This is a genomic window from Teichococcus coralli, from assembly GCF_009829925.1.
In the GTDB taxonomy this organism is placed as follows: Bacteria; Pseudomonadota; Alphaproteobacteria; order Acetobacterales; family Acetobacteraceae; genus Pseudoroseomonas; species Pseudoroseomonas coralli.
In genome coordinates, this window is the sequence record NZ_SNVJ01000008.1 from 1 (window position 1) to 115,343 (window position 115,343).

The following is a 115,343-nucleotide window of genomic DNA, read 5'->3' on the forward strand; positions in this document are numbered from 1 at the left end:
GTGGTTCGGAACCGGAAACCCGCTGGACAGGAAGGGCGAGTGACATGGCGGGATCACCGTCCGGTTCTCCCGACCCTTCGATGGAGGAGATCCTCGCCTCGATCCGGCAGATCCTGAACGAGGATGAGCTGCAGGGTGCGCGGAACCCGCCGCTGGAGCTGACCGAGGACATGCTGGTGCGTCCGGCCCTGCCTGCTCCTGGGCCGGAGACGTCCCCCTCCTCGCCGGAGCCGCAGGCAGCGTCCAAGCCGGATGAGGCTCCGGCCAGCCAGGCCAGGGCCATGCTGGCCGCGCTGGAAGGGCTCGCCCAGGCTGTGGCGCGGGACCCCCAGGCGGGGCTCCGGCGCAGCGGCGGTCCCAGCATCGAGGATGTGGTGCGCGAGGAGCTTCGTCCCTTGCTCAAGGCCTGGCTGGATGAGCACCTGCCGGCCATTGTCGAGCAGCATGTGAAGGCCGAGATCGCGCGGGTGACGGGGCAGAACCCGGGCTGAGGGCAGCGGCGGGCCCGATCCGCGCGGCAGCCTCTTGACGGGCGGGCGGCTCCCGCCCAAGCGTGCGCCCATGCTCGACAAGACCCTCTCGCCCGCCGCCTTCGAACAACGCCTCTACGAGGGGTGGGAGGCGAGCGGTGCCTTCGGCGCCGCACCCGGCAGCGGCGCGGCGCCCTTCACCATCATGATCCCGCCGCCCAACGTCACGGGCAGCCTGCATATCGGCCATGCGCTGACCTTCACCATCCAGGACACGCTGATCCGCTGGCGGCGCATGCAGGGGCGGGACGCGCTGTGGCAGCCCGGCACCGACCACGCCGGCATCGCCACGCAGATGGTGGTCGAGCGGCTGCTGGCCGGGCAGGGGGTGGACCGGCGGGAGATCGGGCGCGAGAAGTTCCTGGAGCATGTCTGGGAGTGGAAGGCGCAGTCGGGCGGCACCATCACCCGCCAGCTCCGCCGCCTCGGCGCCAGCCTGGACTGGCCGCGCGAGCGCTTCACCATGGATGCCGGCCTTTCCGATGCCGTGCGTGAGGTCTTCGTGACGCTCCACGAGCAGGGGCTGATCTACCGCGACCGCCGGCTGGTGAACTGGGACCCGAAGTTCCAGACCGCCATCTCCGACCTGGAGGTGGAGAGCCGCGAGGTGAAGGGCAGCCTCTGGCACCTGCGCTATCCGGTGGAGGGCGCGCCGGGCCGCTTCATCGTGGTGGCCACCACCCGGCCGGAGACCATGCTGGGCGACACCGCCGTGGCCGTGCACCCGGAGGACGCGCGCTTCCGCGACCTGGTCGGCAAGTTCGCCATCCTGCCGCTGGTGGGCCGCCGCATCCCCATCGTGGCGGACGAGTACTCGGACCCCGAGAAGGGCTCGGGCGCGGTGAAGATCACCCCGGCGCACGACTTCAACGACTTCGCCGTGGGCAAGCGGCACGACCTCGCCATGCCCTCCGTGCTGGACGCGGACGGCCATGTCTTCCTCGGCGAGATCGAGGCGGAGCTGGCGGCGGTCGAGGGCGTGGCGGCGCCGGACTTCGTCCGCTCCCTCGCCGGGCAGGACCGCTTCGCCGCGCGCAAGGCGATCGTCGCCGAGCTGGAGCGGCTGGAGCTGGTTGAGACCATCGAGCCGCACAGCCATGCCGTGCCGCATGGCGACCGCTCCGGCGTGCCGATCGAGCCGCGCCTGACGCTGCAGTGGTACTGCGATGCCGCCACCCTGGCGAAGCCCGCCATCGAGGCCGTGGAGACCGGCCGCACCCAGTTCGTGCCGAAGCACTTCGAGAACATCTTCTTCTCCTGGATGCGCGACATCCAGCCCTGGTGCATCTCGCGCCAGCTCTGGTGGGGCCACCAGATCCCGGCCTGGTACGCGCCGGACGGCAGCGTCTTCGTCGCCCGCACGGAGGAGGCGGCGCTCGCCCAGGCCCGCGCCAAGCTGGGCGAGGGCGTGACGCTGGAGCGCGACCCGGACGTGCTGGACACCTGGTTCAGCTCCGCCCTCTGGCCCTTCAGCACCCTGGGCTGGCCGCAGCAGACGCCGGAACTCGCCAAGTACTACCCCGGCGACGTGCTGGTGACGGGCTGGGACATCATCTTCTTCTGGGTCGCCCGGATGATGATGATGGGCCACCACTTCATGGGCGACGTGCCCTTCCGCACCGTCTACATCCATGGCCTGGTCCGCGACGAGAAGGGCCAGAAGATGTCGAAGTCGAAGGGCAACGTCATCGACCCGCTGGAACTGGTGGAAAGCTTTGGCGCCGATGCGCTGCGCTTCACCATCGCCTCGCTCGCGACGCCGGGGCGCGACGTGAAGCTCGGCCGCAAGCGCGTGGAGGACTTCCGCTCCTTCGGCACCAAGCTGTGGAACGCGGCGCGCTTTTGCGAGATGAACGGCATCGCGCCGGATGCCTCCTTCGACCCGACCGCCGTGCAGACGCCGCTCGCCCGCTGGATCCTGGATGCCGCCAACGCCGCCATCCGCGAGGCCGACGAGGCGCTGGAGGCCTATCGCATGGATGACTATGCGGGCGCCTGCTACCGCTTTGTCTGGAACAGCTTCTGCGACTGGTTCCTGGAATTCGCAAAGCCCGCGCTGAACGGGCCCGATGGCGGCGAGAAGGCCGAGGTGAAGGGCGTCGCGCAGCATGTGCTGGGCACCATCCTGCGCCTGCTGCACCCGGTGATGCCCTATGTCACCGAGGAGCTTTGGGACCGCTTCGGCTATGGCGCCGAGTTCAGCCTGATCCGCGCCGCCTGGCCCGAGCCGGTGGCCGTGCCGGGCGCCGCCGAGGCGCGCGCCGAGCTGGACTGGCTGGTCAGCCTGATCTCCACCGTGCGCGGCGTGCGCTCGGAGATGAATGTGCCCCCTTCCATCACCGTGCCGCTGCTGCTGCAGGGCGCCTCGGCGGAGACGCTGGCGCGCGGCGGGCGCTGGATCGAGGCGATCCGCCGCCTCGGCCGCGCCACCGAGTTCCGCGCCCTGGCCGAGGGCGAGGACCCAAAGGGCGTGGCGCAGGCGGTGGTCGGCGAGGCGACGGTGCTGCTGCCGCTGGCCGAGGCCATCGACCTCCCCGCCGAGCGCGCGCGCCTCGCCAAGGAGCGCGACAAGGCCAAGGGCGAGGGCGCGAAGGTGGTGCAGAAGCTGGCCAACGTCGACTTCGTCGCCCGTGCCAAGCCGGAGGTGGTGGAGGAGAACCGCGAGCGCCTCGCCGGGTTCGAGGCGGAGGTGGCGCGGCTTGAGGCGGCGCTCGCCCGCATCGGTGGGTGAAGGCCGCGGGGGAGAAGGAATTCTCCCGCGCACCCCCACATCTTTTTTCTGTCCGTTCTTCAGGTCGCGCCTGACCTGCGGCGAGGCGGCAAACTGACAGAAAAAAGATGGGGGCCTGGGGGAATTCCTTCCCTCAGCCTGGCTGCCCGCTCTCGGTTGCTCCGGGAGGAGTGCTGCGCGATACCTCTTGCGGGACGCAACGACGAGAAGGGTACGCCGGCATGGCCGAGCATCAATGGGACAAGTCGCGCCTGCCGAGCCGCCATGTGACGGTCGGCCCGGAGCGCGCCCCGCACCGCTCCTACTACTATGCCATGGGCATGACGGAGGAGGAGATCGCCCAGCCGCTGGTGGGTGTCGCCACCTGCTGGAACGAGGCGGCGCCCTGCAACATCGCGCTCAGCCGGCAGGCGCAGAGCGTGAAGCTCGGGGTGAAGCATGCCGCCGGCACGCCGCGCGAGTTCACCACCATCACCGTGACCGACGGCATCGCCATGGGCCACCAGGGCATGAAGTCCTCGCTGGCCAGCCGCGACGCCATCGCCGACACGGTGGAGCTGACCATGCGCGGCCACTGCTATGACGCGCTGGTCGGCCTCGCGGGCTGCGACAAGTCCCTGCCGGGCATGATGATGGCCATGCTGCGGCTGAACGTGCCCAGCGTCTTCATGTATGGCGGCTCGATCCTGCCCGGGAAGTTCAAGGGTCGTGACGTGACGGTGGTGGACGTCTTCGAGGCGGTCGGCCAGCACGCCGCCGGCAACATGTCGGACGAGGACTTGCACGCGCTGGAATGCGTGGCCTGCCCGAGCGCCGGCGCCTGCGGCGGCCAGTTCACTGCCAACACCATGGCGACCGTCTCGGAGGCGATCGGCCTGGCGCTGCCAGGCTCCGCCGGCGCCCCCGCGCCCTACGAGGACCGCGACAAGTGGGCGGTGGAATCCGGCAGGGCGGTCATGGAGCTTCTGAAAAAGAACATCCGCCCGCGCGACATCGTCACGAAGGAGTCGCTCTACAACGCGGCGCTGATCGTCGGCGCCACCGGCGGCTCGACCAACGCCGGCCTGCACCTGCCGGCCATGGCGCATGAGGCCGGCATCAGCTTCACGCTGCAGGACGTGGCCGAGATCATGCGCAAGGCGCCCTATATCGGCGACCTCAAGCCCGGCGGCCGCTACGTGGCCTTTGACGTCTACAAGATCGGCGGCATCCCGGTGATCGTGAAGGCGCTGCTCGATGCCGGCCTGCTGCATGGCGACTGCCTCACCGTCACCGGCCAGAGCCTGGCGGAGAACCACCGCGAGGTGATCTTCCCAAAGGACCAGGACGTCATCCGCCCGGTTTCCGACCCGATCTCGCCGACCGGCGGCGTGGTCGGCCTGCAGGGCAACCTCGCCCCGGACGGCGCCATCGTGAAGATCGCCGGCATGAAAAACCTGCGCTTCGAGGGCACGGCGCTCTGCTTCGACTGCGAGGAGGACGCCTTCAAGGCGGTGGACCAGCGCGCCTACAAGGAGGGCGACGTCATCATCATCCGCTACGAGGGCCCGAAGGGCGGCCCCGGCATGCGGGAGATGCTCTCCACCACGGCCGCCATCTACGGCCAGGGCATGGGGGACAAGGTGGCGCTGATCACCGATGGACGCTTCTCCGGCGCCACGCGCGGCTTCTGCATCGGCCATGTCGGGCCGGAGGCGGCGGTGGGCGGACCGATCGGCCTGCTGAAGGACGGCGACCGCATCGTCATCGACGCCGCGAAGGGCAGCATCGACGTGCTGATCTCCAACGAGGAGATGGCGAAGCGCCGCGCCGCCTGGCAGCCACGCAGGACGGACTACAACTCGGGCGCGCTTTGGAAATATGCGCAGACCGTTGGACCAGCCTATCTCGGCGCCGTCACCCATCCCGGTGGGGCGGCCGAGACGCATTGCTACGCCGACATCTGAGGATGCGCCTGTTACCGGGGCGGTAACACGCTGCCCCGGTTTGTCACGCTCCCGCCCCGGCTTCGCCATGCTTCCCGCCGAAGCTGACTGCGTCGCCGGTGCAGGCCTCGGGCCGCCGCTGGCGGCGCGGAGGGGAAGGGCCGTGCCGGCCGCGCGGATCCCCATTTGCGGGACCGGCGCTGCCGCCCCTACCGCCGCGCCGGTGAGGGGTCAGGCCAGGTCCACCATGACCGGCGCGTGGTCCGAAGGCTGTTCCTGCGCGCGCGTCGCCGTGTCCACGGAGGCGGCGGTCAGCCGCTCCGCCAGATCCGGCGACAGCAGGGCATGGTCGATCCGCAGGCCGCGGTTGCCCTCGAAGGCCGGGCCATAGTCCCAGTAGGTGTAGATCCGCTCCGCCGGATGCAGCGCCCGCACCGCGTCGGTCAGGCCAAGGTGCAGCAGGGCATTGTAGGCGGCGCGGCTCTCCGGGCGGACCAGCGCGTCGGTCGGCGGCATGGCGCCGGGCGGCGAGTCCAGCGGGCCGGGGCAGACGTTGAAGTCGCCCAGGATGGCGAAGGGCAGGAAGCTGTCCAGCCGATCGGCGGCCAGGAGGCGCAGCCGCTCCATCCACCGCAGCTTGTAGGCGAAGCCTTCGGCCCCGCCGGAATTGCCGTTGGGCAGGTAGATGCCGGCGAAGCGGCCGCCTTCCGCCGCCACCTCGATATAGCGCGCATGCTCGTCGGCACTCTCGCCAGGCAGTTCCTCCGCCACCACCTCGAAGGGCACCCGGGAGAGCACGGCGACGCCGTTGCGGCCGCCCGGCTGGCCCACCGCATGAACGCGGTAGCCGAGACCATCCAGTTCGCCCGCCGGGAACTCCTCGGTGCGGCACTTCAGCTCCTGGAGAAACAGCAGGTCGGGCTGGGCGGCTTGCAGGAAACGGCGCAGATGCGGCACGCGCTTGCGCACCGAATTCACGTTGAAGCTGGCGAGGCGCACGGAAGCCGGCTTGCGTCAGCCGATGGAGAAGGAGGCGCCGCAGCCGCAGCCCGAGGCCGCCTGCGGGTTCCGGATGGCGAAATGCGCCCCGATCAACTCATCCGCCCAGTCCAGCTCGCCGCCGGCGAGCAGGTCGAGGCTGACAGGGTCGATCATCACGCGGGTTCCGCCGCCCTCCAGCACCAGGTCGTCCGCGGCCGGGCCGTCCTCAAGCTGGAAGGAATACTGGAAGCCGGAGCAGCCCCCGGCCAGCACGGCCACGCGCAGCCCGGCCTGCGGGCGGCCCTCTCGGGCGGCGATCTCGGCCACCTGGGCGAAGGCGCCCGGCGTGACGCGGAAGGCGGGGGCAGGCGTGGTGCCGTCGGGCATGGCAAGAACTCCTTGGTCCGCAACATAGGCGGGGCAGGATGGGTTTCCAACCGTCCGCCGGGGGTTTCAGCGGCGTTGCGGCCCGGCGGGGCGGCTGGTAAGCCGCCGCGACCATGCCCGAGCTCGCACCCTTCGCCGTCCGGCCGGAGACTTCGCGGGGCCGGCTCCACCCGGAGCCGGCGGACGGGGTGCGCTCGCCCTTCCAGCGCGACCGCGACCGCATCATCCACAGCACGGCCTTCCGCCGCCTGCAGTACAAGACGCAGGTCTTCATCTACCACGAGGGCGACGCCTTCCGGACCCGCCTGACCCACAGCATCGAGGTGGCGCAGCTTGCCCGCTCGATCGCGCGGCGGCTGCGGATCGACGAGGATCTGGCCGAGGCGCTGGCGCTGGCGCACGACCTCGGCCACCCGCCCTTCGGCCATGCCGGGGAGGAGGCGCTGAACGGCCTGATGCGTCCCTATGGCGGGTTCGACCACAATGCCCAGAGCCTGAAGGCGGTGACGGTGCTGGAGAAGCGCTATGCCGGCTTCGACGGGCTGAACCTGACCTGGGAGACGCTGGAGGGGCTGGCCAAGCACAACGGCCCGATCCGGCGCCCGTCGCCCTTCATGGCGGAATACGATAGCCGCCACCCTCTGGACCTTGGCAGCCACGCCTCGGCGGAGGCGCAGGTCGCCGCCCTGGCCGACGATATCGCCTACAACAACCACGACCTCGACGACGGGCTGCGGGCCGGGCTCTTCACCCTGGACGAGGCCGCCACCCTGCCGCTGGTGGGGGACGCGGTGCGCGAGGTGCGCCGCCTGCATCCGGACGCCTCGCCGGGGAGGCAGGCCAGCGAGTCCATCCGCCGCGTCATCAACGCCATGGTGCAGGACGTGATGGCGGAGGCGGGCCGGCGCCTCGTCGCGCTGGCGCCGAAAAGCGTCGAGGACGTGCGCGCCGCCGGCCGCCCGATGATCGCCTTCAGCGAGCCGATGCAGGCCGCCAACCAGCAGGTGCGCGACTTCCTGCGCGGCCGCATGTACCGCCACTGGCGCGTCAACCGCACCACGCAGAAGTCGAAGCGCGTGGTGCAGATGCTGTTCAGCCTGCTGCATGGCGGGCCGGACATGCTGCCGCCCGAGTGGCGCGAGGGCGCCGGCGCGCCCGGCACCGCGCGCTGCGCCGCCGTGGTCTGCGACTACATCGCCAGCATGACCGACCGCTTCGCGCTGGACGAGCACCGGCGCCTCACCGACCCCCACATCCCCGGCTGAACGGACACCATGGAACAGAACCCCGCCGCCCCGCAGGACATCTTCGCCGCACTGCGAACGGAGGTTCTGGCCTGCCTGCGCCGCATCCTGCCCGAGTTGCCGGAGGAGGCGCTCGCCCGCGTCGCGGTCGAGCCGCCGCGCGACGCCGCGCATGGCGACATGTCCACCAACGCCGCCATGGTGGTGGCCAAGGCCGCGAAGCTGCCGCCGCCGAAGATCGCCGCGCCGCTCGCCCAGGCGCTCGCCGAACTGCCGATGGTGGCCGAGGCCGCGCCGGCCGGTCCCGGCTTCGTCAACCTGCGGCTGGCGGAGCCCTTCCTGCTCGGCCAGGTGCCGGTGGTGCTGCGCGCCGGGGAGGACTACGGCACCAGCCCGGCCGGCCAGGGCCTGCGGGTGGACGTGGAATACGTCTCCGCCAACCCGACCGGGCCGATGCATGTCGGCCATTGCCGCGGTGCCGTGGTGGGCGACGCGCTGGCCAACCTGCTGGCCAAGGCCGGCTACGACGTCACCAAGGAATACTACGTCAACGACGCCGGCGCGCAGGTGCAGGCGCTCGCCTATGCCGCCTACTGGCGCTACCTGCAGGCGCTCGGCACGCCGCTGAGCGAGGAGGAGTACGCCGCCGCCACGCCCAACGGGCTGCAGTACCGCGGCGAGTACCTGATCCCCGTCGGCGAGGCGCTGAAGGCGCGGCACGGCGAGGCGCTGGCGCCCGGCGCCCGTCCGGCCGACCCGTCCCTCTGGCTCGACACGGTGCGCGACTTCGCCGTGGCGCGGATGATGGACGAGATCCGCGAGGACCTCGCCGCGCTCGGCGTGCGGCACGACGTCTTCATCAGCGAGGCCGCGCTGGTGAAGGCCGGCGTGGCGGACCAGGCCATCGCCGGGCTGGCGGCCAAGGGGCTGGTCTACGAGGGCGTGCTGGAGCCGCCCAAGGGCAAGCTGCCCGACGACTGGGAGCCACGCCCGCAGACGCTCTTCGCCTCCACCCGCTTCGGCGACGACGTGGACCGCCCGCTGCGCAAGAGCGACGGCAGCAACACCTACTTCGCCAACGATATCGGCAACCACGCCGACAAGATCGCGCGCGGCTTCGACGATCTGGTGCAGGTCTGGGGCGCCGACCATGGCGGCTACGTGCCGCGCATGAAGGCGGCGGTCGCGGCGCTGTCCGGCGAGAAGCGCGTCGGCTTCGAGGTGGTGCTGACGCAGATCGTCAAGGTGATGAAGGGCGGCGAGCCCGTGCGCATGTCCAAGCGCGCCGGCACCTACGTCACGCTGCGCGACCTGATCGACGAGGTGGGCCGCGACGCCGTGCGCTTCACCATGCTGACCCGCAAGTCCGACGCGCAAATGGACTTCGACCTGGACAAGGTGGTCGAGCAGTCGCGCGACAATCCGGTCTTCTACGTGCAGTACGCGCATGCCCGCTGCCGCTCCGTGCTGCGGCAGGCGGGCGATCCCGCGATGGTTGAATTGGCCCAGGCGCCCCTGGAAGCGCTGCGTGACCCCTCCGAACTGGCCTTGATCCGCCGCATGGCCGCTTGGCCACGCACGGTGGAAGCCGCTGCTGCGGCGCGGGAACCGCATCGAATTGCCTTTTATCTCCAAGACTTGGCCGCCGACTTTCATATTTTGTGGAACCGTGGGCGGGATGATGCGACACTTCGCTTCATTCGCGCCGAGGAGCCGGAATCAACGCGGGCACGTCTCGCGCTGGTTGCAGCGACGGCCATCGTCATCCGCTCGGGCCTGCAGGTCATGGGCGTCGCGCCAGTTGAGGAGATGCGGTGAGGGAAGCTCAGGTCCCGTCCTATCGTGTGCGGCAATCCTCCGCGGAAGGCGGTCCGCCACGCCTGTTTCTCGTGGCGGGCGGGCTTGCCGGCCTGCTTGCCGTCGGTGGTTTGGTTGGCTGGGCCGTGACGCGCTACGCCGACCGCACCATCCCGGTGATCGAAGCCGATTCGCGGCCGGTGAAGGTGCGGCCGGATGACCGTGGCGGGCTGCGCGTGCCCAACCAGGACGAAATCATCTTCGAGCGGCGCAACATCGGTGCGCCCTACGCCCCCAGCGGGCATCTCGGCCCGGCGGCGGAAACGCCGAACCTGGACGCGTTGCGCGCCGCCACCACGCCCCCGCCGGCTGCCGCGCCCGCCGTGCCGCAGCAGGCCGCTGCCGACCTCGTCCCCGCCAGCGCGCCGCAGCGGATGGATGCCGCTTCGGTGCCGCCGCCGAGCAGCCTGGCTCCGGTTGCCCAGCCTCCGGCGGCCCCTGCGCCCGTCACCCAGACTGCGGCTCCCGCGCCGGTTTCCGCGCCCGTTTCCGCCCCGGCCAAAGCAGCCCTGGCGCAGCCGGCCGCGCCCGCACGCAGCATGGGCGGCGTGCTGGTCCAGCTCGGCGCACTCGACTCGGAGGATGGCGCCCGCACCGAATGGGAGCGCCTTGGGCGGCGCGCGCCGGAGCTGATGCAGGGGCGCGCGCCGCACATCATCCGCTTCGAGCGTGACGGCAAGCCGACCATGTGGCGGCTGCGTACCGGAGGCTTCGAGAACCGCGAGGCGGCGAGCAACTTCTGCGAGTCGATGAAAAGCCGGGGCGGCGCCTGCGCCGTCATCGGCGGCTGAGAAGGGCGCCTTCACCATGTCCACGCCGCGCGCGGCCATCATCGGGCTTTCCGGCCCCGTCCTGCTGGCGGAGGAGGCGGCCATGCTGCGCCGCCTGCGTCCGCTCGGGGCGATCCTGTTCGCGCGCAACCTGCGGGACCCGGCGCAGCTCGCCGCCCTCACGGCCGCCATCCGGGAGGAACTGGGCGCCGAGGCTCCGGTTCTGATCGACCAGGAGGGTGGCCGCGTCGCGCGGCTGCGCCCGCCGCACTGGCCGGCCTTTCCGCCGGCCGCCACCTTCGAGGGCCGCCCGGCGGGGGCCGCCGAGGCCAATGCCACCCTGCTCGGCCTCGAATGCGCCGCCATGGGGCTCGACGTGGTCTGCGCCCCGGTGCTGGACCTGCGCCTGCACGGCGCGCACGACATCATCGGCGACCGCTCCTTCGGCGCCGCGCCGGAGGAGGTGGCCCGCCTCGGCGCCGCGTGGGTCGCCGGCCTGCAGGCGGCGGGCACCATCCCCGTCATCAAGCACATCCCCGGCCATGGCCGCGCCACGGCGGACAGCCACCTGGAGCTGCCTCGCGTCGCCGCCGCGCGCGCGGTGCTGGAGGCCGACCTCGCCCCCTTCCGCGCGCTGGCGGGCAGCGGCGCATGGGCGATGACGGCGCACATCCTCTACACCGCCCTCGATGCGGAGCGGCCAGCGACCCTGTCGCCGCAGGTGATCGCCGGGGTGATCCGCGGCGAGATCGGCTTCGATGGCGTGCTGGTCTCGGATGATCTCGCCATGCGCGCGCTGCAGGGGCCGCCGGGCGGGCTGGCGTCGGCGGCGCTGGCGGCCGGCTGCGACCTGGTGCTGCATTGCACCGGCGAACTCGGCGAGACCGTCGCCGTGCTGGAAGGCAGCGCCCCGCTCACTGACCGCGCCGCCCTGCGCCTCGCGGCCGCGCGCGAGGCCACCCGCCTCGCCAGCCAGGGGCGCGCCGATGATCCGGCCGCCCTGGCGGCCCGGCGCGACGCGCTGTTGCGGGAGGCGGCGTGATCGGCTGGCTGCCCGAGCTTGCGGTCGCCATCCTCGCCTCGGTTCTGGCCATCACGCTGCACGAGGCGGCGCATGGCTATGCGGCCCTGGCCCTGGGGGACGACACCGCGCAGCGCGCCGGGCGCCTCAGCCTGAACCCCCTGCGGCACGTGGATCCGGTGGGCACTTTGCTGCTCCCCGGCCTGCTGCTGGTGGTCCAGTTGCTCACCATCGGCCGGGTCGAGGCCATGTTCGGCTGGGCCAAGCCGGTGCCGGTGGACATCCGCCGGCTGCGCGACCCGCGCTCGGGGATGGCGCTGGTGGCGGCGGCAGGGCCGGCGATGAACGTCTTTCTCGCCTGGTGCGCGGCCATGCTGGCGCATCCGCTGGAGAATCTCGGCGGCACCCTTCCGCCCGAGGCGATGGCGCTGGGCGTCCGCTTCATCATCCTCTCCATCCTCGCCAACCTCCTGCTCGGTCTGTTCAACCTGCTGCCCATCCCGCCGCTGGACGGCGGCCGCATCATGGTCGGGCTGCTGCCGGCGCCGCTGGCCCTGCGGCTGGCGCGGCTTGAGCGCGCCGGGCTGCTGATCGTGCTGCTGCTGATCTTCGTGCTGCCGCGCATCTCGCCCTCGCTCGACCTGCTGGGCTGGCTGGTCGAGCTGGTCACCGGTCCGGGCTTCAACCTGATCCTGTGGCTTGCCGGGCACGGGTCATGACAACGGCGGAGACGCTGCATGTCAGCCTGGACGGCTATGAGGGGCCGCTCGACCTGCTGCTGGAACTGGCCCGGGCGCAGAAGGTGGACATCGCCCGCCTCTCCATCCTCGACCTGGTGGACCAGTACCTCGCGGTGATCGAGGGCGCCCGCCGCGTCCGGCTGGAGCTGGCGGCGGACTGGCTGGTAATGGCCGCCTGGCTGGCCTGGCTGAAGTCCCGCCTGCTGCTGCCTGAGGATCCGCAGCAGGAGGAGGACGCCGAGGCGCTCGCGGGGCAGCTCGCCGAGCGGCTGGCCGAGCTGGAACGGATGCGCGCCGCCGCGCAGTGGCTCGCCACCCGGCCCCAGCTCGGGCAGGAGGTGCTGGAGCGCGGCCACCCCGAAAGCTTCCTGCGGCAGGACCGCAGCGGGCTGAACGCCGACCTGCCGATGCTGCTGCGCGCCTATGTCGAGGCGCTGCGCCGTGCCTCCGCCCGGCGGCCCTACCGCCCGAAGCCGCGGCGCCTCTGGACGGTGCAGGAGGCGCTGGAGCGGCTCGCCCGGCTGGTCGGCGCGCTGCCGGAATGGGGCGAGCTGCAGCGCTTCCTGCCCGATGCGCTGTCGGACCCGGTGGAGCGGCGCGCCGCCCTGGCGGCCACGCTCATCGCGGGGTTGGAGATGGCGCGGGGCGGCAGTATCGAGTTGCGGCAGGAAGCCGCCTTCGGCCCCATCCTGCTGCGGCGCTGCGCGGCAGCCGAGGCGGCGCTGGAGGGAACCGACCATGACGCCGCAGCCGCCTGACCCGGACAAGGACCCGGCCGGCATCGCCCAGCTCGAACACGCGCTGCGCCTTGCCGAGGCGGTGGTCTTCGCGTCCGACCGCCCCGTGCCGCCGCAGCGCCTCCAGGAGCTTCTGCCGGAGGGGTTGCGCGCCGACGCCGTGCTGACCCTGCTGGCCTCCCGCTATGCCGGCCGCGGCGTGGAGCTGACCGAGGTCGCCGGCGGCTATGCCTTCCGGACCGCGCCGGATCTCGCCCCGGTGCTGACGAGGGTGGTGGAGACGCCCCGCCGCCTGCCGCGCGCGGCGATGGAGGCGCTGGCCATCATCGCCTATCACCAGCCCGTCACGCGGCCGGAGATCGAGGAGATCCGCGGCACCAGCCTTTCGCAGTCCACGCTGGAGGTGCTGCTGGAGCAGGCGCTGATCGCGCCGCGTGGCCGCAAGGAAGTGCCGGGGCGGCCGACCCTCTGGGGCACCACGCCGCGCTTCCTGGAGCAGTTCGGCCTGCGGGTCCTCACCGACCTGCCGCGGCGCGAGGAGCTGCTCGCCGGCGAGGCGCAGCCAGGCCCCGGCGGCGCGACGGGAGGCAGCCTTCTGTGAACCCTTCTTCAGACAACCCGCGCGCCTTCGTCTTTTGGGCGGGATGCGCCTAGATAGGCAGAATGGATAAACGGGAAGCAAGGCGGCCGATTGGCGCTGTCCTCCGTTCCTGCTAACGGAAGCGGCCCCCGGCTGGGGGAGATGGGAAGCACATGTTCGATTTTGCGTGGTCGGAACTGGCCTTGATCGCCGTGGTGGCGGTGGTGGTGATCGGGCCGAAGGACCTGCCGGACGCCATCCGCAACATCGCCAAGGGCGTTCAGAAGCTGCGGCGGATGGCCGCGGAGTTCCAGTCGCATGCCGACGAGCTGGTCCGGGAGGCCAAGCTTGAGGACGTGCGCGACCAGATCCGCGACATCCGCAACTTCGACCTGAAGGGCGCGATCGAGCGTAACCTCGACGAGGACGGGCAGATCCGGCGTACCTTCAACGAAGATCCGCTTAAGGATGCCTGGAAGCCCGAGCCCAGCTCGTCCGCCGCCACCAGCCCGGCGACGCCGGCGGCTCCCCCGCCTGCCGCCGTGGAGCGCGTGGAGGCGAACGCGGCGCCGGCGTTCATCCCGCCTTCGGTCGCGGCCGAAGCTGGCCCCGCCCGCCCGACCGGCCCTGACCGGCCCGCCGAAGGCACCGATGCGGCACCCGTCGCGCCGCCCGCCGCCGGCACTGCCCAGACGGTCCCGGACAAGCCTGCAACCCCGAACGTCTGAGCAAGCAATCCGTGCCCCGTGAACCGGAAGATACGATCGACGACAAGCCGATGCCGCTGATCGAGCACCTGCTCGAACTGCGCACCCGGCTGCTATGGTCACTCGGCGCCTTCATCATCGCCTTCGCGCTCTGCTACTATTTCTCGTCGCAGATCTACGGATTCCTCGCGCGCCCGCTGGCCGACATCCTGCAGCAGCAGAGCGGCGGCGAGCGGCGGATGATCTTCACCGCGCTCTATGAAGCTTTCTTCACCTATCTGAAGGTCGCGCTGTTCGGCGCCGTGTTCCTCAGCTTCCCCATGTGGGCGACGCAGCTCTGGCTGTTCATCGCCCCGGGCCTTTACCGCAGCGAGAAGAAGGCGCTGCTGCCCTTCCTGCTCGCCTCGCCGGTGCTGTTCGTGCTCGGCGCCGCGCTGGCCTACTACTTCATCTTTCCGCTGGCCTGGAAGTTCTTCATCTCCTTCGAGACGCCGCCGGGTTCCGGCGCGCTGCCGGTTCAGCTGGAAGCGAAGGTCAGCGAGTACCTCAGCCTGGTCATGCACATGATCCTGGCCTTCGGCGTGGCCTTCCAGCTGCCCGTCGCGCTGACCCTGATGGCCAAGGTCGGCATCATCTCCGTCGCGGGGCTGAAGAAGGGGCGCCGTTACGCCATCGTCGGCATGTTCGGCATCGCGGCGGTGATCACGCCGCCGGACATCATCAGCCAGATCGGCCTCGCCGTGCCGCTGATCGCTCTTTACGAGATCTCCATCCTGGCCGCGGGCTGGGTGACGCCGAAGCGCGACGACAACAGCTGAGTTCCCGCCATGCATGACATCCGCATCGTCCGCGCCGACCCGGCCGCCTTTGACGCTGCCCTGGCCCGGCGCGGCCTCGCGCCGGTGGCCGAAACCCTGCTCGCCCAGGATGCCGCCCGCCGTGCGGCGCAGACCGCCGCGCAGGAGGCGCAGGCCCGCCGGAACCAGCTTTCCAAGGAGATCGGGCAGGCGAAGCGCCAGGGTGGCGACACCACGGGCCTGGAGGCCGAAGGCGCCGGGCTGCGCGACCGCATGGAGGCGCTGGACGCCGAGGCCAAGTCGCTGGAGGCCGCGCAGACCTCCGTGCTGGAGGCGCTGCCCAACCTGCTCGACGCCGAGGTGCCGGACGGGCGGGACGAAAGCGACAACGTCGTGCTCCACCAGCACGGCACCCCGCCTCAGCTCGGCTTCGCGCCGAAGCAGCATTTCGAGATCGGCGAGGCGCTGGGGCTGATGGATTTCGCCGGCGCCGCCAAGCTGGCGGGCGCGCGCTTCACGGTGCTGAAGGGCGCGCTCGCCCGGCTGGAACGCGCCCTCGGGCAGTACATGCTTTCCCTCCATGTGGATGAGCACGGCTATGCCGAGACCACCGTGCCGCTGCTGGTCAACGACGCGACCATGTACGGCACCGGCCAGTTGCCGAAGTTCGAGGAAGACCTCTTCCGCACCACCGACGGCCGCTGGCTGATCCCGACCGCCGAGGTGCCGCTGACCAACATGGTGGCTGGCGAGATCCTGCCGGAGGCGGAGTTGCCGCTGCGCTTCGCGGCGCTCTCGCCCTGCTTCCGCTCGGAAGCCGGCAGCGCCGGGCGCGACACCCGTGGCATGCTGCGCCAGCACCAGTTCTCCAAGGTCGAGATGGTCTCCATCACCGTCCCCGAGCAGTCGGACGCCGAGCACGAGCGCATGACCCGATGCGCCGAACGGGTGCTGACGGAGCTGGGCCTTGTCTGGCGCCGCATCGTTCTCTGCGCGGGCGATACCGGCTTCTCGGCCGCCAAGACCTACGACCTGGAGGTCTGGCTGCCGGGGCAGGGGGCCTGGCGGGAGATTTCCTCCTGCTCCAACACCCGCGACTTCCAGGCGCGCCGGATGAACGCCCGCTACCGCCCGAAGGAGGGCAAGGGCACGGCCTTCCTGCACAGCCTGAACGGCTCCGGCGTCGCGGTGGGCCGGGCGCTGATCGCCGTGCTGGAGACGCATCAGCAGGCGGATGGCAGCGTCCGTGTTCCGGAGGTGCTGGCGCCCTGGATGGGCGGCGCCACGCAGATCGGCTGAAGGCGCTTGCGGAGCCGGCGGCCAGCCCATAGTTTGCACCCCATTCGGGGCGTAGCGCAGCCTGGTAGCGCATCTGCTTTGGGAGCAGAGGGCCGGAGGTTCGAATCCTCTCGCCCCGATACCCTGTTCCGCCGGGTCCACCCGCCAGCATGAGGCCGAGAGCACCGAAGGTCATGAGCCGCAACACCGCCATCGCCCGCATCCACGCCCCGGCACGGTCGGCCATGCAGTCCGGAAAGGCAAAGGGGGGCGGCTGGATGTTGACCTTCGCACCGGCCGAAGCGCGCAAGCTCGACCCGCTGACCGGCTGGTTCGGCTCGGGCGATACGCAGTCCCAGCTCCGCCTCAGCTTCTCCTCGCGGGAGGCCGCCGAGGCCTTCGCCCGGGCGAACGGCATCGTCTACGAGGTCGAGGATGCGCCTGCCGTCCGGCATGAGATGAAGCCGAAGTCCTATGCCGAGAACTTCCGCTACGGCCGGGCGGAGAACTGGACCCACTGAACTTGCCGGCGGCGCGGCGCCCTTAGCTCAACTGGACAGAGCAACCGGCTTCTACCCGGTTGGTTGGGGGTTCGAGTCCCTCAGGGCGCGCCACTTCCCGGCTGCCGGTCGTCCGACCGGCTTCAGGCCGTTCCGATAATCGATGCCGCCACGAAGCCCATCCCACGGCGCTTCGTGCGTCCGGTTATTGGGCTCGACACCGGCTGTTCCGGTATCGCGTCCGGCGTCGCGCGCGCCACTGCGACGATCAACGCCGACGCCGCCTGGACCGTGCCCGCGGGCCCGACCGGACGGCCTGCAAGGTGGAACGCCCGATCCCCCGGGCGACATGCCTCAGCCGAGGCTTTCCTCCAGCGGCGCAGCGGACGCGGCGTAGGGCCGTGGTTCGGCGGGCCTGCGGCCTGGAGTGGCTGGCATGCGCAGTTCCGCCACCACCGGCAGGTGATCCGAGGCCGCCCTTCCCGCCATGTCGCGCCAGCTCGGTCCCAGCAGGCCGGCCGGGCGGCAGAAGATCTCGTCGAGCCGCAGCATCGGGAAGCGCGAGGGGAAGGTGCGGTGCGAGGTGCGGGCCGGCAACAGGGGCGAAAGGCTGCGCCAGACCGGGCCGCGCCAGCTCCAGTCGTTGAAGTCGCCCATCACCACCGCCGGGCCTTCCATCTCGCGCACCAGCCGCGCCAGACGGCGGGCCTGCCGGTGACGCTCGGCCTGCTTCAGTCCGAGATGCGCCGCGATGACGCCAAGGAGGCCTCCCGGCGTGCGGATCCGAGCGCAAAGGGCCGCGCGGGGTTCCCGCCCCTCCACGGAAAGGTCATGCACCGCGGGATGCTCCATCGGCCACCGGCTGAGCAGCATGTGCCCGTAGGCGCCGTCATGGGCGCGGATCGTCTCGGCATGCATGGCATGGCCGGCGAAGTGCTCCCGCAGCACGGTGAAGGGCGATGGCCTGCTGCCGCGGCCCCGCGCCTCGACCTCCTGCACGGCCAGCAGGTCGGGCTGGTGGCGGCGGATCAGGCCGAGCACGCGCTCCAGGTCGTACCGCCCGTCCGGACCGATGGCCGAGTGGATGTTCCAGGTCATCGCCCGCAGAATCATGCTTCCTCCTGCGCGGAACGGCGGCGGAAGCGGCCCACCAGCATCTGCAGCCCGTAGGACAGCACCCCCCACGCCACCAGCACCAGCACGAAGCCGAGGATGTCGGTCAGGGAGGGGTCCTTCATGATGCGCAGCAGCCGGTCCCCGAGGGCCGTCATCAGCAGCAGCCCGGGCGCCAGCCCGAGCGCCGTGCCGGCCATGTAGTCCACCATCGGAATGCGGATCGCGCCCGCCACCAGGTTCACCAGGGTGAAGGGCGCAACCGGCATCAGCCGGACCATGGTCACCGCCATGATCCCGTTGCGCGCGATGCTGCGGCTGATCCGGTTGATCCGCGGGCCCATCAGCTTGCGCAGCATGTCCGGCCCGACCCTGCGGCCGACCAGGTAGGTCACGAAGGCGCTGACCAAGGCGCCCACCGCCGCATACATCAGGCCGGGCCAGAGCCCGAACGCCGCCGCCGTGGCGACGATCAGCACGTTCACGGGAAAGGCGAGCAGGCCCAGGACCATGAACAGCCCGAGCGCCATCGCCGGCCCCCAGGCGCCGTTCACGCTCTGCAGGGAGGCGGTGAAGGTCTGGGGGTCGAGAAAGCCGGCCAGCGGCGTGTAGCGCCAGGCGACGCCGAGCAGCAGGATCGGCCCCGCCACCAGCGCAATGCGAAGCCAAAGGGGCATGAGATGGGGGTGTCCGTTCCCAGCGGTGAAGTCGGCCAGCAGCATGGCGGAACCAAGCGGGCGGACCGGATCCGCCACCGCCTCGATCGGCGGCAGGCCTTCGCCCTCTTCCAGTGTTCCATCCTGGATCGGCAGCAACTGGCGGCGCCGGGTTCCCAGCCGGTCGAGCGCGGCAAACAGGGAACCTTCCCGTGTCGCCTCCGCCACCTGCTCGGGCGTGGCGCCCAGATGCTCGGCGAGGAAGCGGTCGCGCACACCGCGGATCCCCGCGCGCTCCGCCTCGCTGCGCGCCTCGATCACTAGGTCGCACTCGCTGTCGGTGGCCATGGAGCGGTTGCAGAGATTGGCCGAGCCGACGCGCAGCAGCCGGTCGTCCACAATCATGACCTTGGAATGGACCATGACATCGGCCTGCGAGCCGCGCCGGCCACCGACATGGGGGTAGAGCAGCCGCACCCTGTCCATCACCCCGGCGCGGCGCAGCACCTCCGTGAAGCGGATTCGGCCGGCCAGCATGGTCCGGTGTTCAAGCCAGGTGTGGTGGGTCCTGGGCCCCAGCAGGACGGCTTCGAGCGCCGGCCGCGCGCGAAGCCGGCCGGCCAGGCGGCGCGCCAGGGCGAGGTTGGTGAGAAACTGGTTCTCGATGTAGATGCTGCGCTCGGCCGCGTCGATCATGTCCTCGAAGAGCCGCTCCACCTCGCGGACCTCCGGCTCGTCCTCGAAACTGCCCATGGTGCGGGCGACGCCGATCTCGACGTCCTGGAAGTCCGGCACAACGCCGTTGGGCCAGACATCCGGCCCGCCCATGCCGGGCGAGGGCGGCGGCAGCTCCTCGCAGGCGCCGCGCACCCAGCGCGCGCGGAACAGCTCGGCCAGGGCGGCGGCCGCGGCGCCGTCCACCATGATCTGCGTGTCGTGGAAGGGCGGGTAGGTCTCGTCCCGCGGATCCATGCGATGCGGGTTGTGGATCCGGTGCTCGGGCGTGTCCCAGCGGCGGATGGTCAGGTCCAGGCCGCCGGAAAAGGCGAGGCTGTCATCCACGATCGCCAGCTTCTGGTGGTGCGAGGCGCCAAAGGCAATCTCGTCGTCGAGGCAGAGCTCGATCTGCCACGGGGTGTTCCATTGCAGGCTGAGCGCCGGCAGCAGTTCCCGCTCCAGCGCGTAGAGCACGGAATAATCCCAGAGCAGCAGCTTGATCCGCAGTTCCGGCCGGCGCTGGACCAGTGCCGCCAGAAAAGGTCCAAGCGTTGCCGGGAGACCGTCCGACGCCTCTCCGCTGGGGCCGACCAGCGGCGTACGGCTGTCGATGTCCCAGCCCGCGATGAGGATGCTGCGGCGGGCCTTCTTCATCGCCTCCCGCAGCGTGCCGAAGTAGTCCGCCGCGTCCATCAGCACCTTGGCGCGCGACGCACGCTCCAGCCGCCAGACATTGTCGCCGGGGCGGAGCAGCCTTGGGTCGTCCTGCGCTGCATCGGCCGCAAGGATGCCGGCCGGGCGAGGCTGCCTGGCGATATCGATCAGATTGCCCATCACCCCGCTGCAACGCGGCGAGGCAGAAAAAGTGTCAGGCTTCGGTACGCGGTGGAATCATGACCGGCATGTTGTCCAATAGCCTGACGCTTCCCAGGTGGGCGGCCACGATGAGCCGCGCCTCCCCCGATGCGCCGGCCGGCCAGGGCTGCAGGCTTTCCGGCACCACCAGGGCCAGGTAGTCGACGCGAAACCCCTGCGCCTCAAGCGCCCTTCGCTGGCGCCCCATCGCGGGCTCGCGCGGCGCTCCGCCGGCGAGCGCCGCCGCGAGCGCTTCCAGGGCGCGGGGCAGCCGGCCCGCCTCGCCGCGCTCCTCCGTCGAGAGGCGCTGGTTGCGGGAGGACAGCGCCAGGCCATCGCCGTCCCGCACCGTGGGCAGGGGCAGGATCCGGACGGGCAGGTGCAGGTCGGCCGCCACCCGGCGGATCACCTGGAACTGCTGCCAGTCCTTTTCCCCGAAGACCGCCAGGTCGGCCCGGGTCATCATGAAAAGCTTCGTGCAGACGGTGGCCACGCCGCGGAAATGGCCCGGGCGGGCCGCGCCCTCCCAGCCTTCGGCGGGGCCGGCGGGCTCGATGCGGGTGGCGTCGCCGGGTGGATACATCACCGCCGGCGTGGGCAGCCAGACGAGGTCGCAGCCGGCCTGGCGGAGCTTCTCCAGGTCGCCGGCTTCGTCGCGCGGGTAGCGGGCGAGATCCTCCTGCGGGCCGAACTGGAGCGGGTTGACGAAGATGGAGACGATGACCCGGTCAGCCTCGCGCCGCGCCGCGTCCACCAGGGCGGTGTGGCCGGCATGCAGCGCCCCCATGGTCGGCACCAGGCCAATGCGCTCGCCCCGGGCGCGCCAGGCCTGCGTCGTCGCCTTCAGCCCCGCCAACTCCCGCTCGACCTGCATCGCTCCCCTCCACGCGCACTTCCCGGACTGAGTGCCGCCGACGGGTCGCCGGCGCAAGGGTGCGGGTGCGCGATGGCTTGACGTGCGCCGCCCCGCGCGGGATCACGCCCAGCGCCAGGCCCGAAAGGTACGACGATGCAGCGTGTTTTCTCCGGGATTCAGCCCTCCGGCATCCCCACTCTCGGCAACTACCTGGGCGCCATCCGCAACTGGGTGCCCATGCAGAACGGGGATGCCTCGCTCTTCTGCGTGGTGGACCAGCACGCCATCACGGTGTGGCAGGACCCGAGGGAGCTGGCGCGGCAGACGCGCGAGATGGCGGCGGCGCTGATCGCCTGCGGCCTCGACCCGGAGCGCTGCATCCTCTTTGTGCAAAGCCACGTGCCGGCGCATGCGCGGCTCGCCTGGATCTTCAACTGCGTGGCCCGCATTGGCTGGCTGAACCGCATGACGCAGTTCAAGGACAAGGCGGGCAAGGACCGCGAAGGCGCCTCGGTCGGCCTCTACGTCTATCCCAACCTGATGGCGGCCGACATCCTGGCCTACCACGCCACCCAGGTGCCGGTGGGCGACGACCAGAAGCAGCACCTCGAGCTGGCCAACGACATCGCCCAGAAGTTCAACCACGACTACGAGGTGGACTTCTTTCCGACCATCCAGCCGCTGATCCAGGGCGTCGCCGCCCGCGTGATGTCGCTGCGCGACGGCACGAGGAAGATGTCGAAGTCGGACCCTTCCGACCAGTCGCGCATCAACCTGACCGACGACGCGGACACGATCGCCCTGAAGATCCGCCGCGCGAAGACCGACCCGGAGCCGCTGCCGGAAGAGGCCGCGGGCCTGGAGAGCCGGCCGGAGGCGCGCAACCTCGTGGGCATCCTGGCCGCGATCTCCGGGCGCAGCCCCGCCGAGGTGCTGCGCGAGCATGCCGGGCAGGGCTTCGGCACCTTCAAGGGTGTGCTGACGGACGCGCTGGTGGCGCATCTCGGGCCGATCCAGGCCGAGATGCAGCGCCTGCTGGCCGACCCGGCGGCAGTGGATGCCGCCCTGCGCCGCGGTGCCGACAAGGCGGCCGCCATCGCCGACCCGATCGTGCGCCGCGCCGAGGAACTGGTCGGCTTCCTGCCGCCGCGCTGAACGCGGGGCAGGGGGTGACGAGCGGCCGGCCTGACCCTCAGGCCGGCAGAAGCAGGGTGGCGGCGGCCTGGGCGGCGATCCCCTCGCCGCGCCCGGTGAAGCCCAGCCGCTCGGTGGTGGTGGCCTTCACCGACACCCGCCCGACGGGGATGCCGAGCAGCTCCGCCACCCGCGCCCGCATCGCCTCCGCATGGGGGGCGATCTTCGGCCGCTCGCAGATCAGCGTCAGGTCCACATGCGTCAGGATGCCGCCGCGGGCCGTGACGCGGCCGGCGGCGTGGCGCAGGAAGGCGGTGCTGTCGGCATCCTTCCACTGCATGTCGCTGGGCGGGAAGTGGCGGCCGATGTCGCCTTCGGCCAGGGCGCCGTAGATGGCGTCGCAGAGCGCGTGCAGGCCCACATCGGCGTCCGAATGCCCGTCCAGCCCGAGCGGATGCGGGATGGTGACGCCGCACAGGATGAGCGGGCGGCCTTCCACCAGCCGGTGCACGTCGAAGCCGGTGCCCATGGCAGGCAGGAGGCGCGGCAGCAGGGACGCCTCGGCGCGGGCGAGATCCTCGGGATAGGTCACTTTCAGGTTGCTCTCCGATCCGGGCAGCAGCGCAACGGGCAGGCCGGCGGCCTCCAGCAACGCGGCATCGTCGGTGGCTTCTTCGCGCGCCGCGCGGTGCGCGTCCAGCAGCGGGGCGAAGCGGAAAGCCTGCGGCGTCTGCGCGCGGAAGAGCCCGGCGCGTGGCACGGTGCGCAGGATCCGGCCCTCCGCGCCTGCCTTCAGCGTATCGCTGACGGGCTGGGCGGGAATCGCGCCGGGGAATTCCTCCAGCGCCCGCAGCAGCGCCGGCACGGTGCCAGCGGGGAGGAAGGGACGGGCGGCGTCATGCACCAGCACCACGTCGGGGGGCGCGCTCGCCAGCGCCTCCAGCCCCGCGCGCACGCTGGCCTGTCGGGTCGCGCCGCCCTGGACCGCGCGCAGGCAGGGCAGGCCAGCCAGCACCGCCTCCGCCTCCTGCCCCTCGGCGGGACCGGCGACCACCGGCAGCAGGGCGTTCACCCCGCCATCGGTGAGAAGGGCCTCGGCGGCATGGCGCAGGATTGGGCGGCCTGCGAGAGTAAGGTACTGCTTCGGCCGCTCGGCGCCAAAGCGGCTGCCGGAGCCGGCAGCCATCAACAGGGCAATGACACGCATGGCGCGGACCCTATCCGGCTGGTGCCGCGGCGCCCAGGAAAGATTGAGCGGGAGGGCGGCGAAGGAAGTTCCAGGCGGCGCCAAACCGGTCAGGTGCGGAATTTTGCCAACGGCCCGGGCTGTTTGCTCATGGACGGATCGGGGTCTTGTCACTAGATTGCCCAAATCATGAGCATCGCCCCCATGCCTTCCACGGCCGCGCCGCCGGTGTTGCGGCCGATCACGGTCGGGCCGATCCGCATCGAGGCCCCGGTCATCCTGGCGCCCATGTCGGGCGTCACCGACCTTCCCTTCCGCCGGCTCTGCCGCGAGTTGCAGGCGCCCATGGTGGTCAGCGAGATGATCGCCAGCCAGGCCATGGTGCGGGAGAACCGCCAGACGCTGAAGATGGCCGAGGTGGACGGCTTCGGCGGCCCGGCCAGCGTGCAGCTCGCCGGCTGCGACCCGGTGACCATGGGCGAGGCGGCGAAGCTGGCGGCGGATCGCGGCGCCGCCATCGTGGACATCAACTTCGGCTGCCCGGTGAAGAAGGTAGCGGTCGGCCAGCAGGCCGGCAGCGCCCTGATGCGGGACGAGGTGCATGCCGCCCGCCTGCTGGAGGCGACGGTGAAGGCCGTCTCCGTGCCGGTCACGCTGAAGATGCGCATGGGCTGGGACCACAGCAGCCTCAACGCCCCGCGCCTGGCCAAGATCGCCGAGGAGTGCGGCATCCGCATGGTGACGGTGCATGGCCGCACCCGCCAGATGTTCTACACCGGCACCGCCGACTGGGCCTTCGTCGCCCAGGTGAAGCAGGCGGTGGGCATCCCGGTCATCGTCAACGGCGACATCCTGACCCCACAGGACGCCGCCGAGGCGCTGCGCCAGTCCGGCGCGGACGGCGTGATGATCGGCCGCGGCTGCTATGGGCGCCCCTGGCTGCTGGCCCGCACGGCCGCCTACCTGACCACCGGCGCTGAACTGCCCGAGCCCGACCTGGCCACGCAATACGGAATCCTGCTGCGGCACTACCGCTCCATGCTGGACCACCATGGGACGCATCCCGGCGTGCGGCTCGCCCGCAAGCACCTCGCCTGGTACTCCAAGGGCCTGCCCGGCTCGGCCGAGTTCCGCGTCCAGGTCAATCGGGCGGAGACGCCCGAGGCTGCCGAGGCGCTGCTGGAAGCCTTCTATCGCCCGCTGATCGAGCAAGGGGTGGAAGCGGTTCGGGACGCCTTCCGGGACCCGGAGCAGGATGCGCTGGCGGCATGAACGGCCCCGTCCTCTCCTTCCGCCGGCCGGAGGAAGGCAGCATCGTGGAGCCTGACGCCGGGGCGCTGCTCGCCGCGCTGCCCGTGCCCGTGGTGGTGCTGGATGCGCAGGACCGCTTCCGCTCGGCCAACCCGGCGGCGGAGCAGTTCTTCGAGCTTTCCGCCGCCACGCTGGCGCAGCACGGCCTTGCCGACCTGATCCCGCCGGATAGCCGCCTTTTCGCCCTTGTGGCGCAGGTGCGCACGCTGGATGCCCCGGTTTCCGACCACGACCTGACGCTGGAAAGCCCGCGCCTGCACCGTACCGGCGTGGCGGCGCATGGCGCGCCGCTGCCGGAGCTGCCTGGGGCCGTGGTGCTGACGCTGCAGGACGGCAGCAAGGCCCAGAAGCTGGAGCGGCAGCTCGACTTCCGCGGCGCGGCGCGCGGCGCCTCGGCCATGGCGGCGATGCTTGCGCACGAGGTGAAGAACCCGCTCTCCGGCATCCGCGGCGCGGCGCAGCTCCTGGAGCAGTCGGCCAGCGAGGCGGACCGCGAGCTTTGCACCCTGATCCAGGACGAGGCCGACCGCATCCGCAGCCTCGTGGAACGGATGGACATGTTCTCCGAGCGCCCGGTCGAGCGTGCGCCCGTGAACATCCATGAAGTGCTCGATCATGTCCGGCGCATCGCCGGCCGGGGCTTCGCCAGCCACCTGCGGATCGTCGAGGACTATGACCCCTCGCTGCCGCCGGTCTTCGGCAACCGCGACCTGCTGGTGCAGATCCTGCTGAACCTGGTGAAGAACGCCGCCGAGGCGGTGGACCCCCAGACCGGCGAGATCCACCTCTCCACCGCCTACCATCATGGCGTGCGCATCGCGATCCCCGGCTCGCGCGAGCGGGTCCATCTGCCGTTGCAGGTCCGCGTGCGCGACAACGGCCCCGGCATCCCGGAGGACGTCCGCGCGACGATCTGGGAGCCCTTCGTCTCCACCAAGCGTGGCGGGCAGGGGCTCGGGCTGGCGCTCGTGGCCAAGCTCGTCACCGACCAGGGCGGCCTGATCGAGTGCGACAGCCGCCCGGGCCGCACCGTCTTCCGCCTTTCCCTTCCGATGGTGCCGCCCGGCTTCGCCGGCCCTCCCATTGGCCATCCCAAGACCCGCGACGAATGACCGACACCCGCACCATCCTCGTGGCCGACGACGATCGCGCCATCCGCACCGTGCTCTCCCAGGCGCTGGGGCGCGCCGGCTACACGGTGAGGGCGACCTCCTCGGCCGCCACGCTCTGGCGCTGGGTGGAGGAGGGCACCGGCGACCTGGTGATCACCGACGTGATCATGCCCGACGAGAACGGGCTGGACCTCGTGCCACGCATCAAGCGCGTGCGGCCGGAGCTGCGCGTCGTTGTCATGTCCGCGCAGTCCACCTTCATGACGGCGGTGAAGGCCGCCCAGCGCGGCGCCTTCGAATACCTGCCGAAGCCCTTCGACCTGAAGGAGCTGCTGGCGGTGGTCGCGCGCGCGCTGACCGCGCCCGCCCTGCCGCAGCCGCGGGAGGAGGACGCGGACGGCGAGGGTGAGCGCCTGCCGCTGGTCGGCCGCTCGCCGGCCATGCAGGAGATCTACCGCACCGTCGCGCGGCTCACGACGACCGACCTCACGGTGATGATCACCGGCGAGAGCGGCACCGGCAAGGAGCTGGTGGCGCGCGCCCTGCACGACTACGGCCGCCGCCGCACCGGGCCCTTCGTCGCCATCAACATGGCGGCGATCCCGCGCGAGCTGATCGAGAGCGAGCTGTTCGGCCATGAGCGGGGCGCCTTCACCGGGGCGCTGGCGCGCGGCGTCGGCCGCTTCGAGCAGGCCGCCGGCGGCACGCTGTTCCTCGACGAGATCGGCGACATGCCGCCCGAGGCGCAGACCCGCCTGCTGCGCGTGCTGCAGGAGGGCGAGTTCACCACCGTCGGCGGCCGCAACCCGATCAAGGCCAATGTCCGCATCGTCGCCGCCACGCACCGCGACCTGCGGCAGGCGATCCGCCAGGGCCTGTTCCGCGAGGACCTGTTCTACCGGCTCAACGTGGTGCCCATCCGGCTGCCGCCCCTGCGCGAGCGGCTGGAGGACATCCCGCTGCTGGCCAAGCACTTCCTGGACCGCGCCAAGGCCTCTGGCCTGCCGGCCAAGCAGCTCGACCAGGGGGCGGTGGAGCGGCTGCGCCAGCATTCCTGGCCCGGCAACGCGCGCGAGCTGGAGAACCTGATGCGCCGCCTCGCGGCGCTCTACCCGCAGGAGGTGATCGGCGCCGACGCCGTCGCCGCCGAGCTGACCGAGGCGGCGCCCATCGCCGACCCCGAGGCGCGCTCGCCCGAGACGCTGGAGCAGGCGGTGGAGCGCCACCTCAGCAGCTTCGTCGCCGCGCAGAAGGACGGGCTGCCGGTGCGCGACCTCTATGAGCGCGTGCTGGCCGAGGTGGAGCGCCCGCTGCTGCGGCTCGCCCTTTCGGCGACCCGCGGCAACCAGATCAAGGCCGCCGCCATGCTGGGGCTGAACCGGAACACGCTGCGCAAGAAGATCCGCGAGCTGGACCTGCCGGTGGTGCGCGGGTTGTCGTGAAGCGCCTGGCCAGCCGGTTCGGCGAGAACCGCCCCTCGCTCTTCCGGCGCATCCTGGATGCGCTGCTGGGGCGGGGCGTGACCATCGCCCTGGCGGTCGGCGCGCTGCTGCTCGGCATCGGCACCTTCACCCTGCTTTCGGGGGGCAGCCCCTTCGGCCCGACCAGGCCCGGCCAGGTGGTGGCCATGGTGCTGGTCAACGCCGTCTTCCTGCTGCTGCTGGCCGTCTCGCTGATCGCCCGTCTGGTGCGCGTCTGGGCGGAGCGGCGGCGCGGCTCGGCCGGCTCGCGGCTGCATGTGCGGCTGGTGATGCTGTTCAGCGTCGTCGCCGTGGTGCCGGCGCTGCTGGTGGCCGTCTTCGCCGCCGTGTTCTTCAACCTGGGAATCCAGGCCTGGTTCAGCGATCGCGTGCGGGAAACGCTGGAGGCCAGCCTTGTCGCCTCCCGCGCCTACCTGGACGAGCATCGCAACACGATCCGCGCCGACGCGCTGGCCATGGCGGCGGACCTGAACCGCGCCGGCCGGCTGCTCGACACCAACCAGTACGGCTTCGCGCAGATCCTCGCCACGCATACGATGCTGCGGGGACTGACCGACTCCGTGGTGTTCGACCCGGTGACCGGCCGCGTCGTCTCGCATGCCGGCCTGACCACCACGCCGGTGCTGTCGCCCCTGCCTGCCTGGGCGATGGATCTGGCGCGCAACGGCGACGTGGCTGTTTTGCCCGGCGAGTCGGAGGAGGGGCGGGTCCGCGCCCTGATCGAGCTGGACATCATGCCAGGCCTGATGTTGCTGATCGACCGGCCGGTGGATCCCAGCGTCATCGAGCACATGAAGCGCACCGAGCGCGCCTTCCAGGCCTACGACCAGCTCGACCGCAACCGTTCCGGCCTGCAGATCACCTTTGCGATGATCTTCGCCATCGCCGCGCTGCTGGTGCTGATGGCGGCGGTGCTGATCGGCCTGGTCATCGCCAACCAGATCGCCCGGCCGCTCGCCCGCCTGATCGTCGCGGCCGACCGCGTGCGCTCCGGCGATCTCTCGGTGCGGGTGACCGAGAGTGAGGCGGATGACGAGGTCGGCACGCTTTCGCGCGCCTTCAACCGCATGACCAACCAGCTTGCCGCCCAGCGCAGCGAACTGATGGAGGCCTATCGGCAGATCGACGAGCGGCGGCGCTTCACCGAGACGGTGCTGGCCGGCGTCTCGGCCGGCGTTGTCGGGCTGGACACCGAGGGCCGCATCAACCTGCCCAACCGCAGCGCCAGCGAGTTGCTGGGGCGCGACCTCAGCACCGAGCTGGGCCACCGGCTGGCCGAGGTGGTGCCCGAGTTCGCGCCCTTGCTGGAGGCGGCCCTGGCCACGCCCGAGCGGCCGCAGACAGGCGAGATCCGCATCGGCCCGGCCAGCGAGCGGCGCTCGCTGCTGGCACAGGTCGGGGCCGAGCTGCAGCGCGGGCAGGTGGTTGGCTTCGTGCTGACCTTCGACGACATCACCGAGCTGCTTTCCGCCCAGCGCAAGGCGGCCTGGGCCGACGTGGCGCGGCGCATCGCGCACGAGATCAAGAATCCGCTCACCCCGATCCAGCTTTCCGCCGAGCGGCTGAAGCGCCGCTACCTCAAGGAGATCCAGTCCGACCCGGATACCTTCAAGTCCTGCACCGACACCATTGTGCGGCAGGTCGAGGATATCGGGCGGATGGTGGACGAGTTCTCCGCCTTCGCGCGCATGCCGCAGCCGGTGATCCGGCCGGAGCCGGTCGGCCAGGTTGCGCGGGAGGCCCTTATCCTCCAGCAGCACGCGCATCACGATATTGTTTATACGACAAAAATTCCCGCGGACGCGCCCCGCGTCGCGTGCGACCGCCGCCTGATCGGGCAGGCGCTGACCAATCTGCTCGCCAACGCCGCCGATGCCGTGGCGATGCGCCGCGCGGCGGAAGCCGTTGAAGCAGCGGAGCCGCCCCCAGGGCAGATCGCGCTTTCGGTCGAGGTTGGAGAGGACTGGGTCGCGCTCGCGGTGGAAGATGACGGCGTCGGCCTGCCGCAGGGCGAGGAACGGGCCCGGCTGACGGAGCCCTATGTCACACATAAAGCAAAAGGGACTGGCCTTGGTCTTGCCATCGTCAAGAAGATCATGGAGGACCACGGAGGAAGGCTGGTGCTGACCGAGCGGCATGACGCCGGGGGAGGACCACTGCCGGGCGCCAGGGCGGCGCTGCTGCTGCCAAGGCGCGGTGAGCTGGAATCCGGAACAGAGATGGCGGCAAAAAGCACGGAGATGCAGCAGCATGGCGCATGATATCCTGATCGTCGATGACGAGCCGGACATCCGCGCGCTGATCGAGGGCATTCTTTCGGACGAGGGCTACGAGACGCGCGTCGCGCAGAATTCCGACACCGCGCTCGCCGCCTTCCGCGCCCGCCGGCCCAGCCTCGTCATCCTGGATATCTGGCTGCAGAACTCGCGTCTGGACGGCCTCGGCATCCTGGAGGCGATGCAGCGCGAGGAGCCCAAGGTGCCGGTGGTCATGATCTCCGGCCACGGCACGATCGAGACGGCGGTGCAGGCGATCCAGCAGGGCGCCTACGACTTCATCGAGAAGCCCTTCAAGTCCGACCGGCTGCTGCTGATCGCCGAGCGGGCGTTGGAAGCCGCGCGGCTGAAGCGCGAGGTGAGCGAGCTGAAGCTGCGCGCCGGCGCGGAAACCGAGCTTCTGGGCACCTCCTCGTTGATTTCCCAGCTCCGGACCGCCATCGAGCGGGTGGCGCCCACTGGCAGCCGCGTGCTGATCTCCGGGCCGGCCGGCGCCGGCAAGGAAGTGGCGGCGCGCATGATCCATGCCCGCTCGCGCCGCGCCGCGGAGCCCTTCGTCGCCCTGAACTGCGCCACCCTCAATCCGGCGCGCTTCGAGGAGGAGCTGTTCGGCATCGAGTCCGGCAACGACCCGCAGGCGCCGCCGCGCCGTGCCGGCGTGCTGGAGCGCGCCCATGGCGGCACGCTGCTGCTGGACGAGGTGGCGGACATGCCGCTGGAGACCCAGGGCAAGATCGTCCGCGCGCTGCAGGAACAGGGCTTCGAGCGCGTCGGCGGCGCGACCCGGGTGAAGGTGGACGTGCGCGTCATCGCCACCACCAACCGCGACCTCGCGGCCGAGATCGCCGCCGGGCGCTTCCGGGAGGACCTCTACTACCGCCTCGCCGTGGTGCCGCTGCGCGTGCCGGCGATGCGCGAGCGGCGGGAGGACGTGCCGCTGCTCGCCCGCTACTTCATGGCGCGCACCGCCGAGACCTCCGGCGTGCCGGCGCGCGAGCTGTCGGAGGACGTGCTGGCCGCCATGCAGGCCTACGACTGGCCGGGCAACGTCCGCCAGCTCCGCAACCTCGTGGACTGGCTGCTGATCATGGCGCCGGGCGGCCCGGGCGAGGCGATCCGGCCGGAGATGCTGCCGCCCGAGGTGGGCGCCGCCGCGCCAGCCGCGCTGAAGCTCGACCGCTCCTCCGAGATCATGACGCTCCCGCTGCGCGAGGCGCGGGAGCTGTTCGAGCGGCAGTACCTGGAGGCGCAACTGCTGCGCTTCGGCGGCAACATCAGCCGCACCGCCAACTTCGTCGGCATGGAGCGCAGCGCGCTGCACCGCAAGCTGAAGTTCCTCGGCGTGCAGGCCGAGGACCGCGCCGTGCAAGGCTGAGGAAAGCGCGGCCGGGGCATTGCTCCGCCGCTTCCGCGGCGCGAAGCTGCGCCTCCCCATCGTGAGCAGCAGGAAGAGACTCGGGGCATGTCCCGCATCGCCTATGTGAATGGCCGTTATCTCCCCCAGCGCGAGGCCAGCGTGAACGTCGAGGATCGCGGCTATCAGTTCGGCGATGGCATCTACGAGGTGGTGCACCTCTACGACGGCCGCTTCATCGACGAGGACCGCCATCTCGACCGCCTCGAACGCTCCCTGCGGGAGATCCGCCTCCCCATGCCGATGCCGCGGCAGGCGCTCTCCCATGTTCTGAACGAGGTCGCGCGCAGGAACCGGGTGCGGGAAGGCCTGCTCTACATGCAGGTGACGCGCGGCGTGGCGCGGCGCGACCATCCGTTCCCCGCGCAGCCGGTGCCGCCGGCCCTGGTGGTGACGGTGAAGCGCATCGCGCCCTACCCGGCCACCATCGACAACTGGAGCGGCGCGGCGATCACCCTGCCGGACCTGCGCTGGGCGCGCCGCGACATCAAGACCACGAACCTGCTGCCCAACGTGCTGGCGCGCCAGGCAGCGCGGGAGCAGGGCGCCATCGAGGCGATCCTCTACGAGGAGGACAGCGGCCTCGTCACCGAGGGTGCGGCGACCAACTTCTGGATCGTGGACGAGAACGGCGCCATCCGCACCCGTCCGCTCTCGCACGACATCCTGCCGGGCTGCACCCGCGGCGCGCTGATGGCCGAGCTGAAGCAGGCCGGCATCCCCTTCGAGGAGCGTCCCTTCACGCGGGACGAGCTGAAGCGCGCCCGCGAGGCCTTCATCACCTCCGCCACCTCCTTCGTGAAGCCAATCGTGACGATCGACGGCGCGCCGGTCGGCGACGGCAAGCCCGGCCCGGTCGCGCGGCGGCTCTTCGAGCTGTTCGCCCGGCACGTGAAGGGCGGCGTGAAGAACGCGGCGTGAGCGCCCCGGCGCTGCCGGTCCCCCAGGCCATCCTGTGGGACTGGGACAACACGCTGGTGGATGCCTGGGGCGGCGTGCAGGCTGGCATGAACGCCGCGCTGCGCGCCTTCGGCCTGCCCGAATGGTCCCTGGAGGAAGTGCGCGCCCGTGCTCGGCTTTCGCTGCGGGACGCCTTTCCCGCCATCTTCGGCGCCGAATGGGAGCGCGCGCGGGAACTGTTCTACGCCGAGGTCCGCGCGCGCCACCTGGAGTTCCTGACGCCGCTCGACGGCATCGGCAATGCGCTCGAAGCGGCGGCGCCCTGGCCGCTGGGCGTGGTTTCCAACAAGCAGGGACCGATCCTGCGGCGGGAGGCGTCGCATCTTGGCTGGGACATCCGCTTCGGCGCGCTGGTCGGGGCAGGGGACGCCGCCGCCGACAAGCCGGCCGCCGCTCCGGTGCTGATGGCGCTGGAGCGGCTCGGTGTCGCGCCCGGGCCGGCGGTCTGGTTCATCGGCGACACCGGCGTGGACATGCAGGCGGCGCGCGCGGCTGGCTGCAGTGCGGTGCTGCTTGGCGATGCCGCGCATGACGGCGGCGTGGCCGCGCTGGCGCCGGACCGGGTTTTCACCGACGCGCATGTGCTTGCCGAATACCTGCGCGGCCTTGCCAAGACCCCCCGCCTTGCATGATCTTGCGGGCGAACCGGCGGGCAGCCTGCTCGCCGGGGCGGAGCCCTGTGCATGCCCGCGTGATCGCGCCGGTGGCCCTAAAATGGGCCCGCCAAGAAAAAGAAGGACCGAGCCTATGGCCGCCGAGAAGTCCCAGAATGTTCAGGACGTGTTCCTGAACCATGTCCGCAAGAGCAAGACGCCGGTGACCATCTTCCTGGTCAACGGCGTGAAGCTGCAGGGCATCATCACCTGGTTCGACAATTTTTCCGTTCTGCTGCGTCGGGACGGGCACACGCAGCTGGTCTATAAGCACGCCATCAGCACCGTGATGCCGGGTGCGCCGATCACGCTGTTCGATGCCTCCTCCACCACCGGAGCGGCTGCCGCGGCACCCGCCGCCGGCGGCTCGGTGAACGTGAGCCGGAGCGGAACCATGACGATGCAACGCGAGGCCAATCCTGTCGGCACCCCCGAGTAACGCCGGCGAAGCACGAAGCGGCAAGCCGACGCTTGCCGCCGTGCTGCTGCCGTATGAGCGCCCGACCCGCCCGGCGGGCGCCGAAGGCCTTGTCACCTTGCACGATGCCCGCTTCGCCAGCCGCGCCGCCGAGGCGCGCCTGGCGGAGGCGGTCGGCCTCGCGGCATCCATCGGCGTGACGGTGGTGCACAGCGCGGTCCTGCCGCTGCGCAGCCGTCGCCCCGCCACGCTGCTGGGCGAAGGGCAGGTGGAGATGGTGAAGGGCGCCATCGAGGAAAACCAGGTCGGCGTGGTGGTGGTGGATGCGGCCCTTTCGCCGGTCCAGCAGCGCAACCTGGAGCGGGCCTGGGCCTGCAAGGTCATCGACCGCACCGGGCTGATCCTGGAGATTTTCGGTGAGCGCGCCCGCACCAAGGAAGGCACACTGCAGGTCGAGCTGGCCCACCTGGAATACCAGCGCACGCGGCTTGTACGATCCTGGACGCACCTCGAGCGCCAGCGGGGCGGCTTCGGCTTCCTTGGCGGCCCCGGCGAGAGCCAGATCGAGATCGACCGCCGGCTGATCGGCGAGCGCATCGTCAAGCTCAAGAAAGAGCTTGAGCAGGTGCGCCGCACGCGGGGCCTGCACCGGGCGGCGCGTACCCGCGTGCCGTTCCCGGTGGTGGCGCTGGTGGGCTACACCAACGCCGGCAAGTCCACGCTGTTCAACGCGCTCACCGGCGCCGGCATCTACGCGCAGGACCAGCTCTTCGCGACGTTGGACCCCACCATGCGGGCGATCCGGCTGCCCAGCGGGCGCACGATCATCCTCTCCGACACGGTGGGCTTCATCAGCGACCTGCCGACGCAGCTGATCGAGGCTTTCCGCGCCACGCTGGAGGAAGTGGCCTCGGCCGACATCATCCTGCACGTGCGGGACGTCGCGCATCCGGACAGCGCCTCCCAGCGCGCCGACGTGATCGGCGTGCTGACCGAAATGGCCTCGGGACCGCACCCCACGCTCGACGAGAACTGGCCGCAACGCACCATCGAGGTGCTGAACAAGGCCGACCTGCTTGGCGGCGCGGCGGCCGTGCCGGGCGCGGACGCCGCGAACTCGGTGGTGGTTTCGGCGCTGACGGGCGAGGGACTGGACGCGCTGCGGGGCGCGCTGGACGCCCGCCTCGCCGCGGGCATGGAGACGGTGGAGTACGCGATTCCGCCGGCGGACGGCGCGCGGCTGGCTTGGCTCTACCAGCACGGCGAAGTGCTCACCCGCGCCGACAGCGATGACACCATCCGACTGACCGTGCGGCTTTCTCCGGCCGACCGCGCCCGCTTCGAGCAATCCTGACCGCAACGAGGACCCGATGCGCTTCTCCTCCAGCCTGGCGACCGACATCGCCGTCCTTCTGCGCGATGCGGCGCAGGCGGAGATCAAGCCGCGCTTCCGGCGTCTCGCCAGCGGTGCCATTCGCACCAAGACCAGCATCACCGACCTGGTGACGGATGCGGACGAAGCGGCGGAGCGGCGCATCACCGCCGAGCTGACGTCGCGCTTTCCCGGCTGCGTGGTAGTGGGCGAGGAAGCCACGGCCGCCGACCCCGCCATTCTCAGCCGACTGTCCGGTGCCGACCTGGCCTTCGTGGTGGACCCGGTGGACGGCACGGCCAACTTCGCCGCCGGCGTGCCGCTCTTCGGCTGCATGGCGGCGGCGGTGGCCCAGGGCGAGGTCGTCGCCTCCTGGATTTACGACCCCATGGGCGACGACACCGCGATCGCGCTGCGCGGGGAGGGTGCCTGGATCGAGGCGCCGGATGGCCATCGCACGGACCTGCATGTCGCGCCCGCCGTGCCGGTGGAGCAGATGATCGCCGGCATTTCCTGGACCTACATCGCCGAGCCCTGGAAGAGCCGGCTTACCGCCCGGATGCCACGTCTGGCCGGCGGGGTTCACTTCCGTTGCGCGGCGCATGAGTACCGGCTGGTCGCCTCCGGCGGCGCCCATGCCGTGCTCTACAACCGGCTGATGCCCTGGGACCACCTGCCGGGCTGGCTGCTGCACCAGGAGGCAGGTGGCTACAGCGCCCGCTTCGACGGCAGCCCCTACCGGCCCGAGCACACCGGCGGCGGCCTGCTCGCCGCACCGGACCGGGATAGCTGGATGGCTTTGAAGGCGGCCCTGCTGGACGACTGAAGCACGGCAGCCGCCGGCGGCGCCGCCCTCCCGGCGCCGTGGCGCCTCAGCTGTCCTTGCGCTCGGCCGCCTTCACCCGCTGCCAGGTGGCTTCCATCTCGTCCAGCCCGACATCCGGAAGGCTCTGGCCTTCGGCGGTCAGCCGCGCCTCCATGGCGTTGAAGCGGCGCTCGAACTTGGCGTTGGCTGCACGCAGGCAGGCTTCCGGGTCCAGGTCCAGCTTGCGCGCCAGGTTGACCATCACGAAGAGCATGTCGCCCAGTTCGTCGGCCATGCGCTCCGGCGCGGCGCCAGGAAGCTCGGCGCGCAACTCGGCGACTTCCTCCACCAGCTTGTCCAGCACCGCGTCCGGGTCCGGCCAGTCGAAGCCCACCCGGGCGGCGCGGCGCGCCAGCTTGTTGGCGCGGGTGAGGGCGGGCAGGGCGGGCGGAATGCCGGCCAGGGTGCCGGTCTCCGCCCGGGCGGCGCGCTCGGCCTGCTTCTGCACCTCCCAGGCGGCGTTCTGCTGGGCCGTGTCGCGCGCGTCCGCCGCGCCGAAGACATGCGGATGCCGGCGGATCATCTTGTCCGAGATGGTGCGCGCTACCGCGGCAAAGTCGAAGGCGCCGGCCTCCTGTGCCATCTGCGCGTGATAGACGACCTGGAACAGCAGGTCGCCCAACTCGTCCTGCAGCGCCGGCATGTCGCCGCGCGCGATGGCGTCGGCGACCTCATAGGCTTCCTCGATCGTATAGGGGGCGATGGTGTCGAAGCTCTGCTCGCGGTCCCAGGGGCAGCCATCCGGCGCCCGCAGGCGGGCCATGATGGAAAGCAGGCGCGACAGGGCGGGGGCGGCGTCATCCATGCCAGGATCTCCGGGCGGCAGCCGGCGCACCCGAATGCCGCATAAGAAATATTATGTAAAAGAAACCTCAGCCGACATGCAGCACCAGGCCGTCATGGGCCGGCTCGATCCCGGCCGGCAGGTTCGCCTGCATCCAGGCCCAATCCATGTCATGGCCCATATGGGTCAGCACGGTCCGGCGCGGCCGCAACCGGTCCACCCATTCCAGCACCTGGTCCAGGTTGGCGTGCACCGGATGCGGGCGGCGCTGAAAGCAATCCACAATCCAGGTGTCCAGCCCTTCAAGCTGCTCCAGGCTTTCCTCGGGCATGTTGACCACGTCGGTCGAATACGCGAAGTCGCCGATGCGAAGGCCCAGCGTCTCCATGACCTTGTGGTCCTGGCGCAGCAGCCGGATGGGAAGCCCGGCGATCTCCACCACCTGCCCGGCCTGGATGACAACCGGCTCCAGCGCCGGCCGGAAGAAGGTCGGCGCCGTCGAAGGCCGGAAGGCATAGTCGAAGCGGGCCTGCAGCGTCTCCAGCGTTTCCGGCGTGGCGAAAACCGGGATCACGGCGCCGAGCGCCCGGTTCAGTGGCCGGAACTCGTCCAGGCCCATGATGTGGTCGGCATGACCGTGGGTGACGAGCAGCGCATCGACCACGCTGATCCTGCTGGCCAGCAACTGCCGCCGCAGGTCCGGCCCGGAATCCACCAGCAGCCGTCGCCCATCCGGCCCTTCGATCAGGATGGAGGACCGGCTGCGCTCGTTGCGTGTCTCCTCCGGATCGCAGGCGCCCCAGTCGCCGCCGCCATCCGGGCCGCCCAGCATCGGAACGCCGGCCGAACCGCCGCAGCCGAGGACGGTGACCTTCAGGCCCAAGGCTCTACGCCGCCTTCCGGAACAGGCGGTGGAAGTTGGCCGTGGTCCGCTCGGCCAGTTCCTCCGGGCTCCAGCCGCGCACCTCCGCCAGCACGCGCGCGGTGTGCGCGACATAGGAGGGTTCGTTGCGCTTGCCGCGGAACGGCACCGGCGCGAGGTAGGGCGCGTCCGTCTCCACCAGGATGCGGTCCTCCGGCATGTCGCGGGCGATCTCCCGGAGCTCGGCGGACTTCGGAAAGGTCAGGATGCCGGAGAAGGAGACGTATCCACCCATTTCTACCGCATCTTCAGCGAGTTGGCGCGTCGAGCTGAAGCAGTGAAGCAGAAGCGGAAAGTCGCCGCTCTCGCGCTCCTCGCGCAGAATGGCGCTGATATCCGCATCGGCGTCCCGGGCATGAATCACCAGCGGCAGGCCGGTCTCGCGCGCGGCGCGGATGTGTCGGCGGAAGCCCTCCTGCTGCACCGCGCGCGGCGCCTTGTCATAGAAGTAGTCGAGCCCGCTCTCGCCAATGCCGATGATGCGCGGATGCTCGGCTGCCGCGACGATCTCGGCCACCTCGGGCAGAGGTCCCTCGCCCGCGTTCTGCGGATGCACGCCCACGGTGCCCCAAACCTGCGGAAACCGCTCCGCCAGCGCCTTCACCGCCTCCGCCTGCCCCATGCGGACGCCGATCGTCACCATCCGTCCGACGCCAGCCTCGGCGGCGCGGCGCAGGATCTCCTCGATTTCCGCCTCGGTGTAGTAGTCGAGATGGCAGTGGCTATCGACCAGCATCAGGCGGGTTCACCCTGGATCTTCTGGAAGAGCGGGCTGGGCGGCGGCAGCGGCGTGCCGCCGGGCAGCGGCGTCGCCAGGGCCTCCAGCCCGCGCGCCTCCGCCGGCACGGCGAGCTGGTCCAGCAGCTTCGCCATGGTGTCCGGCATGAAGGGCTGAAGCAGCGTCGCGAAGACGCGCAACGCGTCATGCAGGGTCCGCAGCACCACGCGCATCCGCTCCGGGTCGGTCTTCTTCAACGCCCAGGGCTGCTCGCGGGTGATGTAGCCGTTGGCCTCGCGGATCGCGGCGAAGACCTGCGCCAGCGCGGCATCGAACTTCTGCTGGTCCAGCAGCCCGCCCACCGCCGCCGAAAGCTCGGCATGGCCGGCAAGGGCAACGAATTCGCGGTCCGCCTCGCTGGTGACGGCGGCAGGCTCCGGCAGCCGGCCCTCGCAGTTGCGCTGAAGCAGGCTCAGCGTGCGGTTTGCCAGGTTGCCCAGCGCGTCGGCCAGCTCGCCGTTCAGCCGCCCCACCAGCGCCTTGCGCTGGAAGTCGCCATCCTGGCCGAAGGGCACCTCACGCAGCAGGAAGAAGCGCACGGGATCGAGCCCGAACTCCTCCACCAGCGCCAGCGGGTCGATCACGTTGCCCAGCGACTTCGAGATCTTCTGCCCCTCGTTGGTCCACCAGCCATGCGCGAAGACGCGCTTCGGCGTTGGAAGATCGGCGGCCATCAGGAAGGCGGGCCAGTAGATCGCGTGGAAGCGCAGGATGTCCTTGCCGACGAAATGCACGTCCGCCGGCCAGAACTTCCAGAGCGACGCGTTTTCATCGGGATAGCCGAGCGCGGTGATGTAGTTCGTCAGCGCGTCGAGCCAGACGTACATCACATGCGCCTCGTCTCCCGGCACCTTCACGCCCCACCTGAAGGAGGTGCGGGAGATCGAGAGGTCGTTCAGCCCGCCCTTGACGAAGCTGATCACCTCGTTGCGCCGGCTGGCCGGGGCGATGAAGTCCGGGTTTGCGTCATAGAAGGCGAGCAGGCGATCCTGCCATTCGGAGAGGCGGAAGAAGTAGGAAGGCTCCCTCACCCACTCCACCGGCGCGCCGGTCGGCGCGAATTTCTGGCCGTCCTTGTCGGTGATCTCGTCGGGGCCGTAGAAGGCCTCGTCGCGCACCGCGTACCAGCCCTCGTAGTGGCCGAGATAGATCTGGCCGCGCTCCTCCAGCCGCTTCCACAGCGCGGCGCAAGCGTCCTTGTGGCGCTCCTCCGTAGTGCGGATGAAGGCGTCATTGGAGTAGTTCATGCGCATGGCGAGGTCGCGGAAGGCCTGGCTCACCTGGTCTGTGAAGCTCTGCGGGTCCAGGCCCTTGGCTTCGGCCGCCTTCTCCACCTTCTGGCCGTGCTCGTCGGTGCCGGTCAGGAAGAAGACCTCATGCCCGGAGAGCCGCTTCCAGCGGGCCAGCACGTCCGCCGCCAGGGAGGTATAGGCGTGGCCGATATGCGGCTTGTCGTTCACGTAGTAGATGGGCGTCGTCAGGTAGAAGCGCCGCTCGCTCGTCATGCTCATGGTCCTCAGCGCGAGGCCAGCTGCGAGAGCCCGCTCAGCACCGCCTGCTTGCGGTCCAGGTTCAGGGTCTCAGTCTCTTCGGCCAGCCGGCCCAGGGTGTCCCACAGGGTGGCCCAGTCGGCAAGCGGGCGGGCGGCGATGTAGCCCGGTGCCGGCTCGCCACGGGCCGCTGCCCGGATCGCCTCGCCCAGCCCTGCGCGCAGCAGTTCCATGAAGGTGACGAACGCGCTGCCGTCCCGCTTGGCGGCCAGGGTGTCGGCCAGTTGATGCAGGCCGCGTGGGTCGGGCCTCGGCAGGGCGCCCAGGAAGCTCTCCACCTGCGCCTGAAGGGCAAGCCCATCCCCTTCGGCGAGCTGCAACGCCCTGCCCGGCGCGCCGCCCGAGATGCGCGCCAGCACCGCGCGTTGCTGCAACTGCAGTTCCGGCAGCCAGCGGCCCAGCACCGCCTCCATCTCCGGCTCCGGCAGCGGAAACAGGTCGATGCGGCGGCAGCGGCTGCGGATGGTGGGCAGCAGCCGGTCCGGCGCCGCCGTGGTCAGCAGCAGCAGCGCGCGCGCCGGCGGCTCCTCCAGTGTCTTGAGCAGGGCGTTCTGCGCCTCGGCATTCATGGCCTCCACCTGCTCGACGATGACGATGCGCCAGCCACCCTCCGCCGCCGTCAGGCCGAGGAAGCGCGGCACCTGGCGCACCTCGTCCACCCGGATCATCAGCTTGACGCCACGCTCGCCGGCATTCGGCGCCAGCACGCGCAGGTCCGCATGGCCGCTGGCCGCCACGCGCCGGAACACCGGGTCCTCCGGCGGCACCGCCAGCGGCGGCTGCCCCGGCGGGCGCCCGGCCAGCAGCCAGCGCGCGAAGCGGTAGGCGAGCGTGGCCTTGCCGACGCCGCGCGGCCCGGCCAGCAGCCAGGCGTGATGCAGGCGCCCTGCCCCCGCCGCCTCGGCCAGCATCTGCGCGGCGTGGTCGTGCCCGAACAGCTCCGGATTGGCGCGCGGCTCCGGGGGGATCACAGCGGCGCCCCCAGCCGGTCTCGCAGCGCCTCCGCCGCGGCGGCATAGAGCGGCTCCGGCGGCAGCAGCGCATCCAGCAGCACGCAGCGATCCGGGTTCTCCGCGGCGATGCGGCGGAAGCCGGCATGCACCCGAGCATGGAACTCCGGCCCCAGCCGCTCGAAACGGTCCGGCTCCCCGCGCGCGGCGGCGCGAGCCATGCCGGCCTCCGGGGGGAGATCCAGCACCAGCGTCAGGTCAGGCGCGAAGCCCGGCAACGCCACCTCATAGAGGACGCGCCAGACCGATGGGTCCAGCCCGTGGCCGTGGCACTGGTAGGCCAGCGTGGAATCGGCGAAGCGGTCGCAGATCACCCAGGCCCCGGCCGCCAGCGCGGGGGCGATGGTCTTGGCCAGATGCTCGCGCCGCGCCGCGAACATCAGCATGGCCTCGGCGACCGGGTCCCAGGCCACCGTGCCGCCGAGCAGCAGGGCGCGCAGGGCCTCGGCGCCCGGCGCGCCGCCTGGCTCCCGCGTGCGCAGGACAGGCTGGCCCGCCAGGGCCAAGGCCGCTGCCAGACGGCGGGCCAGGGTGGTCTTGCCGGCCCCTTCCCCGCCCTCCAGCGTGATGAAGACGCCGCGGGGCACCTTCAGCCTGAGACCAGGCGGCTCAGCACGCTCGGGATGCGCTGCACCAGCCCGAGCTTCGCCACGTCGGCCCCCGCGTAGAGCGGCAGCACCATGGGCGGCACGCCCTCGCCGGAGACGTCGAGTTGCCCCAGCTCCTGGCCCTTGGCGACCGGCGCCGGCACCGGCCCGTCATAGCGCAGCTTCACCGCGAGGTTGCGGCGCCACTGGCGCGGCAGGGTGAGCACCAGGTCCTTGCCGCCGACGAGCGGCACCGTTGCCTGGTCCCCCAGGTAGACGGGCACGCTCTCCACCGTGTCGGCGGCCTTGAACAGCACGACATTCTCGAACTCGCGGAAACCCCATTCCAGCAGCCGCTCCGGCTCCTCCGCCCGCTGGCGCATGCTGTTCAGCCCGTTCACCACCAGGATCAGCCGCCGCTCGCCGCGCTTGACCGTGCCGACAAGGCCGTAGCCCGCCTCCTCGGTGTGGCCGGTCTTGAGGCCGTCCGCGCCGGAAACCTTGCCGAGCAACGGGTTGCGGTTCTGCTGCGTGATCTCATGCCAGGTGAAGGAGCGCTCGCTGTAGAGCGGGAAGTACTGGGGGAAGTCATGGATCAGCGCGCGGGCCAGGGTGGCGAGGTCGCGCGCCGTCATCTTGTGCTCGGGGTCGGGCCAGCCGTTGGAGTTGCGGAAGGTGCTGTTCTTCAGGCCCAGTCGCTTGGCATAGTCGTTCATCAGCTCGGCGAACTGCTGCTCGCTGCCGCTGATGCCCTCCGCCAGCACCACGCAGGCATCGTTGCCCGACTGCACGATGACGCCTTGGAGCAGGTTCTGCACGCTGATGGTGCTGCCCAGCTCCACGAACATCTTCGAGCCGCCCGTCCGCCAGGCCCTCTCGCTGACCGGCAGCTCCTGATCCATGCGCAGGCGGCCCTGCTTCAGCATGTCGAAGACGACGTAGGCCGTCATCAGCTTCGACATGGAAGAGGGCGTCATCCGTTCGTCGGCGTTCTTCTCCAGAAGCACCGCGTTCGTGTCGGCGTCGATCAGGACCGCCTGCCTGGCCTCGGTGTCGAGCGGCCCGAGCGGCGTGCTGGCCGGAGAGGTCGGCGCCGGCGGCGTGGCGGCGTGGCCACCGGAGCCGCGGCGCTGCGCGAAGGCAGGGCCGGGCAGCAGGCCGGCGGCAAACACGGCGGCGGCACCGCCCAGCAGTTCGCGGCGAAGCGGCATCGCGGAAATCTCCATTCTCTTTCGTCAGTCGATCAGGATGCGGGCTTCCGGCACACCCGCACGCAGCACATTCTCCAGCGCGGCATCGGCTTGCGCAACCGAGACGAAAGGCCCGAGCCGAACATGGTATTCGGGCCGCCGCGGCGGCCCGCGGCTTTCAACCCTGCCGCCGATCCGCGCCGCCTGCCGGTAGGCCTCGGCGCGGGTGGTGAAGGTGCCGGCCCCGACCACCAGCCGCCCCATGCGCGGCGCGCCCTGCACCACCTGCTCCGGCAGGCGGATCGGCACGGCCGCGGTCGCCTCGGCCATGCCCGCCGACTGCACCGAAGGGCCCCGCGCCTGGCGTGGCTGGGCAGCGGCGCGGGTGCCCGGCGGCGGCGGTAGCGCCTCGCCTTCCAGCGCCGCGCGCGGCGCCGTGGCGATCGCGAGTCTGTTCCCCTCGGGCTGCGGCAGGCTGGCCGCGAGGGCCTGGGACGCCTCGGCATCCACCGCGATCGCGACCGGCACCCCGCCCGAGGACGGGATCCGCAGCAGTTCCGCGGCGCGGCGGGAAAGCTCCAGCACCCTTCCCCGCGCCGCCGGACCGCGATCATTGACCCGCACGCGCAGCTCCAGGCCATTCTGGAGGTTGGTCACGCGCAGAATGGCGGGTAGCTGCAGCGTCCGGTGCGCGGCCGTGAGCAGGGCAGGATCGTAGGTCTCGCCGTTGGCGGTGCGCCGCCCTGCCCGCGCATCCGCCACGACGGCTGCGACGCCGGTCTCCTGCAGCGCGAAATCTTCCCGCGGATAGGACCAGAGGCCGCCGAGCTGATAGGGCTCGCCCACCATGTAGCGGCCTTCCGCGCCCCCGCCGGCGGGTGCCGGCGGCGCGCAGCCGCTCATCCCCAGCAGCACGGCCAGCGTCGCCGCCGGAAGCAGGCGCCGGGCACCACTCATGCAACGCGGTCGGACAGCAGGCCGATGACGAGCGCGTAGTAGTCCGAAGGGTTGTAGCGGCGGATGACGTGGAAGTTCTTGTACACCGCGAAGGCCTGGCCGCCCCCGCTGCCCGGAAGCAGGATGGAGGTTTCCATCTCCAGCGGCGGCAAGGCCGTGCCGTCGGCCGCCGTCACGCCCATGCGCAGCCAGTCGCGCAGCGGGCGCCGCGTGCCGCGTCCGGCCAGCGCGGGATCGAAATTCGGTGGCAGCCGCACCTCGCGTCCCCAGCGCTCGTCATCGCGCCAGCCGCTGCGCGCCAGGTAGTTGGCGATGGAGGCCACCGAGTCGGCCGTGCTGGACCAGATGTCGCGCCGCCCGTCCCCGTCGAAATCCACCGCAAGCCGCTCGAAGCTGCTTGGCATGAACTGGGGATTGCCCATGGCCCCGGCATAGCTGCCGCGCATCTGCTCGGGCGTCACGTCGCCGTCCTGCAGGATGCGCAGCGCCGCCAGCAGCTCCTTGCGGAAGAACTCGTGCCGCCGCCCGTCCCAGGCCAGGGTGGCGAGCGCCTCGACGACGTTGAAGTTGCCGGTGAAGCCCCCGTAGTTGGTCTCCAGGCCCCAGATGGCCACCACGATGCGCGGGGAAACCTGGTAGCGACGCCAGACGGCATCCAGCAGCGCCTGGTTCTCGGCGAAGACCTGCTGCCCGCGCTGGATCCGCGTCTGCGACAGGCGGCCGTCACGGTACTGCTCCCAGGTCAGGGTGAACTCGGGCTGGCGCCTGTCCAGCTCAAGCACCTTGTCGTTGGGGCGGATCATGGCGAAGGCGCGCCGCACCGTCTCGTCGGCGATGCCGCTGCGCCGCGCCTCCGCCGCCACATCGGCGAGGAAGTCCGGAAAGCTGGCGGTGGCGGCATGGGCCGTCGCGCTCGCCAGGACCGGAGCGGCCGCGACTCGCGTCAGGAAGGATCGGCGGTTGAGCATGGGGCGACTGGTGCCACGACCGAGCCCGCCCCTGCAACACCGCCTTTCAACCGGAAACGCTTTGTCTCAGAAGCGGAAGGAAAGGCTGATCGAGCCGAAGCTCTGTGTGCCGCGCTGGCCGTAGAACTCCTCGCTGCGCCAGACCTGGGTATAGGCGAGCCTCACGTCGTGCCAGAACACTGCGAAGCCGGCCTGCAACTCGCCCACCAGCGGCCGCTTGTCCACGCTGCGGCTGTCCCGCCAGGTATTGCCGTCGAGGAAGATGTCGCGCGCCACGACGCGCCCGAGTGCGCCGCCGAAGACATACCAGCCGAACTCCCGTCGCGGCTGGATCCATGCGGAGCCGGCCAGCGCCGGGCGGATGCGGGGCGGGCCGAAATCGGCGTCCAGCCCCTGCCCCAGCCGCACCAGCCCGCCGACGCCGGCATAGGTCTGCACGTTGCCCAGCCCCACGGTCAGCGCCGGGATGGCCTCCATCTGCACCCGCCCGAAGTCCTCAAGGGGCACGCGCCATTTGCGTTCATAGATGGCGGCGACGGCCGGCTCGTCCTTGATCTGGTAGTCCCAGCCATTGGTCTGATGCACGCCGATGAGGTCGTGGTAGTTGTTCTGCACGAACTCGCCGAGCGCCGAGGGCCCGACCACGCCGAGCTGCAGCTCGAACAGGTTGGAGCTGCGCTCGGTGATCCGGGTCAGCGACAGCGCGCCGTAGAGATAGGCGGCATAGGGCCGGTCGTTGGGATCCGGGAGCGTCGTCTGGGTGTCCTGCGGGGTATAGAGGTTCTGCCCGAAGGCCAGGCCCCAGCGCAGCGCCCCCGGGCCCATCATCCAGTCCAGCCGGTCGTTCAGCCAGGCCAGCGGGCCAGGCAGGTCGGCCGAGGGGGAGCGCCAGGCGAACTGGAAGCCGTTTGTGTAGTAGCGGTCGCTGCCGCCGAACATGTCGTTGTCGAGCGAGAAGGTCAGCGTGCCGGCAGTGTCGGGCGGCGGCGCCTGATCCGGCTGCATCCCCTGTGCCCGTGCAGGTGCCGCAAGGCTCACGGCGACCGACAGGGCCGAGACAACGAGGAGGCATTTGCGCATCAGGCTTTCCTTTTGGCGGCGCGGGCGCTAACGCCCACGCAGCGAAGAATTTTCACGCGAGGCGAAGCGGCCGGGATGGCTTCGCCCCCAGGATGGGTGGCCGAGTGGTTTAAGGCAGCGGTCTTGAAAACCGCCGTAGGTGTAAGCCTACCGTGGGTTCGAATCCCACCCCATCCGCCATCGTCCCGTCTCGTCGAACCATGCGAAGAGCCTGTGTCCCGGCTCCTGGCCCGGAAGCCTCCGCGCGGCACTTGCCCACAGGCCGGCCGCATCCGGCGTTCGCCCGGCCTGGGGCTGCGGCGCGCCGCCCGCGCAGAGCCGCGGCCATTCCTGCGCCACCACACGACACACGCCGATGGCGCGCAGGCCGGCGCCAAGATCCACCTTCTCCGAGGTCGAGCCCCAGGCCCAAGACAGGGCCAGCGCCACCACCAGCGGCTCGAAGGGCGAGCCGGTGCGGCACAGGGGCAGCGCGTAGGTGCCGCGCAGGGGCCAGGCGAGGCGCAATCCCCCTGGCGTCAGCAGGTCGGCGGCGAGATGCGAGAGGTAGCCGACCACCAGCGGCGCGGTGATGGCGAGCGGCACGTTCTGGCTGACCAGCAGGGCGCCGCAACCCAGCACCGCCAGCAGCGAATGCGTGACGCCACGATGCCCGAGCAGGGCGGCAATCACCGTGGAAGCCGGGCGCAACCGCTTCCCGACCCAGGACTTCGGGTGATCCATGTCAGGCAGCAGGGCGCCAAACACCGCCAGGCCCAGCATGGCAGGATCCAGAGCGGGTAGCCCCAGGCGCGGGGCGGCGACGAACCACGCGGCCGCCCCCAGCGCGATATGCGACCCCGCCATCATGCCGGTCGTCGAAACCTTTGTTGAGCTTCGCTGAAACTAGGAGTCAGGAATCGCTGCTACAAGCCTGATTCCGCGATGTTCTGTGCCTATATCGCCTTTGAGGCGAAAAAAAGCCGGCCGAGAGGCCCTGCCGCCGCTCCCGGCGGGATGCCGAGCTGCGCCTTCGGCCCTATGTTGGACGCCGTGAACCTGCTCTCGCCCTCCCGCAACCAGCTCGAAATCGAGGTGGTGTTCGACCTGGTCTGCCCCTGGTGCTTCCTGGGCACCCGGCGGCTGCGCCGCGCGCTGTCGCGGCGGCCCGACATTGTCGCCGCGATCCGCTGGCGCCCGTTTCTCCTGAACCCCGACCTCGGCGCCGGCGGGCTCGCCCGGCAGGACTACCTGGCCCGCAAGTTCGGGGGCGAGGAGCGTGCCCGCCGCCTTCATTCCACCGTCACCGACCTGGGGCGGGCGGAAGATATCGCCTTCCGCTTCGACCTCATCCGCCGCGTGCCGCCCTCGCTCGACGCGCACCGGACAGTGCGCTTCGCCAGCCAGCACGGCGTGGCGGAAGCGGTCGTGGACGCGGTGTTCACCGCCTATTTCTGCGAAGGCGCCGACATCGGCGACCGCGAGACCCTGTCCGCCCTCGGCGCCGCCCAGGGGCTGGACCAGCGCACGCTGCTCCGCTTCCTCGCCAGCGGGCTGGAGAGCGAGGCGGTGCATGCCGAGAACCTTCGCGCCCACCGCCTCGGCATCAACGGCGTGCCCTGCTTCGTCGTCGCCGGCCGCCAGGGGCTCGGCGCCGGCCACGCCATCGCGGGGGCGCAGGAGCCGGAGGTGCTGGAGCGCCTGATGGATGTCGCCGTGGCCGAGGCGATGGAGTTCTGAGGGCTCACGCCACGGAACTCAGGCCGCCTGCGCCTGACGCGCCACCTTGGCCAGCGCCGCCAGCATGTCCTTGGCGGCGCGCACCCGGGTCCTGAGGTCCATCTCGCGCACCATGGCGAGCTTGTGGTCCGGCCGCAGCTTCACCAGCCCCTTCTGCGCCGTCACCCAGTTCACCAGCCCGCCCGGGTTGACGAAGCGGTTGCGCCGGAACCCGGCGACGATGCCCTTCGGCCCGGCATCCACCTTCTCCACCCCCGCCTGGCGGCAGAGATGCTTGATGGAGACGACCTGCAGCAGGTTCTCCACCTCCTCCGGCAGCGGGCCGAAGCGGTCGGCGAGTTCGGCCGCCATGGCCTCCACCTCCGCCTCGCCGGCGAGTCCGCCGATGCGGCGGTAGAGGCCGAGCCGCACCGGCAGGTCGGCGACATAGGTTTCCGGGATCAGCACGGGCAGGCCCAGGTTGATCTGCGGCGTCCATTCGCGGTCGTCCGCCTCGCCGCGCTTACCCTGCCCCGCCTTGATGTCGGCCACCGCCTCCTCCAGCATCTGCTGGTAAAGCTCGATGCCGACTTCCCGGATATGGCCGGACTGCTCGTCGCCCAGCAGGTTGCCGGCGCCGCGGATGTCGAGGTCGTGGCTGGCGAGCGTGAAGCCGGCGCCGAGATTGTCCAGCGTCTGCATCACCGCGAGCCGCTTCTCGGCGGCGGCGGAAAGGCGCTGGGTGGCCGGCCAGGTCAGGTAGGCATAGCCGCGCAGCTTGCCACGCCCCACCCGCCCGCGGAGCTGGTAGAGCTGGGCCAGCCCGAACATGTCGGCGCGGTAGATCAGCAGCGTGTTCACCGCCGGCATGTCGAGCCCGCTCTCGACGATGTTGGTGGCGAGCAGGATGTCGTACTTGCCGTCGCCGAACTCGGTCATGACGCGTTCCAGCTCGGTCGGCGTCAGCCGGCCGTGCGCCTGGATGGTCCTGGCCTCCGGCACGATCTCGCCCAGCCGGGTCGCCATCCTTGGCAGGTCTTCGAGCCGCGGCACGACGCAGAAGATCTGCCCGCCCCGCAGCCGCTCGCGCTGGATCGCCTCGCGGATGATGACGGTGTCGAAGGGCATGATGAAGGTGCGCACCGCCAGCCGGTCCACCGGCGGCGTGGCGATCACGCTCATCTCCCGCACGCCGGTCAGGGCGAGTTGCAGCGTGCGCGGAATGGGCGTGGCGGTCAGCGTCAGCACATGCACGTCGGCGCGGAGCTGCTTCAGCCGCTCCTTGTGGGCGACGCCGAAATGCTGCTCCTCGTCCACGATGACGAGTCCGAGGTCGGCGAACTCCACGCTCTTCGCCAGCAATGCATGGGTACCGACGACGATGTTGATCGAGCCGTCCGCCAGCCCCGCCTTCACGGCCGCAGCCTCCTTGGCCGTCACCATGCGCGAGAGCTGCGCCACCTTCACCGGCAGGCCCTCGAAGCGGGCGGTGAAGGTGCGGAAATGCTGGCGGGAAAGCAGCGTGGTCGGCACCACCACCGCCACCTGCGCGCCGGTCATCGCCACCACGAAGGCGGCGCGCAGCGCCACCTCGGTCTTGCCAAAGCCGACATCGCCGCAGATCAGCCGGTCCATCGGGCGGCCGGCGGCGAGGTCCTCTAGCACGTCGCCGATGGCGCGCTGCTGATCGTCCGTCTCGGCGAAGGGAAAGCGGGCGCAGAACTCGTCCCAGGCGCCTTCCGGCGGGGTCGCCAGGTGCGCGTCCTTGACCCGCCGCTCCGCCGCGATGCGGATGAGCTGCCCGGCCATGTCGGCGATGCGCTGCTTGGCCTTGGCCTTTCGGTTCTGCCAGGAGGTGCCGCCGAGCTTGTCCAGCGCGACACCGGCGCTGTCGCTGCCGAAGCGCGACAGCAGCTCGATGTTCTCGACGGGCAGGAACAGCTTGTCCCCCCCGTCGTAGAGCAGCCGGAGGCAGTCATGCGGCGCGTCGGAGACGGCCAGGGTCTCCAGCCCGTCATAGCGCCCGATGCCGTGATCCTGGTGCACGACGAGGTCGCCCTCGGCAATCTCGGTGGCATCGGCGATGAACTGGTCGGCGCGCTTGCGGCGGCGCGGCGGCCGCGCGATGCGCTCGCCGAGCAGGTCCTGCTCCCCGGTCAGCGCGATGCCGCCGCCTTTCGCCTTCGGCGCCGCCGGCCCGGTGAAGCCGCGCTCCACGCCATGGACGGCCAGCGCCACCACCCCGGCAGGCAGCTTCAGCACCTCCGCCCAGTTCTCCACGGTCTGCACGGGCACGCGGTTCTCGCGCAGCAGGTTGCCAAGGCGCTCGCGCGAGCCGCGCGTCCAGGCGGCGACCACCGGGCGCATGCCGGCCTTGGCCGAGCCCTCGGCCTGTTCGCGATAGGTGGCGAAGACGTTCTGCCCGGCGGCGCGCACCTCGGCATAGAGCCGACCGGGGCGCCCGCCGGCCTCGATCCCCTCGGCGCCGTCCGGCTGCGGAAAGGGGCTCAGCCGCAGCAGCGTGCCGCCGGCCAGCATGGCGTCCCAGCCGCGCCGGTCGAGATAGAGGCGGCGCGGCGGCACCGGGCGATAGGGAACCTCCCCCTCGCGCGGCGGGGCGCGGCGGGCCTGGTAATGGTCCTCGACCATCTCCAGGCGCACCTCGAGCGCGTCCTCCGCCTGATGATCGAGGCTGACCGAGGCGCCGGGCATGTAGTCCAGCAGTGTCGGCATGTCGTCGTGGAACAGCGCGACGAAGTGCTCCATTCCCGGATGTTTCCGCCCCGCGGAGATGGAGACGTAGAGCGGGTCCTCCGCCGCCGCCGCGCCGAACAGGTCACGGTAGCCGGTGCGGAAGCGGGCGATCGAGGCCTCGTCCAGCAGGATCTCGCCCACCGGGCGCAGCCATAGCTCCCGCACAGGCTCGCCGCTGCGCTGCGTATCCGTGGAGAAGCGGCGCAGGCTCTCGATCTCGTCGCCGAAGAGGTCGAGCCGCACCGGGTCCGGCTCGCCGGCCGGGTAGAGATCCACGATGCCGCCGCGAACCGCGTACTCGCCCGGCTCCATCACCGTGGCGACGCGGCCGTAGCCATTGGCTTCCAGGAAGGCGGCGAGCTTCTCCGGCGTGATCCGCCCGCCCTTCCTGAGGTGCAGCGTCGCCCCCTCGAACACCTCGCGCGGCGGCACCCGCTGCACCAGGGCGTTGACCGTGGTCAGCACGATGCGCGGCCGGCTCGCCGGCTCCAGCAAGCGGGCCAGGGTGGCCATCCGCTCCGCCACCAGGTCGGCATGCGGCGAGACGCGGTCATAGGGGAGGCAGTCCCAGGCCGGAAAGCGCAGCACCTCGACATCCGGCGCGAAGAAGGCCAGGCCGTCCTGCATCCGCACCATGCGCGCGTCGTCGCGGCAGACATGCAGGACGAACCCTTCCGTCTCGGCACGACGACGGCTCAGCAGCAGTGCGTCGAAGCCCTCCGGCGCCCCGTAGACGGTCAGCGTCGTCATGTGCGGCGTGCCGCCTCCGGCACCCCGGCGCCCGGCATCGAGCACTCGCGGGCCATGCGCTCCAGCATCGGCGTCATCACGTCCGGCGGCACCGGGCGGCGGCCGGAAAGCCAGTCGGCGAGGTCCACGTCCAGCATCTCCAGTACGGCTTCCAGCTCGTCCAGCTCCGCCTCGCTGAAGCTGGCGATATGGCGCCCGACAAAGCCGCCCACCATGAGGTCGGTCTCCTTGGTGCCGCGATGGGTGGCCCGGAACAGCAGGCGGCGGCGGCGCGGGGAAAGTTCGGTGGAGGAATGTTCGCTCTTATCTTCGTTCTGGGGCATGTCGGCCTCTCGTGCGGCTGGCATATAGAGGCAGATGGGAATCATGTCAGCCCAAGAGGCCGAACCGGATGGTGCCGCACCACTGCTGGCGCCGCTCGCGAGCCTGCCTTTGCCGGAGGAGAAACGGAAGCGCCTGCTCCAGGCCATGGAAGGCGAGCGCGTGCTCGACCTCCTGTTCCACCTTCCCGAGCGCTACCAGGACCGCCGCGCCACAACACCGCGCGAGGGCGAAATTGCCACGCTCACGGTGCAGGTTCTGCATGTCACCCCGCCGCGCACGCCCGCCCAGCCCTGGGTGGTGTGCTGCGACGCGCAGGCCGGGCTGGTGGACCTGATCTATTTCGGCCGGAAGTCCTGGCTGGGCGCCTGGCTCGCCCGCACCTTCCCCGAGGGGGCGGTGCGCCGCGTCTCCGGCCGCATGAAGCGCTTCCGCGACCGCTGGCAGATGGACGCGCCGGACTTCGTGGACCCGCCGGATGCCATTCCCGGGATCCAGCCGGTCTGGCCGCTGACGCGCGGCCTCGGCCAGCGCGACGTCGGCCGGGCCATGGCGCTCGCGCTCGGCGCGCTGCACGAGATGCCGGAGTGGCAGGACCGGGCGCTGCTCGCCCGCCGCCAGTGGCCTTCCTTCGCCGCCGCGTTGCGCGCCATCCAGGCCCCCGAGGCCGTGCCGGAGGACCCCCCGCGCGACCGCCTCGCCTATGACGAGTTGCTGGCCGGGCAGATCGCCGTCGGACTGGTGCGGCGGACGGTGCTGCAGCGCCCCGGCCGGGCCCTGACCGGCGATGGCCATCTGCGCCGGGCCGCCCTCGCCGCCTTCGGCTACCCGCCCACCGACGCCCAGCTCCGTTCCCTGGCGGAGATCGACGCCGACCTCGCGCAGCCCCGCCGCATGCTGCGGCTGCTGCAGGGCGATGTCGGCGCCGGCAAGACGCTTGTCGCCGTGCTGGCGATGCTGCGCGCGGTGGAAGCGGGCGCCCAGGCCGCGCTGATGGCCCCCACCGAGTTGCTCGCCCGCCAGCATCTTCGCACCCTGGAGAGGCTGGCCGGCGCGGCGGGCGTGCCCTGCGCCCTGCTCGCCGGCTCGGTGAAGGGCAAGGAGCGGCGGCGCGTGCTCGCCGGGCTGGCCGACGGCAGCATCCCCCTGGTGGTCGGCACCCACGCGTTGATCGAGGAGGGTGTCGCCTTCCAGGACCTTGCTCTGGCCGTCGTGGACGAGCAGCACCGCTTTGGCGTCGCCCAGCGACTCGCCCTTACGGAAAAGGGCACCACCGACGTGCTGGTGATGACCGCCACCCCCATTCCGCGCACCCTGCTGCTGACGCAATGGGGCGAGATGGCGGTCAGCCGACTGGAGGGCCGCCCGGCAGGGCGGCAGCCGATTGTCACCCGAATCGTCAGCCGCGAGCGGCGCGAGGAGCTGGTGGCGCGGCTGCGCGCCGCCTTCGCCGAGGGCCACCGCGCCTACTGGGTCGTTCGGGCCGTCGAGGAGGGCGAGAAGCACGACAACGCCGCCGCCGAGACCACCTATGCCGAGCTGGCCGCCATCTTCGGCGACAAGGTCCGCCTCGCGCATGGCGCGCAGAAGCTGGAGGTGCGCGAGGCCGCCCTGCACGACTTCGCCGCCGGCCGCGCGCAGCTCCTCGTCGCGACCACGGTGGTGGAGGTCGGCGTGGACGTGCCCGAGGCCACGATCATGATCATCGAGCAGGCCGAGCGCTTCGGCCTGGCGGCGCTGCACCAGCTGCGCGGGCGCGTCGGGCGCGGCCATGCGCAATCCTTCTGCCTGCTGCTGCCCTCCGCCGAACTGAACGAATCGGAACAACGCCGCCTCGCCGTGCTGCGCGAGACGCAGGACGGTTTCGTCATCGCCGATGCCGACCTCGAATATCGTGGCGGCGGCGATGCGCTCGGCGTCCGTCAGGCCGGGCGGCTGGGCCGGCGGCTAGCCGATCCCGCACGTCACGGCGGCATGGTGCGGATGGCCCACCAGGACGCCGCGCTGCTGCTGGAGAAGGATCCTGACCTCCTTCTCACCCCGCGCGGCCGCGCGGCCCGGCTGCTGCTGGCCCTGTTCAGCCACGACCTGACGCTCGCTCCGCTTGCCGCCGGCTGAGGACGCTGCGACGTTTCGATACAGCCCTGGGGGTTGCAAACCCCCCTCTCCCCGGTAAACCGGTCGCGATCCGGTTGTTTCAAGGGGGGGTATGCCCGGTTGTCCGCGCTTATCGAGATCGACCGCCTCACCAAGAACTTCGGCGGGTTCACCGCCGTGGACGACGTCTCCTTCACCGTCGCGCGGGGCGAAGTCCTCGGCTTCCTCGGCCCCAACGGCGCCGGCAAATCCACCACGATGAAGATGCTGGCCGGCTTCGTCACGCCGAGCAGCGGCACCGCCCGCATCTGCGGCGAGGACGTGGTGGATCGTCCCGTCGCCGCCAAGCGGCACCTGGGCTACCTGCCCGAAGGCGCGCCCACCTATCCCGAGATGACCGTCGCCGCCTTCCTCGCCTTTGTCGCGCATGTCCGCGGCTTCCGCGGCAGCGAGGCTGCGGACCGCATCGCCCATGCGATGCGCCTGACCACGCTGGAAGGCGTGCGCCTGCAACCCATCGAAACCCTGTCGAAGGGCTTCAAGCGGCGCGTCGGCCTGGCGCAGGCGCTTCTGCACGACCCGCCGGTGCTGGTGCTCGACGAGCCGACCGACGGCCTTGACCCCAACCAGAAGCACGAGGTGCGGCGCCTCATCGCGCAGATGGCGCCCAACAAGGCGATCATCATCTCGACGCACATCCTGGAGGAAGTCTCCGCCATCTGCAGCCGTGCCATCATCATCGCGCGCGGGCAGGTGCTGGCCGACTCCACGCCGGCGGAGCTGGCGGGCCGCGGCTCCTCGCTCGACGCGGTGTTCCGCGACCTGACCCTGCCCAAGGAAGTTGCCTGATGGGTGGCGCCCTCACCGTCGCGCGGCGCGAGCTGTCCGGCTATTTCGCCACGCCCGTCGCCTATGTCTTCATCGTCATCTTCCTGATCATGTCGGGTGCGCTGACCTTCACGCTCGGCAACTTCTTCGGCCGCGGCACCGCGGACCTTCAGCCCTTCTTCGGCTTCGTGCCCTGGCTCTTCCTGTTCCTGGTGCCGGCGCTGACCATGCGGCTCTGGGCGGAGGAACGCCGCCTCGGCACCATCGAGCTGCTGCTCACCCTGCCGATCACCCAGTGGCAGGCGGTGCTGGGGAAATTCCTGGCCGCCTGGGCCTTCTGCGCCATCGCGCTCGTCCTGACCTTTCCGCTGGTGCTCACCGTCAACTACCTCGGCAACCCCGACAACGGCGTGATCGTCACGGGCTATGTCGGCTGCCTGCTGGTGGCCGGCACCTATCTCGCAGTCGGCGCCGCCATCTCGGCACTGACCAAGAACCAGGTGATCGCCTTCGTGCTCGCCGTCGCCGTCTGTTTCCTGTTCGCCGCCGCCGGCAGCCCGGTGGTCACGGAGTTCCTCTCCACCCGCATCCCCGCTTTGGCCGAGATCGCGCGTGGCATCTCCATCACGGACCGGCTCAACGGCTTCTCGCGCGGCGTGGTGACGCTGCGGGACCTCATCTTCTTCGCCAGCTTCATCGGCTTCTGGCTGTTCGCCAACGCCGTGGCGGTCGATCATCGCAAGGCGGATTGAGCATGAGCGCAACCCAGCCTCCGGCGCGCGCCCCCAAGCCCGGCTCGCGCCGCCTTATCTATTCCGTCGCCGGCCTCTTCGCCGCCCTGGTGCTGGCTGTCTCGGTCAACCTGCTGGCGCAGCGCCTGCTGCCGCGCGAGCGGCTCGACCTGACGGAGCAGCATCTCTACACGCTTTCGGAAGGCACCAGGCAGGTCCTGACCAACCTCAAGGACCCGGTGACGCTGCGGCTCTTCTACTCCAGCAGGCTCGGCAGCTCGATTCCGGTCTATGGCGCCTATGCCGACCGCGTGCGCGAGATGCTGCAGGAATACGCGGCCCTCTCCAACGGCAGGCTGCGCCTGCAATACCTCGACCCCGAGCCGTTCAGCGAAACCGAGGACCGCGCCATGGCCTATGGCCTGCAGGGCGTGCCGGTGGACCAGTCCGGCGAGCAGGTCTATTTCGGCATCGCCGGCACCAACCTGCTGGACGACGAGCGCGTGCTGCCTTTCCTGCAGCCCGACCGCGAGCGGTTCCTCGAATACGACCTGACGCGGCTCGTCCATGAGCTTTCCAACCCAAGGCGCGCCGTGGTCGGCATGCTGTCGGCGCTGCCGGTGAACGGCGACCCGCGCGCGATGATGATGCGCGTCCCGGGCGCCGGGCAGCCCTTCGTCATCGCCAACCAGCTCAGGCAGATCTTCAACCTGCGCGAGGTCGCATCCGACGCGCAGGTGATCCCCGCCGACATTCAGGTGCTGATCGTCGCGCATCCACAGCGCCTGCCGGATGCCACGCTCTACGCCATCGACCAGTTCGTCATGCGCGGCGGCAAGCTCTTCGCGCTGGCCGATCCGCACAGCGAGAGCCAGGCCTCCCGCCCCGGCCCCAACGGCCAGCCGCCGGCCGACACCGCCTCCAACCTGAACCGGCTGCTCAACGCCTGGGGCATCGAGACGCCGGCCGACAAGGTGGTGCTGGACCAGCGCGGCGCCTGGCGCGTGCGCGGCAACCCGCAGGACCGCCTGCAGGCGGTGGACTACCTCGCCTGGTTCAACGCGTCGGGCGACTCCCTCAGCCGCACCGACGTCGCGACCGCCGATCTGCAGCAGGTGACCTTCGCCTCGGCCGGCGAGGTGCTGAAGAAGCAGGGCTCGGACATCGAGTTCACCCCCCTGATCACCAGCAGCGACCACGCCATGCTGGCCGAGGTGGCGACGGTCGGGCCGAGCCCGAACCCCGCCGCCCTGCTGGCGGCCTTCAGGCCGGACGGCAAGCACCACGTCCTGCTCGCACGCGCCCGCGGCATGCTGAACTCCGCCTTCCCCGACGGTCCGCCCCCGCCGCCGGAAGGCGCCGATCGCCCGGCCGACTTCCCGGCGCATCTCGCGCACAGCACCGGCCCCGCCAACCTCGTCATCGCCAACGACGCGGACCTGCTGGAGGACCGCTTCTGGGTGCAGGTGCAGGACTTCTTCGGCCAGCAGGTCACCACGCCCTTCAGCGACAACGGCGCCCTCATCGCCAACCTAACGGACACCCTGGCCGGCGGCGACGCGCTGATCGGCCTGCGCTCGCGCGGCGAGGCGCTTCGCCCCTTCAACCGGGTGGAGCAGATGCGCCGTGCCGCGGAGGCGAGCTACCGCCAGACCGAGCAGGCGCTGACCAGCAAGCTGGAGGCCACCGAGCGCCGCCTGCGCGAGCTCCGCCAGGGGACGGCGGCCAGCAGCGGCGCCACGGGCGGGGGCAACCAGCCGGCACAGACCATCATCACGCCCGAGCAGCGGGCCGAGATCGACCGCGCCCGCCAGGAGATCGTGGAGACGCGCGCGCAGCTCCGCGCGGTGCAGCTCGACCTGCGGCGGGACATCGAGGGGCTGGAGCGCACGCTGCGCCTGGTGAACATCGCGCTGGTGCCGGTGCTGCTGACGCTGTTCGCGCTCGGGCTGGCGGTTTGGCGCCGCCGCCGCCGCTCGGCGGCGCGGGCCTGAGCCAAGGGAGAGCGGGAGATGAATCGTCGATCCCTGCTGCTGCTCGGCGGTGCCGCGGCCGCGGCCGCCACCGCCGTCGTCGTGCTCGGCCCGGGCGGACCGAAGCCGCCGGACCTCGGCGCCGCGCCGCTGATGTTCCAGAACCTCGCCCAGAAGCTCGCCGGCGCCATGCGCATCGAGGTGAGGCGGCATGAGCAGAGCCTGGCGCTGGAGCGCAAGCCCGGCGACGTCTGGGTGCTGCCCGAGGTCGCGGGCTACCCCGTCCGCGCGGAAAAGGTGCGCGAGCTGCTCGTAGGCCTGACCGAGCTGCGGCTGGTCGAGCCCAGAACCTCCGATCCGGAGATGCTGGATCGCCTGGGCCTGCAGGATCCCGCCAGGGAGGGCTCCACCGCCTCCCTGCTCCGCGTGCTGGACGGCGCCGGCCAGCCGATCGCCGAGCTGATGGTGGGCCGTCGCCGCGTCCGCACCCATGGCGACGTGCCGGAAAGCGTCTATGTGCGCCGCCCCGACGAGAACCAGTCCTGGCTTGCCGAGGGCAGGCTGCCGCTGGACGCCGACGCCCAGCTCTGGATTGACCGTGAACTCGCCAACATCCCGCGCGACCGCGTGCTCAAGGTGGCGATCAACCGCGCCGGCGAGCCGCCGCTGGAACTGAAGCGCGGCGAAGGGCCGGATGGCCGCCTGGCCGCGACCCTCGCCGCCGGGGCGCCGCCGCTGGAGCAGACCAGCCTGGACACCATCGCCGGCGCCTTCGAGTACCTGACGCTCACCGATGTCCAGCACGCCGCCGGCATCCCTGGCAAGCCGCTGGGCCACTCCCGCTTCACCATGACCGACAACCTCGCCGTGGATGTCAGCGTGAACCAGGATGGCGACGCCGTCTGGGTGACATTGGCGGCGGTGGGCGATGAAGAGGCGCAGAAGCTCAACGCGCGCTGGAAGGGCTGGGCCTACCAGCTCGGCGCCTGGAAGCTGAAGGCGCTGCTGCCCCGGCTGGAGGACCTGCGCCAGGCCGAACGCCCGGCCGCCGCCGCTCCGACGCCCGCCCCGGCCCGATGAGCACGCGCGAATACCCCGACCGGCCCTGGATCGGCATCGGGGTGATCGCCTTCCGCGGGGAAGACGTGCTGCTGGTGCGGCGCAGCAAGCCGCCGCGCCAGGGCGAATGGTCCATCCCCGGCGGCGCGCAGCATCTCGGCGAAACGGCCGAGGCGGCGGCGCGGCGTGAACTCCTGGAGGAGGCGGGGATCGAGGTCGGCCCCCTCATGCTCGCCGTGGTGGTGGATGCGTTGAGCCATGACGCGGAAGGCCGCGCCCGCTTCCACTACACCATCATCGACTTCGCCGGCCGCTGGGCCGGCGGCGAGCCGGTGGCGGGCGACGACGTCAGCGAGGCCCGCTGGTTCTCCCCCGCCGAGCTGCCCGCGCTCGGCCTCTGGGCGGAGGCCATCCGCGCCATCGAGGAAGGCCGCCGCCGCCTGGGCTGAGCGCGCTCAGAGAAAGAGGCGCTCGCCTTCCATGCCCTGGTACAGCGAGGCGACGAACTCGCCGTAGCCATTGAAGATCTTGGTGGGCACGCGCTCGTTGCTGCCGAGCAGCCGTTCGCTCGCCTGACTCCAGCGCGGATGCGGAACCTGCGGGTTCACATTGGCCCAGAAGCCATATTCGCTGGGCTGCAGCTTCTCCCAGAAGCTCACCGGCCGCTCGCCGGTGAAGCGGATGCGGGTGATCGCCTTGCCGCTCTTGAACCCATATTTCCAGGGAAACAGCGCGCGGACCGGTCCGCCATTCTGCGGCGGCACCGGCTTGCCATACATGCCCACGGCCAGGAAGCACAGCTCATTGGCCGCCTCTGCCATGGTGCAGCCCTCGATGTAGGGCCAGGGATACCAGCTCTGCCGCAGGCCTGGCATGGCGGACCTGTCGGCGACGGTCTCCAGCACCACGTATTTCGCGCTGGCGGTCGGTGCGGCGATCTCCAGCAACGCGGACATGGGGAAGCCGGTCCAGGGCACCGTCATGGCCCAGGCCTCGACGCAGCGGTGCCGCAGCACCCGCTCCTCCAGGCTGACGCGCTTCAACAAGGCATCCAGGTCGAGCTCCTGCGGCTTCTCCACCATCCCTTCGAGTTTCAGGGTCCAGGGCCGCTGCGGCAGGCGCTGGGCCGTGGAGGCGACGCTCTTGCCGGGGCCGAACTCGTAGTAATTGTTGTAGGTGGTGGAGGCTGGCTCCGGGGTGACCTCCCGCTCCGGCCGGTAGCGGGTGTTGCGCATGGCGGCCAGCGCGCCGTCCTGCGCCAGCGCAGGCCGTGCCAGCCCGGCAGTGATGAGGCCCCCGCCAAGGCCGAGCGCCGTCCGGCGACCGAGCACCACGGCTTCCGGCGTGGCGGCGGAGTCCGGCAGCTCCCAGCCGCGGGGATTACGAATGAGCATGGCACGTCTCTCCCTGACTGCCCTCGGGATGTAGGCACCCCGACGGGCCGCACCAGGGGGGGGTATCTGGGAGGGGGGGCACCGGCGGAGGCGGGGGCGGCAGGCTTCAGCGGCGCGGCGGCAGCACCGCCATCGTCGGTCCTTCGCTCGGCACCGAGACGCCGTACAGCCGGTACCGCTCCGCCTCGATGCCCTTGCGGCTGCGCACCAATTCGCCTTCCTGCCGCGCGGCGGGCCAGAGCGGCGCTCCGGTCCGGCGTGTGCTGCGCACAAGGAGGCCGGGCTGCCATGGGGTGGGCGCGGGCAGGTCGAACAGGTCCCAACGGTCTCCCAGTGCGACCACCCGCACCCCCTCCGGCAGGTAAAGGGCCAGCTCGCTCGCCAGCCCGTACTCCTCGGCGGCGACGAACACGGCGCCCCGCTCGCGGCGCGCTTCCTCCACCTTTGCCGCGAAGGCTTCCCAGCCGCCCAGGCGCGCCAGCGTCGGGTCGCTGCGGCGGGGCAGCGGAAGCGGCGCGAAGGCGGCCTGCACCAGCACGACAAGGGTGAGCGCCAGGCCAAGCGCGATGCCGGGCCCGCGCCAGCGCGCCCAGCGCGGGCCGAGGCAGGCCGCCGCCGCGATGCAGGCGGTGGGGTAGAGAATGGCGGGCCAGTTCCCTTGCACGCGGCTGCCAGTCGCCTGCCAGAGGAAAAGCAGTGCCGCCGGAACGGTGATCGTCACCAGCAGGCCGGCCGCCGCGTCGCGCCGCACGATCCACCAGCGACAGGCTGCCGCCGCGCCGGCGATGCAGAGGACGAAGATAATCGGCGTCGCGAGGCCCGCCTGTCCGCCAATCAATTCGCCCAGGTAGCGCAGGGCCGAGGCGGCGCCGACGCGGCCGGCGCGCCCACCTTGCTTGGCGAAGCTCACCCAGTCGTGCCGGGCGTTCCAGTACACCACGGGCGCGAAAACCAGAAACGCCAGCGCGCCTCCGGCCCAGAGGCGCCCGTCGCGCAGCCAACGGCGCGCGCGGGGCTCCAGCAGCAGCCAGAGCACCACCCCGCCGCCGAGCAGAAGGGCCGTGTACTTCGACAGCAGCGCGCACCCGGCCAGCAGGCCGAAGGCGAGCCACCAGCGCCCATCCTGCGTGGCATGCAGCCGGGCCACCGCCCAAAGCGCCGCGCACCAGAACACCAGCAGCGGCGTATCGGGGGTGATCAGCACCGAGCCGGCGCCGAACAGCAGCGTCGCGTTCATCAGCGCGGCCGCCCAGATGCCCGGCCGCCGCTCGGGAAAGAGCGAATCGCCCGCGCGGGCGAGCAGCACGGAGGCCAGGGCAACGCCCAGCGGCGCCAGCAGCCGGATGCCGAACGGTGTGTCGCCCAGCAACCCGGTGCCGGCGGCGGTCCAGAGCGCCACCATCGGCGGGTGGTCGTAGTAGCCGGGCGCCAGGGCACGGCCCCAGATCCAGTAATAGGCTTCGTCCGGCGCGGCCGGCAGCCAGAAGGCGGTGAGCAGACGCAGGGCCGTCAGCGCGGCCAGGGCGAGCAGGGCCAGGGCGGCGGCGCGGCTCATCGGGCGCGCCACACCAGGGTGGCGGAGACGGCGTAGTTCCACACCACCGTCAGCAGCGCGCCGGCAGCGCCGGCGAAGCCCCAGGCGAGGATCTCGTCACGCAGCAGCAGGCGCGCGACGCCGACATTGGCCGCCACGCCAACGCCGCAGACGACGTAGAACAGCAGCAGCCCGCGCCAGAGCGCGGCACCCCTTAGCCGGACGTCGCTGTAGGTGACGCGGTTGTTGAGCCAGAAGTTCACGGTCATCGCGACGAAGCTCGCCAGCCATTGCGCCTGGGTGAAGCCCAGCGGACCCAGCACCAGCCAGAGGACGCAGAGATGCACCACGACGCCGAGCGCGCCGATGGCGGCGAAGGACAGGAAGCGCAGCGGCAGGAGCCCGCCGGCCGCCTTGTCCAGCAGCAGGGTCAGGAATTCGAGCAGAACAAGGGTATCGAGCTTCGACTCCCCCGCCTCGCGCGGGCGGAAGCTGTAGGGCAGCTCGCTCACCCGCAGCTTCCGCTTTGACGAGAGCAGGATGTCGAGCAGGATCTTGAAGCCGCGGCCGGTCAGCCGCGGCGCGACGTCCTCGAAGACCCCGCGCGGCAGCATGAAGAAGCCGCTCATCGGGTCCGCCACGCGTTGCGGCAGGAAAAACTGGGCCAGGATCGTGCCGCTGTCGCTGATGCGCCGCCGCCAGGCCGAGAAGCCGTCCTCCGCCGCCCCGCCCGCCACGTGGCGGCTGCCGACGGCAATATCGGCCTCGCCTGCCTGCAGGCTGCGCAGCATGGCGGGCAGCAGCGCCTCGTCGTGCTGCAGGTCGCCGTCGATCACCGCGAGGTAATCCGCGGAGGAAGCCAGCATGCCCTCCACGCAGGCGGAGGAAAGGCCGCGCCGCCCGATGCGCCGGATGCAGCGGATTCGCGGATCGGCCGCCGCGATGGCCCTCGCCATCTGCGCCGTGCCGTCCGGGCTGTCGTCGTCCACGAAGATCGCTTCCCAGGCGATGCCCTGCAGCGTCGTCGCCAGCCGCGTCACCATCGGCGCGACGTTGGCGGCCTCGTTGTAGCAGGGAATCACAACAGTCAGGATCGGCGGCGGCATGGGCGCGGTGCTTAGCGCCCCTTTGCTGGATGCACCAGCCACCTGCCGGCCCGTCAGCAACCGGAATGTGCCCGCTGGGACTCGAACCCAGGACCCCAAGATTAAAAGTCTCGTGCTCTACCGGCTGAGCTACGGGCACCAAGGGCGGAGCCGGGAGAAAGCCTTCCCTGGCCCCGCTGTCAAGTCGGATGCGGCCCGGGCGGTGCCCCGGCCGCGCGCGATCAGCCCTGCGCGTCGGCGGCGACCTGCGCCTTCAGCAGGCGGTCGGGGTCGCGCACCATGCCGTTGGAGCCGCCGCCGCGCTTGATCTTGTCCACGAACTCCATGCCCGAGGTCACCTGGCCCCAGATGGTGTATTGGCCATCCAGGCTCGGCGCCGGGGCGAACATGATGAAGAACTGGCTGTTGGCGCTGTTCGGGTTGGCGGTGCGGGCCATGCCGCAGACGCCGCGCAGGAAGCGGGCCTTGGAGGGCTGGCTGAACTCGGCAGGCAGGTCGGGAAGCTGGCTGCCGCCGGTGCCGGTGCCCGTCGGGTCCCCGCCCTGGGCCATGAAGCCCTCGATGACGCGGTGGAACGGCGTGCCGTCATAGAAGCCCTGGCGGGTCAGGGTCTTGATGCGCTCGACATGCTGCGGCGCCAGGTCCGGGCGCAGCTTGATGACGACGCGGCCATCCTTCAGGTCGAAGAACAGGGTGTTCTCGCGATCGTCCTGCGGGGCGGCTTCGCTGGTGGTGGCTTCGCTCATCATGGCTCCCGTAATGGCAATGGTGCTGGCGAGCAGGGTACGGCGATGCATCCGTTCAGTTCCCTGGGTTCCGCTGACGCACCCTGGCCAGGGTGCGCTCCAGCGTCAGGCGCGGCACGAAGCTGGAAATGTCTCCCCCCAGCCCCGCGATCTCCCTCACGAAACGCGAGGAGATGAAATGGTTCCCTTCGCTGGCCATCAGGAACACCGGCTCGATCTCGGGGTCGAGCCGGTGGTTCATGCCGGCCATCTGGAACTCGTAGTCGAAATCGGTGACGGCGCGCAGCCCGCGCACGATCACCTGCGCGCCGACCTCGCGGGCGAACTGCACCAGCAGCCCCTCGAAGGGCCGCACCTCGATGACGGTGCCGGTGCGCGCGGCGATCGGCGCCACCTCGGCGCGGACCAGCTCGACGCGCTCCTCCAGCGGGAACATCGGCCCCTTGCCGGCGTTCATCGCCACGCCGACCACCAGCCGGTCGAGGATGCGCGACGCGCGGCCGATGATGTCCAGGTGACCGTTGGTCACCGGGTCGAAGGTGCCGGGATAGACCCCGGCGCGGGGCGCGCGACCCGGCTCAGCCATGGTCCTCGCCGCCCTCCAGCTCGCCAGCCTCCACCTCACCGGCCTCCACCTCACCGGCCTCCACCTCGCCCCCCTGCTCCTCCACCACGGTGGAGCAGGAGATGACCCGCTCGCCATTGTCGAGCCGCAGCAGCGTCACGCCCATGGCCTGGCGCCCGGTGACGCGGATCTGGTCGATCGGCAGGCGGATCAGGCGGCCGGTGTCCGTCACCAGCATGACGTCGTCGCCGGTGCGGACCGGGAAGGTCGCCACCACCGCCCGGCCGGTGCGGGCGGTCAGGTTGATGTTGCCGATGCCCTGCCCGCCGCGTCCGGTGACGCGGTACTCATAGGCCGAGCTGCGCTTGCCGAAGCCGCCATCCGTCACGGTGAGCAGGATCTCCTCCTGCTCCTCCAGCTCGGTGAAGCGCTCCGCCGAGAGGGCGATCTCGGTGGCGGCCTCCTCGGCATTCTCCTCGGCGAGCGAGGCCTCGGCCTCGGCGGCGGCCTCCGCGCTTTCCTCGCCGTTGCGGCGCCGCTGGGCGGCCTGCTTCAGGTAGGCGGCCCGCTCTTCGACGCTCGCCTCGACATGGCGCAGCACCGAGAGGGCGATCACCGCATCCCCCTTGCCGAGCCGGATGCCGCGCACCCCCGTCGAATCCCGGCCGGCGAAGACGCGCAGCGTGTCCAGGTCGGCGCGGAAGCGGATGGCCCGGCCGCCATGGCTGGCCAGCAGCACGTCGTCCCCCTCGCGGCAGGTGGAGACGCCGATCAGGCTGTCCCCCTCGTCCAGCTTCATGGCGATCAGGCCGGAGGAACGGACGTTCTTGAAGTCCGAGAGGCGGTTGCGGCGGACATTGCCCTGCCGCGTGGCGAAGACCAGGTGCAGGTTCTCCCACAGGTCCTCGTCCTGCGGCAGCGGCAGCACCGCCGTCACGCCCTCCTCCTCCTGCAGTTGCAGGAGCTGGCGCAGCGAGCGGCCACGCGCCGTCGGCCCGGCCTCCGGCAGCTTCCAGACCTTCTCGCGGAAGGCCATGCCACGGCTGGTGAAGAACAGCACCCACTGGTGGGTATGCGCGTTGAAGGAGCGGACGACGACGTCGTCCTGCCGCATCCCCGCGCTGCTGCGCCCGCGCCCGCCGCGGTTCTGCGCGCGGAAGGTCTCCAGCGGCGTGCGCTTCACGTAGCCGTCGCGCGTCAGGGTGACGACCATCAGCCCCGGCTCGACCAGGCTCTCGTCGTCCTGGTCGGCGAGGCCCTCGACGATCTCGGAAAGCCGCGGCGAGGCGATCTGCGCGCGCACGGCCCGCAGCTCGTCCGCCATCAGCTCCAGCCGGCGCGGCCGCGAGGAGAGGATCTCCAGCAGCTCACGGATGCGGCCTGCCACCTCGTCCAGCTCGGCGTTGATCTTGTCGCGCTCAAGCCCGGTCAGCCGCTGCAGGCGCAGCTCCAGGATGCCGCGCGCCTGCGCCTCGGTGAGCCGCACCGCGTCGTCGCTGACAACATTGCCGGCATCGTCCACCAGCGCCAGCAGCGGGCCGACATCGGCAATCGGCCAGTCGCGCTCCATCAGCGCGGTGCGGGCGGTCACCGCGTCCGGGCTTTCGCGGATCAGGCGGATCACCTCGTCGATGTTCGCCACCGCGATGGCGAGGCCGACCAGCAGGTGCCCGCGGTCGCGCGCCTTGCCAAGCCGGTAGCGCGAGCGGCGGAGGATCACCTCCTCGCGGAAGTCGATGAAGGCCAGCAGCACCTGCCGCAGCCCCATCTGCTGCGGCCGGCCGTTGTGCAGGGCCAGCATGTTCACGGCGAAGGAGGTCTGCAGGTTCGTGTATCGGAAGAGGTGGTTCAGCACCACCTCGGGCGTCGCATCCTTCTTCAGCTCGACGACGATGCGCAGGCCGGAGCGGTCGCTCTCGTCGCGCAGGTCGCTGATGCCCTCCATCTGCTTGCTGCGCACCAGCTCGGCGATGCGCTCGATCAGCGTCGCCTTGTTGACCTGGTAGGGGATCTCCGAGATGGCGATGGCGCTGCGGCCGCCGCGCATCTCCTCGATCTCGGCGCGCGCCCGCAGCACGATGCTGCCGCGCCCGGTCTCGAAGGCCGAGCGAATGCCGGAACGGCCCAGGATCAGCGCCCCGGTCGGGAAGTCCGGCCCGGGGATGATCTTCATCAGCTCTTCGAGCGTGATCTCCGGCTCGGCGATCATGGCCAGGGCGGCGTCGATCACCTCGGCGGGGTTGTGCGTCGGGATGTTGGTCGCCATGCCGACGGCGATGCCGTTGGCGCCGTTCACCAGCAGGTTCGGGAAGGCGGCCGGGAGAACCCGCGGCTCCTCGGCGCTCTCGTCGTAGTTCGGCGCGAACTCGACCGTATCCTCGTCGATGCCCTCCAGCAGCGCCACCGCCGACTTCGCGAGCCGCGCCTCGGTGTAGCGCATGGCCGCCGGCGGGTCGCCGTCCATCGAGCCGAAGTTGCCCTGCCCATCGATCAGCGGCACGCGCAGCGAGAAGGTCTGCGCCATGCGGACCATGGCGTCGTAGATCGCGCTGTCGCCGTGCGGGTGGTACTTACCCATCACGTCGCCGACCACGCGGGCGGACTTCTTGTAGGGCTTGTCGGCCGTGAAGCCGTTTTCCTGCATGGAGAACAGGATGCGGCGGTGCACCGGCTTCAGCCCGTCCCGCACGTCCGGCAGGGCGCGGGCGACAATGACGCTCATCGCGTAGTCGAGGTAGGAGCGGCGCATCTCCTCCTCGAGCGCGATCGGCAGCGTGCCTTCAGGCGGGATATGGGCGCCAGGCCCGGTGCCGTTATCGCTCTCGCTCACGCGGTCTTCCCATGCAGCAGAAACGGGGCAAGGCGGCGGGGCCGAAGCGGCACCCATGGCCTGGGAGGCGCGGCCCGGCCGGCCGCCCCTGCCCCCTTGAATTCCCCACTCCTATAGCCGATCCGGCGCCTCCCGCCAAACCGGCGCCGCCCTCAGGCGGCGGCCGCCACCGGCGAGCGCTGCTTCAGCACGGCCACGGCCGCGGCGGTGACGAGGGAGCCGGCCACGATGGCGATCAGGTAGCCCAGCGGGTTGCCCACCGCGCCAGGAATGCCCACCACGAAGATGCCGCCATGCGGCGCCCGCAGCGTGCAGCCGAACAGCATGGAAAGCCCGCCCGCCACCGCCGAGCCGGCGATCAGCGAAGGAATGACCCGCACCGGGTCCTTGGCGGCGAAGGGGATGGCGCCCTCGGTGATGAAGGCGGCGCCGAGGATGGCCGCCGCCTTGCCGGCATCCCGCTCCTCCTGGCTGAAGCGGTTGCGGGCGATGAAGGTGGCGATGGCGATGCCGATCGGCGGCGTCATACCGGCCGCCATGATGGCGGCCATGGGCGCGAAGGTCTCCGAGCCCAGCAGGCCGACGCCGAAGGCATAGGCTGCCTTGTTCACCGGCCCGCCCATGTCGGCCGCCATCATCGCGCCCAGCAGCACGCCCAGGATCACCGCGTTGGTGGAGCCCATGCCGCGCAGGAACTCGGTCAGCCAGGCCAGCGCCGCCGCGATCGGGGTGCCGAGCACGTAGATCATCAGCAGGCCGGTGACGAGCGAGGCCAGCAGGGGGATCACCAGCACCGGCTTCAACCCCTCCAGGCTTCCCGGGAAGGGCAGCCGGTCGCGCAGGAACCTCGCCACGTAGCCCGCCAGAAATCCGGCCGCGATCCCGCCCAGGAAGCCCGCCCCGACGGCGCCCGCCAGCGAGCCGCCGATGAAACCCGGCGCCAGCCCCGGCCGGTCGGCGATGGAGAAGGCGATGAAGGCCGCCAGCACCGGCACCATCAGGGCGAGCGCCGACTGCGCGCCGATCTGGAACAGCGCCGCCGGCAGGGTGCCCGGCTCCTTGAAGGCTTCGATGCCGAAGGCGAAGGAAAGCGCGATGCAGAGCCCGCCCGCCGTGACCAGCGGGATCATGTAGGAAACGCCGGTCATCAGGTGCTTGTAGACGCCCGGCGCCTGGGTGGACTTGCCCGGCGCGGGCGCGGCGGCACGGCTCTCCCCTCCCAGCGGCTCGGCCGCGAGGGCGCGGGCGATCAGTCCCTGCCCGTCCCTCAGCGCATCGTTGGTGCCGGCGATGACGATGCGCTTGCCGGTGAAGCGAGAGGTCTCCACGCCCGTATCGGCGGCGATCACCACCGCGTCGGCCTCCGCGATCTCCTGCTCCGTCAGGGTGTTCTTGGAGCCGACCGAGCCCTGCGTCTCCACCTTGATGCTGTGCCCACCGGCCGCGGCCGCCTTTTCCAGCGCCGCGGCGGCCATGAAGGTATGGGCGATGCCGGTCGGGCAGGCGGTGATGCCGACCAGCTTCTTGCTACCGGCTGCCGCGGCGGCCGAAGGTGCGGTTGCCGCGCCAGCTTCCCGCGGCGCGGCCGGTGCCGGAGGCATCCGCGCCGGGCGCGGGAGCCTCGCCAGGGAGGCCGCCGAGCGCAGCGCCTGTTCTGGCCGCCGGATCGCCTCGACCACCGTGGTGGCGATCAGCGGCCGGTCGGCGTGGCGGGCCGCCTCGGCGGTGGCGTCGCCCACCAGCAGCACGGCATCCGCCTCGGCTGTGCCGGCGGGCGCTTCGGCCGTGTCGAGCGTCAGCGACAGGCTGGCGCGTTCGGCGGCGTCCCGCAGGGCTTCGGCGGCCATGCGGGCATGCGGTGCGCTGGCGGCATGGCGGATGACGGCAAGCAGCCGCGTCGGCGTCGGGGCGGCGGAATCAGGCGGCATGGCACGCACCCAGGTCAGTGAGGACGGGATCAGAGGCGCTCAACATCGGCCGCCTCCGCCAGCCGGCCGATCTCGGCGGCCGTGGGCAGGCCCTGCGGCGGCCGGGAGACAGCGGCGGCGGCGCAGCCGGTGGCCAGTCGCGCCAGCGCCGTTGCATCCAGCCCGCGTGCCAGCCCGGCGGCCAGCCCGGCGACCATCGCATCGCCGGCGCCCACGGTGGTGGTCAGCGGCACGGCGGGCGGCCGCACCCAGAGCATGGCCTCGGGAAGCGCGAAGAGTGCCCCTTCGCCACCCGCCGAAACGACCACGTGGCTGATGCCACGCTGCTGCACCTCCCGTGCGGCGGCGATCACCGCCGCACGGTCGGGCAGGCTGCGCCCCAGCAGGTCGGCGAGCTCGGCGCGGTTGGGCTTGATCAAATGGGGCCGCGTCTCCAGCGCGGCTTTGAAGGCGGGCCCGCTGGTGTCCAGCAGAACGCGCCGGCCCGCCCCGGACAGGGACCGCACCAGCTCGGCCCAGGCATTGGCCTCCAGGCCGGGCGGCAGGCTGCCGGCCAGCACCATCAGCTCCGGGGCGTGCACCAGCCTTCGCCGCAGCGCGGCAAGGGAGGGGGCAGCCACCGTCGGGCCCGGCGGGTTGATGTCGGTCACCACCCCTGCCTCGGTCTCCACCAGCTTCACGTTGATACGGCAGCGCCCCGGCACCGGCTCGAACTCACTGATGATGCCGAGCGGGCGCAGGAACTCCTCGAAGGCGGCACAATCCGCCGCCCCCAGCAGCCCGCCGGCCCGTGAAGGCTCCCCCAGCACCGAAAGCATCACCGAGACGTTCACGCCCTTTCCCGCCGCCCGCAGCTCCGCGCCTTCGGCGCGGTTCACCTCGCCCCGCTCCAGGCGGGAGATCGGAATGGTCAGGTCGAAGGCGGGGTTCAGCGTGACGGTGCCGATCCGCGTCAGGGCTTCAGCCGGCATGGCCCAGCTCCCGTAGCGCCGGCAGGGCGCGCACCTCGGCGGCGGTCGCGCAGCCGAGTGCCAGCCTCGCAACCCGTTCCGCCTCCGCCATGGCAAGCGCGCGGATCTGCGCCTTCAGCGCGGCGACGTTCGGGATGGAAACCGAAAGCTCATCCACTCCCAGGCCGAGCAGGATCGGCGCGGCCATCGGGTCGGCCGCCATGTTGCCGCAGACCCCGACCCAGCGGCCGCGCGCATGCGCCGCCTTCACCGTCATGTCGATCAGCCGCAGCACCGCGGGGTCCAGGGCATCGGAGCGTGCGCCGAGTGTCGGATGCAGCCTGTCCACGGCGAGGGTGTACTGCGTCAGGTCATTGGTGCCGATGGAGAAGAAGTCGGCCTCCCCGGCGAGCTGGTCCGCCATCACCGCCGCGGAGGGCACCTCGACCATGATGCCCACCTCCGCCGGCGGCGCGGCGAGGTCCTGTCGTTCCTGCTCGATGATGTCTCGCGCCGTGCGCAGGTCGGCGAGCCCATCCACCATTGGCAGCATGATGCGGATGTCGCCGTGCCGGGCGGCACGCAAGGCGGCGCGGACCTGCGCCCGGAACAGCGCCGGCTCGGCCAGTGAAAGGCGCAGGCCCCGCAGCCCAAGGAAGGGGTTCGCCTCGGCCGGGTGGCGCACGAAGCGCAGCGGCTTGTCGCCGCCGGCATCCAGGGTGCGCAGCACCACCGGCAACCCGCCGAAGCCTTCCGCCAGGCGGCGGTAGAGGTCGAACTGCTCGTCCTCGTTGGGCGGATGCGGCCGCTCGTCGAACAGGAACTCGCTGCGCACGAGGCCCGTGCCCTCGGCGCCGGCGGCCAGCGCCTGGGCGGCCTCCTCCGGCCGGCGGACATTGGCGCCGACCTCGATCCGGTGCCCGTCGCGCGTGACGGCAGGGCGGAACGCCGCCTCGCGCGCCGCGGCGGCACGCTCCCTGCCTCGCGCCTGGGCTTCCCGCGCCCGCTTCCGCGCCGCCTCGTCAGGGTTGGGCAGCAGGCGGCCCCGGTCGCCGTCCAGCACCACGGGCGTTCCGTCCGCCAGCTCCAGCACGCCCGGCCCGGCGGCGACGACGGCGGGAATGCCCAGCGCCCGCGCCAGGATGGCGGTATGCGCGGTGGGTCCGCCCGCCGCCGTCACCAGCCCGACCACCCGGGCCGGGTCCAGGTTGGCGGTTTCCGAAGGCGTCAGATCGTCGGCGGCGATGACGGCCTGCTCCGGCAACGGCTCGGCCTCCGCGCCACCGCCGACGAGATGGCGCAGCACCCGGCGCGCCACGTCCTTCAGGTCCGTGGCGCGAGCGGCCAGCAGCGGGTCGGCCAAGCCTGCCAGCGCCTCGGCCTGGTCATCGGTGGCAGCCTGCCAGGCCGCCGGCGCCGAAGCCCCGCCCTGGATGGCGCGCCGCGCCGCCGCCAGCAGCTCGGGATCCTCCAGGAACTCCTCATGCGCGGCGAAGATGGCCGCGTGCTTGTCGCCGACCCGGTGACTCATCTCGGCGGCAACGGTTTTCAGCTCGGCGCGGGAAGCTTCCAGCGCCGCCTCAAGCGCCGCCTGCTCGCCCACCGCGTCGGTGGCGGTCGCGGCGAAGCCGGCCTGCTCCGAGCGAAAGCGGTGCACCACGCCGACGGCAATGCCGGGGCTGGCGGGCAGGCCGGCGATCGCCCCGGGCTCAAGCGGCTCCTCCACGGTGGCGGGCGCCCGCTCCATGCCGGCGGGGGCCGGCTCCCCGCGTTCGTTGTCGCCGAGCTGATCGTCGAAGGCAGCCCGCAACGCCTTCAGCGCCGCCCCGGCATCGGGGCCGGCCACGCTGAGCTGCATCGGCGCGCCCGGGCCGGCGCCGAGTTGCAGCAGCGCGATCATGCTGCGCGCCTCGGCGCTGCGCCCGGCATGGCTCAGCGTGACGCGGGACTGGTAGTTCTTCGCCAGCTGCACCAGCACGCGGGCGGGCCGGGCATGCATCCCGGCCACGGCCGGAGCCGCGACGGTCGCCGTCATCGCCCCATCCTCCGGGGAAGCCCCGGCGGCGGGCCTGGCGGCTGGCAGCGGCTTGTCCGGATCGAGGGCCGCGAGGATCTCTCCCGCGTCGCCGGTGCGGGCCAGCCGGGCGGCGAGGTCGGCCTCCCCCAGCACGTCCGTCAGCCGGCGAAGCACGGCGATGTGCTCGTCGCCCTGCGCGGCGATGGCCACCACCAGATGCGCCACGTCATCGCCGCTCCATCGCACGCCTTCCGGCACCTGCAACACGGAGATGGCGGTTCGTGCGATCAGTCCGCGATCGGCCCGCTGCCCGTGCGGGATGGCGATGCCGTTGCCCAGGAAGGTGTCCGCCTCGCCCTCGCGCCGGAGCATGCTCTCGGCATAGGCCGGCCGGATCGCGCCGTTCTCCACCAGAAGCTGCGCCGCCTCCCGGATCGCCGACTCCTTGTCGGCCGGTCGGGCGGCAAGACGGATGCCGTCAGCGGAGAGAATCACGAGCGTCCTGCTCCCTGTCTTCCCTGCCTTGAACCAAACAGAACAGCCCGCGTTTCAGCGGGCTGACGATCTGCGTCGGGATTCGCGCTCGGCGCGGCTTGGGCGCTCCAAGGCCAGAGCGCCCAAGCCCGGCTTAGAACGGGATGTCGTCGTCGAGGTCGCTGCCGCCGCCCTTCGGCGCGTCCCAGCCGCCGCGCTGCTGACGGCCGCCGCCGCCACCGCTGCGCTCGCCACCGCCATAGCCGCCAGAGGAGCGGCCCCCGCCATTTCCGCCTTCGGATCCGCCGCCACCGCCGCCCTCGCCGCCGCGGCCGTCGAGCAACGTCAGCTCACCGCCGAAGGCGCGCAGCACCACCTCGGTCGAGTAGCGGTCCTGGCCGGCCTGGTCCTGCCACTTCCGCGTCTCCAGCTTGCCCTCGATGTAGACCTTGCTGCCCTTGCGGAGGTACTTCTCGGCGATCTCGCCCAGCTTCTCGTTGAAGATCGCGACCGAATGCCATTCGGTGCGCTCCTGGCGATTGCCCTCGCGGTCCTTATATGTGTCGGTGGTGGCAAGGCGCAGGTTCACCACCCGGCCGCCGTTCTGGAAGTTCCGCACCTCCGGGTCCCGCCCCAGATTGCCGATCAGGATGACCTTGTTGACGCTGCCGGCCATGCCGCCCGCTCCTTCATGCACTGCCGCCCGGCTGCGCCGCCCTGGCCTTCGGAATGCCGAAGGTTGGAAGGCCGGCGCTGCAGCGGAATTTAACATCTTTGTGCGTCCGCCAGGACGCCTCGCCGCAACCTAGCCATCCACCGGCGCTTCGGCCAGTGCGCAGCGGCAGGACTTGTTCTGCCATGCGCCAGGCCCACTTCCCGCAGCCCACGGATGCTGGCACAACACCCACCAGAACACAATGCGAACGCCCGCCGCCCAGGAGCCTGACCTGACGATGCCGACGAAGCTGCACGCCACCGCCGCCCAGGCCGCCGAAAAGGGGCCTGCCGGACAGCATGACGAGATCCGCATCCGCGGCGCGCGCCAGCACAACCTCAAGAACGTCGACATCGACATCCCGAAGCATACGCTGACGGTGATCACCGGCCTCTCCGGCTCCGGCAAGTCCTCCCTCGCCTTCGACACCATCTATGCCGAGGGCCAGCGGCGCTACGTGGAAAGCCTCTCCGCCTATGCCCGGCAGTTCCTGGAGCTGCAGCAGAAGCCGGACGTGGACAGCATCGAGGGCCTCTCGCCCGCCATCTCCATCGAGCAGAAGACCACCAGCCACAACCCGCGCTCGACGGTCGGCACGGTGACCGAGATCCATGACTACATGCGCCTGCTCTGGGCGCGCGCGGGCGTGCCCTACTCCCCCGCCACCGGCCTGCCGATCGAGGCGCAGACCGTCAGCCAGATGGTGGACCGCGTCCTGGCCATGCCGGAGGGCACCCGCCTGCTGCTGCTCGCCCCGGTGGTGCGCGGCAAGAAGGGCGAGTTCCGCAAGGAGCTGGCCGAATACCAGCGCCGCGGCTTCGAGCGGGTGAAGATCAACGGCACCCTGACCCGCATCGAGGAGGCGCCGAGCCTCGACAAGCGCAAGAAGCACGACATCGAGGTCGTGGTGGACCGCGTGGTGGTCGGCAACGAGGGGCTGGCCCAGCGGCTGGCGGATTCCTTCGAGACGGCGCTCGGCCTGGCCGATGGCGTCGCCTATGCCGAGAATGCCGACGCCAAGGGGGCGGAAGGCGAGCGCACCGTCTTCTCCAGCCGCTACGCCTGCCCGGTTTCCGGCTTCACGCTGGAGGAAATCGAGCCGCGCCTGTTCTCCTTCAACTCGCCGCAGGGCGCCTGCCCGGTCTGCAGCGGCCTCGGCACCGAGAGCTTCTTCGACGCCGCCCTGGTGGTGCCCGATGACGCCCGCAGCCTGGCCGACGGCGCCGTCGCCGCCTGGGCCGGCAACAGCGCGCCCTATTACGACCAGACCCTTGAAAGCCTCGCCAAGCACCTGGGAATCAAGACCTCCACCCCCTGGGGCGAGCTGCCCAAGGCGGCGCGCGAGGCCATCCTGAACGGCACCGGGGATGAGGTCGTCTCCCTCCGCTACAAGGACGGGCTGCGCGCCTATGAGGTGAAGAAGCCCTTCGAGGGCGTTCTGCCCAACCTCGCCCGACGCCTGCGCGAGACCGACAACCCCTGGGTGCGCGAGGACCTCTCGCGCTACCAGGCGGAGCGCCCCTGCCATGCCTGCCGCGGCGCCCGCCTGAAGCCGGAGGCGCTTTCCGTGAAGGTCGCCGGGCTGCACATCGCCGAGGCCAGCGACCTCTCCATCGCCAAGGCGCTGCCCTGGTTCCAGCAGGTCGAGCCCACCCTCACCCCGCAGCGCGCCGAGATCGCCCGCCGCATCCTCAAGGAGATCACCGAGCGGCTGCGCTTCCTGCTCGATGTCGGGCTGGACTACCTCTCGCTCGCCCGTTCCTCGGCCACGCTCTCGGGTGGCGAAAGCCAGCGTATCCGCCTCGCCTCGCAGATCGGCAGCGGGTTGACTGGCGTTCTTTACGTGCTGGACGAGCCCTCCATCGGCCTGCACCAGCGCGACAACGAGCGCCTGCTGGGCACGCTGCGGCGCCTGCGCGACCTCGGCAACACGGTGCTGGTGGTGGAGCACGACGAGGACGCCATCCGCACCGCGGACCACCTGATCGACATCGGCCCCGCCGCCGGATCGGGGGGCGGGCGGGTCATCGCCCAGGGGACGCCGGAAGAGGTCGCGGCGCATCCGGACAGCGTCACCGGCGCCTATCTCTCCGGCCGCCGCGCCATTTCGGTGCCGGCGCAGCGCCGCCCGCGCGATCCGGACCGGCAACTCCGCGTTGTTGGCGCCACCGGCAACAACCTGCGCGACCTGACCGCCGCCGTGCCGCTCGGCACCTTCACCTGCGTCACCGGCGTCTCCGGCGGCGGCAAGTCCACCTTTGTGATCGAGACACTCTACAAGGCGGCCGCCCGCCGCCTGATGGGTGCCGGCACCGTCCCCGCGCCGCACCAGGCGCTGGAGGGGCTGGAGCATCTCGACAAGATCATCGACATCGATCAGTCGCCGATCGGCCGCACGCCGCGTTCCAATCCAGCGACTTACACGGGTTTGTTCGCACCGATCCGCGACTGGTTCGCCGAGCTGCCGGACTCCCGCGCGCGCGGCTACAAGCCCGGCCGCTTCAGCTTCAACGTCAAGGGCGGCCGCTGCGAGGCCTGCCAGGGCGACGGCCTGCTGAAGATCGAGATGCACTTCCTGCCCGACGTCTACGTCACCTGCGACACCTGCAAGGGCAAGCGCTACAACCGCGAGACGCTGGAGGTTAAGTTTCGCGGTAAGTCAATCGCCGATGTGCTTGAAATGACGGTAGATGATGCGCTGGAATTCTTCTCCGCCGTGCCCGCCATCCGCGAGAAGCTGCGGGTGCTGAAGGAGGTCGGCCTCGGCTACATCCATCTCGGCCAGCAGGCGACCACCCTCTCGGGCGGCGAGGCGCAGCGCATCAAGCTTTCCAAAGAGCTGTCCCGCCGCGCCACCGGCCGCACCCTCTACATCCTCGACGAACCGACCACCGGCCTGCACTTCGAGGATGTCCGCAAGCTGCTGGAGGTGCTCCACCAGCTTGTCGAGCAGGGCAACACGGTGGTGGTGATCGAGCACAACCTGGAGGTCATCAAGACCGCCGACTGGATCCTCGATCTCGGCCCCGAGGGTGGCGACGGCGGCGGCCAGATCGTCGCCGAGGGCACGCCGGAGGAGGTCGCCGCCGTGCCGGAGAGCCATACCGGCCGCTTTCTGGCGCCTCTGCTGCCGGAGAAGCCCGCCCGGCGCGCCCGCAAGCGGGCCTGAGCCCGCCCTCCCGCTACCCCTCAGCGCAGGTTGAAGCGTACGGGCACCACCAGTTCGATGGTGGTGCCTTCCATCTCGTCCGGCACCGATGGCAAGGATGCGCGCTGGATCATCTCGCCCACGGCGTCGTCCAGCGCCGGATGGCCCGAGCTGCGCTCGATCCGCCATCCCAGCAGGGTGCCGTCGCGCTGCATGCGGAAGCGCAGCAGGGCAACTCCTTCCTCCCGGCGCAGCCGCGCGGAGGTTGGATAACGCTTGGCTCGCTCCAGGGCAGCGGAGAGCCGCGCCAGGTAGCTTGGGGGTGGCGCGGCCACCCGCCGTGCCACCGGGGCCGGCGCAGCGGCAGGCGCGGGGGCGGCGGGCGTCGGCGCCACCGGCGCCGCGGTCTGCCGGGGGGGTGCGGGCTGCCTTGGCGCCTCGCGTCGCGGCGGCGAGGGCGGCCGCGCAGGCTGCGGCGGCGGCGGTGCGGGTGGTGGCGGAGGCGGCAGTTCTTCCGTCTCCAGGATCGGCGCGGTGTCCGGCTCCGGCAGCTCGGCGGCCTTTGCGTCAGGCGGCGCGCTCTGCATCACATCCGGGGGCGCGCTCTGCATCATATCCGGAGGCGCGCTCTGCACGACCTCTGTGGGCGCGCTCTGCGCGACGTCGGGCGGCATGGCCTGCGCCGGTTCCACCTCGGCGGCGACGGCTTCCGGCGGCGGCTCCGCCGGAACCGGCTCCTGCGCCTCCACGAGCGGGGTATCCGGTGGCGATGGCTCGGTGGCCGCATCGGGTGGCGGCTTGCTCTCCACGGTGGCTGGCGTGGCGAGAACGGTCTCCACGGCCTCGACCACTTCGCTCGGCGCGCTCGTGTCGTTGGACGGCGCCGTCGGAGCGGTGGCCAGCTCCAGCGGCATGATGACCGGAGGCGGCTCGGGCGACGGCACGGCGAGCAGCAGGAATGCCGCCGCGCCGCCATGCAGCGCGATGGAGGCGCCCCAACCCAGGGCGCGGGGCGCAGGAAGGCTCAGGCTGGACATGGGCGAGATCCGGTCAGCGCGCCTGAATGGCGCCGCCGGCCTCGGCCTCGGCGATCAGCGAGACGCGCGTGATGCCGGCCTGCGTCACGCGCCCCATGACCCGCAGCACCTCGCCGTAGGGAACGGCGCGGTCGCCACGCACATAGACCGGCGCTTCCGGGTCGTCCGCGTGCAGTGCCTGCAGTCGTGCCACGAGGTTCGGCGCGGCGATTTCCTCCGTTCTGAGGAAGACGCGGCCATCGGCGGTGACGGTGAGCACCGTCGGTGGCCGCTGTGCGGCGGCGCGCGGGGCGGCCGTCTTGGGCAGCTCCACCGGAACGCCCACCACCATCATCGGCGCCGCCACCATGAAGACGATCAGCAGAACCAGCATCACGTCCACCAGTGGCGTGACGTTCATGTCCGCCATCGGCAGCGGGCCGTCGTCGTCATCGCCGAGGCCCAGGCTGGAGAAAGCCATTGCGCCCTACTCCGCGGCCGCGCTGCTGCGGGCGTCCGCCAGGCGTGGCGGGCGGCGGGAGAGGCTGGCCGCGAGGTCGGCCGCCGCCGCCTGGCCCTCCTGCCGCAGCCGGCCCAGCCGCACCAACAGGCGGTTGTAAGCCATCACCGCCGGAATGGCGGCGACAAGACCGATGGCGGTGGCGAACAGCGCCTCGGCGATGCCGGGGGCGACCACGGCCAGGCTAGTGTCGTTGCTCTGTGCGATGCCGGCGAAGCTGTTCATGATGCCCCAAACGGTGCCGAACAGGCCGATGAACGGCGCCACCGCGCCAACCGTCGCCAGGAAGGGCAGGCCGGGCTCAACGCCACGGAGCTCGCCGCCCAGGGCATGGCGCATCGCGTGCTCCATGCGGTGCCGGTACTCGAAGCGGCTTTCGCCGGGTTCCCGCCCGTCGCGCCATTCCCGCGTCCCGGCGCGCAGCACGCGGGCGGCGAGCCCCTCTCCCTGCGGCGCCCCGCCCGCGGCGGCATCGGGCCTGGCAGCGCGCACGAGCTGCCGCACCTCCCGCCCGATGCGCCGCAGCAGCATGGATTTCTCGACAATGATGGCCCAGCAGATGACGGAGGCCAGCGCCAGCGCGATCATGACGCCCTTCACCACCCAGTCGGCCTGCAGGAACAGGCCGAGCATGGAAAGGTCGGGCGCGGCGTGCAGGCCGGCGACAGGAAGGCCGGAAACAGGTGTGGCGATCTCGGTGGGGTTCATCGGGGCCTTCTCACTTCTCGAAGGGAACGCCCTCGACGCGCGAGGACAGGGCGAGGCGCGGCAGGCAGTCGCTGCCGCCGTTCGGAGCCGGCCCGCAGGCGAGCAGGTCGTTCAGCAGCAGGGAGCCGACACCGCCGCAGTTCTGGCCGCCCATGTCGAAAACTCGCGCGGCGGTCTTCTCCGCGGGCAAGGGGCCGACATCCACGGCGAGGCGGCGCGAGATCACGCCGTCCTTCCCGAACACCAGCAGGTCGAGGCGAAGGGGATCGAGCGCTGCCGACGCCGGATTGCGCAACACCAGCCACACCCGGCAGCCTTCCCCCTGCGGCTGAAGCCGGTTGAGCTCCAACCCGATGGAGTCGCTGGCCGGCTGTGCCTGCGCGAGGCCGGGCAACAGCAGGGCTGCAGCCAGACCCAGGCCGCCCGCGATCCCTCGCATGTCCATTTGGCAAGACTTCCTCCGCTGCTGCGAAGGATTATGCCGCTATTGCGAAGCGGTTGCAATGCGAATGGATCGCAATAACTCGGCTCAGTCTCTTGTTTCCCTGCTGCGCAAGCGAGGGCCGGAAGGAGGCGCAGTGAGGGGAAAGGGCCCTCGTGAAGGTGCTCCGGATCGCGCCCTTGCGGTCCCTCCATCAGGTGGATGCCCCGCGAGGTTTGTTCACTGGCTGTTTCTGCCGGGAATCGCGGGAATATTTCCCACTCTTCTCTTTTCGCTCAGGCTTGATTTGTCGGGGGAGCGCCGAACCGGGCAAAAGCCAGGGCGAACTGGTCGCTCTTTGCTTCTTTCTTCCCATTTTCCGGGGCGCATTCGCTAAAAGGTTTATCTGCAGTTCACTAATTAAATTAAAATTTTGTAATCAAGAAGAATTTGAGTTGTCTACCCCATGATCGGCATGTCGTCGCGCTCTAATCGCGTGAACATGCGCAAAATTTCGCGATCTCACCATTTGGGTTGGCGTGAAAACTTTTAAGAGACGGGATCATGGCTATGCTGAAGACACCGCTCACTCCTCAGGAATGAAAATCGATGCCCGTTGTCCTGATGCCAAGCTCGCTGCGACGGTACACTGCCCAGCAGTCCAAGGTTACTGTTGGCGGAGAAACAGTGTCGGCTGTACTGGATAGCCTTGTGCAGCAATCGCCAGAAATGCGCGGTCATCTTTTCGCGGCGGGACAGCTCCGGCATTTCGTCGTGGTGTCGAAGAACGGCCAGGATATTCGCCTTCTCCAAGGTCTCGAGACGCCGGTTGCCGCGAATGACGAGATCCGCATCCTCGCCAGCATCGCCGGAGGCTGAGAGCCGTGGACGCGGAGACCACCCTCCCCCAGCTGAGCGACGGTGAGCTTCGCCGCTTCGGGCGGCACCTCATCCTGCCGGAGTTCGGCCTCGAGGGTCAGCGGCGGCTGAAAGCCGGCAGCGTGCTGCTGGTCGGCACCGGTGGCCTGGGCTGCCCGACCGCCCTCTACCTGGCCGCCGCCGGCGTGGGGCGGATCGGCCTGGTCGATGCCGATGTGGTGGAGGAGACCAACCTGCAGCGCCAGGTGGCGCATGGCTACTCCACCCTGGGTCTCGCCAAGACGGAAAGCGCCGCCGCGCGGATGCGCGACCTGAACCCGGATGCGGTGATCGAGCAGCACAAGGTCTTCCTCACGGAGGAGAACGCGCTCGACCTCATCGCCCGCTATGACGTCGTGATCGACGGCACCGACAACTTCCCGACGCGCTACCTCGTCAACGATGCCTGCGTGAAGCTTGGCAAGCCAAACGTGTTCGGCGGCGTTCTGCGCTTCGACGGCCAGCTCAGCGTCTTCGATGCGCGCCGGGGCCCCTGCTACCGCTGCCTCTTTCCGGAGCCGCCGCCGGTCGAGCTGGCGCCGAACTGCTCGGAGGCCGGGGTGCTGGGCGTTCTCCCGGGCGTCATCGGCGCGCTCCAGGCCACCGAGGCGGTCAAGCTGCTGACCGGCATCGGCACGCCGATGGTGGGCCGCATGCTGGTCTATGATGGGCTCGACCTGAGCTTCAACACGGTGGAGCTGGCCAAGAACCCGAACTGCCCCTGCTGCAGCAAGCCTTCCGCCGAGATCGTGCTGCGCACCGAGCAGATGGTCTGCGCCGCGCCGACGGTCGGCCGGACGGTAAGCCCGACGGAGCTGCGCGCGCGTCTGAAGGCCGATGAGCGGATGCTGGTGCTCGACGTGCGCAACCCCGACGAATGGCTGGGCGGAACGATCCCGGGCGCCATGCGCATCGCCAAGCCCGAGCTCGAAGCGGCCATCCGTTCCGTGCTGGAGGAAGGCCGGCAGCCGGAAGGCGGCGTGCTCGCCGCCCTGCCCCGCGACCAGGATATCATTGTCTACTGCCAGTCCGGCATGCGAAGCAGCGCGGCCATCCGCAGTCTCGTCGCCGCAGGCTATGACCCTGCGCACCTCTTCAACCTCGATCGCGGCTTCTCAGCCTGGCGGAAAGAGGCCGAGCAATAATACCTCCCGGAATTCCGGCGCGCGAAAATTCATTCTGACGAATCCGAAACGATTCTCTCGGAAATTTTTTTCTGATTGGAAGTCTCCGGTGAGTCGTTTCGGAATTACTTCGAGGGATCGCATTACGGCGGTCCCCCGCGCACCCTGCCCTATGCGCTTTCCTGCCTTCAGCAAGCGGACACGACCTATGCCTCTGCAAACCAGCGCCAGCCTCATTGAAGAAATAAAGGATCTGGCTCCCCCCGGCCTTGCGGAGCTGAATGCCAATACCCTGGCCGCGCTGGGCGCGGTGACCCGCCGGCTGATCGCGACCATGAAGCGCGAGGGTAGGCTTTCCGAGAACCCGATCGAGCTGGCGATGACGCGGGACGTCGCGTTGCACCACGAGGCCGCGTTGAGGCGCCTCAAGGGCCGGCGCGTCATGGTGATCGGGGGCGAGGGCTGCGTCGGCACCCGCCTGCGGAGCCTGCTTGCCGGCCTTGGGCCGCAGTCGCTCGTGAGCCTCGACATCGCCGCGCATGGCGGCCTCGGCACCGGCATGCGGGTGGACATCCGCGACGCCGCGGCGCTGGACGCCGCCTTCGCCGAAGCTCGCCCCGAGGTGGTGTTCCATCTCGCCGCCATCCGCGAGCCCGGCAGGGCCGAGGTCATCGTGCGGGACGCGGTGGAGACGAACGTCTATGGCACGGCCAACGTCATCGCCGCCTGCCGGCGGCATGGTGTCGCACAGGCTGTCTATTCCTCCACGGGCAAGTGCTTCGCCTACATCACCGACCACGTCTATACCGCCACCAAGAAGCTGGCCGAAGCGCAGTGGATGGCCGCCGCCCGGGAGGGCGGCCCGACGCAGTTCGTGGCGACCCGGTTCACGCATGTGCTGGAGAACGGCATCGTTGCGCGTGATATCGCGCAGGGCATCAAGGCCGGGCTGGTCGGGCTGCACGGCTCGGACCGGCACTTCAACCTGCAGAACCTGCGCCAGGCGACACATCTCCTGGTGAACGCCGTGGCTCTGGCCGGCGAGCAGGCGGCCGACAGCTTCTGGAGCGCCATTGATCTCGGCTGGCCGGTGAACACGCTGGAGATGGCGCTCTACCAGATCGACCAGGGCGGCCGGGACGTCGCCGTCCGGTTCCTGGGCGTTCCGCGCGGCTATGACGAGCAGTTCTTCCGTGGCCAGTTCGACTGGAGCGGCGCGCACGAATACCATCCCCTGATCAATGCCCTCGAAGCGCCCAGCAGCTTCACGGACCGCACGGGAACGATGATCGGCGCACGGGTCCCCGCCGGCGCCGAGGGGCGGTTGCAGCAGGAGCTTGAGCGGCTGCGGCATGTGCTGCGGGAAAACCCCCGCGACGCCGGGTTCGTGGCGGATGCGGTGGTGAAGCGGGCTCTGCTGGACGCGGTTGCCGGCTTGGCGGCCTCGGCCTTCGCGGCCAGCGATCCGCAGCGCCTCCTGGACGTCCTGTGGTGGGGCGCGGCACCGAATTGGGCCGGCCCTGACGCCTCCACCGCCCGGCGCTTCGCGCCGGTGCTGACCCTGCTGGCGGATGCGATGCTCCAGCGGCCCGTGGCCCTCCGGGATGTGCCCGGCGCCGCGGAAAAGCTCGCGGACATCGCGCTGACCTTCCGGCAGATCCCCGCTCTTGAAGAAAGGGCGGCAAGCCTGAGCGCCGCCCTTGAACCGGCGGTCGCGAACTGAGCACCCTTCCGGCGGGGAGATCAGGAGGGGCACCGCCAGCTCTCCGCTCCTCCCGCGCACCGTGCGGAGGCCGAAGGACTTGCCGCCGGCCTGCCGGATCCCGGAAGCCAACGGCCCGAAGCGACTCCATTGAAGCGGCGGCCGAGCTTTTTTTCTCCGCCGTGCCACCCTCCGGATTTGACGGGCGCTCGCCGGGAGGCTAGAAGCGGCTCCGCATACGCCGTGCAACTTCAACACTCCGCGGAGGGGTGGCCGAGTGGCCGAAGGCGGCGGTTTGCTAAACCGTTAGACGGGGATAACCCGTCTCGTGGGTTCGAATCCCATCCCCTCCGCCATTTCCCTTAAAGAAAACAGTGATTTAATGAGAATCAGCTGGTTTGTTCCCACGCTGGTTCCCACACTCGGCCCTTGCTGCTGGTTGAGCTAGTTGGAGGTGGCAGCAGGAGCCGCGCTGCCAGGCCCCTCAGCCGGTGAACCGGGCCGCGAACCGGTCGACGACCGCGGCGCAATCGGCACGCTGCGCCAGTTTGACCGCCCAGAACCCGAAAAGGGTTGCGGCCGTGGCAAGCTCCGGCGTTAAGGCGCTCTGGGAGAAGATGTCGGAGGCGCTGTCTCACCGCGACCTCAACCGAGGATGATGCGCGCCAGCCGCTCCACCTCGAGCATGTCGAGGCCGATGCCAGGGGCCTCGCTCGTCTCAACCAGCACCCTATCGGCGCCGCCCGCCTCGGTCAGGGGTCTGATGCCCTCCTTGAGGTAGGCCGCACGCTTGCGCGCCCACCGCGCGGCGTACTTCGGGTCGCCGAGCATTCCGAGGTGCTCCCAGTAGTAGGTGACACCCGTCGCGTCGTCCTGGATCGTGAAGTCCGGCCAGCGCGTCCAGCCGTCCAGGACGACAGGCTGCTCGTAGGTGTATTTCACGCCCATCGCGATAAGCTTCTCGGCAATGGCCAGCTCGGACTTCGACTGGACGAGTTCGCCCCTGCTCGTCCTGTGCAGAAGCTGGCGATCGACCGTCACCTTCGCCCCGGCGAACGGAACGTCGATGGGGTCGGGTCGGTCGAATAGGTCGGTAAGGCGCCGGGCGATCTCGGACGCCGCGGGGTGCGAGAAGCGCCTCAGCGATGCAATGTCGTCCTGGTGAAGGATGGTTACCTCATCCCTGTGGCGCGTGAGCGCGGTGTAGAGTAGCTCCCGCGTCAGCGGGCGGCAGTCCTTCGGGACGACCACGAAGGTCTTGCCGAACTGGCTTCCCTGAGTCTTGTGGACCGTGAGGGCATAAGCGAGCTCCAGATCGGGCGATCCGTCGTCCCCGCCGAACTCCCAGCGGGAGTAGGTGAACCTGATCCCGGGCTGCGTGTTGAACTCGACCTCAAGGTCCTTGGGCCGGTACTTCACGTTCCTGAACTTGAACCCGCCGACCACGACGCCGATGTCGCCGTTTGCGACGTAAGCGGGATCCGACTTCGGATAGGTGCGCCGCCTCCCGTTGTTCCTGACGTTGATGACCTTGTCGCCGTAGAGCAGCCCTTGCGGCCCGGCGGGGCGAGGTATCTTGACGTGCCAGCCGCTCCCCTCCGCGTACTCCCGGGTCGAGGCACGGAAGGTCCGCTGGATTGCAAGGTTCAGGGCGTCGACGCCCGCGAGGGAGGCGCGGACGGGCGAGAGCACCTGCCAGTCGTGGCTGGCGGCCGCCGCTCCGGGGTCGTCGCGGTTCGGGCTCTTCGGCCAGTAGAAGACACGGCCCTCGTGGCCGGTGCCGCCGACGCTGAGGCCGAAGCCCATCTCGTCGCCGGGACCTGAGAGACCGAGGCTCCTGACCAGCTCGTCGGTCAGGACCTGCCCGACGGCCGGGAGGCTCGGCCAAGCGGCCGTGCGGACGTGATCGAGGGAGCCCGCCTTCAGCCGGTCCCACACCTCGTCAGACCCGGCATCGAGCGCCTCCCCGCTGAACTGGCGCGCGAGCAGGACGTCCCCGCGCCCAGCGCCGCGCTGGCGGCCGATGATGGTGAGCTCCGCATAGCCGGGCGCTACGCGCGGGAAGACAGGCGGCGACTCGGCAGGGGCGAGGTGCCTGCAGATATCCACGAACGGGCGCCCGGCCCCGATCGGGGGGAGCTGGCGGGGGTCACCCACAAGCACGAGACGCTCGACACCCTCCAAGGAGTCGAACAAGGCGGCGAGCTGGTCCTCAGTGAGCATGGAGCACTCGTCGACCACGACGGTCCGATAACCCTTCTCGCGGGGCTCCTGCGGGTTGACGTAGTAGCGCCCGCTCCTCCCGTCGTAGCGCCGCAGCCGGGAGAGGAATTGGGCCAGGGTCTTGCCCTCACCGAGCCGTCCTGCCGCCTCCTCCAGCCGCACCCGAGCCTTGCCCGTGGGCGCGAGGAGCAGGACGCCCCGTGACGATACCTCGGGGAGGTCGCAGAGGATCCGCAGCAGCGTCGTCTTCCCGGATCCGGCCGGACCGACGAGGACCGTGAGGCGGCCCGCGGCGATCTGGGCAAGCGCGGCCTCCTTCTCCGACCTAGCACGGGCCTCCTCCGCCCGCTCGGCCTCCCCTGCGCCCTCCTCCAGCCCCAGGATCCGGTCGATCAGTCCGCGCCAGGGGTGCTGCAGGTCGTGCGGCCTGGCCGCCGCGCGCCGGCGCACCTCACGCGCGATCAGGGCCTTGGCGTCGCGGTAGCGGGCGAGCTTGTAGGCCGGGCCGCTCTCGGTCGTGGCGGCTTCGAGAGCCTCGGAGAGGCGTGCCGCGTTAATCTGGAGCACGTCCTCGTCGATGTGGCACGGCGGGTCGAGGGGCGTTGACCTCGACAGTCTGGCGATCCAGCTGAGCGGCAGGAGGGTGTGGCCGCCCTGGGACGCCGCGGTCTCCAGCAGGCGAGTCACCAGGCCGCGCACCCGGCGCGGGTCGATGCCGTCCGCCATGGCGGTCCCCGGCGGGAGCGGACGGACCGCCCGGATTGCATCCGGCGGAAACACGCCGCGGTCAATCACCGCGAAATCGATCCGGTCGGGGGAGGCCTCGTCACGCTCGAAGAGGACGTAGGGGTTGGCGAGGATCTCGGCATCCGGGGTGGCCGGGTGGAGCGTCCTTTCCTCGGGCTGGTAGGCACGGACGGCCTGCTCCTCGGTAAGGCAGCACCGGGCGATGAGGTCGAGGAGCAGCTTCCTCCCCGGCGGCAGCAGCCGCCACTTCTCCCGATAGCTGCTCCCGAATCCGAGGCCGTCCGCGCTTGGCAGCAGCGACGGGTCGGCGACGAAGGCATCGATGAACGCGAAAGCGTCGAAGGGCGCGCCCTCCTTCGCTCCCACGCGGACGATCTCGTACGCGAGCAGGCCCCCGTGCGGCAGCCCAAAGGCCGCGAGGGCGCTGCCGAGGCCGGGGTGGACCCCCCGGGCGCGCCAGAGACGCGCGAGCTCGCGGTCAATCCACGCCAGCGGCCCCGACACGTCGAGCTCCACCCGTTCCGCGGCGGCCTTCAGGCCCACGGCGCAGGACAGGAGGGACGCGATAGCCTCGTCGTCCGATAGGTGCTCCGCCCCGTAGGAGTAGGCGGAGAACTGGCCATCCGGCGCGAAGGCGACGCAGGCCTCCAGGTCGAGGGATGGGTCCCGGCCCGCCAGCTTCAGCAGTTCGTGGTAGGGCATGAGGAAGCCGTCGCCGCCCTTCGGCCGCAGCGAGTGCCGCACCGTCCGCTCCCAGAGCACGCCGCTGAGCGGGCCGGGCCGCTCGTAGTTGTAGTCGATCAGGCCGCCCACGCCCGTCACCCGGCCGACGCCGACGATGACCCTCCGGCTGTCCTCGGAGAGCGGTGTGCGCTTGGCGTAGAAGAAGCAGAGCGAGTCCTCCTCCTTCAGCGCGCCGAAGAAGGTGTCGAGCATGACCACTTGGTTGTCGCGGTCCTGGATCCAGCTCGTGTCGAATGGCAGGTCGGGCTCGCGGGACGGGTCGTAACCCAGGCGAAGGGCCTCGGCTTTGCCCTTTACCCGCTCCTTTGGGCTGCCCTCCACCGCCTGCCGGAGCATCCACCCGAAGGGGACGCAAGCTGCCGAGTAGGGCTCCAGGCGGAGCGGCGTGACCCCGAAATGTCCGTGCGTCGCCTCGCTCATCTGCTTGTACGGGTGCTGCTTTCGAAGGGTCACGTCCTGGGCCGAGAGGAAGCCCGCCCGCTCCTCGACGCAGGGCGGCAGGTCTCGCTCATCCAGGCTCTCGAACGCCCAACCCGCCAGGGCGCCGTCCGCCCGTCCGTCCTTCGCGATGCGCGACAGGACCACGCACGAGGTGTTCGCCGCAGGATCGTCGCAGACGTGGCCATCCCAGCGGCGGTCGTGCCAAGGCACGCGGATACTGATGTGCTGCCTCGATAGCTGCCGTGCGCCCTCGATCAATCTGACGTCCCGCCCACTTTATGTCGACGGCAGACTAGGCCGGGATTTTCACCAAGGGCAATGCGCGGGCGGGCGCCCAGCGAGCATGGATGGGGGCAACGCCTCGCACGACACGGCCACCTCTCCTGCTGGAGATGGCGGAGCGAACATCCTTGCGGCGATAGGGTCCATGAGCCAGCTCAAGGGCCTGCTGGGCGAAGCCCTCCAATCGACGTGCTTTCCTCCACAAGCTCGTGCGTGCTCGCGCACCAGAGCCCTGGGGGCGACCGTTGGCCGTCGGCAGGTCCGGGCAGCCCGTCTTACCGGCTCCCTTCCGGCTGACCGAATCCTTCGCTAGGCGGTCGAACTGTACCGGGATGGCCCGATTGACAGCCGCAGGCTGAAGGAGGCGATCTCGCGCCTCGAGGTGAACATCCGGCGCGGCCTCCCGGACCCCGTTGTGCAGCGGGCGCCGCGCTCGGTGTCGGCAAGACCCGAGCGGGTCGGCCTTATGGTCTACGAGACCCGGGCCGGCGCCCTCGACAGCGACCGCATCAACTCGGCCGAGAACCACAGCGTCGTGCTCGAGACCGGCCGACTCCGCTTGACCGGCTGCCCAAGGCGAGGAGGTGAACGGGCCGCGCGACACGCGTACGCCGGGGGGTCGAAATTGGCCAAGGGCTTCGATCGCGAAGCTGGCGGTTATGCGTCCTCGCCACTTAATGGTCGCTTACCGATCGATGCCGGACATCCCGGCAGCGCGCACGAAGGTTCCCAAAGGGTCGTAGCCGGCGATACGCTTCGCAAACGGTGAATGTCCGCCCTCGCACGGTCAGCCCTCGGAAGCCGCTCGTCCGCTTTCGGCCCCATCACGCCTTTCAGTCCGAACTCTAGTAGCCTGTCGTTTTGTCCGCTTGCAGAGATGCGCAAGCCTCTCCTGCCCAAGTTGTCCAGAGCCGCCTCCACCCAGAGCGGCGCCCGCTGATTTGGCTTTCACTCTAGGTGCTTCCCTTCAGTTCGGCGGTACTGGCTAGGAGCGCCCGCATATGCCGACGCAAGCTCCGCATCTCAGCGCCACGGCTGCCATGGATAGTTTGAGCTGCTCGGATGCTCGCCAAACCCTCGGCCGTGCGTGGACCCGTGCTCGCGCCGCCGTGCATCCGGCAGCGGCCGTTCGCCATGGCAGGCGCCATGCAGGAGGTGTTCCCCCGGGTGCGGGCACCGCAACGCGGTGCCGCATGGGCTTTGTGCATGGGGTTCTGCGCCTCGGGCTTTTTCATACCCCACCCTCTGCCCTGCCAGCCGGTTGGACGTTGCCGACGATCGCTTGCCCACCCTCCTGCACCACCACCCGCTCGACGCGCACCACCTGCGGCCCTTTGCCGCGCTTACGGTTGAGCGCCTCGACCATGTCGGTCATGGCTCGGGCCAGGTTGGCACCGTCTTTACGCAGCTTGGCCGCCGTTTCGAAGGGCTGGTTGGGCACCATGGCCCGGCGCAGGCACTCCATGGCTCCGAAGTGGAGCGCCACAGCCTGTGCCGCCAGCATGCCCTCGATCTCATCCCGAGGCCTGAAGGCCGCCAGGGCCTGCGACACCGCCCGCGCCTTCTTCAGCTGCTCCTCCTCCGGTTCCCCCGGTGGCGACCAGAGGGCGCTCAAGGTCTCGCGGACCAGCACCTCATTGGTGCTAGCGCATCGACTGCCGCCAAGGTCGCGCAATGGATTGTTGGGCTGGTCCGTGGGCGGCCGTACCAGCCGACTGCCCCCTGCGGGGCGGTCATTGATCGCCTTGCGTGCCTCCTTGGCCGTCATGTCCTGCACTCCACCAATGCATGTTGATCCAGGTGAACAGGAGGATGGCAGGTCCAGCAGCACCAGCCCGTGGGCGCTTCCCGCTCCCGCCACCATCGGCCGCCTCCCCCGCCAGAGCGACTGCAGCAGCCACACCAAGCGCCCGGTGGCGGTACCTGGCGGGAATCTGACCAGGAGGGCGGGCGCTGTAGGCTGGAGGCCAGGGGGCTGCCGCTCGCTGGGAAGCGTCCTTCCTGGGGCTCGGGGAGTGACGGTGATCCTGCTGCCTCGGTACCGGCCTCGGCAGGCCGCACACCCCTTCCGAGTGTCTCAGCTGCTTTCCCCTGGCGGGCGGCCAGGATGCTGACCACCTCCTCGCGGTGCTGCCGGAGGTCCGTCAGCACGTCCTCAGGCGGAGGTGCGCTGGCTTGCATCTGCACGCGGCCGCCCGGAGCCAAGTGGAACTGGACTCCAGCAGCCTCGGCACGGGCGAGAGCCCTGGCGGCCGCCACGGCTTTGCCTCCCCCGATGCGGCCGCCGCTCCCACTGGGGGCAGGAAAAGCATAGGGGGCATAGGGACCATGGGGGATGGCGCTCACAGGGCGGCGCTCCACCCGCTGTCGACCTGACGAAGGACATATCGGTCGGGTGACCACCTGCCGGTTCGGACGCGGGTCAGCACGAAGCCTGCCACACGCGTGCCCTCCAGGGACGCCACTTTCGCCGCCCACTGCTGCCGTGATCGGCCCAGCATGTCGGCGGCCTCCCGAACCGAGTCCGCCAGCTCCGCAGCCTTCACGGAGCGGTCGCGGTGGGCATTCCACCACGCAATGAAGATCTCGCTGACCTCCTGCCGTAGCGGATCTCGCGCCTTGATGTCGGCAATCCTCCAGGCCGGATCCTGACAGCCCAGCGCCAGCAGCGGGTCCCGGCACCATCGTCCCCACTGCGTGAAGCTCCCCAAGGGCTGGCCGGCCGGCAGCGTATCCCCCATCTGCCGCCCCCATCGCCAGATGATCAGCACGTCGCGGAGCAGAGCCTCCCGAGCCGCCAGGGTCTCGGCAATGAGGTCTGTGCGAAAATCGCGGGTTTCAGGATTCTCGCCTGCCTCGAGCTCAACGGTGAGGAAACGGCGCACCAAATCTTCGCTCAGCGTGACCCCGTTGCCGGTGATACCGATGAAGGCTGTCGAGTTCAGAAGAACATTGGCGCTGCGTCCCAGCACGCGAACCTCCGCCGGGCGTTCCGTGAGGACGGAGGCAAGGACGTCCGACTTGAGGGCGATGCTGTTCAGATTGTCCAGAAAGAGGGTTGGCCGGGCCTCCATGAGAGCGGCCGAGATGCGCTTGGCGAGCTCCTCGGAGGTGTCGCCGGCAGTGATGGCGGTCGGATGGCCTCCGAAGGCAATGGCGCAGACGGCCCGTACGAGGAGGCCCTTGCCGGTGCCGGCGCCCGACAAAGACGGAGCTCGGACGAGAAGCCCGGGGGCAAGCCACAGGCAAGGCCGGCTGACTGCCGTCAGTAACCCGCAGAGGAGAGCACTCTCATCGGCGCCCGGCGGAAGGCTGAGATCAACCACCGGAACCGAGGCGTCGGGCACCGATACCCGTGCCGAGTCGGCGAAGGCGAAAGTCCGGAAGTGACCGCGGAGCCGCAGCAGCGCGGCTTCGGCATCGGCGCGCGAAGGCTGGTCCGGACACGCCACCTGCGGCACGCCCTCGCACCATAGCCGCGTTCCAGCATCATAGCCGTCGACGACCTGCACCGTGCCGTCTCCACGCAGGATCGGCGCGGAGGTGATCCCGTCGAGAGGGCGAAGGCCGCAGGCGGCTTTATTGTCCAGGTAAAGCTTGGCGACACGCTCCGGCAGGGTGATATCCTCCCGCCTTACCTCTTTCCCGACTTTCACCAGGCGGAAAGGCCGGACAACCTGATGGGCTTCGTGCACGACGCCGCTCACCGTCAGCGGCTCGATGGTTTGGCCGCCTTTCGGGCGGTTGTAGACCAGCCGTGCAGGACCGTTCCGGTCAAACAGGTGAGGCACCGGCGTCAGCAGGTCAGCCAGATCCACCGCCACGTCCGGCAAATCCGCTCCGTCGACATACAGGTCGACCCGTTGCCGAGAACCAGTAGCAGGCTCGGCGAATGCTTCCTTCTCACCACCTTGCTCGGTGTCGGATGCCGCTTCGCCTGAACCCTGCTCCGCCGCAGCCCTGGCCTCCACCAAGAGGGAGCGCAAAGTTTCGGCGGTGACACCTTCCGGCTGTGGCTTCTCCGGAACGTTCAGATCCGCCACATCCCAGCCGTCCGGCCAATCGGCGGGGACAGCGACTATTGCCGTGCCTGTTGCTCCGGCCGCACGAACAAGCTTGACCACCTCTGGAGCGGCTTTCCGCCCAGGCTCATCAGCGTCAGGCCAAAAAACGACGAGGCGGCCCTGCAACGGTGCCCAGTTGGCCTTGTCTACCGAGTTACAACCCCCCTGCCAGCATACGGCAACCCAGTCCGGGAACAGGGCTTGCGCGGCAACGGCAGACTTTTCGCCCTCGGTGATCAGTACAGGGGCGTCCAGGCGAGCTGCGAGATGGTCCTGCCCATACAGCGGCCGCAGGCTAGGAGGCGCCTTGCAGTGCCAGCCCGTGCAATCGCGTAGCTGACCCTGCCGATCGGTCCAGATCCGCCGCGCATAGACCCAAGGCAACACCACCTTGGCTGGCCGACCCTCGCCGTCAATGAAGTCGTAGCGGGCCGTGACGATGATCAGGTCGCCTACAGCGTCGCGGTACACCCACACCCGTGACGGCATGCCGTGCATCCAGTGCTCGAACCGACGGCACGGCGGGTCTTGCTCGGGGCAGGCCAGCAGTTCCAGAACGTCGTCCTGGTTCTTGCTCTTCCCACCCTCTCCTGCCCGCGGGGAACTTGCCCCGTTTGGGTTGGGCTCTCCCAGTGGGGCGAACGGATCCTCGTTCGGCGGGTCACATGTCTCGCTGGAGCGAGGACCGTCAGCCTCCGTATCCGGCATGCTGTCCGGAGCGGCTCCCGAGGCATCGTCGCCTGCAGGGCTGCGGCCATGGTTGCCCGGCTCGGGGTCCGAATGGTCGGGCTCGCTGGTAGGTTCATGCGTGGCGTCAACCGATGACTGGCCACCCGCTGGCATATGGGTGGGGTGCCTGCAGTCGTCATCCATGCTGCCCACCTTCCAGCCGCAGCATCTGCGCCAGCTTCTGCGCGGCTTTGGACTGCGGCAACCCGGCCACGGCGGCCGCGAGGCTCACCACGTCGCCTCCCCGGTCTCCCGTGGCGAAATCGCACCACATTCCAGCTCGCTGGCCGTAGAGGCGCACCTTCAGGCTGTTGCCGGCCTCCCCCTGGAGGCTGCCGACCTGCCACTCGCCACCAACAGTCCTTCCGCCGGGAAGCAGACGCGCCAGCACTTCGGGCAGGCGGGCGAGCGCGGCCTGGTTGATGGCGGCGTAGTCCGGACCCGAAGGGGCCGTGACGATTTCCTCCAGGGCGGCCAGCTGTCGGGCTGTCAAAGGCCGACGCGCCGCCTGCCTGCGCAGGCTCATCAGGAAGGCACGTGCCTTGGGGGTAACGCTCTGCAGAGCCAGTGCCGCATTGATCTTATCAATCACCAGCATGAGCAACGCCTCCGCGGCTGACGGCTGGCAGCCGATGCTCCTCGCAGGCAGCGCTCAGGCGGGCACAGCCTCCTTGCTGGAGGCACATCGTTGCCAGTGCCACATCTACCCAGGCGGTGAGATTGCTAAGCCTCATAGGACGAGGTCCCTGTGTGAGGCCGCGGCGTAAGGGCAGTGGCAGAAGACAGAGCAATGCCCTATATCTGGGACTGCACATTGAGTTGCCTGTCTTCCCCGCCGGGTGCCCTCGCGCCCGGCGGTTTGTGTTAGAGAGCGGGCTTCCGGGGCGCGGCTGCCACAACGGCGCGCAGTTCGGACCGGCGCCAGCGCGGGCAGCGCGGCGTGACGTAGTAGGGCGGAGGCAGGGTGCCCCGCTTCACGTCGCGCCAGAAGGTCGAGAGGGCGCGACCGGTCTCGGCAGCCGACTCAGCAGCGGTGATAAGCGGATCGTCCGGCATGACCCGCAGTTCTGCGCGCCGGATCTGCCGGGCCGTCTTGCGGCCGGAGGTCGATAGGGAGATCTCCAGAGCCATACCAATCCACCTCCGTTCATAAGGATGGATTGTCATTCACGCTTTCTGCCTGCCCGAAATAGCTGCCCGAAAAGGGGCTACCTCATTTAATTTCGGGCAGCCCAGATGAGCCTTCACCGTGCCACGACGGGATTTTGTTCCGGATGGACTTCGCGCCGGGTGACGGCTCGTGCCGATGTTCCTTTTGGAACCAATCGAACAAATGGCGTGCTTCGTCTGAACGGGACGCAAGTGCCTCCCCAGAAGCCAGTCTCCGCAAGTACTCCTGCTTGATAAGATGCATGCTTGAAGGACGGCCTGGCCCACCGCTCACAACTGCCTTGACGCCATTTTTCAGGAGGAAATCCTGCGGGAAGCACTTCCGGAGCATGGTTGCCGGAAAGCGAAGGTCACCCCAGTCTGGCCTCTCGGGTGCCGCCTGCATGATCAGCTCCGCCTCCGATGCGGTGGAACCTAGCATCAGCCAGCCGTGTCCTTCGGGCTCAAGGGAGCGGTGGTCATGTAGGAGGTAGCTTACGGGTACCCGTTCATGGACATGGCTGAAGAAGATCTCAGCCTGAGCATCACCAGGCCGGCCAAGTACTACCAGGCGTCCAGTGCGTAGCGCATCGAGGAGTGCACATTCTGCGCGTCTTAAATGTGATGTGGCCTGGTGAACTTGATCAATGTCGACAGCTAATTGCCTGAGGATTTCGGGAACAGGCATAGCGTTCCTGTGCAGCAGCTGGCGAACGATGGCGCGCTGCGAGGTAGGAAGAGGAGGGAGTGGGCAGCGCCGCCAGCGCTTCCTACGCCTAGCCCGTGTCAGGCCCCATTGCACGCGCAGCCAAACCCGTCGCAACCAACGAAGAGGTGGGGTGCGTCGCACTGTTGAGCGGGCGCCGTTCCAATAGCCCCACCTCTGGTGCATGTCAGGAGTAGCTGGCGGAGGCCGATTAAAGACTGTTGGGTCACCATAAGCGACATAGGCCAGCGCCTGAGCAACAGTGAAGTAGTCGGTACGATCGCTTTGCACACCTCGCCTCCGACATGTAGCAAGCCATCTAGAAGACAGGGTGTCCAGCTATCCAAGGTTGGATGTGGACGGACCGTCGTTGGCAGCCGCCAGCAGGTGCCGTCACAACTGCGGGGCTAATCTTTGTGGCGCCGGCACTGCCGGGATCCGAGGGGTGGATGGTCGGGTGCTGTCGCCCACCCACACCCGGCCCCGCAGGCGGCTCTACCGCTACTACGTCAGTCAGGTCGTGCTGAAGGGGGACGGCCGACGACTGCCCGGTCCGGCGCCTACCCGCGGCCGAGATCGAGGACGCGGTGGTGGACCAAGTCCGGCCGCACTCGGCTCACCAGGGCGCCACACCCGCCGAGATCGGCAGGCGAGCCATCACGCCTCGGATGATGGAAGCCCTTGCCAACGCCGCTCCCGCAGCGGCAAGCAATCACCAAGGACTCTAGCTCAGCCTGGACGAACTTCAGGGCTCAGGTCACCGGCGAGCCAATGGTCGGGGTTGTCCGCATCTATATGGCAAAAGAATCCGCATGGAAGAACTGGGCAGGCTCAGGCCAGTAGGTGCGCGAGTTTTCGAACCTAAAACTAATTGAGGGAACCTAGACCTTAACGCTGGCGAGTTCTGAGGTCAGCAACCTTCCTCTATCCGCCTGCCTCTTCTGCCGGAGCTAAATTGTCGCCCTGCTCTGAGTCCAGGGGCGCTTTCACCGCCGGAAGATAAGGCAGGAGTTCCTCGGCATTCTGGCAGACAACATCGTTCAGGTCGTCCGAACGGCGGCGCTTTCCCTGGCTTCGAACGCTGGCCAGCAGATTCATCTGCGTGAGCGTGTACAAGAGGAGCGCCTTTCTGGTCGGGATAACCCTCCTCCCCTCCGTCATCCCGTAATCCGTCTTGATGACCTGCCTCTGGCTGGGTGACAGACGTTCAGCCGGCACCAGGACGATGTCGACCATCTGGTGCCAGTCCCGGTCCGCTGCGGCATCCACCCAGGGTTCCCCAGGCGCCAGTTCGGCCTGCAGGATGCGCGCGGGAATGCAGTCGATGAAGGTCATCCGCCGGCTGTCATAGGCGCGCAGGTGCAGCCGTTCACCGGTGTCCACCACCGAGTGTGGACAAAGCAGGCGCTCCGTCGGCTCCTCGCGGGACATCGACTGGTAGGTGACCTTGAGGGGAATCCGATTCGCGTAGGACTGGGCGATAAGGCCAGCCACAGACCCCGGAATGGTGCGGCTCGGGGTGGTCACATCCTCGACAGGGATGACCCGGGAATCCTGCTCGGCCGAACTCTGGGCCCATTCCAGGAAGCTTTGGTCGAACAGGGCCTCGTAGTTGGGGGTGACCACCCAGGCCTTGCTGGAAGGGTCCATGACCGCGTTTCCAGGCGCCAATTTCAAGTAGTTAGCCATGTCCTGGGAGGCCTGCTGCCGCGAGATGCCCATCAGGCGTACCATGTCGGCACGCTTCACGGAGCCAATCCAGCGCAGCCGCCCGTCCAGCCACCGGAGGCGTCTTTCGACCTCGGAGCGGTTCCGGTCCGGCAAAAGGCTGTCTAGTGAGTGGACTGTCATCGTCTGGTGACTATACTCTTAATGCATGGATGGCACACTTCAAGAGGCTGAGGCTGGATACGAGCGCTCCCTGATTGCGCTCGCCATGCTGGCCCGAGGCCTCCTGGAGGCCCATCAGGCCGCCAGCGAAGCCGGCTCGGTGCTGCACCAGGATTCCTCCATGCCACAGATGCTGCGGCGGGGGCTGGCGCTGCTCTCCCGCATCAGCGTCGAAGAAGGCGCGCCCGACCTGGGTGCCTCGCTGCACGTGATGAACGAGCTGGCCACCCGCCCGATGGCGGGCTGGGGCCTGCAGGCCTTCCGCGCTCCCTTTAAATACGCCGACGTCGTTCTGGTGGATGGGGAGGCCGGCGTGGCGACGGAGGACTGCCGGGAGCTCGCCCGGGAGGCTTCCGGTGGCGAGATTGCCGCCGCTGAGACCATCTACCACGAGCGCCTTCGGGAGGCCGTCGCCAAGCGCCCGCGCAACCAGCGTGACGCCGCCTATGAAGCGCTGCGGAGCTTCGTCGTGCGGAACCCCGCCATTCCCCAGGACGAGCTGATTCGCTTCATCGCGCGCGGCGGCCACACGGCATCTTTGCAGGTGGTGCAAGCCTTCTACCGTCCGGTCCCGCAGACCGCGCTGTTCGGCACCCGGGCGCATCGCTGCGCGCACTGCCACTCCCTTCTCTGGCCGGACCGCGACAAGACCTCTTACCCGGATGGCCGCTGCCGCATCCGCCAGTGCCGTCTTGCCCATCCGACCTCGGAGCTCGGGGCGGTCATCGAGGACCCCTCCTCCTGGCGCATCGCCACTCCGGCCGTCACGGCCTACTGGGTCGGGCCTGGCCTCGATGAGGTGAACATCTGTGACGCGCTGCTGGCCTCCGGACGCAAGGCGGTGCTCTACCCGCAGCAGGATGCCGCAGATGTCGGCGTGGATGGCCTGGATATCGGCATCGACGTGAAGACCTATGCGAGCCCCGTCACCCTGGGCAACAAGCTGACCCGCGACACCGGCCGGCTCGGCATGTTCGCCCGCCGCTTCCTGGCGGTGCCGGATGACAAGCTGCGCAACAACCGGGACTACCTGCGGCAGCTGCGGGAATCCTACCGGGGGAAGCTCGGCATCGAGTTCGTCACGGTGTCCCAGGTCATCGAAGAGCTCTCCGCATGAGGGTACAGCCGGAGGGCTACACCAACTCACTGCGCATCCACTGGCTCTGCGCGGCGCTCCACCACCTCCTCGGCAAGCATGACCTGGAAGGCGTCCCAGCCCTGATGGCGGGTTTCGGGTCCGTGCTGGACCACCCCGCCATGGGCAACTTCGCGACCGCCGCCCATTCCCTGCGCCTTTATGGCCTCTCGGTCGGCTCCGACCTCAACCTCCGCCAGGCCGTGCTGGATGCCCTGGCCTGGGAGGAGGAGCGTGAGGACGACGACGACTACCGCGAGCCTCCCTTTCGCATCGACGCCGGCCACCGCCACTTCGCTTTCCACCTGCGTGAGGGCACCGAGGCCAGGGTGGCGGAGATGGTGCGGCAGTTGTTGGCGCAGCCGCCCCACCAGCCGCAGACCCTGCAACTCGCCGACACCACCCGGCCGATGCGGGTGGCCTCCGACGGTTCGGAGAATGCCGAGCACATCTCCATCGACCTGAGCTCGGTCCCGAATCTTCCCCTGCCGCCCAGGCATGATGTCAGCCGGCCGGCGGTCGGCCCCATCACCGTGAGCTTCGAGGAGCTGGTCGCCACCGCCGCGCAGATGGATGCCCGGGACCAGGCCGTGCCCGGCCGTCCGCCTGGCAATTGGGTCAGCCGGCTGCAGGAAGCCACCGGTGAGCAGAAGTTCGACATCCTGGCTCCTGAACGGGCAGCCGGCCTGCTCCGGCCCACCCGGACCATCGAGCTGGCGGGCCTGAAGCATCTCATCGGGCTGCCCGGCACCGGCAAGTCGACCCTCATCATCATCCTGCTGGTGCTCCTCAACAGCCGGGGGCTCCGGGTCGTGGTGCTGCTTCCCTCCATAGAGGCCAGCATCAACCTGCTGGGCGACCTGCAGCACTACGGATGCGATGTCGGCCTGCTGGTCGGCCAGTCACCACAGACCCGCCTCAATCACGCCCACAAGCTGGCGGAGCGACTGGGCGCCGATGAAGCGCGTGGCCTGGGGCGCAGCATGCCGGGTGCCGAGCTGCTCGGGCTGAACTGCGCCCTGGGGGGCTTCGATGAAGACCCGGAAGGCACGGAATCCTTCCCGCACCTGATGCCGCCCTGCATCACGGTGGAACAGCACAAGGTGGACAGCCGTGGCCGGCCGGGCAAGCGGCCGATGCCGCATCTCTGTCCGCTCGGCAGCGTCTGTGGCCGGCTGAAGGCACCCCGTGAGCTGACCGTGCACCGCATCTGGCTCGGCCATGTGCTGTCGATGGACACCAATATCGGCGCGCACTTCTCGACCGAGAAGATGCGCTACTTCGAGGCCATCGCCATGGCCTCGGACCTGGTCATCGTCGACGAGGCCGACGGCGCCCAGAAGGCGCTGGACAACAAGGCCATCTCGGCCCTCGACCTGACGGGCAGCGAAGCCAGCCTCGACCACCTGCTGCACCGGGACCTCTTCGTTCCCATGGCGGCCGGCCAGAATTCCAGCACCGCCACCAATGTGCAGAGCTACCGGGCCATCGCCGCCGATTTCGGCAAGCTGAACCATGCCCTGGTGGTCCATCTGCAGCGGGCTTTCCGGCGCAATGGCACCGAAGGGGTCCTGGCCCGCTTCAAGGAGACCTTCGTCACCAGCAACACGGTGGTGAACGAGCTCTTTGGCCACCCGGAAGTCTTCCGCATGGAGCCGGAGGACCGTCTCTTCGAGGACCGCCGCATCGCAGCCGTCCGGGCCTTCTGGGACAGTTGCGTGCAGACGGCCCTGTTCCGGCGCACCGAGCGCGGCGGTGACATCGAGTTCAACCCGGAGCGCATCGCGGCCGACCTTGGGGTGGACCAGGACCGCCTGGAGCGCACCGGGACAGACCTGCAGGAGGTCCTGCGCGACTGGCTGTCCGAGCCCTCGCCGGTGCTGCGGGACGCGCTGCTCGACAGGGCCCGCGACATCACCTTCGGTCTCGCCGTGCCCATCCGGGATTTCGGCCCGGAGGAGCGCTCGGAGATGTTCCGCTTCCTGGCGGAAGTCACCGCGCTCATCTTCCAGTTCCTGCGCCTCGTGCCGGCCCAGCAGGCCATGGTTTCCGAGGGTGTGCACCGGGAGACCCTGTTCCGGGACGGCATCTCCGAGGACCTCGGCCGCCTGGTGCCGGAGGCGCTCATCGGGCGGCTGTCCGGCATCCGCTACTTCAACGAGGAGCGCAACGGCAAGCGGGCCATCCGGGTCCAGTACGTGACCTTCCGGGGAACGCCGCGCGCCCTGCTCTACCGGCTCCATGAGTTGCTGCGCCACGAGGGGCATGACCGGGGGCCAGCCGTGCTGCTGGCTTCCGCCACCTCATTCCTCGAGGAGAGTCCCTCCTACCATGTGCCGGTCGGCCCCGATATCGTGCTGCGGCGGCCGGGGTCCGACACCGGGTGGCGGGGCAGCCGCTACCAGTTCGACCCCATCCAGGACCCCGAGGCTCCGGGTCAGCGGCTCCGCTTCTCCGGCGCGCCGCTGAACAAGCGGGCCAAGATTCTGCGCGCCATGGTCGACCACTATTTCGACATGGACGACCCCCTGGTGCTCAGGATGAACCGGGATTTCGACCCCGGTCGCCGCGTCGCCTTCGTGGTGAACTCCTATGAACAGGTGCGCCAGTTCAAGGAGCACCTCCGCCGCAGCTATCCGGCGCTCGCCGAGAAGGTCATTGGCGTTATCGACGTGCCACCTCCGGGGCAGGCGGGCGACTGGGTCACCACCGCCCAGGTGGAGCGCCTTGGCAGCCGGGGTGACTGGGTCGCCATGGTGTTTCCCATGCGCTCCCTGGCGCGTGGGGTGAACATCGTCTTCGAGGACGGCCCCCGCCGGCGGGACGCCATCCTGGGCACCATGGTCTTCCTGACACGGCCGCATCCAGCCACCGAGAGCCTGGACCTCGCCACCGGCATCGTCGGCGCCGGAACCCTGAAGTTCGAGCGACAGCAGTTCCCGCCCCACTGGTCCACCGATGACCTGGCCATGAGCTGGGGTATGGCCCGCCGCGACCTCACGAGCCAGGTCAGGAGGCTTCTCCGCTTCCCCCTGATATCCTCCAAACTGGGCGCGCTGGCCGAGCCCTTCACGGCGGACATCATGGTGGACGTGCTGCAGGCCATCGGGCGCGCCATGCGCAATGGCTGCAAGGCCCGGGTCATCTTCGCCGACGCCGCGTGGGCGCCCCGCTCCGCCGCCGGCCAAGCAGACAACTCGGAAAGCAGCATGCTGGTGATGATGCGCGACATCCTGCGCCAGCGGGTACACACCCCGGACCCGGTCGAAAGCGAGATTTACCGGGCCCTGTATCAACCATTCCTTGCTCCCCTGGAAAGCTGCCACGGGGTGCGGTTCTCTGACGAGATGGCTGACGTGGATGAGTGAAACGGTCGAGACGACGAGCTTCTGGCGCCAGGCCAGCCTCAAGCGGGACGAGCGTGAAATCCATGCCTTGGCCCTGCTGACACCGGAAGCGGCCCCCGAGGCTCTTGCCCGTGCCCAGCTGGTCTGGCAGCCCCGCGCCCAGGCGCTGTTCCGGGAAATTGCCAACCAGGGCAGCCAGTCGAAGACCGATGAGGGGAGGACCATCCCCTACGCCTCCCTTCGGGCAGCCCTGCTGGCCTCCATCCCCGAGGCCAGCCTGGTGGAATACGACCTGGGCGGCCCCTGGTCGGGGAAGCAGTCGGAGAACCCGAGGCCCTTCGCCGAGGCGGACTGCACGCTTCGCAGCCTGCTGGGCCGTGCACGGGATGCCGCCTCGCTCTGGTGCGACATGGTGTTGCGCGACTGGGCCAGCCGAACCGGCGTCTCCGAGGACCTGGTTGACCAGCTGTCCCGCTGCCTCGGGAGCGATGAGGGACTGAAGGCGGTGGATGGCCAGACCAAGCTGGAGGCCGTTTTCGCCGAGCCTGGGTTCACCGAGCCCAAGAAGACCGCCCTGCTGCAGATGATTGGCCGCCGGCTGGAGGGCCAGGAGCTCTTCGAGGGCATGGGCCCCGTCTTCCGGGTGGTGCGCAGCAAATCCTCCAGCCGGAAAATCGAGTTCGAGACCTGGCCCCGGACCGGCAATGGCGCCCTCTACTCGATGGTGGCCAAGCTTTCCCTGGAAACCCAGCCCTGGATTGAGCGTCCCATCCTGGTCATCGAGGCGTCTCGTCGGCGCTGGTGCCAGGAACTGCCGGCCGCCAAGGATTTGTGGAGCCAGAAGCGGCTCAAGCTGCACGTCCTGTCGAAGAACAAGTCGCCCTTGGCGGTCGAGGTCGATTGCCCGGTCCGCAAGGGGGTCCCGGAACTCCCCAGCAAGCCGGAATTCTTCGCCCAGGCCATCCAGGTCGGTGCCGACCTCGCGGTCGAGCTGCCGCAGATGATTGCCCGGGGCGCGGCTGCCAACGGCGTCTTCATCGGCATTCCGTTCCAGACGGCCTTTGGCACCCACCCCGTCCAGGCCGGCGCCTCCTCCACGGACAGCCTGAACCTCTACGAGGTCATCCTGGACGAATTGCAAGGTCTGGGCTTCTCGCCCCTGCCGGTTCGCCAGGTCGGCAGCCGCCGGACCACGCGCGAAGAGTTCCATGCCGCCATCGATTTCTCGATGGTGGTCAGCGATATGGCGCAGGGACTGGGCTACAACGAACTCAGCGAAGCGGCCTTGCTGGACATCCGCTCGCGCCTCACCCGGCAGGAGGTGAAGGCGGAGGAGCTGGATGAGGACTCGCTGACCGGCTCCATCCAGAAGATGGAGAAGTTGCAGCGGGCCAATGTGGCCCGCATCGCCCGCGCGCACCGGAACCGGCCGCCCACTCTGCTCATTGTCTCCCGGACGGAACGGGAGCGCAGCACCCTCCGTGCCCTGGCCAAGGTCATTTTCCCCCAGATGAAGGTGGAGACCATGGCGCTGCCCGAGGGTGTCCATGGACCCCGGGACGTCCTGGACGGCGCGGCGCAGAAGACCCAGACCCGTTTCGACCTTCGGGTGAAGGCCTGGGAACCGGTCATGCGCCGGGTTGGCGAGCTGCAGAACTGCCATGTGCTGGTCCAGGCCCCTGAGTGGTTCGAAAACCGCAAGGATGACCGGGTCAACAAGGCCGCCGGCCGCTACGCGCTGGCCTCCGCTGGTGGCAATGTCCAGTACCTGCGTCCGCCCGAGCGCAGCCGCAACAGCATGGCGAACTACCTGCATCGCCTGCAGGCGGCCCTGAATGACTTGCTACTCGGCCACTCCGGCAATGTCGCCATGGTGGACGAGGCCATGGCGAAGTGTTTCCCGGACCCGACCAACCGGCCGAAATGCGTCCTAGGACTCTCCGTCATCGCCCAGTCGAACCTGCGCAGCGGCGCGGGCAAGGGCGGCAAGGTTTGCCTGGCCACCAAAATCGACGTGGAAACAGGCGAGGCCAGTGGCCGCCTCGGATACTTCGACAAGACGCTGCGCTGGACGCCGCAATGGCTCCCCTTCTCGGACCTGCTTCTAGAGGTGGCGCGGCTGAACACGCCCACCCTGGGCAGCAAGCGCGCCGAGGAGCAGGAGGCCTTCCAGCAGTTCGTGCGGGTGATGATTGATGAGGCCATCGCCGCCGGCCAGAAGCCGCTCATCCTGGTGAACTCCACGAGTGCCAGCGGCCTCTGGAGATGGCTGACGGACAAGGAGTCCACCAACAAGGAGGTCAGCCTCGACCGGGAGACCTTCGAGGCTGACAAGCGCTGGCCGCGGGTGCGCTTCATCAGAATCCGCAGCGGCATCGCTGGCCGGGTTATCCTGCGCTCGCCACTGGTGATGCATGAACTCGATGCAGACAATGGCGAGCCGACCGGACAGGAAATCTCTCGCCCGACGACGACGATGTCCCAGGGAGCCTACCAGGTCGGGGCAGGTCCGCACTTCTGGTGCAGCCACAGCTACTTCCAGATGAGCAAGCAGCGCGGGCTGTCCGTCTATCGCGGGATGGACAGCACGGTGACGGTGCGGTCTGCCTCGAAGGACTGGCCATCCTGGGCCAAGAAGAGCGATGGCACCCTCTATCGGCGCATGCATGTCCCCCCCCTGGTGGACATGCACTACCGCCTGCCCTCCTCCATCGAAGCGAGCGTGCTGCTGTCGCAGCCCCGCGACTCTCTCGACGACATCATCACGCTGGTGGAGAGCCTCCGGCATGGTCACGGGCACAGTACCGCCTGGACGATGTTGCCGGCCCCGCTCTCATTCGAGGCGAAAGTCCGGGACTATATCACCCGGTTCGCCATCGATGAAATTGACGAGGATGATGGCGACGACGACGGGGGTGATGACGAAACGCCTCCCCCTGGCGGCGGCAATGACGTTGACGACAAGATTCAAGAAGAGCTGGCGGAGTTGGCCGCTGCGCTCTCAGGAGAGCCGATGTCTTCCGAGGAAACCGTCCAGAACAACATGCCGTCCCCGACCGAGGCACTGGCGGAGGGCCAAGCCGGCACTGGACCGGTTTCCGCGCCGGAGCGTCTGACCCTGGAATGGGTGAAGGCCCGGATGAATGTGCCTCCACGCACGGTTCGCCTGCTGCACAAGCAGGCCGATATCATCCGCCGCACGGCACCGGAACTCGGCTGGCCGGAACCCAGTGCCGCTTTTCCTTCGCATGATGAGATGGCGGTGATTCTTCTGCGCTGCTTCCATCTCCCCGCACAGGCCACGGGTTCCATCCTGGTCGCTGCCGAGAAGCAGAAGGTGGATTGGAAACCCTTCCATTCCATGTGGAGGAAGTTGCAGGCTGAGGCCGCGAAAGGCATTCCCCCCAAGTCTGCCGCGAACCACATCAACGTGTGCCGGGCTTTCCTGAAGATGGACCTGCCTGGAAAGGCCGAGGACGTCATCTTCCTGTATGGAGGATTCTACACTTACGACGAGCACATGGGGAAATACCTTCGCAGCGAGGAAAAGCTGGCTCACCTGGTTCCCTACTGCGAAGCGCGTCGTCGGCACGAGGTCATCCTGCCCAAGGACCCTGCGCTCCTCGACACCTCCGCTGGCGACGCCAAGAAGCAGGCTGCCCCTGTCGTCGCCGCTGCCCCGCTCGAGAGTGAGGCGCAGAATGATGTGGATGGCGGCGGCACAATGACATCGGAGCAGGAGACACTTGCGGTGACGGATGTCGCCTCGCAGACCGTTCCGCCTGCCTTGCAATCCGCTGGCGCCGCGCTGAACCCGCGCCTCGCGGCTGTGGCGGAATGGTTCGATGCCCTGGCGGGAATGGGCAAGCTGGACGTTCCGGGAGAGCCCTCCGAGGCGTTCCTGCAGGAACTCGAGGAGCGCCTGGTCCGGGCCAGGTCCGCCCTGGCGGCCTTCGAGGCCAACAAGCCCAAGCTGGTCGACATCGCGCCACAGCTGATGCGGCTGCGTAGCGCCATCGCCTCCCTGGCGGAGATGATGGCCGGCCAGATGCCCGAGCTTCCCTCCTTTCCGCATGAAGGCAATGTCCTCGAAGCGGCCCTCGAAGCCATCGATGCGGTGATTTCCGCCTTCGAGTGCGAGGTCAGCCGCACCCTGCCGCTGCTGCAGGAGGTCGCCGAGCTCCACGCCGCACTCAGCCAGATTAACCCGCTGGACCCGGGCTACATGGCGCAGGTGACGCGCATTCACGGCAAGGTCGCGGAGGCTCAGGCCAGCAGCGCGGCGGCGGTGGCGGCCCTGACGGCGGTGCATGAGACCCTCTACCAGGCCATGGCCGAGGCGGAGGAGACTTCCAGGCCGCTGACGCCTCCCCCTGCCCCGGCCGCGCCCTATCCCGCCGAGGTGATGGCGGGCCCCGTCGCTGAGGCGCCCGTACCGCTGGATGTCCTTGCCACCGCAGGGTCGGTCCAGGCCCAGGTCTCGACCTCTTCGGCAGCGCTGCCTCCGGCTGGGGAAGCCCTGAGCCAGAAGGGGGAGGCTCGGTCGCCTGACACGCCGGACCAGGACAGCGCCCCGGCGGCGGAAGCAGGCCTTTCTGCCGCACCGCCTTTACTGGCTCCTGCCTCGACAACCGCCGAAGTCTCTGCGGAGCCGATTCCGCTGACGTCCAGCCCGGCCGCTTCCGAGGCGCCGGCGGAGCCCGCACCTACGGAGGCCGACCTCCAGGAGGAGCATGCCTCCGACGAAGACACGACCAGCGTAACGGAGGAGGACGAGCGCCTCCTGGGCCAGCTGCGTTCCCACACGGCCGAAGCGCGGGCGGAAAGTCAGGCCACTGCTGCTCAGACTCCGGTCCAGGAGGAGTCCGAGCGCAGCCTCTGGGCCTCCATCCTGGACGATGACGGCGAGGCCAAGGAACTGCGGGAGCGCATCCACGGGCTCTTCCTCAAGGGCGAATACGCGCTCGCCTGGCACCTGCTGAACGCCGCCAAGGAAATCTACGAGACCGGCGTCACGCCGCTGACCTCGGAGGAGCTCTCGCTGGCCGCTAAATCCGGTCACGTCAGCCCCAGCCTTATCCAGTCCAACCAGGCCATGACGGATGAGCTCGCCGAGGCGCTTTCGGCGGCTCAGCGCCTGGACGTGGAAGACCCCCTGACCGAGGCCCGCGCCTTGGTGCTGTTCGCCTCCTGCCTGGAGCCCGCCTTCTTCCGCCAGGACCGCCTCGCCATTGATGTCCTGCAGGCGGTGCAGCCGTCCCTGCCGGCGAGCCTTGGCGCCGTCCTGCACCCCATGCGGGTGGCCACCGAGACGGTGGCGGATGCCGGACTGATGCTGAACCCGGCGGTGCTGCAGGCCGTCCTGGGCGAGGAGCAGGCCAAGGCCGCCATCGAGGAGCGCCGCAAGGCCATCCAGGACAAGCTGGTCACCGTCCAGAATCTCGACTTCCCGCACAGTTCCGGGAACCGGATGCGCATCAGGCTCTGCCAGTCCGATGAGCCCGTGGGAGCGCTGGTCAACGCCATGGCGGGCGGCCTGCAGGATGCCCTTGCGGCGGCCCGCGCCTGTGCGGCTTGCTTCCGGGACCGCGATGTGACGCTCAAGGAGCTCGCCCGGCTCACGGAGAGCCTGGCCTTCCGCGATTCCATCGACGGGGCGAGCCGGGAACGCCTGGTCCGGAACCTGCTGGAACTCGGCGAACTGTGCTCCGCCTTCCTCTCCGCTTATGAGGCCTCCGGCGTCACCAAGGGCCAGTATCAACGCCAGGTGGTCCAGCAGGCGCGGGACTCCGCCCTGACCTCAGCCGACAGCAGCCTGGGCGTTATCCAGGAGATGCTGCAGGCCGAGCCCGCTGAAGGCGCGCTGGATATGTCCGGCAGCCTGCTGATGCTGGAAGATGCCCTGAAGCGCATCAGCGGCTTGTTCCGGGGCGAGGTCTATCGGCGCGGCGCACTGGATGCCGCCGTGGCCCTGCATGGCCGGCTGGCCTGGGTGCCGGAGCTGGATTTCGGACGTTCCTGGCTGCCCCAGCCCTATCATGCCGACACCCTTATCCGGGCCATCGCGGGCGTTCACGCCGAGCCACTCCCGCCGGCCGGCCCGGAGCGGGACAGCTTCTTCTCCGAGGTTCTCCGCGAACGGCTGGAGGCCGGGTCCTTTGTCGGCGCGCGGATGCTGCTGGACGTGGCGCCCTATTTCAGCATCGCCGAAAGTGTCGTCTCGGAAGGCAAGGACGCCTATGAAGCCGACCGGCCGACCCGCTTCGCCCATCTGCGGGCCCACATCCAGCAGGTCCGCCGGGAGGTCCAGCGCGTCCAGCGTCTCGGCCTGGAGAACCTGAAGTCCGGGGAAATGGACGGCCTGCTGGCCCAGGTGGCCGATATCGAGGCCGCCACCATCCCGGTGCCCTGCGACCTGTCGGAACGCACATTCGAGAAGGTGGAATGCGGCCGCGTCCAGGACTTCAACACCGCCGAGGAGTCCCTGGCGGAAGTGGAATCCAAGGTGCGGGCGGCCCTCGCGGGACCGCGTGCCCGCTACCGTGAGCGGATCAACAATCTGCAGGGCATCTCCACCGAGGTGCGTGCCTCGCTGGAATCCCTGCTGCAGCGGGATGAACTCGTTGCCGTCCAGGACCGCCTGGAGTTGGCCGAGCAGAACATCCCCTTCTCCCCGGAGAGCAACGACCCGCATCGCCGTTGGTCGGAGTTCTATCCGCACATCCCCCAGTTCCTCGCCAACCTCCCCTCCAAGGAGACCGAGGCGCTGCCGGAACGCATCGCGGCCGGCGTGGATGTCGGGCTGGGTCGGGCACGGCTGGCCTTCTCCCGCATCCCGGCGGCCCGGCGGGACAGCGCACGGGAAACCTTCGATATCTGGCGCAAGCTCCGGCAGTCCCTGCAAAAGGGCAAGCAGCCCGAAGAGGTCCGGGGCTTCACGGAGCAGCTGCTCACCAGGCTGGGCTTCGTGGTCGACAAGCTCAGTCAGGACAGCATCCGCACCGAGCAGCATCGCCGGCGCTATGCCTTCGACAGCTGCCTGGATTTCGTGCGCGACGCCCAGTCGATGCTGTTGCCGGAATTCGGCAGCGTCACGGAAGGGCACTACAAGCTCTGGATGCTCCCCGCTTCCCTGGAGGATGGCGAGCTGACCAAGCTGGCGTCTGCCGCCGGAAGCCGCGCGACCATTGTCATCGCGACGGAGGTTCTGTCACCGGAGCGCCGCCAGGCCATGGCGGTGGGCTCCATGGCGACACCGGGTGGCCGCCGCCTGCTGGTCATCGACGAGGCCATCCTGCTCTACGCGCTCACCGAGGCCGAGCCACGTCCGCTGACCCTGCTGGAATGCGCCCAGCCCTTCTCCCACACCAAGCCCTTCGCGGACTACGGCCTCTACGCCACTGTGCCGCCGGAAATGTTCTTCGGGCGGGAGCGCGAGTACCAGCGCATTTTCGACACTTCGGGGAGCTGCGTGGTCTTCGGCGGCCGCCGCCTGGGCAAGACCGCGCTCCTGAAGCACATCGTTGGCCGCGAACACCAGCCGGAGAACGGCGTGGTGGTGACCTACCTGCCGGCCGACAACATCGGCCAGGGCCGCCCGGACCGGACCGACAAAATCTGGGAACTGGCCTCCAAGGAGATGCCGGACGTCTTCGGTCCGGGTCAGTTCGTGAAGACTGCCGAGGATTTCGCCCGCACCGTGAAGGCTTGGCTGGGCCAGGACCATGCGCGCCGGGTTCTGCTGTTGCTGGACGAAGCCGACAAGTTCGTCTGGGAGGAGGCCAGCGGCGCCGGCGACTTCAAGCAGTTCCGCGGCCTGCAGCGGCTCATGGATGACACCAGCCGGCGCTTCAAGTTCGTCCTGGCGGGTCTCAACAACGTCACCCGCCTCGTGCAGGCGCAGATGCAAATCGTCAACTCGCCCATCCCGCAGGTGGCGAGCGACCCGCAGCGCATCGGCCCGCTCCTGGGTCGTGACGCGCGGGACGCCGAGCAGCTCATCGTCAAGCCGATGGCCTCTATGGGGCTCCGCTTCGAAAACCAGGAAGACATCTGGGCGGTGCTCAGCAACATCAACTACTACCCGGTCCTGGCGCAAACCTTCTGCCAGAACCTATTGGACGATATCGCCCGCGATGCCGCGCGGTCGCAGAAGCATGATTGGGTCATCTCCAGCCGGACGGTGCGCCGGGTGCTGGAAAGCGAGAGCGTCGGCAAGAGCATCCAGGAGAAGTTCGAGCTGACCATCAAGCTCGACCCCCGGTATGAGCTCATCACCTATGTCATCGCCATCCATGAGCTGCAAAGCCGCGAGGAAGGCAGCGTGACGGAGGGCCTGACGCTGGCGGAGGTCCAGAATCTCGCCATGAGCTACTGGCCGAAGGGCCGGGCCCTGGTGAACCGCCTGCAGACCGTGGAAGCCCTGCTGGATGAGATGGAGGGCCTCGGCGTGGTCCGCCGTGTCAGGCGCGACCGCTATGCCCTGCGCTCGGCTTCCGTGCTGGCGCTTCTGGGCAGCTACGAGCGCATCCAGCAGATGCTCGAGGAGCTCAGCCGCACCGAGCCTTCCAGGCCCTTCGACCCGCGTGCTCTCCGCCGCCCCCTGGCGGCCCAGATGAGCGTCGAGAACCAGCAGCCTTCGCCGCTCACCTATGGCCAGGAGAAGGATATCTTGGTCGGTGAGAGCCCGGTGGTGGCCATTTTCGGCCTGCCGGTTTCCGACCTGGATGCAGTTCCGGCCGCGCTCAGCCAAGCCGCCCAGCAGGTCGCCCAGGAGGGGCGCAAGGCCTCTGTCATCATGCGGCATCCGAAGAACCTGCAGGACTTCCAGACCATGCTGAAGTCGGTTGCGCCCCGCAAGGACGATGCCGACCTGGTGTTGGTCATCAGCGCGACGACGCCGTGGAACCGCCAGTGGGCGGATGAGGCGCTGCGGAACCGCTCTGTGCGGGACAAGCGGATGCGGGTGGTCTTCGTGGGCTCCTTCCAGCACGCGCTGACCTGGTCCCGGAATGGCGTCACGACCATGAACAAGGTGCGCGTCGAGCCGCTGCTGCCCTGGAGCACCACGGCCATCGATGACCTGGCCGGACGCTTGAGCCTGAACTACGACGACCTGATGCCGCTGCTCACGAATGAGCTCGGCAGCTATTCCAAGGCCATCCGCAAGGCGATGCGCCCCGATAACAAGAAGAGCCTGCAGATGTCGGTGGTGACGCGCAGCGCCTCGGCGACCCGGGCCGAACTTGCCAGCCCTGAGGAGTTCGGGGTGTCCGGGGAGATTCAGTCGTTCTTCAACGCTGCCTTCTCCTTCACAGAGGAGAATGGGTACGAGATTACCCCCTATGAGATTCAGGAGCTGGTGGCCAGTACGCCGGGCCTGGGTGTCGACGCGAAGGCCCTCGCCCAAGCCAGCATCCTGACCTCCATCCTGGAGCCCATGTCCTCCAAGGATGGCGTTGAGGATGAGTATCGCAGCTACAGGTTCAACCCGCTCTTCCGGGCGGCGATGGCGCATGCGGTGGTGGAACCGGCCTGATGTCGGAAATGGTGCGACCTGAAGAGCTCGACGGTCCCGCCGGGTTCTTCGAAACCGTTGTGCAGCGGCTGTTCGACGACGGACTGGTGTGCATGCCCATCCCCCGTGAGCCGCCGGAGTGGCTGCTGCCGGGGCTACGGCAGGAGCTCGAGCGAGCCGCCAGCCTGCGGACCTATCTGCTCGATATGGAGGAGCTTTCCTCCTACCGCAGCCCCGCCCATACCTTGGCCTCCCAGGTCATGTCCGTGGCGACCGGCATTCGCTCGGTGCCGGCCTTCGTGGCCGATGACGAGCTCGCCGAAGCGGCCTTCATCCTGCATGGCTTCAGCCTGGAGAACTGGCAGGGCTGGACGACCTTCCTGCGGGCCTTCCGCCATGAATGGACCCGCCGTGGCCAGGCGGCGCAACCCCTGATTGTGGTCTGCCCGCCGTTGGGACGGCCGTTGCAGGAACTCCTGGCATTGGTCGGCGCGAAGGGTCAGGTGTTGCCCTGGCGCGGCCAGGTGCAGCGCATCGACACCGAAAATGCCGCCTTCCAGCTCTTCGGCCGGCCGAGGCCCGACGACGTCGCGCTGACGGTTTCGGTCGCCACCGCCGTGGAGCTGGCCGGCTGGGACTTCCGCATGCTGGAGGTTCTGGCGCGCCTTGCACCGGCGGACCGCCTTTTCCCCCTTGATGCGCTCACCAGCATCGCTGCGGGAATGCCCGATACGAGCCTGACAGTCCCCTGCTGGGAGAACAGCATGGTGGATGGCTGGGATGGTGGCCCCTATGAGCACTCGCTGTCGTTGCTGAAGCGCGGCAACGAGCGGGAGGTGCGCAGCCGCATCTGGCGCGCCCAGGTGCGCACTCTCTTTCCATTCCTGGAGCGCGTCCGGCAGCAGGTCATCACCTGCCATCACGACTTCCTGGCCGACCGTCTGGCGCGGAAGCCCATCACCCGGGAATTCCATAGCGGTCAATCAAAGACCTACGACAAGCCGGAAATGCTCGAGCCCAACGACCTCTGGTATGTCCTGCAGCACCATATTCCGCCGACCGAGGCGGACTTCCTGGAGTTGTGCAAGCGCATCCGCACTTTCTTAGCGCACATGTCCGTGGTGCCGCCCGACTTCATCACGACGGCCTCGGATTGGTGGCTGGGGGAATCCCACCGCTTCGGGGAGGCCTGTCCGGGCTGGACCTGGCCGCGCACCGGCCAGACGCTGACCTTGCTCGTGGGCCCGAGCGGGGCTGGGAAAAGCCACTATGCCGCGCGCACCTACCGGTCAGAGGAGATTCTCTCCTCGGATAGCATACGTGTTGAACTCGGCATGCCCCTGGCCAATGAGGGCGACCAGCGCCCGGTCTTCGTGGAGCTGCGCAAGCGCCTGGTGGCCCGCATGGCGATCGGCGCCTCCGTGGTGGTGGATGCCACGCATCTCAAGCGGGAGGACCGCCTGGCCAATGTTCGCCTGGTTCCCGAGGACATGGATGTTAACTACGTGGTCATCGACCGGCCCATGCCAGAGAAGGAGGCGCAAGCCGGCTGGCGGCTGGAACGGCCGCGCCTCCTGGCAGACCATTCGGCTTTGTTCGAACGGGGTCTGATGGACATCCTGGATGGCGACCAAATGCCCCATGTCTCTGTGACTGATTTGCGCAGCGAGGTGGAATAAACTGTTGATTGCCACTGAGACCTGACCCGGTTTGGAGTGAAGTTGGAGTGAACCTCTGCGGCTGGACACCCTGGGTCAGCTCCCAGCGGCAATCAACATCCAGAAGCCTACATCGCCGCAGTGCTCGACCGCCTCGCCTGCGGCCATACCATTGGCGACCTCGACGAACTCCTGCTGGGAACTTCACGCCCACCGCGTCACCTGCGGGAACGGGCTGACGCTTACCATAGAGCCGCCGCAGCTTCTTGTGGTTCAACCTTGTACCCTCGCGTATCAGCAGGATTCCCAACCGCCGGTAGCCGAACCGACCACGCTCGGCCGCCAATTCCCGCAGCCTTGCCCGAACTGGCGCATCATCAGGACGCCGGGCTCGGTAGCGGATCGACGTCCGGTCGGTGCCGAGCAGCGAAGACGCCCGCCGCTGGCTGATCCCGTGCACCTCCTGGGCATGGGCCACCGCCGCCCGCCTGGATGCGGGCGTCAGAACTTTTTTGCGGCGAGGTCCTTCAGCATAGCGTTGTTCAGCATCGCCTCGGCCAGCAGCCGCTTCAACCTGCCGTTCTCGTCTTCAAGCCTCTTCAGCCGCTTGGCTTCCGACACACCGAGACCGCCGTACTTGGCCTTGCAGGCATAAAAGGTCGCCTCCGAGAACCCATGTTTGCGACAGAGATCCGCCGTCTTCAGCCCGGCCTCCTGCTCCCGCAGCACCTCGATGATCTGCTTTCCGTGAACCGGCCGCGCTTCATGTCCATCTCCAAACGGGTGACGGACTCTACCTCCCCTTGGTGGAAATCTCGGGGCTCAGGTCAATAGGTCGGTGGTCTGCTTTTTCCCCGCGAAAGGAGGCGTGCCGACGCAGACGTTCACGAGGGCGAGTGCACCAGCGCCATCCCCCATGACCCCTAAGACCCCTATGCATTCTTCGCGAACGGCCGTGAGTGGATCCTGGTAGATAGATGGCTCACGCTGCCTTCCTTCGCTTTCCATCTGAACGCTCGAGTTCTGCGCTGCGTACTTCTGCTATGCCCGCCGGCTGCAGGCACCATTTCCCCCAAGCCTCCATGAGCGGCCGGCGCTTCTCTAAAAGGTCCGACCGAGCATAGGCTGCTTCAACCTTATCCTTCACCGTATGCGCGAGCGCCCGCTCTATCACGTCGCGTCCTTCCTCCCTCGTCTCGCCTGCCCAGTCCCGGAAGGTGGAACGGAAGCCATGCGGCACGATGGCTCGGCCCTCATGATCGCGCCAGCGCGGTGGCCCCTCCGGGTTCTCTCCCTCAGCCGGCTCATTCATTCGCCGCAGCACTGCGGATACGGTCATGTCAGACAGCATCACGTTGTCGCCGCCCGAGAAGATCAAGTGGTCGGACCGGGGTCTCTCAGGTTGGACTGCCCGCAGCACCTCTATGGCAGCGGCAGAAAGCGGCACGCGATGAGTTCGGCGGGCCTTCATGCGGCCGGACGGAACCGTCCAAAGGCTGGCCTCCATGTCCACTTCCCGCCATGTCATGCCTCGGACCTCGCCAGTGCGAGCGGCCGTGAGGATGGCGAACCGAAGAGCGGCCGCTCCCATGCCATCCACGTTGGACAGCGCAGTCCAGAATGCGGGCATCTGCTGCCAGGATAGTGCGGGGCGGTGCTCCACCCGCTTCACACGGCGCGAAGGCGGAAGTTCTTCTGACAAAAGCCCTCGCCACCGCGCCGGGTTTTCGCCACTGCGCCAGCCTCGGACACGCGCCAGGTCCAGCACTGCCTCGATGCGCTGCCGCAGTCGGGACGCCGTTTCAGGGATCTTCGGCCAGATTGGACGCAGTACCCTCAGCACTGCGGGGACGTCCACCGCGGCAATTGGCATCTCCCCGAGCTGGGGGAAGGCGTGCTGTTCTAGGGTGGCTAGCCACTGGGCGGCATGCTTCGGGTTGCTCCACCCGTCCCGCTTGGCTGCCACTGTTGCCAGCGCCGCCTCCCGGAAGGTCGTCGCTTTGATTTCTGCCTCGGCTGCGGCACGAGCCTGTGCGGCTTTCTCTGCGCCCCGCGCCGCAAGAGGGTCGGTGTTACTCCGCAGCAGCTTGCGAGCCTCCTCAGCAGCAGCGCGCGCGTCCGCCAACCCAACGGCAGGATAGGTGCCTAGACCCATGTCCCGGCGCTTGCCGCCATAGCTGTAGCGGAGGACCCAAGCGCCCCCGCTGGTCTGGTTCGCCTTCACCAGAAGGTGGAGGCCACTGCCATCGCCTATTCGGACGGGCGCCTGCAGGGGGCTCTTACCCAGGGTTGCCAGCTTCGCCTTCAAGCCCGTGGCTGTGAGCTCACCCATGCCTGCCTCCGCATACTACCGGGAATCAAAGTTCAGAGCCTGTGGGAAGCAAGGAGGCTGCTCCTCCCGTTCCCACGACAGTTCCCACATTAAAGCGTAGATGTGGATAGACAAGGGTAGACAGAACTGGATGCCCGGAACAGATTAATTCAGCGTATTCAATGCATTGATGGAACATGGTGGACGCTTGTGGACGCGAGTAGGTTTAGGAATGGCAGACATCCCCTCCGCCATTTCCTGTCCACGGATTTCCTAGGCTTTCGGCGGTGTGACCGGGCGATTTGTACCCCGGATTGTAACCCGCCGTGCATGGCCGCCACCTGACCCGCAAGGGGTCTGCTTGGGTCTTCCAGATGCGGGTGCCTGCCCGCTTCAACTTTTCGTTGAAATCCTCGCCGATCCGAATCACGCTTGGAGCAATCCCGAAGCGTGCGGCGCAAGTCGCTGCTCGGGTCCTTGCGGTAACCGCAAGCATCCATTTCGAGCGCGAGAGGTTCCACGACATGGCCGAGGCTAGCATCAGGACACCGGATCCCCGGCCGACAGTCGCGTCCCTGCTTCGGGACGATTTCAAATCGATTCTCCCACTTCTGCGCGGACTGGACGACGCGGACCGGTGCCAGCCGTCTGAGGCGACACTTGCCCCCCGGATGGTCGCCGCCGGGCTGGATGGCCTGGCCGATCTCGTCGCGGACCGCACCACCGGCAGCGCGCTGGCGCGAAATCAGGGGGCGGCCCTGGAATCCTACTTCCGGAAGGTCATCACCGACGAGGGGACGGGCCGCGAGCATCTGGGCGAACCTCCCCTTCCGCCAAGGGAACCGACTGCGGACATCGCCAAGGTGCTCAGCGTCGTCACGGACATGCAGGCCAAGCAGGCGGCGATGGAGGCGAAGCTCGCCGCCGCGACCGCGGTGAAGCATGGTCCGCTGTTCAGCGCCGCGGCGGACGCCTATCACGAGAAGCTACGCCTGGCGCATGGCGATGGATATGACGAACTCAAATACGTGCGTCATCGCAAGGCCGTTTTCCTGAAATTGTGCGGGGACAAGCCGGTCAACCAATACACGCAGGACGACATCCAGAACTTCGTCAATGACGTCCGCCACCTTCCGCCCAACATTTCCAAGAACCCCGATTACCGAATTGAGGACGTCAGACGATACATTGCCGAGGCCAAGGCGCGGGGGGCCAAGGGACTGAGCGAGAGCACGTTGGTCAACAACTACCTCGGCAAGGTCAAAACCATCCTGCGCGATGGCTGCGCCAGCGCGGGCATTCCCTTCACCTTGGAGGGCATGCGGATCGTCATACCCAAGGGCGTCCCCAAGGCGCGCCACCGGCTGGCGCCCGACTACGCCGCGCTGAACCGCGTCTTCCGTGCCGGTGTTGAAAGCGGAATGCTTGCCGAGGCGCTGTTGCCGCTGCTGGGCTTCCTGACCGGCCGCCGGTTGGGGCTGCTCACCTTCCTGCGCCGGGAGGACATCCAGCGGTACCATGGCTGCTGGGTCGTTCCGCCGCGCGACAGCGTATGGAACGGCGAGCGGTGGGTGACGGTGCCGTTCAAGACCGACGAGTCCCTGACCTACTTCGTGCTGCATGACGTGCTGGCCGAAACAGGCTTCATCGACTGGGCGCGGCGGGGTTCGGGCTTCATGTTCGAGAGCCTGCACGAGGCGAAGGACCCGGCCGACACCGCCTCGAAGCGGATGGCGCGCCTGTTCCGGACCGCCGGTCTGGACCCCAGGCTGTTCACCATGTTCCACGGGCTGCGGCATGCGAAGATTGCCCTGGACCGGGAATTGAAGATTGATCCGCGCGCCATCCGGCTCCAGGTCGGGCACGAACTCGGCGGCGTTCATGACAACTACGGCGACCACGGCATGAACCGCAGCGAACTCGCCGCCGTCGCCCGGGCTGAGTTGCCGCCGGAGATCGACCTGAGTGTGTTCCGCGGCCTCGACTTCGAGGCGCTGGCCGCCGTCCGGCCGAGGCGAGGTCGGCCGCGAAGGGAGTGACCAATCCCGCCGATCAGAGTTGCCCCTTGTTCGGCCCGCCGGAGGCGTGGCTGAACGAATCGGGACGCCCCTCGTCCCGACGCCACCGGCCCGGCCGTCGCGCGCAGCGCGGGTCAAGGTTGGCGAAGCCACCGCGGAGCGGCGCGCCGCAGGCGCGACCTTGACGCGGGTGAGCACGGCGGCAGGGTGACGGCGAGGGAAAGCGGATCGCGGGGGTCTCGGGGGGCGGCGCCAGCCCCCCGGGCAGGTCCAGGGCGGCGCCCTGGCGGGGAGGCCGTCCGGCCGGGGCAGCGCCCCGAGAGGACCCGACGGCTATGGAGCGCAGGGCGAAGCCCGGAGCGGAATAGCGGTAGTCGGTCACTACGCGAAGCGGCTGCCCCTTTGCCTTCTTGTGGCTTGCATCCTTCCGCCGAACAGATCGCAACATGGAGGCGCTGGGATTTCAGTTCGTGCACATCGAGGGCTACGCGCGGAAGGCGGACGCGCGGGGCCGGTCGGTTGATTTCGTTCTCGCGGAAGCGGAGCGGCGCCCGGATTCCTGCGCCCATGTCGCCGCGCCCGCGCCGCCGGAACTGGTCTTCGGCCTTCCGCTGACGGATCTGCGCGCGCTCCACGACGCGCGGGCCGAGGCCGCCCGGGCCACCATCGCTGGTGGGAAGACGCGGCGCATCCGGCAAGACCAACTCACCCTGCTCACCGTGGTCGCCTCGCACCCCGCCACGGTCGCCGAGATGCAGCGGAATCCTGCCCTGGCCGGGGAGGTCGCCGCCTGGGAGGCGCAGGTCGTCGCGTGGCTGCGGGAGCAATGGGGCGACGATCTCGCCACTGTCGTCCGTCATGTCGATGAAGCTCACGCGCATCTTCATGCCTACGTCCTGCCCTCGGACGTCGAAATGCGGGCGCGGCGCCTGCATCCGGGCGTGGCGGCCAAGGAAAATGCCAAGGCCGCCACGACCGCCGGAGGCGCCGACGCCAAGGCGGCGAACGCAGCCGGGGACGTTGCTTATCGCGCGGCCATGCGCGCCATGCAGGACGGATTCTGGCGCACGGTCGGGATTCCTTGCGGCCTCGCGCGGTTGGGACCGGCACGACGTCGGCTGACGCGGGCCGCCTGGCACGCGGAGAAGGCCGCGGTCGGCGCCGCGGCCGAAGCCCTGCGGGTCGCCGACACCGCACGCGCCGAAGCGGACGCCGCCCGGCAGGACGCCGCCCGCGTGACCGGCGCGGCCGAGGAAAAGCAGGCCGCCGCCATGTCCTTGCAGGTGCGCGCGGAAGAAGCAGCCGCCCGTGCCGGGGAGGCGATCAGGACCGCCCGGGAGCGCGCCGCCAAAGCACAGGCGGCGG

Annotated in this window: 83 protein-coding genes, 5 tRNA genes and 1 pseudogene (1 of these 89 running past the window's edge); 46 read left to right on the forward strand and 43 right to left on the reverse strand. The window is 69.6% G+C overall.

Features of this window, described 5'->3' with window-relative positions:
- The first annotated feature begins 44 nt into the window (after positions 1-44).
- The 3 genes from E0493_RS10790 to ilvD all read left to right on the forward strand — a co-directional run bounded on the left by E0493_RS10790 (position 45) and on the right by ilvD (position 5,207).
- Positions 45-491 (forward strand): DUF2497 domain-containing protein, encoded by a 447-nt coding sequence (locus tag E0493_RS10790; RefSeq protein ID WP_160936963.1) that lies wholly within the window; start codon positions 45-47, stop codon positions 489-491.
- Between the two features lie 70 nt (positions 492-561).
- Positions 562-3,261 (forward strand): valine--tRNA ligase, encoded by a 2,700-nt coding sequence (locus tag E0493_RS10795; protein WP_160936964.1) that lies wholly within the window; start codon positions 562-564, stop codon positions 3,259-3,261.
- Between the two features lie 221 nt (positions 3,262-3,482).
- Positions 3,483-5,207, forward strand: a complete 1,725-nt coding sequence (ilvD, locus tag E0493_RS10800) for a dihydroxy-acid dehydratase (RefSeq protein ID WP_160936965.1) — start codon at positions 3,483-3,485, stop codon at positions 5,205-5,207.
- Positions 5,208-5,417: 210 nt separating this feature from the next.
- Here ilvD and xth read toward each other — a convergent pair whose 3' ends face one another.
- Together xth and E0493_RS10810 are read right to left on the reverse strand one after the other, a co-directional pair.
- On the reverse strand, positions 5,418-6,185 hold the full coding sequence (gene xth / locus E0493_RS10805; protein WP_160936966.1) for an exodeoxyribonuclease III: 768 nt from the start codon (positions 6,183-6,185) through the stop codon (positions 5,418-5,420).
- Positions 6,186-6,200: 15 nt separating this feature from the next.
- Positions 6,201-6,554 carry a HesB/IscA family protein gene (locus tag E0493_RS10810; RefSeq protein WP_160936967.1) on the reverse strand — a complete coding sequence of 118 codons (354 nt, stop codon included), beginning with the start codon at positions 6,552-6,554 and terminating at the stop codon, positions 6,201-6,203.
- Positions 6,555-6,667: 113 nt separating this feature from the next.
- Here E0493_RS10810 and E0493_RS10815 point away from each other — a divergent pair, with 113 nt between their 5' ends.
- The 13 genes from E0493_RS10815 (at position 6,668) to E0493_RS10875 (ending at position 16,899) form a co-directional block, all read left to right on the forward strand.
- Entirely contained in the window at positions 6,668-7,819 is a 1,152-nt protein-coding gene (locus E0493_RS10815) for a deoxyguanosinetriphosphate triphosphohydrolase (protein WP_160936968.1), read from the forward strand.
- 9 nt (positions 7,820-7,828) lie between these two features.
- Positions 7,829-9,616: an arginine--tRNA ligase gene (argS, locus tag E0493_RS10820; RefSeq protein WP_160936969.1), complete on the forward strand. Its 1,788-nt coding sequence runs from the start codon at positions 7,829-7,831 to the stop codon at positions 9,614-9,616.
- On the forward strand, positions 9,613-10,446 hold the full coding sequence (locus tag E0493_RS23890; RefSeq protein WP_160936970.1) for an SPOR domain-containing protein: 834 nt from the start codon (positions 9,613-9,615) through the stop codon (positions 10,444-10,446). Before argS ends, E0493_RS23890 begins: the two co-directional genes overlap by 4 nt.
- 16 nt (positions 10,447-10,462) lie before the next feature.
- On the forward strand, positions 10,463-11,467 hold the full coding sequence (gene nagZ, locus E0493_RS10830) for a beta-N-acetylhexosaminidase (RefSeq protein WP_160936971.1): 1,005 nt from the start codon (positions 10,463-10,465) through the stop codon (positions 11,465-11,467).
- The gene (locus tag E0493_RS10835; RefSeq protein ID WP_160936972.1) at positions 11,464-12,165 is read left to right on the forward strand and encodes a site-2 protease family protein; all 702 of its coding nucleotides are present in this window, start codon (positions 11,464-11,466) and stop codon (positions 12,163-12,165) included. The genes nagZ and E0493_RS10835 overlap by 4 nt, the downstream gene beginning before the upstream one ends.
- Positions 12,162-12,944, forward strand: coding sequence for a segregation and condensation protein A (locus E0493_RS10840; RefSeq protein ID WP_160936973.1), 783 nt, complete (start codon positions 12,162-12,164; stop codon positions 12,942-12,944). The genes E0493_RS10835 and E0493_RS10840 overlap by 4 nt, the downstream gene beginning before the upstream one ends.
- On the forward strand, positions 12,925-13,524 hold the full coding sequence (gene scpB, locus E0493_RS10845) for an SMC-Scp complex subunit ScpB (protein ID WP_160936974.1): 600 nt from the start codon (positions 12,925-12,927) through the stop codon (positions 13,522-13,524). Before E0493_RS10840 ends, scpB begins: the two co-directional genes overlap by 20 nt.
- A gap of 152 nt (positions 13,525-13,676) precedes the next feature.
- Positions 13,677-14,231: a Sec-independent protein translocase protein TatB gene (gene tatB, locus E0493_RS10850; protein ID WP_235913707.1), complete on the forward strand. Its 555-nt coding sequence runs from the start codon at positions 13,677-13,679 to the stop codon at positions 14,229-14,231.
- 11 nt (positions 14,232-14,242) lie between these two features.
- Positions 14,243-15,028 carry a twin-arginine translocase subunit TatC gene (gene tatC, locus E0493_RS10855; RefSeq protein ID WP_160936975.1) on the forward strand — a complete coding sequence of 262 codons (786 nt, stop codon included), beginning with the start codon at positions 14,243-14,245 and terminating at the stop codon, positions 15,026-15,028.
- Between the two features lie 9 nt (positions 15,029-15,037).
- Positions 15,038-16,306: a serine--tRNA ligase gene (gene serS / locus E0493_RS10860; protein WP_160936976.1), complete on the forward strand. Its 1,269-nt coding sequence runs from the start codon at positions 15,038-15,040 to the stop codon at positions 16,304-16,306.
- A gap of 45 nt (positions 16,307-16,351) precedes the next feature.
- Positions 16,352-16,425: transfer RNA gene (locus tag E0493_RS10865), tRNA-Pro, on the forward strand.
- 54 nt (positions 16,426-16,479) lie between these two features.
- The gene (locus E0493_RS10870) at positions 16,480-16,806 is read left to right on the forward strand and encodes an NADH dehydrogenase ubiquinone Fe-S protein 4 (RefSeq protein WP_160936977.1); all 327 of its coding nucleotides are present in this window, start codon (positions 16,480-16,482) and stop codon (positions 16,804-16,806) included.
- A 16-nt stretch (positions 16,807-16,822) separates the two neighbouring features.
- Positions 16,823-16,899: transfer RNA gene (locus E0493_RS10875), tRNA-Arg, on the forward strand.
- A gap of 240 nt (positions 16,900-17,139) precedes the next feature.
- On the opposite strand, the gene E0493_RS10880 is transcribed toward E0493_RS10875, so the two are convergent.
- The 3 genes from E0493_RS10880 to panC are packed head-to-tail and all read right to left on the reverse strand — an operon-like array spanning position 17,140 to position 21,000.
- The gene (locus tag E0493_RS10880; protein WP_160936978.1) at positions 17,140-17,898 is read right to left on the reverse strand and encodes an endonuclease/exonuclease/phosphatase family protein; all 759 of its coding nucleotides are present in this window, start codon (positions 17,896-17,898) and stop codon (positions 17,140-17,142) included.
- On the reverse strand, positions 17,895-20,105 hold the full coding sequence (locus tag E0493_RS10885) for a VTT domain-containing protein (protein ID WP_160936979.1): 2,211 nt from the start codon (positions 20,103-20,105) through the stop codon (positions 17,895-17,897). The genes E0493_RS10880 and E0493_RS10885 overlap by 4 nt, the downstream gene beginning before the upstream one ends.
- A 34-nt stretch (positions 20,106-20,139) precedes the next feature.
- Positions 20,140-21,000 (reverse strand): pantoate--beta-alanine ligase, encoded by an 861-nt coding sequence (panC, locus tag E0493_RS10890; RefSeq protein ID WP_160936980.1) that lies wholly within the window; start codon positions 20,998-21,000, stop codon positions 20,140-20,142.
- 135 nt (positions 21,001-21,135) lie between these two features.
- Between panC and trpS the strand changes: the two genes are divergently transcribed.
- The gene (trpS, locus tag E0493_RS10895) at positions 21,136-22,137 is read left to right on the forward strand and encodes a tryptophan--tRNA ligase (protein WP_160936981.1); all 1,002 of its coding nucleotides are present in this window, start codon (positions 21,136-21,138) and stop codon (positions 22,135-22,137) included.
- Between the two features lie 37 nt (positions 22,138-22,174).
- Here the strand turns inward: trpS and E0493_RS10900 are convergent, their stop codons facing one another.
- Positions 22,175-23,323: a bifunctional 2-C-methyl-D-erythritol 4-phosphate cytidylyltransferase/2-C-methyl-D-erythritol 2,4-cyclodiphosphate synthase gene (locus E0493_RS10900; RefSeq protein ID WP_160936982.1), complete on the reverse strand. Its 1,149-nt coding sequence runs from the start codon at positions 23,321-23,323 to the stop codon at positions 22,175-22,177.
- A 168-nt stretch (positions 23,324-23,491) separates the two neighbouring features.
- On the opposite strand from E0493_RS10900, the gene dusB reads away from it, so the two are divergent.
- The 10 genes from dusB to E0493_RS10950 all read left to right on the forward strand — a co-directional run bounded on the left by dusB (position 23,492) and on the right by E0493_RS10950 (position 35,125).
- Positions 23,492-24,574 (forward strand): tRNA dihydrouridine synthase DusB, encoded by a 1,083-nt coding sequence (gene dusB, locus E0493_RS10905; protein ID WP_160936983.1) that lies wholly within the window; start codon positions 23,492-23,494, stop codon positions 24,572-24,574.
- A complete protein-coding gene (locus E0493_RS10910) occupies positions 24,571-25,725 on the forward strand; it encodes a two-component system sensor histidine kinase NtrB (protein ID WP_160936984.1) in 1,155 nt (384 codons plus the stop codon). Before dusB ends, E0493_RS10910 begins: the two co-directional genes overlap by 4 nt.
- A complete protein-coding gene (ntrC, locus tag E0493_RS10915; protein ID WP_160936985.1) occupies positions 25,722-27,167 on the forward strand; it encodes a nitrogen regulation protein NR(I) in 1,446 nt (481 codons plus the stop codon). The genes E0493_RS10910 and ntrC overlap by 4 nt, the downstream gene beginning before the upstream one ends.
- On the forward strand, positions 27,164-29,467 hold the full coding sequence (locus E0493_RS10920) for a sensor histidine kinase NtrY-like (protein WP_160936986.1): 2,304 nt from the start codon (positions 27,164-27,166) through the stop codon (positions 29,465-29,467). The genes ntrC and E0493_RS10920 overlap by 4 nt, the downstream gene beginning before the upstream one ends.
- Complete coding sequence (gene ntrX, locus E0493_RS10925; protein ID WP_160936987.1) at positions 29,457-30,857, forward strand: nitrogen assimilation response regulator NtrX; 1,401 nt, start codon at positions 29,457-29,459, stop codon at positions 30,855-30,857. The genes E0493_RS10920 and ntrX overlap by 11 nt, the downstream gene beginning before the upstream one ends.
- Positions 30,858-30,944: 87 nt before the next feature.
- Complete coding sequence (locus E0493_RS10930; protein WP_160936988.1) at positions 30,945-31,817, forward strand: D-amino-acid transaminase; 873 nt, start codon at positions 30,945-30,947, stop codon at positions 31,815-31,817.
- On the forward strand, positions 31,814-32,488 hold the full coding sequence (locus E0493_RS10935; RefSeq protein WP_160936989.1) for an HAD family hydrolase: 675 nt from the start codon (positions 31,814-31,816) through the stop codon (positions 32,486-32,488). Before E0493_RS10930 ends, E0493_RS10935 begins: the two co-directional genes overlap by 4 nt.
- Before the next feature lie 115 nt (positions 32,489-32,603).
- Positions 32,604-32,948 carry an RNA chaperone Hfq gene (hfq, locus tag E0493_RS10940; protein ID WP_160936990.1) on the forward strand — a complete coding sequence of 115 codons (345 nt, stop codon included), beginning with the start codon at positions 32,604-32,606 and terminating at the stop codon, positions 32,946-32,948.
- On the forward strand, positions 32,929-34,281 hold the full coding sequence (gene hflX / locus E0493_RS10945; protein ID WP_408888809.1) for a GTPase HflX: 1,353 nt from the start codon (positions 32,929-32,931) through the stop codon (positions 34,279-34,281). The genes hfq and hflX overlap by 20 nt, the downstream gene beginning before the upstream one ends.
- A gap of 16 nt (positions 34,282-34,297) precedes the next feature.
- Positions 34,298-35,125 (forward strand): inositol monophosphatase family protein, encoded by an 828-nt coding sequence (locus tag E0493_RS10950; protein WP_160936992.1) that lies wholly within the window; start codon positions 34,298-34,300, stop codon positions 35,123-35,125.
- A 46-nt stretch (positions 35,126-35,171) separates the two neighbouring features.
- Here E0493_RS10950 and mazG read toward each other — a convergent pair whose 3' ends face one another.
- From mazG to E0493_RS11000, 10 genes are all read right to left on the reverse strand, one after another.
- A complete protein-coding gene (mazG, locus tag E0493_RS10955) occupies positions 35,172-35,969 on the reverse strand; it encodes a nucleoside triphosphate pyrophosphohydrolase (protein WP_160936993.1) in 798 nt (265 codons plus the stop codon).
- A 67-nt stretch (positions 35,970-36,036) separates the two neighbouring features.
- Positions 36,037-36,825, reverse strand: coding sequence for an MBL fold metallo-hydrolase (locus tag E0493_RS10960; protein ID WP_160937126.1), 789 nt, complete (start codon positions 36,823-36,825; stop codon positions 36,037-36,039).
- A 10-nt stretch (positions 36,826-36,835) separates the two neighbouring features.
- Positions 36,836-37,606: a TatD family hydrolase gene (locus E0493_RS10965; RefSeq protein WP_160936994.1), complete on the reverse strand. Its 771-nt coding sequence runs from the start codon at positions 37,604-37,606 to the stop codon at positions 36,836-36,838.
- Positions 37,606-39,153 (reverse strand): methionine--tRNA ligase, encoded by a 1,548-nt coding sequence (gene metG / locus E0493_RS10970; protein WP_160936995.1) that lies wholly within the window; start codon positions 39,151-39,153, stop codon positions 37,606-37,608. The genes E0493_RS10965 and metG overlap by 1 nt, the downstream gene beginning before the upstream one ends.
- Before the next feature lie 11 nt (positions 39,154-39,164).
- On the reverse strand, positions 39,165-40,169 hold the full coding sequence (locus tag E0493_RS10975) for a DNA polymerase III subunit delta' (protein WP_160936996.1): 1,005 nt from the start codon (positions 40,167-40,169) through the stop codon (positions 39,165-39,167).
- Entirely contained in the window at positions 40,166-40,795 is a 630-nt protein-coding gene (tmk, locus tag E0493_RS10980) for a dTMP kinase (RefSeq protein WP_367614495.1), read from the reverse strand. The genes E0493_RS10975 and tmk overlap by 4 nt, the downstream gene beginning before the upstream one ends.
- Before the next feature lie 2 nt (positions 40,796-40,797).
- Positions 40,798-42,006, reverse strand: coding sequence for a D-alanyl-D-alanine carboxypeptidase family protein (locus E0493_RS10985; protein ID WP_160936997.1), 1,209 nt, complete (start codon positions 42,004-42,006; stop codon positions 40,798-40,800).
- A gap of 24 nt (positions 42,007-42,030) precedes the next feature.
- Positions 42,031-42,942, reverse strand: coding sequence for a septal ring lytic transglycosylase RlpA family protein (locus tag E0493_RS10990; RefSeq protein WP_235913708.1), 912 nt, complete (start codon positions 42,940-42,942; stop codon positions 42,031-42,033).
- Positions 42,939-43,910 (reverse strand): lytic murein transglycosylase, encoded by a 972-nt coding sequence (locus tag E0493_RS10995; RefSeq protein ID WP_160936998.1) that lies wholly within the window; start codon positions 43,908-43,910, stop codon positions 42,939-42,941. The genes E0493_RS10990 and E0493_RS10995 overlap by 4 nt, the downstream gene beginning before the upstream one ends.
- A gap of 66 nt (positions 43,911-43,976) precedes the next feature.
- Entirely contained in the window at positions 43,977-44,990 is a 1,014-nt protein-coding gene (locus E0493_RS11000; protein WP_160936999.1) for a lipid A deacylase LpxR family protein, read from the reverse strand.
- A 90-nt stretch (positions 44,991-45,080) separates the two neighbouring features.
- On the opposite strand from E0493_RS11000, the gene E0493_RS11005 reads away from it, so the two are divergent.
- Positions 45,081-45,170: transfer RNA gene (locus tag E0493_RS11005), tRNA-Ser, on the forward strand.
- On the opposite strand, the gene E0493_RS11010 is transcribed toward E0493_RS11005, so the two are convergent.
- Positions 45,138-45,839 (reverse strand): metal-dependent hydrolase, encoded by a 702-nt coding sequence (locus E0493_RS11010; RefSeq protein WP_160937000.1) that lies wholly within the window; start codon positions 45,837-45,839, stop codon positions 45,138-45,140. The genes E0493_RS11005 and E0493_RS11010 overlap by 33 nt on opposite strands.
- 171 nt (positions 45,840-46,010) lie before the next feature.
- Here E0493_RS11010 and E0493_RS11015 point away from each other — a divergent pair, with 171 nt between their 5' ends.
- On the forward strand, positions 46,011-46,709 hold the full coding sequence (locus E0493_RS11015; protein WP_160937001.1) for a DsbA family oxidoreductase: 699 nt from the start codon (positions 46,011-46,013) through the stop codon (positions 46,707-46,709).
- A gap of 18 nt (positions 46,710-46,727) precedes the next feature.
- Here E0493_RS11015 and mfd read toward each other — a convergent pair whose 3' ends face one another.
- On the reverse strand, positions 46,728-50,192 hold the full coding sequence (gene mfd / locus E0493_RS11020; RefSeq protein WP_160937002.1) for a transcription-repair coupling factor: 3,465 nt from the start codon (positions 50,190-50,192) through the stop codon (positions 46,728-46,730).
- Positions 50,189-50,515 (reverse strand): succinate dehydrogenase assembly factor 2, encoded by a 327-nt coding sequence (locus E0493_RS11025; RefSeq protein ID WP_160937003.1) that lies wholly within the window; start codon positions 50,513-50,515, stop codon positions 50,189-50,191. The genes mfd and E0493_RS11025 overlap by 4 nt, the downstream gene beginning before the upstream one ends.
- 34 nt (positions 50,516-50,549) lie before the next feature.
- Between E0493_RS11025 and recG the strand changes: the two genes are divergently transcribed.
- The 6 genes from recG to E0493_RS11055 all read left to right on the forward strand — a co-directional run bounded on the left by recG (position 50,550) and on the right by E0493_RS11055 (position 57,650).
- On the forward strand, positions 50,550-52,631 hold the full coding sequence (gene recG / locus E0493_RS11030) for an ATP-dependent DNA helicase RecG (protein WP_160937004.1): 2,082 nt from the start codon (positions 50,550-50,552) through the stop codon (positions 52,629-52,631).
- 99 nt (positions 52,632-52,730) lie between these two features.
- Positions 52,731-53,459 carry an ABC transporter ATP-binding protein gene (locus E0493_RS11035; protein WP_160937005.1) on the forward strand — a complete coding sequence of 243 codons (729 nt, stop codon included), beginning with the start codon at positions 52,731-52,733 and terminating at the stop codon, positions 53,457-53,459.
- Positions 53,459-54,190: an ABC transporter permease subunit gene (locus E0493_RS11040; protein ID WP_160937006.1), complete on the forward strand. Its 732-nt coding sequence runs from the start codon at positions 53,459-53,461 to the stop codon at positions 54,188-54,190. The genes E0493_RS11035 and E0493_RS11040 overlap by 1 nt, the downstream gene beginning before the upstream one ends.
- 2 nt (positions 54,191-54,192) lie before the next feature.
- Positions 54,193-56,163 (forward strand): GldG family protein, encoded by a 1,971-nt coding sequence (locus tag E0493_RS11045; protein WP_160937007.1) that lies wholly within the window; start codon positions 54,193-54,195, stop codon positions 56,161-56,163.
- Between the two features lie 18 nt (positions 56,164-56,181).
- A complete protein-coding gene (locus tag E0493_RS11050; RefSeq protein ID WP_160937008.1) occupies positions 56,182-57,222 on the forward strand; it encodes a DUF4340 domain-containing protein in 1,041 nt (346 codons plus the stop codon).
- Entirely contained in the window at positions 57,219-57,650 is a 432-nt protein-coding gene (locus E0493_RS11055) for an NUDIX hydrolase (RefSeq protein WP_160937009.1), read from the forward strand. The genes E0493_RS11050 and E0493_RS11055 overlap by 4 nt, the downstream gene beginning before the upstream one ends.
- A 6-nt stretch (positions 57,651-57,656) precedes the next feature.
- On the opposite strand, the gene msrP is transcribed toward E0493_RS11055, so the two are convergent.
- From msrP to ssb, 11 genes are all read right to left on the reverse strand, one after another.
- Positions 57,657-58,595, reverse strand: coding sequence for a protein-methionine-sulfoxide reductase catalytic subunit MsrP (msrP, locus tag E0493_RS11060; RefSeq protein ID WP_160937010.1), 939 nt, complete (start codon positions 58,593-58,595; stop codon positions 57,657-57,659).
- A gap of 106 nt (positions 58,596-58,701) precedes the next feature.
- Positions 58,702-60,150, reverse strand: a complete 1,449-nt coding sequence (locus E0493_RS11065) for an ArnT family glycosyltransferase (RefSeq protein WP_160937011.1) — start codon at positions 60,148-60,150, stop codon at positions 58,702-58,704.
- Positions 60,147-61,235, reverse strand: coding sequence for a glycosyltransferase (locus E0493_RS11070; RefSeq protein WP_160937012.1), 1,089 nt, complete (start codon positions 61,233-61,235; stop codon positions 60,147-60,149). Before E0493_RS11070 ends, E0493_RS11065 begins: the two co-directional genes overlap by 4 nt.
- A gap of 66 nt (positions 61,236-61,301) precedes the next feature.
- Positions 61,302-61,374, reverse strand: a tRNA-Lys gene (locus E0493_RS11075).
- A gap of 82 nt (positions 61,375-61,456) precedes the next feature.
- Entirely contained in the window at positions 61,457-62,032 is a 576-nt protein-coding gene (locus E0493_RS11080) for a peptidylprolyl isomerase (RefSeq protein ID WP_160937013.1), read from the reverse strand.
- A gap of 4 nt (positions 62,033-62,036) precedes the next feature.
- Positions 62,037-62,567, reverse strand: a complete 531-nt coding sequence (gene coaD, locus E0493_RS11085; RefSeq protein WP_160937014.1) for a pantetheine-phosphate adenylyltransferase — start codon at positions 62,565-62,567, stop codon at positions 62,037-62,039.
- Positions 62,560-65,295: a DNA gyrase subunit A gene (gyrA, locus tag E0493_RS11090; protein ID WP_235913720.1), complete on the reverse strand. Its 2,736-nt coding sequence runs from the start codon at positions 65,293-65,295 to the stop codon at positions 62,560-62,562. The genes coaD and gyrA overlap by 8 nt, the downstream gene beginning before the upstream one ends.
- Before the next feature lie 233 nt (positions 65,296-65,528).
- Positions 65,529-67,304: a fructose-specific PTS transporter subunit EIIC gene (locus E0493_RS11095; protein WP_160937015.1), complete on the reverse strand. Its 1,776-nt coding sequence runs from the start codon at positions 67,302-67,304 to the stop codon at positions 65,529-65,531.
- A 29-nt stretch (positions 67,305-67,333) separates the two neighbouring features.
- Entirely contained in the window at positions 67,334-68,275 is a 942-nt protein-coding gene (locus tag E0493_RS11100) for a 1-phosphofructokinase family hexose kinase (protein WP_160937016.1), read from the reverse strand.
- On the reverse strand, positions 68,265-70,766 hold the full coding sequence (gene ptsP, locus E0493_RS11105; RefSeq protein ID WP_160937017.1) for a phosphoenolpyruvate--protein phosphotransferase: 2,502 nt from the start codon (positions 70,764-70,766) through the stop codon (positions 68,265-68,267). The genes E0493_RS11100 and ptsP overlap by 11 nt, the downstream gene beginning before the upstream one ends.
- Positions 70,767-70,899: 133 nt before the next feature.
- Entirely contained in the window at positions 70,900-71,421 is a 522-nt protein-coding gene (gene ssb / locus E0493_RS11110; protein ID WP_160937018.1) for a single-stranded DNA-binding protein, read from the reverse strand.
- A 277-nt stretch (positions 71,422-71,698) separates the two neighbouring features.
- On the opposite strand from ssb, the gene uvrA reads away from it, so the two are divergent.
- Positions 71,699-74,629 (forward strand): excinuclease ABC subunit UvrA, encoded by a 2,931-nt coding sequence (gene uvrA / locus E0493_RS11115; protein ID WP_202397066.1) that lies wholly within the window; start codon positions 71,699-71,701, stop codon positions 74,627-74,629.
- Between the two features lie 20 nt (positions 74,630-74,649).
- Here uvrA and E0493_RS11120 read toward each other — a convergent pair whose 3' ends face one another.
- From E0493_RS11120 to E0493_RS11135, 4 genes are read right to left on the reverse strand one after another with little or no spacing between them, the layout of a single operon-like run.
- Complete coding sequence (locus tag E0493_RS11120; protein ID WP_160937019.1) at positions 74,650-75,645, reverse strand: energy transducer TonB; 996 nt, start codon at positions 75,643-75,645, stop codon at positions 74,650-74,652.
- 13 nt (positions 75,646-75,658) lie between these two features.
- A complete protein-coding gene (locus E0493_RS11125) occupies positions 75,659-76,105 on the reverse strand; it encodes an ExbD/TolR family protein (protein ID WP_160937020.1) in 447 nt (148 codons plus the stop codon).
- Between the two features lie 6 nt (positions 76,106-76,111).
- Positions 76,112-76,852 (reverse strand): MotA/TolQ/ExbB proton channel family protein, encoded by a 741-nt coding sequence (locus tag E0493_RS11130; protein WP_160937021.1) that lies wholly within the window; start codon positions 76,850-76,852, stop codon positions 76,112-76,114.
- Between the two features lie 10 nt (positions 76,853-76,862).
- Positions 76,863-77,297 carry a Tat pathway signal protein gene (locus E0493_RS11135; protein ID WP_235913709.1) on the reverse strand — a complete coding sequence of 145 codons (435 nt, stop codon included), beginning with the start codon at positions 77,295-77,297 and terminating at the stop codon, positions 76,863-76,865.
- A 585-nt stretch (positions 77,298-77,882) separates the two neighbouring features.
- Between E0493_RS11135 and E0493_RS11140 the strand changes: the two genes are divergently transcribed.
- The 4 genes from E0493_RS11140 (at position 77,883) to E0493_RS11155 (ending at position 81,373) form a co-directional block, all read left to right on the forward strand.
- Positions 77,883-78,152 carry a MoaD/ThiS family protein gene (locus tag E0493_RS11140; RefSeq protein ID WP_160937022.1) on the forward strand — a complete coding sequence of 90 codons (270 nt, stop codon included), beginning with the start codon at positions 77,883-77,885 and terminating at the stop codon, positions 78,150-78,152.
- A 5-nt stretch (positions 78,153-78,157) separates the two neighbouring features.
- Entirely contained in the window at positions 78,158-79,336 is a 1,179-nt protein-coding gene (moeB, locus tag E0493_RS11145; RefSeq protein ID WP_160937023.1) for a molybdopterin-synthase adenylyltransferase MoeB, read from the forward strand.
- A gap of 187 nt (positions 79,337-79,523) precedes the next feature.
- Positions 79,524-81,038: a polysaccharide biosynthesis protein gene (locus tag E0493_RS11150; RefSeq protein ID WP_160937024.1), complete on the forward strand. Its 1,515-nt coding sequence runs from the start codon at positions 79,524-79,526 to the stop codon at positions 81,036-81,038.
- A gap of 242 nt (positions 81,039-81,280) precedes the next feature.
- Positions 81,281-81,373, forward strand: a tRNA-Ser gene (locus E0493_RS11155).
- A gap of 289 nt (positions 81,374-81,662) precedes the next feature.
- Here the strand turns inward: E0493_RS11155 and E0493_RS11160 are convergent.
- The 7 genes from E0493_RS11160 to E0493_RS11185 all read right to left on the reverse strand — a co-directional run bounded on the left by E0493_RS11160 (position 81,663) and on the right by E0493_RS11185 (position 93,851).
- Positions 81,663-85,430 (reverse strand): AAA family ATPase, encoded by a 3,768-nt coding sequence (locus E0493_RS11160; protein WP_160937025.1) that lies wholly within the window; start codon positions 85,428-85,430, stop codon positions 81,663-81,665.
- 977 nt (positions 85,431-86,407) lie between these two features.
- Entirely contained in the window at positions 86,408-86,689 is a 282-nt protein-coding gene (locus E0493_RS23895) for an HGGxSTG domain-containing protein (RefSeq protein ID WP_367614497.1), read from the reverse strand.
- Positions 86,686-87,222 carry a hypothetical protein gene (locus E0493_RS11165; protein WP_160937026.1) on the reverse strand — a complete coding sequence of 179 codons (537 nt, stop codon included), beginning with the start codon at positions 87,220-87,222 and terminating at the stop codon, positions 86,686-86,688. Before E0493_RS11165 ends, E0493_RS23895 begins: the two co-directional genes overlap by 4 nt.
- A gap of 574 nt (positions 87,223-87,796) precedes the next feature.
- A complete protein-coding gene (locus E0493_RS11170; RefSeq protein WP_160937027.1) occupies positions 87,797-90,391 on the reverse strand; it encodes a DUF6371 domain-containing protein in 2,595 nt (864 codons plus the stop codon).
- Positions 90,384-90,845 carry a hypothetical protein gene (locus E0493_RS11175; protein WP_235913710.1) on the reverse strand — a complete coding sequence of 154 codons (462 nt, stop codon included), beginning with the start codon at positions 90,843-90,845 and terminating at the stop codon, positions 90,384-90,386. The genes E0493_RS11170 and E0493_RS11175 overlap by 8 nt, the downstream gene beginning before the upstream one ends.
- Positions 90,846-91,111: 266 nt before the next feature.
- Positions 91,112-91,378: a helix-turn-helix transcriptional regulator gene (locus E0493_RS11180; protein ID WP_160937028.1), complete on the reverse strand. Its 267-nt coding sequence runs from the start codon at positions 91,376-91,378 to the stop codon at positions 91,112-91,114.
- Positions 91,379-93,026: 1,648 nt separating this feature from the next.
- Positions 93,027-93,851, reverse strand: coding sequence for a WYL domain-containing protein (locus tag E0493_RS11185; RefSeq protein WP_160937029.1), 825 nt, complete (start codon positions 93,849-93,851; stop codon positions 93,027-93,029).
- A 187-nt stretch (positions 93,852-94,038) separates the two neighbouring features.
- Here E0493_RS11185 and E0493_RS11190 point away from each other — a divergent pair, with 187 nt between their 5' ends.
- Genes E0493_RS11190 through E0493_RS11205 form a run of 4 tightly spaced genes read left to right on the forward strand, consistent with a single transcriptional unit; the run spans position 94,039 to position 109,670 of the window.
- On the forward strand, positions 94,039-95,109 hold the full coding sequence (locus E0493_RS11190; RefSeq protein WP_160937030.1) for a restriction endonuclease-related protein: 1,071 nt from the start codon (positions 94,039-94,041) through the stop codon (positions 95,107-95,109).
- Positions 95,106-98,495 carry a hypothetical protein gene (locus E0493_RS11195; protein ID WP_160937031.1) on the forward strand — a complete coding sequence of 1,130 codons (3,390 nt, stop codon included), beginning with the start codon at positions 95,106-95,108 and terminating at the stop codon, positions 98,493-98,495. Before E0493_RS11190 ends, E0493_RS11195 begins: the two co-directional genes overlap by 4 nt.
- Entirely contained in the window at positions 98,488-108,012 is a 9,525-nt protein-coding gene (locus E0493_RS11200; protein WP_160937032.1) for an RNaseH domain-containing protein, read from the forward strand. The genes E0493_RS11195 and E0493_RS11200 overlap by 8 nt, the downstream gene beginning before the upstream one ends.
- Positions 108,012-109,670 (forward strand): AAA family ATPase, encoded by a 1,659-nt coding sequence (locus E0493_RS11205; protein ID WP_160937033.1) that lies wholly within the window; start codon positions 108,012-108,014, stop codon positions 109,668-109,670. Before E0493_RS11200 ends, E0493_RS11205 begins: the two co-directional genes overlap by 1 nt.
- A 226-nt stretch (positions 109,671-109,896) precedes the next feature.
- Here E0493_RS11205 and E0493_RS23350 read toward each other — a convergent pair.
- A pseudogene (locus E0493_RS23350) lies at positions 109,897-110,416 on the reverse strand (transposase); the annotation flags it as partial.
- Positions 110,417-110,631: 215 nt separating this feature from the next.
- Positions 110,632-111,981: a tyrosine-type recombinase/integrase gene (locus E0493_RS11215; RefSeq protein ID WP_160937035.1), complete on the reverse strand. Its 1,350-nt coding sequence runs from the start codon at positions 111,979-111,981 to the stop codon at positions 110,632-110,634.
- A 305-nt stretch (positions 111,982-112,286) separates the two neighbouring features.
- Here E0493_RS11215 and E0493_RS11220 point away from each other — a divergent pair, with 305 nt between their 5' ends.
- Together E0493_RS11220 and E0493_RS11225 are read left to right on the forward strand one after the other, a co-directional pair.
- Positions 112,287-113,999: a site-specific integrase gene (locus tag E0493_RS11220; protein ID WP_160937036.1), complete on the forward strand. Its 1,713-nt coding sequence runs from the start codon at positions 112,287-112,289 to the stop codon at positions 113,997-113,999.
- 425 nt (positions 114,000-114,424) lie between these two features.
- On the forward strand, positions 114,425-115,343 hold the 5' portion of the coding sequence (locus tag E0493_RS11225) for a hypothetical protein (protein WP_160937037.1). The gene runs 479 nt beyond the window's last position; 919 of the gene's 1,398 nt are visible here — the first part of the coding sequence; it begins with the start codon at positions 114,425-114,427; the stop codon falls past the right edge of the window.

Bases quoted from the DNA above. Each gene is read 5' to 3' on its own strand.
- E0493_RS10870 (WP_160936977.1), top strand. From the start codon at position 16,480: ATGAGCCGCAACACCGCCATCGCCCGCATCCACGCCCCGGCACGGTCG.
- coaD (WP_160937014.1), bottom strand. From the start codon at position 62,567: ATGGCTGAGCCGGGTCGCGCGCCCCGCGCCGGGGTCTATCCCGGCACC.
- E0493_RS11200 (WP_160937032.1), top strand. From the start codon at position 98,488: ATGAGTGAAACGGTCGAGACGACGAGCTTCTGGCGCCAGGCCAGCCTC.
- ntrX (WP_160936987.1), top strand. From the start codon at position 29,457: ATGGCGCATGATATCCTGATCGTCGATGACGAGCCGGACATCCGCGCG.
- E0493_RS11120 (WP_160937019.1), bottom strand. From the start codon at position 75,645: ATGTCCAGCCTGAGCCTTCCTGCGCCCCGCGCCCTGGGTTGGGGCGCC.
- E0493_RS11205 (WP_160937033.1), top strand. From the start codon at position 108,012: ATGTCGGAAATGGTGCGACCTGAAGAGCTCGACGGTCCCGCCGGGTTC.
- E0493_RS11195 (WP_160937031.1), top strand. From the start codon at position 95,106: ATGAGGGTACAGCCGGAGGGCTACACCAACTCACTGCGCATCCACTGG.
- panC (WP_160936980.1), bottom strand. From the start codon at position 21,000: ATGCAGGTCGAGCGGGAGTTGGCGGGGCTGAAGGCGACGACGCAGGCC.
- E0493_RS11055 (WP_160937009.1), top strand. From the start codon at position 57,219: ATGAGCACGCGCGAATACCCCGACCGGCCCTGGATCGGCATCGGGGTG.
- E0493_RS11190 (WP_160937030.1), top strand. From the start codon at position 94,039: ATGCTGGCCCGAGGCCTCCTGGAGGCCCATCAGGCCGCCAGCGAAGCC.
- uvrA (WP_202397066.1), top strand. From the start codon at position 71,699: ATGCCGACGAAGCTGCACGCCACCGCCGCCCAGGCCGCCGAAAAGGGG.
- scpB (WP_160936974.1), top strand. From the start codon at position 12,925: ATGACGCCGCAGCCGCCTGACCCGGACAAGGACCCGGCCGGCATCGCC.
- E0493_RS11050 (WP_160937008.1), top strand. From the start codon at position 56,182: ATGAATCGTCGATCCCTGCTGCTGCTCGGCGGTGCCGCGGCCGCGGCC.
- mazG (WP_160936993.1), bottom strand. From the start codon at position 35,969: ATGGATGACGCCGCCCCCGCCCTGTCGCGCCTGCTTTCCATCATGGCC.
- hfq (WP_160936990.1), top strand. From the start codon at position 32,604: ATGGCCGCCGAGAAGTCCCAGAATGTTCAGGACGTGTTCCTGAACCAT.
- E0493_RS11095 (WP_160937015.1), bottom strand. From the start codon at position 67,304: ATGCCGCCTGATTCCGCCGCCCCGACGCCGACGCGGCTGCTTGCCGTC.
- nagZ (WP_160936971.1), top strand. From the start codon at position 10,463: ATGTCCACGCCGCGCGCGGCCATCATCGGGCTTTCCGGCCCCGTCCTG.
- metG (WP_160936995.1), bottom strand. From the start codon at position 39,153: ATGACGAGCGAGCGGCGCTTCTACCTGACGACGCCCATCTACTACGTG.
- argS (WP_160936969.1), top strand. From the start codon at position 7,829: ATGGAACAGAACCCCGCCGCCCCGCAGGACATCTTCGCCGCACTGCGA.
- E0493_RS11150 (WP_160937024.1), top strand. From the start codon at position 79,524: ATGCCTCTGCAAACCAGCGCCAGCCTCATTGAAGAAATAAAGGATCTG.
- E0493_RS11175 (WP_235913710.1), bottom strand. From the start codon at position 90,845: ATGCTGGTGATTGATAAGATCAATGCGGCACTGGCTCTGCAGAGCGTT.
- E0493_RS11040 (WP_160937006.1), top strand. From the start codon at position 53,459: ATGGGTGGCGCCCTCACCGTCGCGCGGCGCGAGCTGTCCGGCTATTTC.
- E0493_RS10885 (WP_160936979.1), bottom strand. From the start codon at position 20,105: ATGGGCAATCTGATCGATATCGCCAGGCAGCCTCGCCCGGCCGGCATC.
- E0493_RS10950 (WP_160936992.1), top strand. From the start codon at position 34,298: ATGCGCTTCTCCTCCAGCCTGGCGACCGACATCGCCGTCCTTCTGCGC.
- E0493_RS11065 (WP_160937011.1), bottom strand. From the start codon at position 60,150: ATGAGCCGCGCCGCCGCCCTGGCCCTGCTCGCCCTGGCCGCGCTGACG.
- E0493_RS10965 (WP_160936994.1), bottom strand. From the start codon at position 37,606: ATGCTGGTCGATAGCCACTGCCATCTCGACTACTACACCGAGGCGGAA.
- E0493_RS11135 (WP_235913709.1), bottom strand. From the start codon at position 77,297: ATGGACATGCGAGGGATCGCGGGCGGCCTGGGTCTGGCTGCAGCCCTG.
- tatB (WP_235913707.1), top strand. From the start codon at position 13,677: ATGTTCGATTTTGCGTGGTCGGAACTGGCCTTGATCGCCGTGGTGGCG.
- E0493_RS11130 (WP_160937021.1), bottom strand. From the start codon at position 76,852: ATGAACCCCACCGAGATCGCCACACCTGTTTCCGGCCTTCCTGTCGCC.
- E0493_RS11070 (WP_160937012.1), bottom strand. From the start codon at position 61,235: ATGCCGCCGCCGATCCTGACTGTTGTGATTCCCTGCTACAACGAGGCC.
- E0493_RS10900 (WP_160936982.1), bottom strand. From the start codon at position 23,323: ATGCGTGTCATTGCCCTGTTGATGGCTGCCGGCTCCGGCAGCCGCTTT.
- E0493_RS11010 (WP_160937000.1), bottom strand. From the start codon at position 45,839: ATGATGGCGGGGTCGCATATCGCGCTGGGGGCGGCCGCGTGGTTCGTC.
- dusB (WP_160936983.1), top strand. From the start codon at position 23,492: ATGAGCATCGCCCCCATGCCTTCCACGGCCGCGCCGCCGGTGTTGCGG.
- E0493_RS10840 (WP_160936973.1), top strand. From the start codon at position 12,162: ATGACAACGGCGGAGACGCTGCATGTCAGCCTGGACGGCTATGAGGGG.
- E0493_RS11215 (WP_160937035.1), bottom strand. From the start codon at position 111,981: ATGGGTGAGCTCACAGCCACGGGCTTGAAGGCGAAGCTGGCAACCCTG.
- E0493_RS10995 (WP_160936998.1), bottom strand. From the start codon at position 43,910: ATGCTCAACCGCCGATCCTTCCTGACGCGAGTCGCGGCCGCTCCGGTC.
- serS (WP_160936976.1), top strand. From the start codon at position 15,038: ATGCATGACATCCGCATCGTCCGCGCCGACCCGGCCGCCTTTGACGCT.
- E0493_RS11100 (WP_160937016.1), bottom strand. From the start codon at position 68,275: ATGCCGGCTGAAGCCCTGACGCGGATCGGCACCGTCACGCTGAACCCC.
- recG (WP_160937004.1), top strand. From the start codon at position 50,550: ATGGGAATCATGTCAGCCCAAGAGGCCGAACCGGATGGTGCCGCACCA.
- msrP (WP_160937010.1), bottom strand. From the start codon at position 58,595: ATGCTCATTCGTAATCCCCGCGGCTGGGAGCTGCCGGACTCCGCCGCC.
- E0493_RS11045 (WP_160937007.1), top strand. From the start codon at position 54,193: ATGAGCGCAACCCAGCCTCCGGCGCGCGCCCCCAAGCCCGGCTCGCGC.
- E0493_RS11165 (WP_160937026.1), bottom strand. From the start codon at position 87,222: ATGACGGCCAAGGAGGCACGCAAGGCGATCAATGACCGCCCCGCAGGG.
- E0493_RS11170 (WP_160937027.1), bottom strand. From the start codon at position 90,391: ATGGATGACGACTGCAGGCACCCCACCCATATGCCAGCGGGTGGCCAG.
- ntrC (WP_160936985.1), top strand. From the start codon at position 25,722: ATGACCGACACCCGCACCATCCTCGTGGCCGACGACGATCGCGCCATC.
- E0493_RS11015 (WP_160937001.1), top strand. From the start codon at position 46,011: ATGTTGGACGCCGTGAACCTGCTCTCGCCCTCCCGCAACCAGCTCGAA.
- E0493_RS11125 (WP_160937020.1), bottom strand. From the start codon at position 76,105: ATGGCTTTCTCCAGCCTGGGCCTCGGCGATGACGACGACGGCCCGCTG.
- E0493_RS10910 (WP_160936984.1), top strand. From the start codon at position 24,571: ATGAACGGCCCCGTCCTCTCCTTCCGCCGGCCGGAGGAAGGCAGCATC.
- mfd (WP_160937002.1), bottom strand. From the start codon at position 50,192: ATGACGACGCTGACCGTCTACGGGGCGCCGGAGGGCTTCGACGCACTG.
- gyrA (WP_235913720.1), bottom strand. From the start codon at position 65,295: ATGCGCCGCTCCTACCTCGACTACGCGATGAGCGTCATTGTCGCCCGC.
- E0493_RS10990 (WP_235913708.1), bottom strand. From the start codon at position 42,942: ATGAGTGGTGCCCGGCGCCTGCTTCCGGCGGCGACGCTGGCCGTGCTG.
- E0493_RS11180 (WP_160937028.1), bottom strand. From the start codon at position 91,378: ATGGCTCTGGAGATCTCCCTATCGACCTCCGGCCGCAAGACGGCCCGG.
- E0493_RS23895 (WP_367614497.1), bottom strand. From the start codon at position 86,689: ATGAAAAAGCCCGAGGCGCAGAACCCCATGCACAAAGCCCATGCGGCA.
- E0493_RS11025 (WP_160937003.1), bottom strand. From the start codon at position 50,515: ATGCCCCAGAACGAAGATAAGAGCGAACATTCCTCCACCGAACTTTCC.
- E0493_RS10815 (WP_160936968.1), top strand. From the start codon at position 6,668: ATGCCCGAGCTCGCACCCTTCGCCGTCCGGCCGGAGACTTCGCGGGGC.
- trpS (WP_160936981.1), top strand. From the start codon at position 21,136: ATGCAGCGTGTTTTCTCCGGGATTCAGCCCTCCGGCATCCCCACTCTC.
- E0493_RS10930 (WP_160936988.1), top strand. From the start codon at position 30,945: ATGTCCCGCATCGCCTATGTGAATGGCCGTTATCTCCCCCAGCGCGAG.
- E0493_RS11000 (WP_160936999.1), bottom strand. From the start codon at position 44,990: ATGCGCAAATGCCTCCTCGTTGTCTCGGCCCTGTCGGTCGCCGTGAGC.
- E0493_RS10810 (WP_160936967.1), bottom strand. From the start codon at position 6,554: ATGCCCGACGGCACCACGCCTGCCCCCGCCTTCCGCGTCACGCCGGGC.
- E0493_RS10985 (WP_160936997.1), bottom strand. From the start codon at position 42,006: ATGCCGCTTCGCCGCGAACTGCTGGGCGGTGCCGCCGCCGTGTTTGCC.
- E0493_RS10795 (WP_160936964.1), top strand. From the start codon at position 562: ATGCTCGACAAGACCCTCTCGCCCGCCGCCTTCGAACAACGCCTCTAC.
- E0493_RS11080 (WP_160937013.1), bottom strand. From the start codon at position 62,032: ATGCATCGCCGTACCCTGCTCGCCAGCACCATTGCCATTACGGGAGCC.
- E0493_RS11140 (WP_160937022.1), top strand. From the start codon at position 77,883: ATGCCCGTTGTCCTGATGCCAAGCTCGCTGCGACGGTACACTGCCCAG.
- ilvD (WP_160936965.1), top strand. From the start codon at position 3,483: ATGGCCGAGCATCAATGGGACAAGTCGCGCCTGCCGAGCCGCCATGTG.
- ssb (WP_160937018.1), bottom strand. From the start codon at position 71,421: ATGGCCGGCAGCGTCAACAAGGTCATCCTGATCGGCAATCTGGGGCGG.
- E0493_RS10790 (WP_160936963.1), top strand. From the start codon at position 45: ATGGCGGGATCACCGTCCGGTTCTCCCGACCCTTCGATGGAGGAGATC.
- E0493_RS10880 (WP_160936978.1), bottom strand. From the start codon at position 17,898: ATGATTCTGCGGGCGATGACCTGGAACATCCACTCGGCCATCGGTCCG.